Genomic DNA, 115,343 nt, shown 5'->3' with positions numbered 1-115,343 from the left:
GTTTGCGACCACGCGCTACAGCTTTATGGCGGCTATGGTTACATCAAAGAGTATCCAATGGAGCGTCATTTCAGAGATGTGCGTGTGCATCAAATTCTGGAGGGGACAAACGAAATCATGCGCTTGATCATCGCGCGCCGTTTACTCTCAGAGGAGTCGGCCTTGCTGTAGCGAAGTATTGGATTTGCTCATTGAGAAAGGATTCAGATATGCCATTAACCCAAGAAGCCATTCAACATACGATCACTAATCACGTTGCGGTGGTGACGATGAACAACCCGCCAGCCAATACGTGGACAGCAGAGAGTCTCAAGGCACTGAAATCGCTGATACTCACACTTAACGATGATAAGCAGGTCTATTCATTGGTTTTAACCGGCAGTGGAGAAAAGTTTTTCTCTGCTGGTGCAGATCTCAAGCTATTTTCTGACGGTGACAAAGCGGTTGCGTTAGACATGGCGCGATGCTTTGGTGAAGCCTTTGAAATGCTCTCGGAATTCCGTGGTGTTTCCATTGCCGCTATTAATGGTTACGCCATGGGTGGAGGTTTAGAAGTGGCATTAGCTTGTGATATTCGAGTCGTTGAAGAGCAAGCGGTACTTGCTTTACCTGAAGCCAAAGTCGGACTTTTGCCCTGCGCTGGCGGTACCCAAAACCTCACAGCGTTAGTAGGGGAAGGCTGGGCAAAGCGTATCATTTTATGTGGAGAGCAAGTCAGCGCTGACAAAGCAAAAGAACTTGGCCTAGTTGAGGAGTTGGTTCCCAAAGGCGAAGCTTTAAGTAAAGCGATGGAGCTTGCTGAATCTGTTGCGAACCAGTCGCCATCTTCTGTCGCCGCATGTAAGGCGCTCATTCAAAATATGCGCTCTGCGCCACTTCAACACGGCTTAATGAAAGAGCGAGAGTTGTTTCTGAATCTTTTTGATACGGAAGATCAAGTTGAGGGTGTTTGCGCCTTTTTAGAAAAACGCCCACCGCAATGGAAAAACCGATAGGAGGCCACATGGCAGGGATGGTAACCATCAGTGAAATAGAGTGCTTAGATGGCGTGCACCGCATTGGTATCGCAACGTTAGACAACACCGCTTCATTGAATGCATTGACGTATGACATGTTAGTCCAACTTAACGATCAGCTTGTCAAGTGGCAAGACGATCCGCATGTGACTTGTGTGGTACTCACTGGCGCTGGAGAAAAAGCATTCTGTGCTGGTGGTGATGTTCGAGCTATGTATCACGTCATGCATAACGAGAGTAAAGAAAAAATCGTAGAGTTCTGTACGAACTATTTCTCGTTGGAGTATGAGTGTGACTATCTCATCCACACTTACAACAAACCCATTATCGGTTGGGGAGAAGGTATTGTCATGGGCGGTGGGATGGGGCTTTTTATGGGAACCAGCCATAAAGTTGTGACAACAACATCACGCCTTGCTATGCCAGAAATCAATATTGGACTGTATCCTGATGTGGGAGGTACGTGGTTTTTAAGCCAGATAGATCCGCAAGTGGGTTTATTCCTCGGGTTGACAGGTTCAATGGTAAATTCAAGTGACGCTGTCACTATTGGTTTGGCCGATTGGTCACTGTTGGAAGAGCAGTATCCCACCTTACTGGATGAGCTAAAGCGGCTCCAGTGGGGCAAAGAAGATGCGAAAGAGTTGGTAACTGCACTACTACAGTTAATGGAAGAACAAGTTATTGATAGCAAACCAACCACGCAAATTTGTCCATACTTAGATCAGATAGAGGAAGCGTGCAAAGGCTTTGATCTTAATGCGATAGCACAGCGAATCATGGCTATCGAAGGGAATAGCCAGTGGATAGAAAACGCGAAACAAACGTTCGCATCGGGTAGTGCGATCACCGCGCATATTTGCTTTAGACAAGTGAAAGAGTACCACAGCTTACCGCTTGCAGATTGTTTCCGTTTAGAGTTGAGTTTGTCGGTTCGCAGTGCCTTATTAGGTGAGTTTAAAGAGGGCGTCCGTTCTCGGCTTATTGACCGGGATGGCGAACCTAACTGGATGTTTAACAGTGTCAGTGAAGTCGATGAAGATGTCATCGATACCTTGTTTACCTCACTTTGGCCGGATGACGAACATCCGCTTGCTGATTTGGGTGAACAAACACTAGGTCAATAAGGAGAATGATCATGAGTACCATCGCATTTATCGGTTTAGGAAGAATGGGGCATCCGATGGCGCAAAACTTATTAGCGTCTGGATTTAACGTGCAAGTATTTGATGTCGATAGCGAAGCGGCAAAGCAACTTGCACCTTTTGGTGCGGTGGTGGCGAGCTCTATCGAGGAAGTCGTGGATGGTGCAAGCACGGTCATCACGATGCTACCAGCAGGATCTCACGTTCGTTCCGTGTATCTTGGCGACTTACACGGCGGCGTAGGTGTCCTCAATCTTGTCTCGCCAAGTACCTTGATGATTGATTGTTCAACCATTGATCCGGACTCTGCGCGATTAGTCGCCAATGAAGCGGCAAATAAACGTGTGTTGTTTGTCGACGCGCCCGTTTCGGGAGGCGTTGCTGGCGCGAAAGCGGCGACATTAACCTTTATTGTTGGTGGTTCGGATCAAGCGTTTTCTAAAGCCAATGCGATTTTGCAGTATATGGGAAAAAATGTTTTCCATGCTGGCAAAGCAGGCGATGGTCAAATGGCGAAAATCTGTAACAACCTTATGCTCGGCATTTTAATGTCTGGTACGTGCGAGGCATTAAACCTAGGTATCGATCATGGACTCGATCCAAAAGTGCTATCAAACATCATGCTGCAAAGCTCTGGCCGAAATTGGGCATTGGAGCTTTACAATCCTTGCCCAGGCGTGATGGACAGTGCGCCAGCCAGTCACGATTACCAACCGGGCTTTATGAGCAAACTCATGCTAAAAGATCTCGGCTTGGGGTTAGATGCGGCGTTACAAACACATTCTTCGGTTCCGATGGGGTCGTTAGCGCGCAACTTATATTCTTTCCACAACGCGAGCGGCCACGGCGAGCTCGATTTCTCAAGCTTATTTGAGTTATACAAGAGTAAGAAAGGCTAGACTGAGTTTTGTGACAAACCAGCCCGAGATGGTGACCTAAAACGCGCATCATTTCGGCCAACTTAGACTGGTTGAGATAGAGAACATTACGAGCTATGGAGTGCACCAATATGGACATAAAAAGTAGTGTTATTGCCATTACAGGAGCAGGGCAGGGGCTTGGGCAAATGATGGCCATTACCCTTGCTCAAGCTGGCGCTGATTTAGCGTTGTTGGATGTAAACGCCAGTGGCTTAATGGAAACACAAGAGCAGTGTCGAATGCTGAGTGCGAAAGCGTTGACATATCAAGTGGATGTCACCAACGAAATCGACGTTGAAACCACGTTTGAAGCGATTATCCAAGATTTTGGTCAACTCAATGGGTTAGTCAATAACGCTGGCGTGTTAAGAGATGGGTTACTTGTAAAAGCAAAAGATGGCGTGATCAGTAAGATGTCTTTGGATCAATTCAACTTGGTCATGAACGTTAACGTGACAGGAACGTTTTTGTGTGGGCGTGAAGCTGCCGTCAAGATGATTGAGAGTGGCTCCCAAGGCGTTATCATCAATATTTCTAGTGTTGCGAGAGCAGGGAATATCGGACAAACCAATTATTCTGCATCTAAAGCGGCGGTCGCGACCATGGCGACAACATGGGCCCGTGAGCTCGCAAGATACGGTATTCGTGCGGCGGCGGTTGCACCAGGTGTAGTACACACCGCGATGGCAGAGCAAATGAAACCCGAAGCCATAGAGCGATTAGAAAAGATGATCCCAGTTGGCAGGATGGGCGAAACAAGCGAAATCGCGCATGCAGTAAAATACATTATTGAGAGTGATTACTTTACTGGCAGGGTTTTAGAAGTGGATGGCGGTATTCGTATGTAAGTGACCACTGAAATAAGGCTCTGATGGACCTGAATAATAAGTTTCTTTCCATTTCAACATTTTCTATGTTGTGGAGTGCTCATTCTGCGCAGCCCAAATGTATTTACAACTTATGTTTGGATTTACCTTGAGAATGATTTCTCACAATCCAATAAAGAGATGCAAATACCACTCAAATATTAAGTGAAATCATTAATTTGATTCTGATCACACTTTTGGTTTTTTAGTTTCCGCTTCTCATTAAGGCTATCTGCGTAAATGAAGTTGATAGTCAGTCTCATCAATTTTTAGTTTCAACTGTTTGTTTTTAAATAATTAGTTGTTGAAGCACGAGAAATTCGTGTTGAGGTTAATATTCTATTTAAAGTGTGTAACTTCCATTAATGGAAGGTTAGTTTCCAGTTGTGGCTAATGAGCTTTAACTTTTTACTCCTCATAATGCGCCAAATGTAACATAGTGTTTCAAAGTGTAACAATAAACTCACACTAAGAGTGTGGTTTTGATCTCCACTCAATTCCGTTTTGTTTCGCTCTGAGCCCGACGTTACTCATGCTCAACACATAAACATTCTAATGACTATAACAACTGGTTCTTGGCTTGATACCAATCGTATCGTAGTAAATAACGGTTCATTCTAGCTGGTTAAATGCTTGATGACGAAGTTGAAAAATTGTAAGTAGAATAACTACTTATCGAAGTTTTTTCTTGTTCTCATACATTACCTCTGCGCTATTTGTGAGCTCTTATTTACTTTGATTGGCATCTGCTTTGAAACCAGACAACCATCGAGAAAGTTAATGGAAGCCTCAAGATATAAACGCATCTTGTCGAGGGGAAGTTTGGCGTCCGTCATACTTATGCTCTCAGGATGTAATTCAGCTTTACTTGACCCCAAAGGTGCCATTGGTGTGCAAGAAAAAGAGTTAATTATTACTGCTCTTTTGCTGATGTTGATCGTTGTAATCCCTGTGATTTTAATGACGATTTACTTCGCTTACCGATACCGCGCCTCTAACACTGAAGAAGAGTACGCACCCGAGTGGTCACACTCGACCAAAATCGAAGTGGTGGTATGGACAATTCCAATCATCATCATTGCGATTCTTGCGACGATCACATGGCGTTCGACTCATGAACTAGAGCCATCCAAACCTTTGGAAAGTGATGTTAAACCAATGACCATCGAAGTGGTGTCACTCGATTGGAAATGGTTGTTCATCTATCCAGAAGAAAACATTGCGACGGTGAACTATGTGGCGTTCCCGAAAGACGTGCCAGTGCAGTTCAAACTGACTTCGGACAACATCATGAACGCGTTTTTCATCCCTCGCTTAGGTACACAGATCTACGCGATGCCAGGCATGGTTACCAAGCTTAACCTGATAGCGAACCACGAAGGTGACTACAAGGGTTTTGCATCGAACTACAGCGGCGAAGGCTTTTCGCAAATGAAGTTCACAGCTTCAGCAATGTCTGATCGTGCTGCGTTCCTAAATTGGGTGCAGAAAGTGAAGGCGAGCCCTGATCGTATTGAAGATTGGGAGCAATACAGCTCACTGGCAGCGCCAAGTATCGCAGAGCCAGTCACTTTGTTCTCTAGCGTTCCTCCGTTCTTGTTCACCGACGTTGTGACTCAGCATCCTGGTTCAATGAACTGTTTGCCTGAAAACCAAGGATAATCGTAATGTTTGGAAGATTAACTCTTGATTCAGTTCCATTCCACGAACCTATTATCGTCATCACCTTAGCGGTTGTGGCGCTGGTTGGTTTAGCCGTAGTTTACGTGGTAACTAAAGCCGGAAAGTGGCAATATTTGTGGAATGAATGGTTTACTTCAGTAGACCATAAAAAACTTGGCTTCATGTACATCGCAGTAGCGATGGTGATGCTTGTTCGTGGTTTTGCTGACGCAGTCATGATGCGTAGTCAGCAACTCCTTTCTTCTGCGGGTGAAGCAGGTTACTTGCCACCGCATCACTACGATCAAATTTTTACTGCCCATGGCGTGATCATGATCTTTTTCGTAGCGATGCCATTGGTTATTGGTCTGATGAACATCATCGTGCCATTACAGATTGGTGCGCGTGACGTAGCTTTCCCGTATCTGAATAACTTGAGCTTCTGGCTGTTTGTTGTTGGTGTCATCCTAACAAACATGTCTCTCGGCTTAGGTGAATTTGGTCGTACAGGTTGGCTAGCGTATCCGCCGCTTTCAGGTATTGAGGCTAGCCCAGGAGTCGGGGTCGACTATTGGATTTGGGCGCTGCAGATATCAGGTGTTGGTACGACGTTAACAGGCGTGAACTTCTTCGCGACCATTTTGCGTATGCGTACACCGTCTATGCCAATGATGAAGATGCCAGTTTTCACTTGGGCGTCTCTGTGTGCAAACATTTTGATCATCATTTCATTCCCAATCCTAACGGTGACTATCGCTCTGCTATCGCTGGATAGATACCTAGGCATGCACTTCTTTACCAATGATCTTGGTGGCAACGTAATGATGTACGTCAACCTGATTTGGGCTTGGGGTCACCCAGAAGTGTACATCTTGATCTTGCCAATTTTTGGTGTGTTCTCAGAAGTCACCGCAACCTTTTCACGTAAAAAGTTGTTCGGTTACACATCGCTAGTTTGGGCTACCGTAGTGATCACGATTCTTGCGTTTGTCGTTTGGCTACACCACTTCTTTACGATGGGATCTGGCGCGAACGTAAATGCCTTCTTTGGTATTGCCACGATGATCATTTCTATCCCCACAGGGGTGAAGATCTTCAACTGGCTATTCACCATGTACAAAGGCCGCATCCGCTTTACGACGCCAATGATGTGGACGGTGGGTTTCCTGATCACCTTTACTGTTGGTGGTATGACGGGCGTACTAATGGCTGTTCCGGGCGCAGATTTCGTTCTGCATAACTCAGTATTCCTTATCGCTCACTTCCACAACGTTATCATCGGTGGTGTGGTGTTTGGATGTTTCGCTGCGATCACTTACTGGTTCCCGAAAGCGACCGGTTTCACCATGAATGAAACTTGGGGCAAACGTGCGTTCTATCTTTGGATTATTGGTTTCTTAATGGCGTTCCTGCCGCTTTACGCGCTGGGCTTTATGGGGATGACTCGTCGTTTAAGCCAAGATATCAACCCAGAATACTTCCCACTGTTGTCGATTGCCGCAGCAGGTACGGTTGTGATTGCGCTGGGCGTATTGTCTCAGTTCATCCAAATTTACGTGAGTATCCGTGACCGCGAGCAAAACCGTGATTTAACTGGTGACCCGTGGGGTGGTCGTACTCTTGAGTGGGCAACATCGTCTCCACCGCCGTTCTACAACTTTGCGCACCTACCAAAAGGTGATGTGCTAGATGCCTTCTGGTACCAGAAACAAAGTGGCGAGTTCGATCCAACTAAAGAAGTGGAATACGAACGTATTCATATGCCAAAAAACACGGCAACAGGCATCTACGTGTCGGCTTGGTCGCTCCTATTTGGCTTCGGCATGATTTGGTACATCTGGTGGCTAGCGGCGGCAAGTTTGGTCGGTATTATCGTGACGTGTATTCAGCATAGCTATAACGATGATGTGGATTACTACGTGGAAGTTGAAGAGATCAAAGCAATTGAGGCCGAACGTCGAGCTCAGCTTGAAGAAGCGAAGAAAAACTCAGTGAAAGACAGCGAAAGTAAAGATGATCTGGAGGTGACGTATGCAAACTAATATCGCAGCACATCACGACCATGATCACCACCATGACACGAATGGCAACAAGCTATTTGGCTTCTGGGTTTACCTGATGAGTGACTGTGTACTGTTTGCGACCTTGTTCGCGACGTACGCTGTGCTGTCGAGCAATTCAATTGCAGGCCCAACAGGTAAAGACATTTTCGAACTCCCATTCGTGTTTGTCGAAACCATGCTGCTGCTGTTTAGCAGTATCACATTTGGTTTTGGCATTATCGCGATGAAGCGCAACAACGTTGCTGGTCTCAAACGCTGGATGTTAGTCACGTTCGCGCTTGGTCTTGGCTTTATCTGTATGGAGGTCTATGAGTTCCATCACCTGATTGAAGAAGGCTATGGGCCACAAACAAGTGCATTCCTATCGGCATTCTTTACGTTGGTTGGTACGCACGGCCTGCACGTAACCTTTGGTCTGATTTGGTTAGCGGTAGCGTATCATCAACTGTCGACGAAAGGTCTGAACGACAATATGGCAATGCGCTTTAACTGCTTAAGCCTATTCTGGCACTTTCTAGATATCGTTTGGATTTGTGTCTTTACCATCGTTTACTTACTGGGGGTAATGTAATGGATCAACATGTAGAAACCAGTGCGTCAGATTACGTGAAAGGCTTTATTGCCTCACTGATTCTGACGGTAATTCCGTTCTACTTTGTTTGGACGAAATCATTACCAGATACAACGACCTATGCGATTCTATTTGGATGTGCATTAGTGCAGATATTTGTTCACTTTAAATACTTCTTGCACATGGAAACAAAAACATCCGACGGACGTTGGAACCTTGTATCACTGATGTTTACCGCCATTGTTGTACTTATCCTTATCGCTGGCTCGGTATGGATCATCTACAACATGAACGTCAACATGAAGTTGTAGGTCAAGGTATGCTGAAAAGTTATTTGTCTATCACTAAACCGGGCATTATTTTCGGCAACCTGATTTCTGTTGCGGCGGGGTTCTTCCTCGCCGCAAAAACAGAACCAGCCAGTCTAATGTTGTTCGTTACGACGTTAGTTGGTGTTGGGTTAGTCATCGCTTCAGGTTGTGTGGTGAATAATATTTTCGATCGTGATATCGACCAAAAGATGGCACGTACACGAAATCGTGAAACAGTGAAAGGCAACATCAATATCGATATTGCGTTTGTTTATGCACTTGCTTTATTGCTGGTAGGAACCGCACTGTTATTTATCCGAGTGAATCCACTATCCGCTGTCGTCGTGTTGCTTGGCTACGTGTATTACGTGTTCTTTTACACGATGTGGTACAAACGTAACTCGGTGTATGGAACCTTAGTGGGAAGTATCTCAGGCGCAGTTCCGCCATTGGTGGGTTACTTGGCGGTAACAAACTTCATTAGCTTGGAAGCGATTTTACTCTTTACCATGTTCTGTCTCTGGCAAATGCCGCACTCGTATGCCATTGCCATGTTCCGCATGCAAGACTACCGAGAAGCCGGGATTCCCGTATTGCCAGTTAAAGAAGGCATTCATAAAGCGCATCGACACATGAAAGCGTATGTCGTGGCTTTTGGGGCAGCATCATTGGGGTTATTTTTACTAGGTGAAGCCGGGTATGAATACTTAGCGGTTGCAGCGGTTGTTTGCTTTATGTGGACGAAAGTGACCTTTCGCAGCATTGATGAGAACAACTACATCGCTTGGTCAAAGTCGGTGTTTAAAGTCTCACTGCTAGTGGTGATGGGGATCAGTGGTGTGCTTGGTGTCGAGTTGATTCCTCTAGCTCTGTAACAACCAAACCTAAGCGTTTGCTAAGCGCCAATATCTTTTGCTGCTGAATGCATGAATGACCTTACCTAGAAGTAAGGTCATTTAACTTTCTATTGTCCTTTGTTTTCCCTGTTTTTCCTGTTCCTCCTCTAGCTTCACTATCACGTATTCATATCTAAAAGCAAAAACAACCAGTGTGTAAAACATAGTGGGTCGCGTGTTTCCGCTGACGCGTAATAATGCCAAGAGATAGCGACGATTAAGCCAAAAAGTATAAACAGCGCAATAACTCTATTTGCCATATGAGAATTCAATATCGATAGTTTGTAATGTAAACATTTGGGGTAGTGCTAGTTCCGATAGCAGCATACAAACTAACAATGTGAATGTTTGAGTTGAATCACCAGCTAGCGAAATACAAAAGCTTTACGACTGAAAGTGGGTGACGAAGCATCTTAACTCCAGTGAAATGAACACGATTAAGAATCATCCATTTACATAATCTAAAAACTCACTAAACCTTAACCCAGATTAAAGTTTTGTCGTCTCCGAGGCATTAAGGTGCGCCTGTAGTTTGCAGGTCTCAAGGATTCAGAGAAGGAACAGCCATACATCGTGTATCGCTGTTCCTTTTTCGTTCTTGTTTACTTGCGAAAAGATAAAACATAAAGACAACTTTAAGAGGACTGGTTTTGAGCATTTTGTTTTCCGAAGCCCGCATTGGCAACATGACCCTAAAGAACCGTTTTGTGCGAAGCGCAACGTGGGAGAACATGGCGACCGAAGATGGTCACATGACGGCAAAGCTTTACGATATTTACGAAACGCTTGCGAAAGGGGAAGTTGGGCTTATTGTCACGGGTTATGCCAATATCGTTGAAGAAGAGAAACCCAACGCAGGTATGATGGGGATCTACAACGACTCTTTTATTGAAGAATACAAAAAGCTAACAGAGCTAGTACATCAACTAGATTCTAAAATCGTGATGCAAATTGCTTACGGTGGCACCAAAACCACCCATAACGTCGGTGAGCGTGTCATCTTCGCTCCGAGTGACGTGCCTGAGCGTGGTACAAATACGCAAGGCAAAGCGATGACAAAGGACGAAATAGACTACATCGTAAAGGCATTCGCATTGGCGAGTAAACGTGCTCAAGACGCTGGTTTTGACGGCGTAGAGATTCATGCGGCGCACACTTATTTAATTAACCAGTTTTTAAGCCCGTACTATAATCGTCGAGAAGACGAATATGGCGGTGACTTAGAAAATCGCATGCGCTTTCTTTTAGAAATTTATTCTGAAACCAGAAAGCTGGTTGGAAGCGAATTTCCCATCCTCGTTAAACTGACGGCAACAGAGTTCTTTGACGGCGGTTTAACGTTCGATGAAACTCGCGTCGTCAGTAAGAAACTTGAAGAAGTAGGCGTTGATGCGATCATCGTATCTGGCAATATTCACGGCAAAGCAAACGAACTTATTGGTCAAACGTTCGATGGTTACACACTACAAGAAGAAGGTTACTTTCACGAATATGGTCACGTGATCAGTCAGGACGTTAGCATACCGGTGATTACTGTCGGCGGGCTGAGCGACATTGATGCGATTGAGAAAATTGCAGAAAACACAGGTATCCAATTTTTTGCTGTGTCACGCCCTTTATTGGCTGAGCCACAGTTGATCAAACGTTGGAAAGAAGGCAATCGCGCACCAGTAGATTGTGAACGTTGCTCAAAGTGTCGTACCAAGCGTGGTAACTTTTGCGTGGTGTATAAGAACCGAAATCGTCGCAAAAAATAGAACGAAGCGAATACACAAATACAAATTAGCCTCCACTCTGAATATGGAGGCTTTTAATTATCTGCATGTTAATCGAACCATTATTTATCTTCTTTTTGATAGTTTAAATAATGCACACAAAGATCGTGAAATGCTTTAGCTTGAGGCGAGATCGTGCGATCGGTTAACGTAAATATACCAATTTGCCTTTCAAGTGGTGGATCGATAAGCGGGATCCAAACCAAGCGTGTTTCATTGGTTGGGAAAGCAAGCTTCGGTAGGGTCGTGACACCAATCCCAAGTTCTAAGACAGAAAACAGCGAAGTAATATTTTCGACCGAATAGAGCGCTTGCTGACTCAGAGCTCTTGCTGGGGTTGGATCGAGAAGTGTACAAGTGCCGTTACGGATAAAGGGTTGTTCCAACAAAGTTTGCCACTCGATTCCTTCTGGATGACTTGCAATAGGGTTGTCCTTTAAACACACCACGCCTATTGGATCGGCTAACAGCGGCGTAAAGTCAATGCCGCCCTCATCGAGGTGAGAGGGGTTACCGAGCGCCAAGTCGACTTCACCGGAGAGTAAGCGAGCCTCGACGCCCGCCGCGTTATCATCGATCAAGCTTACTTCTACATTTGGATACTGCTCGCAAAAGGCACCCAATACGCTAGGGATGAGTTTCGCTGCAACAGAAGGAACGCTCGCAATTCGCACTCTCCCTTGCTGTCCGGCCGCGGCAGCTTTGAGATCGTTGTCCAGCGCACTGTAGATATTGAGAAACTGAACCACTTTGGGCAGACAAATTTCACCAAACGGGGTCAATTTGGTTTTGTTTCCGGGTTCAAACAGCGTTTGCCCTAGAATTTTTTCAAGCTCTTTTATCGATGTTGACAGTGCCGCCTGAGAACGATTTGCACGATGTGAAGCGGCTCGAAAGCCTCCTTCCTCGACTACCATCACAAAATGCATTAATTGTTGAAGCTTAATACTCATCCCTAATGCCTCTTAATCCCTTTATTTACGTTATTTTAAATAGAGTGATAAGTTTAATTTATCAAATGTCAAAAATTTACCGTTAGATTTATCGCCTGTCAATGTGCATCATTTAACCATATTGAAACAAAGCTGTTACAAAGGTTGAAAGGCACGTGAATACTCCTACTAAAAAACACCCAGTTAAAACCAGTCTATTTGCTTCTAAAGCGCCGCTTGAATGGGCGATAGTCAACAACGGAACTCTGTATACGGCTCAAATTCCTATTGATGACACAGGCGCGGTTGTGGAAGGCGGTATCGAAGCACAAACACGTCAAACCTTTAACAATCTCATTCACACCCTGGAGTGTGCCGGGGAGTCTTTGGACTCGGTGTTGCAGGTCCTGATTTATGTGACTGACAGAGAATACTTAAAGACCGTTAACCAAGTGTACGCGGAATATTTTGAAGCGCCGTACCCAAATCGCGCCGCCATGGTGGTTGCAGGGTTAGCACGAGAAGAGATGTTGGTGGAGTTTGTCGTCTACGCGTCGGCAAGCCAACCAGAATAAATCCAATAAGAACAATTAGAGATCAGTGAGTGGGTGGCTTGCCATCACAAATCGGAAGAACAAGGAAAGAACCATGACTTTTATTAACAATGTTCAAGCAGAAAAATCCCTCTATATAGCGGGTGAGTGGCAATCGGGCATGGACACCATCGCCAATATTAACCCTTCTGATATCAGCGAAAACATTGGCGATTTCTCACAAGCGAGTGTGTCGCAAGTAGAGCAAGCGATTCAAGCGGCTAAATCAGCGCAGCCAGAGTGGGAAAAAACACCAATCGAGCGCAAACAAGCAGTGCTGCAAGCGATTGGTGATGAGCTCATTGCACGATGTGACGAATTGGGAACCTTGCTTTCGCGTGAAGAAGGTAAGCCATTTGCTGAAGGTCGAGGTGAGATTTACCGTGCTGGCCAATTCTTCCAATACTTTGCTGCTGAGGTTCTGCGTCAAATTGGCGATAACGCTGCTTCCGTCCGTCCAGGTGTCTCCGTTGAAGTTACTCGTGAAGCCGTCGGCGTTATCGCCATTATCTCTCCTTGGAACTTCCCAACAGCAACAGCGGCTTGGAAAATCGCGCCAGCACTTGCGTTTGGCAACAGCGTCGTCTGGAAGCCTGCCAACCTAACCCCAGCAAGTGCCGTTGCGCTGACAGAGATTATCCATCGCCAAGGTTTACCTGCTGGCACGTTTAACCTCGTTTTGGGTAGCGGTTCGCAAGTAGGTAATACCCTTATTAATTCGAAGGATGTGAACGGCGTGAGCTTCACTGGTTCTGTGGACACAGGCCGTAAAGTTGCAGCGGCAACGGCACCAAATTTTGTGCGTTGTCAGCTAGAGATGGGTAGCAAAAATGCGCTCGTAGTGGCAGATGATGCAGACATTCAGATTGCTGTCGAAGCGACAATCGCAGGCTCATTCTCGGGTGCAGGTCAAAAGTGCACCGCGTCTTCTCGTCTTGTGGTTATGGACGGAATTCACGACGCGTATGTTGAAGCGCTAATCAAACGCATGAGCGAACTTAAAGTGGGTCACGCACTGGAAGAGGGCGTGTTCATGGGCCCTGTGGTTGATGGTAACCAGCTGAATGCGAACTTTGAGTGGATCGAAAACGCACGCCAAGCAGGCGCTGAGTTGGCTTTCGGTGGTGAGCGTCTGAGCCTAGAGCATGACGGTTACTACATGTCACCAACTCTGTTTTTAAATACACAGAATGGCTGGGAAGTGAACCAAGAAGAAGTCTTTGCGCCAATGGCGAGCGTGATTCGCGTTTCTGATCTGGATGAGGCAATTGCAGTCGCGAACGATACGCGCTTTGGCCTGACAGGCGGCATTATCACGCAAAGCTTGCGTAATAGCGCGATCTTCAAACAGCAAGTCCAAACGGGCTGCGTCATGGTTAACTTGCCAACTGCGGGTACAGATTATCACGTTCCATTTGGTGGTCGTAAAGAATCTAGCTTTGGTCCTCGTGAGCAAGGTCAGTACGCCAAAGAGTTCTACACCGTAGTGAAAACCGCTTATCAGCGTCCTTACTAAGATCGGCAGGGTAACTGATGGTGTCAGTTGCCCGCACGAAAAGGCTAAGAAATTGTTTAAGGAGTGGTTATGTACCAACAACGGATTGTGATTGACGGATTGCAGTACTGCAATTGGGATCGAGAGTATTTCCAAACGCTTAAGGCGAGTGGCATTACCGCCGTTCATGCCACCATCGTCTACCACGAAACTGCGCGCGAAACCTTAACGCGTTTTGCTGAATGGAACTTGCGCTTCGAGCAAAATGCGGACCTCATCATGCCTATTTATTCAATGGCAGATGTAGAAAAAGCCAAAGCAGAAGGCAAAGTCGGCATCTTTTTCGGCGCGCAAAATTGCTCACCAATCGATGATGAAATTGGTCTGATTGAAGTGATGCGCCGCCAAGGTCTGCTGATCATGCAACTGACCTACAACAACCAAAGCTTACTGGCGACAGGTTGTTACGAACAAAACGATTCCGGCGTAACTCGCTTTGGTAAGCAAGCGATTGAAGAGATGAACCGAGTCGGGATGATCATTGATATGTCCCACAGCGCGGAGCGTTCGACGTTGGAAGCTATCGAGCTCTCTTCGCGTCCAATTTGTATCAGCCATGCTAACCCGACGTTTGCGCATGACGCACTGCGCAACAAGTCCAACACCGTGATCAAAGCACTGACGGAGCGCGGTGGTTTGATTGGATTCAGTTTATATCCATTCCATTTGCCAAATGGCAGCCAGTGCACGCTGGATGATTTCTGCCAGATGGTTGCGAAAACCGCAGACATGTTTGGCGTTGACCATTTAGGTATCGGTAGCGATTTGTGCCTAAATCAGCCGCAACAAGTGTTGGAGTGGATGCGCAACGGGCGTTGGTCAAAAGCGATGGATTACGGCGAAGGTTCAGCAAGTAACTCAGGATGGCCAGATGCGCTGCCATGGTTCTGCGGCAGCGCAGGGATGGAGAACATCTACAACGGATTAATGGGTCATGGATTCAGTGAATCTGAGGCAGGAAAAATATTGGGTGAAAACTGGTTCAACTTCCTTAAAGAAGGATTAGAGCCTATTTCATAGCATTCCCCAAAGTAGGAACCGCCTGCCCATATAATAACAATACGGCAGGCGTAAAACTCACATTTGTAGTCAGTCTTCGGCTGCTGCAAAGAACCTCTGGAGCCAGAGTATGTCTGATTTAACCAATAGCATGAAAGCTTCCACGATGAGCGTGTCATCGGGCAAGTCAAAAGCAACACACAACACATCAACAACAGAAAACACGACGGACAAATTAGGACTGAATAACCCGGCCTTTTGGTATAGCGGTGGTTTCATCGCGTTGTTCGTTGCTATTGCACTTTATGACGGCGAGCTGTTATCTACGATCGTTAACGCTGGCTTTGGCTGGGCAGTTCAGGTATTTGGTCCATACTGGCAGTTACTGCTGCTTCTCACTTTTCTTATTGGTCTTGGCTTGGCTGCAGGGCGAACAGGCAAGGTGATGTTGGGCGGGATTGCAAAACCAGAAATGGACTCTTTCCGCTGGATGGCGATTATTTTCTGTACCTTATTGGCTGGTGGTGGTGTTTTCTGGGCCGCGGCTGAGCCTATCGCACACTATGTTAGCCCACCCCCTTTGTACGGCGCGCAAGATAACCCGCAGCAAGGTGCGGTGAATGCGTTGTCGCAATCCTTTATGCACTGGGGCTTTCTAGCTTGGGCGATTGTAGGTAGCTTAACTTCCATCGTGGTGATGCACCTACATTACGACAAAGGTTTACCACTAAAACCCCGTATTTTGCTTTACCCAGTCTTGGGCGAACGAGCACTTAAAGGCCAACTCGGTGCATTGATTGACGCATGCTGCATTATCGCGGTAGCCGCGGGCACCATTGGTCCAATTGGGTTTCTGGGCTTGCAGGTTAGCTACGCGTTAAATGCGTTGTTTGATATCCCTGATGGCTTTACCACTCAGCTTATCATCATCTTGTTTGCGATTGCGCTTTACACCTTGTCAGCACTCAGTGGATTAAGCCGAGGCATGCAACTGCTTAGTCGTTACAACGTGATTCTGGCAATGGCATTGATGGTTTACATCCTGTTTTTTGGCCCTACGAATTTTATCTTTAACGGATATATTCAAGGTGTAGGGAGCATGCTGGATAACTTTATCCCAATGGCGACCTACCGTGGTGATGAAGGTTGGCTAAGCTGGTGGACAGTATTTTTCTGGGGCTGGTTCCTTGGTTATGGTCCGATGATGGCAATTTTTATTGCGCGTATTTCCCGCGGTCGAACTATCCGACAAGTCATTTCCACCATCAGTATTGTGGCTCCGTTAACCACCTGTTTTTGGTTCACGATTGTGGGCGGCTCAGGTCTTGCGTTTGAAATTGCTGAACCGGGTAGCGTGAGTGCGGCGTTCGAAGGCTTTAACCTGCCAGGTGCTTTGCTTGCGGTGACTCAGCAACTACCAATGCCAATGCTGATTTCAATTCTATTTCTGATTTTAACCACGATCTTCATCGTCACGACGGGCGACTCAATGACCTACACAATCAGTGTCGTGATCAGTGGTGAAACGGAGCCGAATGCGATCATCCGTACCTTTTGGGGCGTAATGATGGGTGTGACGGCACTAATCCTGATTTCTCTTGGCTCTGGTGGCATCTCTGCACTGCAATCTTTCATTGTGATTACCGCGGTTCCGGTTTCGTTGATTCTGTTACCGTCACTTTGGAATGCGCCGCAAATCGCAATCAAAATGGCGAAAGAGCAAGGGCTATAACAATTATCTAATTCAAACAACGTGGAGCTTGTGCGGGTGTTTTCCTCCTGCATCCGCACAAACCCTAGTATTCTTACAATAACAAATAGGTGGTGAGCAAAATGGATGCACATCGTTCTACTTATACGGAAGCAACTATGCGCGATGCAGCGATTGTCATGGCAGCCGAAAGGCTTGGCGCAATGCACCAAAACCGAATCAGCTTTGTACGCAGTCTGATTCGTAATATGGCAAGCCAAAACTGGCAAGTAACCAAGCATGAGTGGCAGCTTTGTCCTCGTGGTTATGGTCATGTGATTTACAAATTGACCACGCCAGAGCACGTTTATCATTTGGTGGTATTCTGTGATGAAATTGCCGACGACGAGCGTAATGATCGCGTAATTGCTGAAAAGTGGGACGTCACATTTGCACTGGTTCAAGGCGATGTTGATGTTACTTTGTTGGAAAGATTGCGAGAAAATGTACCGCTGCAAGAAGCGGGACGTAATCCAAACAACGTACTTGTTCTTGCTCGCGCAAACAAAAGTGTGCGCGTGTTTGAGCACATTGTTAGCGCGCTTTCTCAAGGCGAGCAGCCTGAGCCGAAAGAGTTAGCTGAAGTGGGTTATATCCTGCGTACCACAGCTGTTTATGGTAACGGAAAGTTTGGTATCGCCGATTTCAAACTGTTAGAGAACAACTCAGATTTCAGCCAGTCTTTTAGTGCGCAAATGTGTGCCGTATATATGTTGCGTGAATTCAGCCTAGATTGGGTGCACTATCTGGCACTTCAACAAGGTGGCGACAACGCGGTGGCTTTGCATCGTGGCTTGCAGCGCTACCTTGGTGTCGGCAATGCGACTGGCTTAGGCATGGCTCCATACTTGATTAATCACCCGTGCATCGTTGACCAATGGATGACCTCTCGCGAACGTGCGGTAGCGCGAGTCTTTGCGATGCCATGTGAAGCTTCATTCCATGCTCCTTTGCAAGGATTACTACAAAAAGCACAGCGTCATTTAGAGCAAGTCATCACCATCAATGAACATCAAGACAGGCTCAATCATCAAGCGATATCAGACATCAAACAACTGCTATCAGAGCTAACAACGTTAATGGCATCACATCCGAATTGGGCGAGTTTGGTCGAGCATAAGAAAACAATGAGTGTTGAAGCCCAAGAAATCCTCACCTCTTGCTTGATCGAACTCTACCCATCTTTAGTGGATGAATTTGCTAGCCAAATGAATACGGATGAAACGTTATCTATTCCGGGCGGGAAAAAGATCCAAGATTTACTGGAAGTGTTGCAAAGCAAGTACCGCTGGGCGATTGATGCGGATTACTCACTAGCCGAGAACAACTACTGGTTCTGGTATCGCTCACAAGATAAAGAAGAGCCAAGGCTTGGTGTTCGCGGGGAAGAGGCTGGAGAAGAAAAAGAATTGCCGCTTGATATCGGCAGACAAGTGAATCGCTTGTACAAGGCCTTGCTTGACTGTGATGTAGAAATGTCCGTAGCAGAGTTTCTATTGCAAAAACCGGCTTATCGTTCGATCGCACGTCGCGTATGGACGCTAGGCAACCGTGCGATGGGGGATATTCAAATGAATGTGCTGCGTAAAGATGCGTTACCAATGCACTTACTGCGCTGTAAATTGGCGATCTTTGGCGCGACTAAGTTTGATCCGCGCTCGGATCGTTGGGTTCGAGTAACTTTCTTCCAAGGTGCGCCGTTGTTAGATGAAATTCACGACCCTAAACTGGCAGACACATGGATTTTCCCTAGCATGCCGCCACGTGACGAAATTGCGCAAAGTGATAATCAAAAAATCAGTGGAGGATTTGCATTATGATCGTCTCTCACAACGAATTGGTGGCCGCGGTTAATAAGGCATTTCTTGGCATGCGCCGTCACTGTGGTGAGGCGGATGTCATTGCGAACATGGTGGCGGACTTGCAAATGGTTGGCTTACATGGAGTTCGTCATTTTAATAACGCCAGTCTGTTTCTTGGGTTAGATTCAGACTGCGCCGTATCGGTGACCAACAGTACGCCGTCAAACATAGAGGTAGAACTGCACAACGGGAGTGTAGCGTGTCATTTACCCGCTGTGTTGGATTTCGCACTTGAGAAAATGATTAACCGTAAGTCGATTACTATCACGTTGACGCAGTGCCATAACCGTTGGCTAGGTTTTAGTGAGTTGTTGAAGCTCTCTGCAAAAGGCATTGCGTGCCGTGCACAATGGGTCAATGGCTCTAGTCCCAAGCGAACGCTTTATGTGTTAAACCGTGGACGAATCGCGCCAGAAGTCTTTTTCTCGGATCAGTTTGATGGGCATGATACGGATTTGCATAGTATGGTTATCGAGCTCTCCGTGAACGATTTCGATATCGAGAAAAGTGCACAAGGGTATACCACCCACATTGAAGGTGATGAGTTAAGCCGCACGCAACAAGCTTCTTGGCAAAATGGTATCTTTGTCGAAGACCAAGAATGGGAAACACTGAAACAAACCGCAACCGCGTTGCTGGTGGAGAACAGTGAGCGTTCTATGCTCGGTGCTGGCGGTGTGGTTTAAGCGATGAAAGGCGATGATTCCGAAGTGATGAAGGCTGCTCTTTAGCGGCCTTTTTTGTGCGCGAAGTTTGGTCACTTCTGAAGTTCAAAGACTATGATTACCGTTATCCGCAAGATGGAGCAACACAGGTAAGAAAAATGGATCTGCAAGAGAATAAAAGAAATGCCATTGCGTTTTACGAAACCGCCTATCGAGGTAATCCAAGAAAAGCGGTTGAAGACTATGTTGGCGATGAGTACATCCAGCACAATCCATTAGTTGGAAATGGCCCCGAGGCTTTTATCGAGTATTTTGAGCGGATGCAAAATGAGTATCCCGATAAAGATATTACGTTTGTGCGAGCCATTGCTGAAGGGAATTTGGTGGCACTACACACTCACCAAACATGGCCTAATGATATTGAATACGTGACGATGGATTTCTTTCGTTTTGATCACAATGGGAAGATCGTTGAACATTGGGACGCTCTGCAAGAGATACCCAAAGAAACATTGAATGGTCACACCATGTATTAACGAGTCGTTGACGAGTCTCCCATGCCGTTTATTCAAACGGCATGGGAGGTTAAATGATTTGTGGCACTTTAAGTATTAATCATCAAAGCGCTTTTTCGATTCTCACCGCGACGTCTTCAGATACCCAGCCTTTCCACAAGTCAGGGTAGGTATTAAAGAAGTAAAACATCGCTTCTTCACCGTCCGCGTAGTTATCTTCCATCCAGGCCAGCATTTCACTCATTTGCTCGTTGGTAAATCCGCGTTTCTGCAAGTACGCGAATGCTTGGGGTTCTTTGCTCGCAAACGCCTCAGTTGTTACTGTGCGAACTGGAGAAGGTGGGTACATTGTTACTTTTGGTGAAGCGCAATCAGGCTGAGTGGTACAGTTGCGATACTCTTCCAAATCTGTTCCGCTACCAAAATCCACTTTGACCATATCATACTTGCCCAATACGGGTGTTGGTGACCAGTAGTAACCAAACCAAGGCATTTTGCGATCATAGGCTTTGGCGATGGTACCAGCTAGTGCAGCGCCAGAGCCTGGGTCAACCATCTCAAAGCCGTGCTCACTTAACCCTAATGCATTAAACAAGTGACCGGAGGTGATTTGGCATGTCCAACCAGCAGGGCAGCTATAGAACGCGAACTTGTCATCATCTTCTGGGTGTTCAAATAGTTTGGCGTGCTTGATGACGCCTTCTATCGTCGCGAGCTCTGGATACTGTTTTACCAGATAGGCGGGAACCCAAAACCCTTCTTCACCGCCATTGACAAGCGATTCACCAGCGATACGCAAGCGTTTATCCGCAATCCCTTTATCAAGTGCTTCTTTAATGCCGTTTGTCCATAACTCTGGCGCAACGTCAGGTTGCCCCTTTTCAATCATAGAGGTGCCTGTAGGAACGCTATCACCAGGGATCAATTCCGCATCACACTGGTAGCCTTCATTTAAGACAAATTGGTCGATGTGCGCCATTAAGCTGGCCGAATTCCAATTCATGTCTGCGATGGTTATTTTTCCGCATTCGTCCGCATTTGCATGAGTAGATAATGCTGATACCAGCAGAACAGAGAGCATTGAAGGTGTCGTCTTCATGTGACTGAATTTCCTTGTCGTTGTCATTTACTTCAGTATATACATCGGTTTATAAAGATTCAGTGAACAAGTTTTTTTCAGTGACGTTAAGCATAAAAACGGCGATTTATGAAGCGTTTAGTCAGAGTGGTTGAAAGGGAGTTAATACAGCAAGAACACCCCTTCGTAGCCGCCGATCTCAATGTGAGAAACATAGTCGCCGATGTTACCGTCTTGATCTACAGGTCGCATAGGTTCTGGAAGTGCGATAGTTATCTTCGGTGAGGAGAAATAATCGATATTCTTGCCAAAGAAATCAGTTCGATACAGAACTCGGCCTTTGGTGAATTCGCGGGCTAACACCATCTCTGTAGGGCCATGCATCACTACCGTATCGTCTGAGTGATACGCAAAGTACGTATGGGTTGGTAACAAATCGATAGCGCCATTAGGCAAGTCAGGATGAGCCACTTTGCTCATAGAAGCATCTCCAATCACCGTGTAATCGGCGGAATAGGGCGTGCTGGTGGACATCATTAGCGGAGTCGCCTGATACCCATCTGGGATTTGATTGGTTGGCATACCTAAATCGATGGCAAGCAAGGCGCTAGGTTGATAAGCAATATTCTTTGGTACGCCTGCCTTCCAGAAGTTGTCACTTGTTGTGTTATTACTTCCATATAAGTAGCCATTGTTCCACTGATTAAAGTAAATGCGCTCAGGGTGATAGTTTAAGTAGAACACCGCTAGTGCAGAGTATTGGTCCTGTTTCCAATTGTTTTCTGTGTTACCAAAGTATTGAACGCGACCATAACGCGTGGTCGCTTGATAAATCACTTTCTGGCCAGCTTTGGCGAGTGCAGAGTTATCCCAAAATTTAGCCAAGCCAGCATAGCCACTAAAGCCGGTAGCAGGGAAAAGGTAGTGCTCGCGCAAGTACAAGTAGCCAGCGTTAACCAAGTGGTTTTGCCCATTACGACCGAATAAGTTTGCCGTACCTATGTTGAGGCCAATTAACGCATCTTCATCCAGCGTTGCCAGTTTATTCAAGAACGCCGTGAATTGCGCTTTGTAAGCATCGTCAGCAGCTTGGCTACCCGCCACCAAACCAAGTTCATCCACTGTGCCTCCGGAATATATGTAGAACTGATTTGCACCGAGTAACTTATTCGTATCGTCGTTGTACGCACCATTTAAACCTTGTTTCGCCCATTCAGCTTGGTAAGAGTGGCGCATTGTATTGGCAAAAAAGGGATTGCCGAGATTGGTCAATGCCCAAGAAGAGGTTTGATTCCACATACGACCAAATGGAATAACGCGTGACTCCCAACGAAATCGTGCGGTTGCATTCTTATTCGAACGGTTTTTGTATTCATGCCAAGAAAGATAATTGTCTTGGTTTCGATCTGCAGATTTGTCGAAGCCACGAATTTTACGCCAGCGTTGAATGGTTTGACCTTCAGGTGTCTCCGTTGGTGCTCCTGAGATATTGACGGCAGGGAAGCTATCTTTGAGTTGAATGTTTTCGAGACGTGGGCGGTTTTCTATGTTGTCGTCATGCCAAGTAATTTTCGCAACGTAAAGGCGGCCGCCGTCGCGTAAAAAGGTGGAGCCAAAGTACTGACCGCCACCATAAGTTTTTCCGCTACCATCATGCGTTGTAGCGCGAACCCAATCCGAAGGGACAGACCAGTTGACCGTTTGGTTTTTAGTCATGTTCTCAGTTTTGTCTTTTTTAATCGTGAAGCGTTTCCATTCAGTTACCTGACCAAACGAGTCGATAGCAGAAGGGTATTCAATCGTGAAGCTGCCGCCTTGAGCAAACTGAGAGAACGTAAAGGCTAAGCGGTCGAACTTCTCTGAGTGATAGACATAGAGGGCTCCACCATTATTCGCCTGACCAAATACATCAGCATCCCATGGCGGTGGTTGATATAGCCAAAAACCGGCGTGGTTAGCGTTGGCGGTATAGCCAACGATCATCGGTTTTCGATTGAGTAGAGTATTCTCACCATGGCTTGAGTCGACTTCAGCTAGGATAGTGTCTTCAGAAAAGTGGAGAAAGAAATCTTCGTAGTCAATTCCATTCAGTTCTGCGTGATTACGTATATCGTTTTCCAGCCAACCTGAGTTAAGTTCCAGCTTTTGGTTGTACATGTAACCAAGTGCTTGTACACGCTCATTATGACTTTTACTTTCGTAAGCGCCGAATACGATATCAGCATAATCCAGTTCCCATTCACGTGTAGCCGCAGCAGAGATAGGCTTATCTTGAAGATCAATACCCTGTTCATGCAATCCAGGTAACACGATTGCTGTTCTACTCCAAACGCTGGGTATGGAAAGTAAGCTCAGAGAAGCAAGTGCCATGAGAGAAAAACAATGCGACTTCAACATGGGGTTATCTCACTCATACTTAGATGACTCGAATTAAGGGCCAGAATACAAAGAGAAATTATAGTCTATTCACAAAGTCCTAATCAGGAACCCGCCGATAGAAGGCTTTACCGGAAATCGAGGGGGGAAGCCCGGCAAAAATGAGAAGGTCTGCGTCGGGTGTAGTACGTTCAAAGACTCAAAATTCCGTCTACACAAGCACAAAAGTAACCAGAATTTTAACCTTGTTTCGATTGCCATCATATTGTTGGATTTTCATCAACAATTTCAGTTAAAACCAACTGATTAAACCAGTCATATTCTCTGTTGTATTGATTGCTTATCATACAAAAATTTAACAAAATTAATTTTTATACATTTTTATTGCATAAAAAATCCTTTTGAGTAATATAAATGCCAAGTGACAATTAATGCGGTATGTCAGCATGACTATTCAGGTAAGCGGAATCAATAAATCCTACGGTGAGACACAAGTGCTTCACGATGTCAGCTTTAAGTGTGAAAGCGGCGAAACACTGGTGTTACTCGGTCCGAGTGGTGCAGGGAAGAGCTCTCTACTGCGTGTTCTTAACCTTCTTGAAGGGGCGGATAACGGCCAGTTAAACATCGCTAATGACGCATTCGACTTTTCAACTGAAATCAAAGAGAAGCAAGGTTTAGCGCTTCGTCGTAAAGTGGGCATGGTGTTCCAACAGTACAACCTATGGCCACACATGACAGTGATGGAGAACCTGATTGAGGCTCCGGTAAAAGTCGCTGGCATGGATAAAGAAGAAGCGAAGAAGCAGGCAATGCAAATTCTTGCGACGCTGCATTTGGCAGACAAAGCGGATGCATGGCCGATGCAACTTTCTGGTGGTCAGCAACAACGTGTGGCGATTGCTCGTGCATTGATGATGAAACCGGAAGTCTTGCTTTTTGATGAACCGACCGCTGCGCTTGATCCGGAAATTACTAACCAAGTCGTTAAGATTATTAAAAATTTAAGCGAAACCGGAATTACACAAGTAGTTGTGACGCACGAAGTGGATTTCGCCAAGAAAATCGCTAGTCACGTACTGTATTTAGAAAAAGGACACATCGTTGAGCACGGCACAAATGATTCGTTTTCTAACCCGCAAACCGCCCAGTTTGCTGACTACTTAAATCACTAAATCACTAAATTACGTTTTTAAAGTTCAGTCTATTTAACAGATAAGCTCGGCTGTCATTGCGAGTGTCAGCCCACTAAGTACACACGGAGTATTGCAATGAAAAAGATTCTACTAGCTTCACTAATCGGACTTGTCTCAGCGAACGCAGCAGCACAAGAAGAGATCAAATTCGCGATGGAAGCGACGTACGCCCCATTCGAATACATGGATGAAAACAACCAAATCCAAGGTTTTGATGTGGATCTGGCGAACGCACTATGTAAAGAAATGGAAGCAAAATGCACCTTCCACAACCAATCTTTTGACAGCCTGATCCCTGCATTAAAATTCAAGCGCTACGATGCGGCAATCTCTGCAATGGACATTACTGAGGCGCGTTTGGAGCAAGTGAATTTCACGAATGCATACTATGACAACTCAGCAGCGTTTGTTTCTATCAAAGAAAAAGTGGCTGATCAAAAAGCACTAGAAGGTAAGCGTGTTGGTGTTCAAAACGGTTCAACACACCAAAGCTACCTGATTGAGCAAATGCCGGGCGTAACCGCGGTTCCTTACTCAAGCTACCAAGACGCGCTCATCGATATGAAAAATGGCCGTATTGATTCTGTATTCGGTGACACAGCAGTCGTAGCAGAATGGTTCAAGAAAGAAGACAACCTAGCTTACGTGGGTGAGCACGTCACTAACCCTAAATACTTCGGTAACGGTTTCGGTATCGCAGTAAATAAAGGTAACGACGAGCTAGTGAACAAGCTGAACACAGCACTGAAAACAGTGAAAGCAAACGGCGAATACGACGTAATCTACAACAAATACTTCGGTAAGTAATATGGCACTAACGGGTTACTCTTTATCGCTTGTTCAAGCTAGTTGGATGACTGTCCAGCTAGCCTTCACAAGCCTCTTAGTCGGTTTGATTCTGGCAGTGGTATTCGCCAGTGGTGAAATGTCTCGCCGCGTTTTCGTTAAATGGCCAATGACGGCGTTTGTGACGATTGTACGTGGCTTGCCAGAAATCCTTGTCGTGTTGTTCATCTATTTTGGTTCGACGCAGGTTCTGTTTTTAATCACCGGCGACTTTATTGAAGTTAGCCCGTTCTTGTCTGGCGTGGTGGCGTTGTCATTGATCTTCGCTTCCTACGCTTCTCAAACTCTACGTGGCGCATTAAAAGCCGTTGGAAGAGGGCAGAGAGAAGCAGCAAGTGCACTCGGCATCAGTCAAGCACACGCTTTCGTTCGCATTGTTTTACCACAAGCAGTAAGACACGCACTACCAGGTTTAACTAACCAATGGTTGGTTCTGCTGAAAGACACCGCGCTTGTATCACTGATTGGCGTAACGGATTTGTTGAAACAAGCGCAGCTAACATCTGCAGCGACGCATGAAGCGTTTACATGGTACGCAACCGCTGCGGCGATTTACTTAGGCATTACTTTGATTACGCAACGTGCCGTAAAACTGATTGATAAGAAATTCTCAATTCAAGGTATGAGCATGGGACAGGAGGCGACCGCATGAACGAACAACACGTTTGGCAAATGCTGGATGGCTTAGGCACTAGCCTCCAATTGACCGCCGCTTCCTTGGTTGTGGGCTGTCTCTTAGCTCTGATGATGACGCTGACTCTGATCCTGCGTACTCCGGGTTTGCATTGGGTAAGCCGTGGCATCATTACCTTGTTCACTGGTACGCCTTTGTTGGTACAGATCTTTTTGGTGTACTATGGTCCGGGTCAGTTTGACGCAGTAAGAGAAAGTGTATTCTGGACATGGTTAAGCCAACCTTGGTTCTGTGCGATGTTGGCGCTAGCGTTGAATACCGCTGCATACAGCACTCAGTTGTTCAAAGGAGCGTTTAACGCGATTCCTTCCGGTCAATGGCAAGCGTGTCGTGCATTAGGCATGAACAAAACCGCAACACTGAAAGTGCTTCTGCCATACGCTATTCGCCGTGCTGTTCCGGCTTACTCGAACGAAGTGATTTTGGTCTTCAAAGGCACGTCACTAGCAAGCACGATTACGATCATGGATCTGATGGGTTATGCGCAGCGCATTAACGCACAAACCTACGATACGTTGACGGTATTTGGTATTGCAGGCGCATTTTATTTAACGGTAAATGGTGTGCTAACTCTCATTTTCCGTCAGGTAGAGAAGAAAGCATTGGCGTTCGAAGCCGCATAAACCTTCAATCAACACTCATCATTTAGTTCCACAGTGCCTCTGCGAATGGCTCTCTTGCAGGGGCATTTTTTATATTCGTCATGGCAAATTCCTCAAGTTCCCCCAAACTTAATTCAACGCAATTGTATTGGTGGCACCATGGAAAGAAGACACTTTTTAGCGCTGTGGACATTGTTGTTCGCACCCTCTTTAAAAGCGACGACACCAATGCGGCCGACGCCAGCACAAGCAGAAGGGCCATTTTATCCAGTAGTGGATATTCCTCTTCGTCAAAACTTGATTCTGCAATCAGAGGGCTTGGTCGGTGAAGCTATCGTGTTGCAAGGTAAAGTCGTAGATACATCGGGAAACCCAGTTTCAGGCATCAAAGTAGAAATCTGGCAATGCGATGGGCAGGGGATTTACGATCACCCTAAGCAGCCAAATAATGATAAGTTTGATACTCACTTTGCAGGTTTTGGCGCGGTAGAAACTCAATCGGATGGTCGCTACTTATTCCAGACTTTGTACCCCGTGCCTTATGCCTCTCGTCCACCGCACATTCACGTTAAGTTGTGGCGGGATAACCAAGAGCTTCTGACCACTCAGTTGTACTTAAAAGGCAATACTGGTGATGAATGGTGGGGTGGCAAAGCCCGTGATTATCTACAGTTTGAAACCATACGAACCGACGGGCGATTAACTGGCCAATTTAACTTTGTGATTGGATAGCTAATCCGGTTAAGCCATTAACTCAACCAATTGCGCCAAGCATTCTTTATCCAGTGTCGGATGAGGCTCGACGCCCGTGACCAAAACGATATCCACGGAAGGTAGCGATGGCATATCGTCTAAGATCTTAAGATCCTCGCTAACGCTAATACTGCCCATCGCACCGATAGCCATGCCTGAACGTACAATTGCTCGTTGTGCAGAAGCCGTATTGCAACATGCCAGTAGTTGATAAGGAGTGCCACGTTTGGTTAATCCGTCTACTGCTGCCGCATGGTATTTACAGTCGGTTTGGAATAGGGCGAGAGGGAGAGGTTGGGCGTTCTCAATGTCAAAATCAGGGTGAGCAATCCACACGCCTTTGTCGCTTGCTAGCCAGTAACCTTCCTCACTGTCCGGTGCTCTTGTCACAATAGCGGCGTCTAGCTTTCCTTCATCAAGTTTTTCTCTCAAGGTGATGCTTGGCTCACTGAAGACTTGAATTGAACATGTGGGCTCAGATTGCTGTAATACGCGGATGACTTTAGGCAGGATATTGTCGTTGTAATCCTCGGGGCAACCTAAGCGAAGAGGGCGCTTGTTTTCATAGCGCTTCACTTGTTTCAGTGCTTGATTGTGCAAGTTAACCAATAGTTCGGCGTGAGAGCGCAGTGCCAGTCCCGCTTCACTCAATACTAGGTTGCGACCTTCTTTTTCAAACAAACTGACGCTGAGTTCGTCTTCTAGCTTACGCATTTGAGCACTGAACGCGGATTGGGTGCGATTGATCTGCTTGGCTGCACGAGTGAAACTGCCCGTTTCGACAAAAGCAAGAAAGCTGCGCAACGCATCGATATCCATATCTAAAACTCATCCATCGTTTTTGTTGAAGTGTTCCATCAAAACTATCCGTTAGTCCCCTTAAATACAATCAGATATTATGGATGGGTACTCAAAACACGAACCGCATGGAGGCGTCATGAAACTGTTTATTGCTAATCAAAACTACTCAAGCTGGTCACTTCGCGCATGGCTGATCTTTTCTCAATTCAAACTGGATGTGAAAGTCACCAAGCTCAATTTATTCACAGAAGATTTTTATAAGACCTTGGAAGATATTACACCAACCGCGAAAGTCCCTACCTTAGTGGATGGTGACGCAACCGTGTGGGATTCATTAGCGATTTTGGAATACGTTAACGAGCAATACTTACAAGACAAAGCATGGCCAAGTAAGTCTGCAGAACGGGCTAAAGCACGCGCCATCGCATCAGAAATGCATTCGGGTTTCTTTAACTTAAGAAGCGAACTCCCAATGAACATCCGCGCACGCAGAAAAGTCGATCTAACGGATGGTGCGCGTAAGGATATTGCGCGTATTGATGCCATTTGGGCTGAGCAAGCCAAACTGTATCCCAACGGTTGGCTATTTGGAGAATGGTCGATAGCTGATGCTATGTATGCACCTGTGGCATTGCGTTTCCAAACTTACGGTATCGAGTTATCCGAAGGTGCCAAAGCTTACCAACAGAAGGTGCTAGCAAGTGAATCTTTACAGCAATGGTTGGAAGAGGCGAGCCAAGAAACGGATATCGTAGAAGAGGACGAGGCAGGGGAAGAAGTATAAGCGCATCTTGCGATCGCCTGTAGCAAGGGAAAGCATGACAAAGCACGCTTTCCTCTTCTAGGATGGTTGTAGTTTCCGGCGCGTTTAAGCTAGGTGTTCAACAATCGCTCTGCCTACGCCGTGTGCGCTCGTTGGGTTTTGACCTGTGATGACACGATCATCCACAATTACAAACTCTTGCCAAGGTTGCACTTTAGAGTAGCGCGCTGCGCTGCGTGCAAGAGATTCTTCCAATAGGAATGGGATATCGTTGATGGTGCCGAAGTCGATCTCTTCTTCGCGAGTGAAACCTGTCACTGATTTAGACGCAAGTAGCTTCTCGCCATTGCTAAGCGTGATAGGAAGAAGAGCGCCCGGACCATGACAAACTGCTGCCACAATACCGCCTTCTTCATAGTGTTTTGCGGAAATCTTGGCAAAATCTTCGTTGCTCGCTAGGTCTGAAAGAAGACCAAAACCACCCGGATAGAAGATCGCATCGTAGTTGTCACCGTTGATTTGTGACACTGGAATCGTGTTGTTGATGCGGTTCTGGAAATCATCATCCGCCAAAATTTTCTCGTTCACTGCGTCGCCTTCGATGTCGGTTCCGTACAGTGGTGCTTGCCCGCCTTTGATAGAGGCAATGTCGTAATCGAAGCCTGCACCCAGCAGTTCGCTAAGGGCATGAGTGAGCTCTGGCGCGTAAGTTCCGTTTGCTTGGTCAGTTTCACCTAGGGTCGCATGGTTCGTCACAATGATGAGTACTTTCTTCATGATGGTTTCCTTTTTGGCTTACGTGTATTTGTTGAACACCTTCATACTAATTGCTAAACAAATAAGTGATAATACAATTAATTGGCAAAACATTATTGCTATATAGCAAAGGTAAGTATGGACAGTTTTGAAGGTATCAATGAGTTTGTTACGGTTGCTGAGAGCTTAGGTTTTTCTGCAGCGGCAAAACAGTTAGGTTGCAGTACCAGTCATGTCAGTCGTCAAGTCACAAGGTTAGAAGAGCGATTAGGTGTCGCCTTGTTAGCCCGTTCGACAAGAATGGTGAGTCTAACGGAAGCAGGGCAAGCGTATTATCAGCAGTGTAAAGAGTTGGTGATTGGGCTTCAGCAAGCGAATGAACAGCTCACCACGCAGCAAACTCAACTGAGTGGTACGTTACGCGTGAGCGCCGCTGGTGCGTTTTCTGAGAACCATGTAGCGCCTGCCTTGATGGCGTTTGCCAAGCAACATCCTAATCTCACGGTAGAAATCAACTTCAACACCAGCATGGTCAACTTTATTGAAGATGGCTTCGATTTCGCTATTCGTTACGGAAGGTTGAGTGATTCAGGCTTGGTTGCGAGAAAGCTGGTGGATCGTCCCATGGCAGCGGCAGCCAGTCAGCGTTATCTCGATGAACATGGTTTGCCAACGCACCCCGAGCAACTCAAGCGTCATAGCTGCATTATTGCCAACAAAGACGTTTGGTTGTTTGAAAAAGACGGCAAGCCTTTAGATGGCGTAAAAGTGCAGGGCAGATGGAAGAGCAATAACGCACACACGGTCTTGCAAGCCTGTGCAGAAGGATTAGGTGTGGCGTACTTACCGAAGAGCAGTTTCAACGATGCTATTTCGTCTGGTCGTTTGGTGCCAATCCTAGAGCCCTATTGGGGAAGTGGCAACAGCAGCTGGATTGTTTATCAGAATCGTCACTTTCTGCCACTACGAGCGCGATTGGCTATCGACTTCTTGCTTGATCATTTTGCCGATTGGCAGGAGTAATGAGGCTCTGCCAATCGGTTTGTTTATCCATTTGTTAGATCGTCAACATACTAACGTATCTACATGTTTTGATAGCTCGGTCCACCGCCGCCTTCTGGTGCTTTCCATGTGATGTTTTGTGAAGGATCTTTGATGTCACAGGTTTTGCAATGCACACAGTTGGCGGCATTTATCTGAAACTTCAACTTATTGTTCACTTCCACCACTTCATAAACCCCAGCGGGGCAATAGCGCTGACTTGGTTCGTCATACATACCTAAATTCACATCAATTGGAATGTGAGGGTAAGTCAGAACAAGGTGACAAGGTTGATTCTCTTCGTGCTGTGTTCCCGACAAAAATACCGACGAAGGCTTATCAAAACTGATTTCACCATCTGGTTTTGGGTATGCAATTGGGTGGCACTCTTGTTTAGGTTTTAACTGCTCATGATCGTGCGAATAGTCCTTGATAGACCAAGGTAACGGCTTCTTAACCAGTGGTTGCCACAGGTTGTGTTCAAAAGTCGAAAGAGCACCACCAAGTATGCTGCCAAACTTATGAATGTTCGCGCCAAAGTTACGCGTTTCGGCGAGTTCGTCATACAACCATGATGATTCAAACAACGACTGGTAGTCTGGCTCAGAAGCTCCAGTTTGTCGGGCCGTATGTACCGCTTCTGCTGCAATGATTCCGGACTTCATTGCTGTGTGGCTGCCTTTAATTTTTGCGACGTTCAAAGTCCCCGCATCACAACCAATCAATAAACCGCCAGGGAATTGCTGTCTCGGCAGAGAGGAAAGCCCACCTTTCGCAATGGCTCTTGCGCCGTAAGCGATGCGCTGAGCACCTTTCAAATGTGGTTCAATAGCAGGATGGTGCTTAAAGCGTTGAAATTCGTCAAACGGACTCAAGTAAGGATTGCTGTAATTCAAGTCGACAATAAGCCCGACGGCGATTTGGTTGTTCTCCATGTGATAGAGAAAACCGCCGCCTGTAGTATTTGTTTCACTCAAGGGCCAGCCAGCGGAGTGGATAACACTGCCAGATACATCCTTACTGTCAGTGGGTAACTCCCATATCTCTTTTAGGCCAAGCGCGTAGTGCTGTGGTTGCTTTCCTGCGTCTAGGTCGAACCTTTGAATAAGTTCTTTACCCAGATGTCCGCGACAACCTTCAGCAAAAAGGGTGTATTTTGCCCTTAGCTCGATACCTGGTTCAAAGTTAGGTTTGGCCTGGCCGTTCTTATCTAGTCCCATATCGCTCGTGTTAATGCCTGTCACGGCGCCAGTCTGATCATAATTGATGCTTGCAGCGGCAAAGCCCGGAAAAACTTCCACCCCAAGATTTTCTGCTTGGTTAGCGAGCCAACGGCAAAGGTTGGCAAGGCTAATTACGTAATTATTCTCGCCATTTATCATTGGACGCGGTGTAAGGAAGTGGGGAACGCGAATATGGTTTTGTTCAGTAGTAAGATAAAGGAAATTATCTCGTTGAACCGAGGCTGCTAGCGGGGCCTCCATTTCTTTCCAATTGGGGAAAAGCTCATCTAAGGCACTAGTTTCAAAAACAGCGCCAGATAAAATATGTGCGCCCACTTCTGAGCCTTTTTCTACAACGCAAATTGAAAGTGCGTCACCTTCACTGTCTTGGCTGAGTTGAGCTAGCCGACAAGCGGCGCTTAAGCCTGCAGGTCCGGCCCCCACGATCACGACATCAAACTCCATGCATTCTCGTTCCATCTCTATGCTTCCTTTCTATTATCGTCATCTGCGTGACAGGTTTTTGGTTTCTATACAGAAAACTATAGCTCAGTTGACGTTAACGTGAAGTGGACTAAGCTCAAGTAATGGATCTGACGTGTTATATGAGGCATGACCATGGAAGACCGACCATTAGCAACACTTGTGCTCGCAGAGCATGACAACCAATCGTTGGCTGTAGGGACGCTGTGTGCAATTAAAGCGGCATTTGAGATTAAGGATGATGATAAATCGCTTCCTGTTTCTGTGTTGCTTATTGGTTATCAGTGCCAATCAGTTTTGGATGAGTTGAATTGTGTTCAAGGTGTTGCAGAAATTATCTGGGTTGATGCGAAGGGATATGAACATGGATTAGCGGAAAATATCGCACCTTTGATCTCACAAGTAGCCAAAAACTACTCACACATTCTTTCTCCTGCCAGTACATTTGGTAAGAATGTGATGCCTCGTGTGGCGGCGTTGCTTAATGTTGGTCAACTTTCTGACGTGATAACAGTCGAGTCTATCGATACGGTGATTCGTCCAATTTATGCTGGAAATGCATTGGCGAGAGTCACGTCGAATGACCCCTATAAAGTGATGACCATAAGAAGTACGGCTTTTGATGCCGCAGAGATATCTGACACGCCAGTTGTCCCTAAGCTTACTCAAGTCGACACGGTGATTATCAATAAACTTAGTGAGTTTGTTTCGCAACAAACGCCAGAAAGTGAGCGACCAGAATTGCCAGCGGCTAGAGTAGTGGTGTCGGGTGGTCGTGCATTCGGGAGTAAAGAGAAGTTTGTTTTAGTAGAACAATTGGCTGACAAGCTAGGTGGAGCGGTAGGGGCGTCACGAGCGGCGGTCGATGCGGGCTATGTGTCTAATGACCATCAAGTCGGGCAAACCGGCAAAATTGTTGCACCGGAGTTATACATTGCCGTCGGAATTTCTGGCGCGATCCAGCATTTGGCGGGAATGAAAGATTCCAAGGTGATTGTTGCAATTAATAGCGACCCTGATGCGCCTATTTTTGACATTGCAGATTATGGATTGGTCGACGATTTGTTTGTGGTAATGCCTGAGCTGTTAGAGAAGCTGTAGATATAGTCTTGCTTCCTAAAACAAAAGGCTTCCGGACTGGAAGCCTTTATCATTTGATTTTTATAAGTTACTTTTCGCTCGGACGTTGCAGGTGCTCTGCAAGTACTTTTGTAAACCTTGCAGCTTCACCACCAGTACAAGCGCGATGATCAAACGTTACGGATAGCGGCATTGCTTTCACCGAAATTGCTTGACCATTTCTTATCACAACTCGGTCGAGTATTCGGCCCGCGCCGACAATAGCGACTTGTGGCGGTGTGACGACAGGTGTCGCGTAAATACCGGCAATCGCGCCGAAGTTGGAAAGCGTAATCGTCGCGTGTTGCAATTGCTCACGACCGATTTTTCTCTCTCTGATCCCTTCAACGGTTTGATCGAGCCAACGACGAACATCTTGTGGCTCGTATTCATCTGCGTGGCGCAAGACTGGCACGTACAATCCATGACGGCTATCTACTGCAATTCCTACATTGACCGTTGTGTGTACACAGCGTGTCATGGTTTCGGCATCAAACCAAGCGTTTAAAGCGGGCTCTTCTTGACACGCATGAACAATCGCTTGAACAAGGCGGATACTGATATCTTCGTTTGGCAGCCAATCTTCCAACAATGCTTCTTCCGTAATGGTTACGGCGGCAACATGTTCGTGCGACTCGGTCATAGACGATACCATGGTACGTCGAGCGCCTTTCAAAACTTCGGTGCCTGGACGCTGTTTTCCGGCTTCGTCGTAAATATCGGCATCTACGATAAGTCCGTTCGGGCCACTACCTGACACGAGGTTAAGATCTACCCCAAGTTTTTGTGCCAACAAGCGAGCCGAAGGCAGGGCGGTAACGAGGTTACTTTCTGTCGTGTTGTGGTTGCCACCAATCCAGAAATCATCAACGTTAACATGATGCGCTTGGTGAGAAACGCTACCGACGACGGTTGCGGCGTCAGCAGTGGCTTTTTTCTCTTCCGTTACTTCTATCCCGGCACCTGTTTCATCAATCTCTAGCAGTAATGCACCAATATTGACGATTTCACCTTCCTCACCATGACGGCTGACCACACGGCCCGAATAGGGGGCAGGGACGTCTACCGTCGCTTTTGCTGTCTCTACGGTTAAGATCACTTGATCTAATTTAACCATGTCTCCGACATTAACGTGCCATTTGACAATTTCTGACTCAGCGAGACCTTCACCGAGATCGGGTAAATTAAACGTCTTCATTTCCAATCCTCCACGAGTTCGCGCGCCGCGGTCACAATGTCTTCTTCCTGAACCATGAAATAATCTTCGTTACGGTAATAAGGCATAATGGTGTCCATTCCAGTTACTCGTTTAGGTGGGGCTTTAAGTAAGCACATGGCGTGTTCAGCGGTTCGAGCTAATAGCTCAGAGCCCACACCACAAGTTTTACTCGCTTCATGAACAACGAGTAAACGTCCAGTTTTTTCTAGTGAGCTGAAAATCGTCGCGGTATCAATTGGCTTAATACTCGCCAAATCAATCACCTCGACTTCAATTCCCTGACTAGACAAGGTTTGCGCGGCCTGAAGTGACTCTACGACGCATGAGCCCCAAGTAACGAGCGTGATATCTCGCCCCTTACGTAAGGTGAAGCAGGTGTCGAGTGGGAGTGCTTCGCCGTTATCAACGACTTCAGATTTAACGGTGCGATATATGCGCTTCGGTTCGAAGAACATGACGGGATCATTGCTTCTAATTGCAGCGAGAAGTAAGCCGTATGCGCGTTGTGGAGAAGAAGGAATCACCACTTTAAATCCAGCAGTGTGAGCAAATAGCGCTTCCACGCTTTCTGAGTGGTGTTCCGGAGCGTGGATACCGCCGCCAAATGGCGCACGAAAAACCGCGGGACAAGTGAGCCGACCGCGAGTTCTGTTACGCATTCGAGCTGCGTGGCACATTAAGTGCTCCATCGCAGGAAAAACGAAACCTTGAAACTGAAATTCGGCGACAGGTCGTAATCCTTGCGTTGCCATACCGACCGCAACCCCGCCGATTAAGGCTTCAGCGAGTGGCGTATCGATGACTCGTTTAAGACCAAACTCTTGCTTGAGTCCAACAGTGGCACGAAATACACCACCATTATCGCCCACGTCTTCACCTAGTACGACAACATTGGGGTCTTGTTGCATTTCGTGGTGCAGGGCAAGGTTTACTGCTTCAACCAACGTTAGCTCAGCCATGTCTGCCTCCCTGCATTCTCATTGCCTTGTTGATGAGTTCATCTCTTTGTGCATGAAGCTCTTGAGGTAGCGATTCATACAAATAATCGAAACCGGTTTCTGGTGCTTGTGGCGGTAAGCTCAGATAGCGTTCAACAGCTAACTCTACTTGCTCTTTACAGTAATCTAGCCATTGCTGTTCTTGTTCGTCGCTCCAAGCGCCTTGATTAAGGAGGTACGTTTTAAGACGTGCGATAGGTTCGTATTGCCATGCAGTTTGAACATCATCTTCTTTACGATAACGAGTCGCATCATCGGCCGTAGTGTGGTCACTCAGTCGGTAACTCACCGCTTCGATGAGTGTTGCACCTTTCCCTTTTCTTGCTCTCTCAAGGGCGGTTTTAGTTGCATCATAAACGGCGACGACATCGTTACCATCGACAGTAATACCCGGTATACCTGCACCTTGCGCTTTTTCTGATAAGAAATCGGCGGCACATTGGAGACTACGCGGAACTGAAATTGCCCACTGGTTATTGTTTACGACGAAAACAAGTGGAATATTCCAAGTACCTGCGCAGTTTATTGACTCAAGAAAGTCCCCTTTGGATGTACCACCATCGCCGCACATCACTAGCGCAGCTTCATGGTTACCTTGAATTTTTAGCGCGGAAGCCACCCCGACAGCATGCGTACATTGCGTCGCTATGGGTACACAGTAGGGAAGGTCTCGGCTAGGAACCGGACTGCCTTCAGGAGCAAAATCACTCCCGCGCTCATCGCCACCCCAGTATTGAAGGTTCTTTTCCATGCCAATGCCACGACACCACATCGCAGGCATATCGCGGTAGTAAGGAACAAACACATCATCGGCTTTAAGTGCTCTGCCGACCGCAATGCCTATGGCTTCCGCGCCTAAGTGTGAGGGATAGGTCCCTAGCTTACCGGTGCGTTGCAAGGCAACTGCTTTGTTGTCGTAAGTGCGAGTTAATACCATATCTCGGTAAAACCCGACCAATGTTTCAGTGTCAGCCCAGTTGGGTAGTTGGCCGACTAGGTCCCCACGATGGTCGATAAACCGATGCATGGGTAATGCCTGAACGTTCATCTCAAGCTCCTTTTGACGCTGCGGGTCTTTTGGACTGCAGCTGTTCATACAAAACCAGAGTTTGTATGGGTACTCAAACTCTGATATCAGCGCAAAGGCCATACCTAAGGTTGCGTGTGCTTTCGATAGCGGTAGGCATCTGTTCGTCCCTTAAACTATTTGTCGATAACATCGCTGCGACTATTTCACCGCAAGATACAGAGAAAGGCTTTTCTGTATCTAACCCTCTAACTAAATCGTGGTATAGCCAGATACAATAAGTGTAAACAAATTGTTAAATTATGCTTCATTTTGACTTTCGCTCAGTAGTAAAGTTTTGCTTACACCCTGATTTTGCAGAGTAATATGCTGCTATTTTGTTGGTGGTATTTTTAAACTCGAATTTAATTACTGGTTAATGAAACATATTTGCAACAAAGTTTGGCTGTAAAATTTGACAAAGTGAGTCATTATTAATGAATCAACTCAAACAGTTGCTATATGATGAATTGCAAATTTTTGTTGTGCTCGAAGCCTCGACCTTATGAGAATGCATAACTTCTTCCCAACTGAGTGGAATCAAGGTAGGGTGACGGCATTACAAATGTATACCCTCGGCAGTCCTTGAGCTTATCCAAAGTAGGTGGTGCTCAAGCGGAAGTGATTATGGAGAAGTTATGTACCACGCTCATGTTTATTTTCCCCTAAGAGAACAAGATAAAGCGCAAGCCTTGAACGAGATCATCCGTCAAGAGCGTCAAGATGTGCTGCGTGTGTTTCCATTAGTTGGAAGGTTAGTTGGCCCACACAAGATGCCGATGTTTGAAATTCACCTAGAATCATTGAGTGAAGAGTTCTTGGCGTGGCTTGATACGATTCGAGGCGATTTTTCTGTGCTTATTCACCCAGTAAGCGAAGAAGAGTTGCTCGATCACACAGAACGCGCGATTTGGTTGGGCAGAGAGATTGGTGTATTTGAAGAAAAGTTAGAGAAATAGTTGCTCTTCTCGCCCATGCATGACCGCTTTGAATCCTTCTCTTCTCATTGCGGTCGCAGCTTCTGCTTAACGCCTCATCTTCATTGATGGGTGCGGAATCCCTCTCTTACGCTTTGCTGTAGTTATTTTTGTGCTAAACCTAAAAGTAGGCTTTCGAACTTCACGCACAAAGCGTGAAAATGTTGCTGTTTAGCATGCCATTAAATGAATTTTGGTGGTAATAAAATAATAAGTCTTTGATAAATCAAATAGGTATAGCAGGGAAGTGCAGTTTACGACCCCAACGCCATTGGCAGTGGCGCCGATAATTTATGAGGGGGAAGGGTATGTTTTCAATACTCTTGGTTATACTTGCACTCTATATATTTTGGCTGTTGTTTCGCAACGGGCCTGCGTTTGCCGGGCGTACCGCTCAAAAAAAACGTGACTGGGTTGGGCCTACCGCCAACAAAGAAGAGTGGCGAGGATTTTGTAGGGATGTATTTCAGCCGTTCAGTTCTCAAACGACTTTCTACGCTATTGCTTATTTTGCCAATTACGTAGCAGCAGCGAACGCAATATCTTGGTCAACGATATACGAAGGCGATTATCCGGTCATCATAAGCCGATTTGGTAGCTACTTCATTTTAAGCACGCATGATGCACTGGTCGTAGCTGGGTTTATTGCGCTTGCTTTCTTTATCATTAATTGGCAACTTGCCATGCGCTGCTCTGGTATTCTTAGCCAGTATCTAGTGCGGATTCTTATTATTAATCAAAAGCGCTTTGTCGCGATTAGCTTGGTGTTTTGCAGCTACTTTTCGTACCTACTGACGCTTGGTATATTCTGGCTGTTCCATGATGGGTATTCAATCTGGCATGGATTAATGCTTAGCCCTGTGTTCCTATTTTTAGCTTTATTGGTAGCGGTTGTTGTGCCGTCTGCAAAAAGAGAAAATAGTGTACCTTAGATAGGTTTTCCACGTTAAATTACATTCGATTTTAGGATAGTAATTCTTATGCCATTAAGTTAGCATTGCCAGCTTTTTAACGGTCAAAAGGCCACTAATCAGTGGGACAGTGGGAGAAACAATGTTTATCGGCTTTGACTATGGTACTGCAAACTGTTCAGTGGCTAAAATGGAACCGGGTGAGCCAGTACTGCTTAATCTAGAAGGAAACAGCCCTTTTATTCCTTCCACCCTTGCTGCACCGAGTCGTGAATCGGTATCCGAGCATTTATTTCGCCATCGAGATATTAAACCATTAGATCAAGTTGGTGAGCAGGTTTTACGCCGGGCAATCAATTTAAACCGAGAAGAAAGTATTGACTTAGAATCCGACGACATTGCGTTTGGTCAGGATGCACTTAATCTCTATTTGGAAGATCCTCGCGATATCTATTATGTGAAATCGCCGAAGTCTTTTCTTGGTGCATCTGGCTTGCGTGATGTGCAATTGGCTTTTTTCGAAGACCTTGTCTGCGCGATGATGGACAATATTAAGTCGCAAGCCGAAAGCGATGCGCAGCAAAGTATTACCGATGCTGTGATCGGCAGACCAATTAACTTTCATGGGCGTGGCGGTGAAACGGCTAACATTCAGGCTGAACGCATTTTGTTGCGGGCAGCGAAACGTGCGGGCTTCCAAAATGTGGAGTTTCAGTTTGAGCCTGTCGCGGCGGGCCTAGAGTATGAAGCGACACTCAGCGAAGATAAAATCATTCTAGTAGTCGATATTGGCGGTGGTACAACGGACTGTTCGTTGATCCAAATGGGACCGTCTTGGCGCGGCAAAGCAGATAGGACCGCAAGCTTGTTAGCTCACAGTGGCCAGCGTGTCGGCGGGAATGATCTTGATATCGCGCTAGCATTTAAGCAGCTCATGTTCCCTTTTGGCATGGGAAGTAAAATGGAGTCAGGTATTGTGATGCCGACTACCCAATTCTGGAACCCGATAGCAATCAATAATGTAGAAGCGCAGAGTGACTTCTATTCGCGAGAGAACCTATCAGCGTTAAAGTTGCTTCAAAAGCAGGCTCAAGAGCCAGAAAAACTTGCTCGTTTGCTAGAGGTGTATCATGAGTCTTTAGGCTACAACATTGTTCGCCGTGCCGAAGAGGCAAAAGTGGCACTTTCAGAACAAGCTTCTTACCGAACTGGCATCAACTTACTATCAGAAACGATTGAAGTTGATGTACAACGTGACGAAATGATCGAAGCGATCCAGTCGCCAAAGAATAAAATGACGGCGTTGGTGACAGAAGCGGTAGAGCAAGCTGGAGTTAACCCCGATGCTATCTTTATGACTGGAGGTTCGGCACGCTCGCCAATCTTGCGCGATGCGGTGCAAACCGTACTGCCAAGTATTCCGGTTGTCAGTGGAAACTATTTTGGCTCAGTAACTGCGGGCTTAGCTCGTTGGGCTGAGGTTTGTTTCAAGTAGAAAGAAAACTAATTGCGCTATGGGCATTGTTACCAAATTTATGACTTCGCTTAGGCTTATCAAATGATGGTTGGAAGATTTCGCTGAGAGATTGAGTTTCATGCGAGTAGGAAACCTATTTGGGATTCTTAAATCTTTTAACGTCATTCTGAACAGTGAGGGACGAGCGTGATTTAGAATCTCTTGCCCGAGCACGCTGTTATGATATGTGACCCCGTTTCGCCGAGCGTTATTCATCGCCATTATTCTGAAGAGTCGAGTTAGGATCTACCGGAATAATGATTTTGACTAAGCTGAGATAAAAATGCCCGCTAAATCAGCGGGCACTTTTGTTTACGTCATTAATGGTGCATGTGTTTTTCCATGTGACCTTGTTTTTCAACCGCCATTTCTACTTCCACTTTACCCGCGTTTTTGAATGTTAACGTCATAGGGAAGCGGTCGCCTTCTTTAAGAGTTTGTGTTGGGTTAAAAATCATTAAATGGAAGCTGCCTGGCTTAAACAACACTGAGTCATTGGCTGGAACGCGCACTTCGTCAATCTTAATCATTTTCATCACACCATCTTCTTTCTTATGCGTGTGAATTTCGACATGCCCTGCGATTGGGCTTTCTGCTGCGATCAATGCATCTTCACTGTCACCGTGGTTGGTTAATTGAAAAAAACCACCGATAACAGGTGCGTTTGGTGGCGCTTCGCGGCTCCATGGATGGTCGATATGAATTTTTCCTGCTTCATAATCGTGCGCTAAACTCAGTGGGCTAGCGATGACAGCAATAAGCGCGATAGCGGCGGTTTTTAATGATTTAAGCATGTGTTTTTCCTTTTGAATTAATAGCTTCTCTGAATGGACAACAAACAGAGTCATCGTTATTTTTGAATAAAGTTGTCAATGATTAGATGCCTGTTAGGCAGGAAAAACACTCGGCGGAGAGTGCTTAGGCGCGATGTGTTTGTAAACGAGCTTATCGCATTTAGAAAAGTGATAAGTCGTCAGTGCATACTTTACTCGGCGCAGCCAATGGATGGTTGTCAGGTAAAGCCCAATCGCAACCAGAAGAAAGAATTGAACAGCTTGAAGAAGCGGACATTCAAACTGAAAGCCGTCGTGTAAGTTAAGATCTTGGATGAGCTTAGAAGAAGATTGAGCGTTAGCCTCAATCAACGTATTGATATCCACCCATTTGAAACCATCTGCGGTACACAGTAAAACCTTTTCACTTTGGACTTTGTTGAGCCAAGTTGTGCTGTGAACTTGTGTAGGGTTAAGAGCGGCTGTGGACGCTAAATACAACTGAAACAACACCGCGATAATAACCGCAATAGCGTGCAAGCGATGGTGTTTGTGCTGTATTAGAGTGTTTTCCATACAATTAAGTGCTTATCTTCTTCGGCGCGGGATACTAACAAATTAACCAAACAATGTAATTATCAGTTTACTAAAAGGTGATGCAAGTGTGCATTATTTGTTTTATTGCCTATTTTTAACGCTTTAATGTTTTGATTCGGCAGACATTCACAACCTCCAATTCAACTTGTCAGTCTTGCCTAGTCGCTTTTGAAGATACCGAATTAATCTCTCTTATATGCCACTGAAGCTTCGGTTAGTGGGTGTCGTGGTGGTGTTTTTACGTGCTAGATTTGGCTGATATCGATTCAAAATGCCCACCGAATCTTCACTTGTTTTCCATTAACGGAATTATGACAGTAATTTAATAAAGGATACGGTATTCTGCGCTCCTTTGTACATGCCAGAAACGTCCGTCCTACTTAGTAGGAGGGGCGATTAATCTTAAGAAATTTCTCAAATGAAATACGAACAACAGATTGGATATCGATACCCTAAAGGTCGATTTGCCATGGTGAGTGTATACGCATTCACTGGTGCTGCGATTTTAGCATCGACTATTTTTTCTCTATTGCTATTTTTGTCTATCGACGAAAATCCGATGATGCAAACCTTATTTGGTGGTTTAGCGATCATTTTTGAAGCGGGTAAATTTTACGCTTGGTATGAATACGGTGAGCGCCGAGCCCATCGCAACTACACAGGAGCAGCAACCGCTCTCGTGTTTTATTTAGTCTTAGCTGCGATTTCCATTGGCGGTAGTATTGGTGGCATTAATAGTGCAACCAATAGTGCACAAAGTCATATTTCGGTAGAGCAGGCGAAAGTGGAAGCGTTTAATCGTCAGATTGCGGCAATCGATAAGCAGATTGAGCTCAACAATATGGCAGCGCAGAAATACATCGAGATGGAGCGTATCGCGACTGGTGTAACTCGCATTCAGGATCAAAACAAAACCTTACGTGAAGAGCAGCAACGCTTGGCTATGGAGCGTGATAGTTTACCGCCGGTTACGCAAGGCTCAGTGATTGGTTTGATTGATAGCCTAGCCAACGCATTTGGTACTACCTCTCAGCAAGCTCAGCTTGGCTTGGTTGTATTTCTTTCGATTCTTTTGGACTTCTTTGCTGCATTTTTTGTTGGCTTGATTGGTGAAGAGCAACGGTTCCGATATTTCTATCGCAGAAATGAGGGCATGATATTGAAAACAGTTCGCGATATAGATCCAGCGCCTGCGGGTTATCTTCCTCATATAAAAGAGGAAGAAGAGCAAGAAATACCAGCTGCGCCGGAGCCAGAAGAACCAAAGGAACCGAAAACCTTGTTAGAGCAAGTTAGCGATGCACTTAAAACGCATCAAATTACGTGCACCAAAAAAGCCGTTGCTAAACAGTTTAGGCTGTCTGCGGAAGAGGTAGACAAGGTATTTGAAGAATTGGCAGAGCTCGGTTTAGTGGGGAAAAAAGCCAACCACCATTATCATTGGATAGGTGAAGCAGAGACCGCATAATTGGTTATCTATTAGAGATCGGAAAGAGCGTCAATCGGCGCTCTTTTTTTTGGGGGGGGGAAGTTTCGCTATTAAAGTTAACGACAAGAAAGCGTATCAATCTTTATTGAGCTTTTTGGTTACGTCTTTCACCGTTTTCTTCTCTTTTTCTGGTGTCATTGCATCAACAGCTTTACCCGCCATCCCTTCATCTGGCAATTTGTCTTTTCCTGCATCAACTGCGGTATCTTTCAGTGCCTCTTTAGGCGTACAGCGACCACCAACACCAACCACGGCTTTTGTCGCAGCGGCTTTAGCTGCCTTTTCTGCATCGCAGTCAGGATCCATAACGCTAGCTAAGCTCGTGGCTGAACCAAAAAACAAGATTAACAAAATGAGGTTGCGTTTTTTCATAGTTGTCACCAATGTTGTGAAACATAGGTAAAGTGTAACGGAGAGAAAAGGCTTTGGCTGAGAATTTGTTGGTTTGAGCTTGGGAAGCAAAGTAAGGTGAAAAGAAAAAGTGCCATCGAAGTGACACTTTTTCTTAAGCGTAGAAGGGATTAGTTGTCGTAAACGTCTAACTCCACTTCACGGGCAATATTTTGGTCGTTAATGATCACACCTTCGACTTCGACACGAGCACCATTTAGGTTAAGTTCTTCGATGCCTTGGAAGCGTGTTTGTGCATCAATCACAACGGTCGTGTTGTTTAGCAATTGATCTGCGTCGTTTTCGCAACGCTCGATTTCAAATGTTCTTGCTTCAGCATCGTAGTTTGATACGTATCCTTCACATTCAAATTCTTTACCTTGCCATTGGTTGTTATCGTCAAAGTCTGGTTGCTCAAACTCAATAACGGTAGCGATGCGTTTGCCATTTTTCATGACAGACGTTACTTCTACTTCTTGGCCTTGTTTTAGGTTCGCTTTGCTGCCGTCTTCAAATCGTGTTGCGTTATCGATGAAGAATGCTCCTCGGTAGTTTAGAGAGAACTCACTATAATCCTTGGCAACCCAAGTCACGATACCTTCCACATCGCTGTCTTTTTTTAGATCGTCGTAGTCTTCAACTTGTACCTCATGTGCCATGAAGATACCGTTTTGCATTTCACCTTCTACTTCCACCCATTGGCCGATGCTAAGTTGGCTAATGTTGTCGTAAGATACGGTTATATTTGTACCAAGCTCAAACGTGCCAGCATTTTCATCGATACTGGTAATACTGCCTTCCAGTTCGTAGTAGCTTCCAAGGGCTGGGTAATCGTTATCTACGTCGATTTCGACCACAGACAACACTCGATAACCCGCATCCGCAGTCGGTAAGGATGACACCATCACCCAGTCGTTGATCTCTATATCATCACTTAAACCGTCAAACTGCAGCTCTATGCCGTTTACCGTGAATTTTTTCTTCACATGATCAATCGCTGTCACACGTCCAGTAATGGTTGGTTCAAGTGTGACTCGGACGCCATTGTCCGAAGCTTGCCGAATATCTGACCCCACGCGAACCACCATTTTTGGTTTTACATCGGCCAATTGCACTTGTGTGTCGTCATAAACCACCTCAGACACACGATACGTATGTCCATTGACGGTTAACGTGCTTTCTTCAGCGTTGACCGCTTCAACAGAGCCAATCGCTACACTTGGTTTCACTGCTGGTTGAGTTGATGTGCTATCGCTATTGCTGCCACCACCTGAACCACCACAACCAGACAATGCCAAACCTACTACAGAAATAAGAGCGAGTTTTTTCATTGTATTAACCTCAATTTACGAGCGAGTTTAGGAAATTGCCTGTATCTTATTGGGCATATCGTGAAGAGATCGTGAAGAAATGTGATTTTATGAAAATTTTAATTGTAGATGACAACCATAACGTCTCGGAGACGATTGCAGACTATCTTGAGCTAGAAGACATGATTATCGATTGTGCGTTTCATGGAGAGGCTGCGATTAAGTTAATCGAGGAAAATCATTACGATGTAATCATCATGGATATCATGATGCCGAAGCTCGATGGCATCAGTACGGTACAGAAGCTTCGACAAGATAAGTTATGTGGAACGCCAATTCTCTTCCTAACGGCAAAAGATACGCTAGAGGACAAAATCGCGGCTTTTAAAGCGGGGGGAGATGATTATTTAATGAAGCCATTTGCGATGGAAGAGCTCAGTTTGCGTGTTCATGCTTTGGCTAATCGTGGTCCAAGACAAGATATCGGAACGCTCAAATTTGCAGATATTTGTTTAGATGCGCGGACAGGAAAAGTAACGAGAAAAGACAAAGAAATTAAGCTGAGTCGAATTCAAACTAAAATTTTAAAATTGCTCCTCCAACGTGCTCCAGCAGCGGTCTCGCGCACAGAAGTGATCGATAGTGTGTGGGGAGACGAACCACCCGGAAGTGATGCACTTCGTAGCCATATTTACGGTTTAAGAACCGCGCTAGACAAAGGTTTTGAAGAATCACGATTAGAGACTATTCATGGACAAGGTTACCGACTTAAAGCATAACGAATATCCAAGCATTTATCGCAAGATCCGTTGGGGTTTTGGGGTCATGACGTTTGTGATGTTTACTCTTTTTTGGTCGCTGATTTATGTGGCAGAAAACAAACTGGAAGTGCTGAGTTTACATCACTGGCTAGATACTGAAGCTGCGCTTTATAGTGAGAATTTCGAGAAACAGGGCTGGGATGCGCCATTGCCAAACGTATTGGAATTCAACTCATATTGGAGTGAAGCACCGACACCCGATTGGTTGCTCTCTTTTACTTCACCTGGTTTTTACGAATACCTGCTTGGTGAAGAAGACAAACACTTTGTTGTATTGAACCACCCCTCAGGGAAGGGGCTTATGTACATTGTATTTCAAGATGACTCAGATGATTACTTGGACGAATACGAAAGCTCGCTGCATCAGTTTACGCTGCTGCTCGGTGGTTTGTTTTCATTTGTCATGGTTGGGTATGGCATTTACATGGTGCGAATATTGTCTCGGCCATTAGCGCAAATTGAAGACAAAATTAGCCAAATGTCACCGGATCAACCCGCTTTCCAAGTTGAAACTAAGTTCAGCGAAACACGCCAGATAGAGCAGACTTTGCTGGATAATAAGAACGATATCGCGGGCTATTTCAAACGAGAACAAGAATTTAGCCGTTTTGCATCGCATGAGTTGAGAACGCCAATCATGGTGATTAAAGGCTCAACAGACATTCTGACGCGTCTTCCTGATCAACCTCGAGTTGCGCAAAAAGCCATCACGAGGATGCAGTCAGCTTGTGACGAGATGCGTGTACTGACAGAAGCGTTTCTCTTACTTGGTAAAGAGAAAATAGAGCCTCAACATTACGGAGAGCATCAGCTTCTTACTTGTTTACAAAAACAACTGGAAGAGCTGGCTCCTTTATTTGCCAAGCAAGATTCGAACTACGCTTTGCACGAACAACATAGTGGTGTAGTGAAGGCACCAGAGAGTTTTGTGACCATTGTTATCAACAATCTGATTAAAAACGCCTTTAGCTATAGTGTGGGAGATATTGAAATTGAGTTGAAAGGTCATGCGCTTAAGATCCTAAACCGTCACGATGGCAACGAGACGTACAACGCTGGTTATGGTTGTGGGCTTGTTATCGTACAACGAATATGTGAACGGATGGGGTGGGCGTTAGTACTGGACGATGATGGTGTTCGATTTAGTGCAAAAGTGGAGTTCTGCTCTTAGCTTTGCGCGTATTGATTCAAGTGAGAATTAACGCTCTGGATTTTTCTTGTCGTACGCATCTAACCCGTAGTCAAACAAGAAAAAACTGGAATTTGAATTAGACTGAAGTTAGTGAAGCGGAAACTCGAGGAACCGTTATGCTCTCTTATCAGGTCAGCCGAAGTATTGAAATTAATAAGAATCAAAGTGAAATTATTGGCTATCTCAAGAACTTCAATAACTGGCCCAGCTGGTCACCATGGATCATTCTTGAACCAAACTGCGAGCTGACATTCAGTGATAATCAGGGCCACGTTGGAGCTGGTTATCAATGGAATGGTCAGCGTATTGGGACTGGCGCGATTGTACTGGAAAGTACTCAAGAGCATCGATTAGATATGGAGCTACATTTCTTTCGCCCAATCAAGAGCCATGGAAAGGTGACTCTAATCGTGACGCCGTCACAAAATGGCTGTTTAGTCGAATGGCAAATGCAATCTCGCGTCCCTTGGTATCTGTTCTTTCTGAAAAGTATGTTTAAGTCGATGATAGAGATGGATTATCAACGTGGGTTACGCATGCTCAAAAGTAAGCTTGAAACCGGAAGAGTGCATTCAGACTTAGTCGAAATAGGTAACCGAACGTTGCCTCAAATTCATTACATTGGGATCAAGGGTGTGGCTAGCTTGCAGGAATTAGGTTCGGTAATTGAGAAGCATGTTCAGCAACTAGAACAGTTAATTAGTGACGAAACCCTATCCGTGAATGGTGAATTGTTTTGTTATTACCAGTCGATGGATATGCAGAAAGGTACATTCGAGTTTATCACTTGCTTTCCTCTTCATAACTCAGTACCAGCGCCTCAAGGGGCGGTTACCGGTACCATTCCTGAGAGTGAAACATTTGTCGTTGAACACCGAGGTGAATATCAGTTTTTGGGAAATGCATGGGCTTTAGCGATGAACTTGGTTCGTCAGAGTGGTATGAAAGTCAAAACCAGTCCTTTAGGAATCGAACGCTATCTGAATAGCCCGAAGGAAACCACGGAAGAAGAGCTAAGAACGGAAATTATTTTGTTTAAGAAATGACAGGCGCAGGCGAGTAGGGTGTTTAGGTATCATACTGGTTATGCGAAATGTTATTAAAGAATAATAGCCTATCTGTTCCTACCCATAAAAATGCCTCAGCAATCGCTGAGGCATGGTTTTACAGGCCAACTTCTCTTGTTAGAGAATTATTGTGCACGGTATTTACCGCTGTTTAGTTCAATTTTAGACGCTTTTACCCGGCTGTCTGCGTTTAGGTAGTCGCTAATACTTAGCAGATCTTGATCTTGAGATGCTTTTAACACCGCTGATTCCCCCTCTGCGAAGATAACTTCTAATTTTAACTCTTTGGCGACTGCTTTCGCTTCGTTAGGATTGTTTACGGTGATATAAACCAGTCCAGTGGCTTTGGATACGTTACTAAACGCATTCTTAAACACCTCATCACCCGCTTGAAGTTTTACGTCTTCAGATAGGGTTCTAATAGTGCCAGTTTGCACTTTTCGATAATCTTGGCCATTAATCTCAACCGCTTCTGATGGCACAAACAGTTCTGGTGCAGGCTGTTGAGAGAGCTGTTGCTCAGCGTATACACTCGACGTCATGATAACGAGAGCCAGCATAGAAAATGATTTGTATTTCATGTTATTGACTCCTTAGTGTCCAAATATGCGCATCGACCAGTTCTTAATAACACCGGGCTGAGCGTTGTTTGCCATCGGAACGTCATAGATGGTGGAAGAGTTGAAATATGCAATGTAAGAATAGACTTCATCGCCGTTCGTATCTATTGCTCGCAACGTCCATTCGCCTTTTGCATCTTCGCCATAAAATTGGTTAGACAACATTAATTGATCTTTGTAGCCAGTAATCGATGAATCAAGAGATTGACCAACAAGACCATTGCGCGGTGTTTGCAAAACGGAACGAGTCCCTGATGGCGAAATGAGCTCGATAGCTAAGTCGGGCAGACGAGCGTGGTCCAGTGTCAATGTCACTTGAACGGATTCTACTGTCAGCTCATCGGCAATGGCGATACTTGAAGAACCACCAACTAGACTTGCATCGGGTACACTTACTTCTGTAGCGTTATTAACCCATGGCGTAATGACTTGAGTTGGCAAAACACGATTCGTCATGCGAGCACGTTGCATCGCTTCATCTAAATCTACAGCGCCGAAGCCATAAAAAGTATGGAAATCTACGCCTGCTGCGTTTTTTTGCCAAGGGGCAATTGCCTCGTAGCTAACCTGTTCACCTTTATGGTTAGTAAATTCAAGCTGTACGCCTGGATGCGCTTTATCCGTTACTTTTGCTGTCTCCGCTAGTAAAGCACGTACATCACGAGCAGAAAGTGCGTGGTTGGTTGACATGATTGCCGCGATGGCACCCGATGTGTTCGGCGCAGCCGATGAGGTTCCGTTCATCGTACTGGTATAGTTACAGTTCGGATCGAGCTCCGTTCCGCCGTGTAACCCATTAATGCCAAGGCCATCACTGGTATTTTGCCCTTCTTCACAACCCATTAAATCAGTGGTGACCATAGCAGGGAAATCTTGCCCATATTCACCTGCTGGTGCTGCAACCCACACGTTCGAACCCACAGATGAGTAACTCGCTCGCGTACCATCCGCTCGTAGTGCACTAGTGACTAAATTGAAGTAATTGGCGTTATCATAAGACTGAGCAGAGTTGTGCATCGGTAAGCCTTGATTGTCTCCACCAGCAAAGAAGTTACTTGGCAATACGAAGAATCGCCCTGCATTGAAATAACGGTAACCATTACCTGCTGACTTTACAAATACAGCACCTCGACCCCAGGCGTTACTCTCGCTGACGTTTTTCATCACGTCCATTTCAAGTTTTAGTTGAGGGTCGCTTTCATCAAAAGTAATCGGGTTTATAGGGCTGAAACCGTAACTTTGGTTAAATACGCGAACATCACGTGTTGCTGGGTCCATGCCATGGGAGATTAACCAGCCTTCTAATGTCTGGTTGGCTAACCAGTTAAAACCGATGAGGGAAGAGAGAGAAGCGACACCGCGTCCGCCTTCACCGTTGTTGCCGACGGCGCTAATCAAACCGGCTACAGCAGTGCCATGACCATTAGTATCAACCGGATAACTTGGTGGGAATGAAGAGTCTTCGACGAAGTTTCTGCTACCTGTAACTATATTACCTGCAAGGTCGGGGTGATCGATCTGCACTCCAGAATCAATAACGGCAACTTTCACACCAACACCTGCAATCCCCATTGCCTGAGTGAGCTTAGTGTTTAAGTCGTTCCCAGCAACAGCAGGATTAGCCGCAAACGCAGTTTGCCCCGTGTTGTCTAAGTGCCATTGTTCAGAATAGAGTGGATCAAACGCCGAGACGGCAGGTGCAATGCCTACTGCCAACATAGCAGCAAATAGGCGATTAATGCGTATTTCCATTTTTGACCTCATGTCTTTGTTTGGAATTTTTTAGTTCCTGTTTCATATTCCGCTAACAGGAACAAACAAAGCTAACGACAAAGAATAAGGACGAAAACCATTTACAACTTGTTTACATTAAAAGTTCGATGGACAACATAAGTCTTTGTTAATTTACTGAAACTATGAGGTTTTTATATGTCGCATCGAGCATGCATGAAAAGTGAAAAGCAGAAAATACGAGTGTACCGTCTGCTTCAAGAGGGGGGGTTATTTAGTTGGAGCGGGTTGAATAGTTGCCATTGGTTTCTTAGGTTCGGCTTTTTCCTTAGGCAGCACGTTATCAATCCACTTTTTAATGTACAACTTATCGAATTCTTTATCACACCACTTTTTGTTTAATCCACGTCGATTGAACTCAGCACCAATCGCCACTTTGGTTTGGTTAGTTGCACGGTTGTAGTAGAGAGTTTCACATAGTTGAGTGTTACTCATTTGCTGGGCATATACGTTGACACTGCTGCTGCGCATTCCCAGTTGAGATGCTTGCTGATTACTACACGCCATAAGAAATAGAGGCGCAAAAGTAATAATGATTAGATTTTTTTTCATGTGTGCTTTTTTATGATGTAGGGTGAATGACGAACTGGTTTCTACCAGCTTGCTTCGCATCATACAAAGCTTGGTCTGCCAAGAAAAACCATTGATCCCATTCTTGTTTAATTATTTGTGCCGACAGTTTGTCCACTGCTCCAAGGGAAATTGTCGCGTTTAATGGTTTAGAGTCAACCACCAATGGCGTGTTTTCAACAGTATATCTCAATCGCTCCAAAAACTTAGCGCAATCTTCAGCTCGCTGTACTTCGAATAATAGGACAAACTCTTCTCCACCCCAACGAATGAGTAGGTCACCAGAGCGAGTGGATTCATTAAATAGCGTGGCAATATGAGTCAGCATTTTATCGCCAATATCGTGTCCATATTGATCATTAAAGGTTTTAAAATGATCAACATCTAAAACTGCTAAGGCAAATGTTCTATCTGGGCTTCTACGAGCCATTTTGTCCAGCCAAATGTGAAGATAGCGACGGTTATGCAGTTGAGTTAACGGATCGGTAGTATTTTCTTGAGTGAGTGCTTTATTAATACGTCTAACGCGCAGTACGTAACGAAAACCAACGACACCAATTGCCGTAATAGCGATAAAGTAGAACATTTCTCGATAGCGCTGCGAACGCAGTTCAGACGCTTGTAGCGCATTTTTTGTTTCTAGCAATTTGAGTTCTTTCTGGGCTAACTTAGCTTCGAGATCAAACTTAATGTTAATCATCTCTTCACCATGAATATGATGAGAAAACTCAGCCTCCAGCTCTCTTAATTGGGTTAAATAATGAAAAGCGGCTTCATAGTCATTAAGAATTTGATGAGCGTTTACCAGTACCGAAAGCATATCAATACGCTGCCGCAGCTCTAATTCACTGGTTGACTTGGTTTGTTCTAGAACGTTAAGCGCTGTTGTAATAGCTTTATCGTATTGTTTGTTTGCGAGGTAAGCCTCTGCAAATGCCTCGTAACAAGACGTTTTTAGCATTTCTAGATTTTTTGGAATGGGCAGTTCTACGCAACGTTGTGCGACCATTAATGCATCATCAATTTTTCCTACCGAGCTCAACATTTGTGAAAAGCTGGATAAAGAGTGGTGCTTGACTGTGTCAGACCCCGTTTGCATTGAAAGTCGAATGGCTTCATTGAAATAATATTCCGCTTTTTTGTTATCTCCGAGGCTCGAGTGAACGATGCTAAGGTTTGCGTAGATAACCCCCATAAAAAAGCTATTATCGTATTGATATTCGCTCTCTAGGTAAGTGTCGAGAGCTTGCGTTAGGTAACTGTTGGCCCGAGCCCAATCTGATGCGTCGATGTAGACCGTCCCAATGTTGTTCAGTGTCATCGCGACTTGTATTTCAAATACTGTTTTTTCTAATAACTCATAGGCATTGCGATAATATTTTAGGCCACTGCGTAGTTGATTTCGAGATACTTCTAGATTGCCTAACCAGCGGTAAGCACGGCCTTCTAATGCTAGATAACCAAGATCACGGGCTGTAGAAACAACGTCATGGAGTAACAATTCTGCGTTCCAGTTATCGTCTTGCTCAATCATTGTTACAGCCTTATTGAGCTGTGCTTCAGCGACGACCCATTCCAAATGGTGCTTTTTACCGAATTCGATTAAATCGGGCATATCTTTCGGTAATGGAACGCCTTCGTAACGCTTAAGGTACTTTCGTGCAAAGTAATACAGAGCAAGAGACTCCGCTGATGCATTCTGTGGCGCATTTAACTCACCTTTTTGAATTGATCGCGGCTTACCCATCGAGCGAAAGTAGAGTTTTAACATGGGCTTGCTTTCTGCTGAAATGTGTTCTTCCAGATAAGCTTGCTTTTCGGTACTCGCCAGTACGTTGGTGGGATGCAAGAAAAGTCCAAGTGCAGTACAAAGTGCGCAAGCCAGTTTTTTAATTGAGAAGTGCATGAGCGTATTAATAAAATGTGATCTCTTAACCGAATACCAGTTAAGTCTACCATTTCTTGTTGGTTAAGTGCGGATGGATTCCCAGTGGCAAAGTGTTTTGGGAGTGAGATACGAGAAGGAGCTCTATAATATTATGATTTATAAAACAAAATCTATTGAAAACTTATGCAATGATTAGGCGATGGTATAGATAAGGTAACTATGACAGGTAGGCGAGCATATTCGGTGGACTCAATCTAATGATTTAAGCCGCGGATTCATCGCTCAAAATCAGGGCGAAGTGTAAAAAATTACGTTTCTGTCATAAATATTTAATGTTTGTATGGGTTGTTAAAAAACTGGATATTAGACATAGTGTTATTAAGCCAATAAAAAATGGCTTTTATAATAAATAGGAGATTAACTATGCATAATGAAATGATTCAACCTTCGCACTTCGGCATTATCGGCCGTACCTGCATCGCTTCAGTACTTATGATTGCGGGTGTTTTCGCTCTTATTTAAGAGTCAAGGGTAACGATGATTACCTTTTAAAGAGTAAGAAAATTCAGGGAATCACCTTAACCTTGTGTAAGGTATTCCCCTGAAAATCCAAGCTAGTCTTTAGTTATTAGCTGAAGAAGCTAAAAATCAATGCACTTACCGCCACAATGCCTGCTGCTAGAACAAAGTAAGTAGAGACATTTCCTCGATATTGTTTCATCGCCTCGATTTTATACACCGCTAACATTGGCATAATAAATAAGATCATTGCAATAACAGGCCCTGACAATGCTTCCATCATACCAAGAATACTTGGGTTCATGATCGCGGCCGCCCAGATTGAGAAGAACAGTGCTGCCACGCTGATACGATCAACACGCTTCTCAGATAGGTTAAAATGCTTGTTAATTAAACCATTTAAGCTTTCACGCGCACCTAAAAAATGCCCAAGGAAAGATGAAGTGATAGCAACAAACGCTACTAAAGGACCAAGTGTTGCAATAAATGGATTATCGGTTGCGTTCGCTAAGTAAGACAATACGGATACGTTTTGTTCTTTTGCTTGAGCCAATTGTTCAGGTGACAGTGTTAGTACACAGGAAAATACAAAAATAAGAACAAAGGCAATCAGCATGATGCTAGTGCGACGAAGAATAACTTCGGATTTGGCATCTGCCTGCTTACCGTAATGGCGACGTTGTACATTTGCAAAGCTTGAAATTGCAGCTGCGTGACTAAACGAGAAAATCACTACAGGAACTGCTAACCACATAGTGCTAGCAAAAGCTGACGCTTCTGGCACATCCATGACAGGCATGGTCCAGTTCGGTATTAAGTAAAATGATAGAAAGGCAAGAATGGCAACAAGTGGGAACACCATGATGGCAAAGGCCCGTAGCATTACTTTTTCACCCGCCATCATAATAGCAATTAGTGCAAACACTAGTACGCCAGAAAGCAAAGGTCTAGGTAAAGAAGCCATATCAGCCTGATTTACCATGAAGCTATCTACTGTGTTTGTTATTCCAACACCATATATCAACAGGATCGGGAAGATCGAAAGAAAATACAGCAGTGAAATAGAACGACCTGCTTTTGCGCCGAAGTGCTCTTCCACTACATCAGTGAAGTCTGCGTTTTTGATCTTAGAAGATAGTACAAAACGAGCTAAGCCACGGTGCGCAAGATAGGTCATTGGAAAAGCAAGTACTGCCATCGCGACTAAAGGCCAAAAACCACCGATCCCAAGGTTAATTGGCAGAAACAGGATGCCTGCGCCAACGGCTGTTCCAAATAGGCTAAGAACCCAATGTGTATCATGTTTTGACCAAGCTGTGGTTGTGTTTATTTCACTAGGATTTAAGGCATTTCGAGATTCTTTCACTTTAAAACTCGCTTTTATAAAAATAATAATGCTGAAAATGGTAAAGGTTTTAGTGTTTATTATCACACGCGAAGCTTGGTGAATAATGCTGTGAATTTGGGGTGGTTGTAAATTATCCAACTATGAATTTTTCAACAAACCAGAATAAAGTTCTTAAATTTGATGCATTTAATGGTTGTATGTATTGAAATTTTCATTTTGTGTAGTTTTTGATTTTGCGGTTAAAACTTAATCACGGATGTATGTTCTAAGTGAGTTAGGCCTAATTTTCAGGAAGAATATTACATTTCTTAAGCACTTAATTGAGATGTTTGTGTCCCGTCATTTAGATGAGATTTAGGTATACTGCTGCCATTCATGTTAAAGAAGGAGTCATTGAATGGACATCTTGTCTGCGCAAAAAGAGGACTTATTTGCCATATATAAGCTCGAAAATACTTTATTTGGAGAACACGCCTATCCTCAATTTTTCTTTCGGCAAGCTTTTGATTGTTGGGGAGAGAGTTTACTGGTAGCAAAAGAGGGAGAGCAGGTCGCAGGGTATATATTGCTAACGACTAGCACAAATGCACATCAATATTGGATCATGTCATTGGCCGTCGATATTCAACATAGAGGTAAAGGTATTGCGCGTTCCCTCCTAGAAAACGTTATTGCGCCGTTGAAGTTAGGCTCAAGCGTGAAATTGACTGTCGATCCTAAGAACCAACCTGCATTGTCTTTATACCTCTCCCTTGGCTTTAAAACGTTAGAAGAAGAAGCGCATTATTTTGGTGACGAAGAATCCAGGTTAGTCATGGAATTAGTAAAGTAATTCTGCACGATAATGACCGAAATTTGCACACAATCAGTGCGTAGCATTACGTTGCTATAATTGGTTTTAAGCTAACCTTTTGTATAGTAAAGGTTTTTAATCTTGGCACCTCACTTGCTTTACATAAACGTTCATCGATAACTCGATGCGCCGCTCTCAATAGCAGGCGAGAGCGGTATAGGGTATTACTTTTTGAAAATGTACTAACAGCGTTAAAGGCATTGCTGCCTCTCTCGATTCGGGAGAGGCTTTTTTTTGCTAGTAAGTTGGGCTGAATCGCACTGGAGGTGTTATGTCGCAAGGATGCAAAAAAACCACTTGTCCCTATTGTGGTGTTGGATGTGGTGTCGAGGTCAATGCGAAAGGAATCGTTGGGGATGCGTGTCATCCTGCAAATGCGGGCTCACTGTGCGTAAAGGGTGTCGCGTTGGCAGAGAGCTTGAATATGCCTTCGCGCTTGCTGTATCCAAAGCTTGTCACCAAGCAGCGACCTCAAGGGCAAGAAGTGCAATGGCAACAAGCCACGGATCTGATTGCAGAAAAGATTCATCAAGCGAAAGCAGAGTTTGGACCGGAATCCGTCGCGATGTACGTGTCAGGCCAGTTGTTGACGGAAGACTACTATGTCGCCAACAAACTCATGAAAGGCTATGTTGGCAGCGCAAACATCGATACGAACTCCCGTTTGTGTATGTCTTCGGCGGTTGCGGCTTATGTACGAGCATTTGGTGAAGATGTCGTTCCCGTCAATTACGACGATATTGATAAGACTGAGCTATTGATAATTTGCGGTGCTAATACCGCTTGGACGCATCCTGTTTTATTCCGACGTATTCAACAAGCGAGAGAAAGCAATCCTAACCTCAAGCTGGTGGTCATTGACCCGCGTGAAACGGTCACCGCGCAGCAAGCCGATTTGCATCTACCGATTAAAAACGATGGGGATGTATCACTTTTTAATGGGCTGCTTAAGTTTCTTATTGAGCAGCAATGCGTTGATTCTCAATACATAAATTCCTATACCGACGGGTTTGATGCGCTTGCAGAAGAAGCTTCTGATTTGCGTTACGATGTCACTAATCTAACGTCTTCCATTGGGATTTCAGAAGAAAAACTCACGACATTCTTCCAATGGTTTGCACAAAGCCCAACCGCAATCACGTTGTTTTGCCAAGGGGTTAACCAAGCCGAAAATGGTGTCGATAAAGGCAATGCCATTATTAATGCACATTTGGCGACAGGTAAAATTGCTAAGTCAGGTTGTGGTCCGTTTTCTATTACAGGTCAGCCGAATGCGATGGGTGGGCGAGAAGTCGGTGGATTGGCCAATCAGTTAGCGGTTCATCGTGCTTTTGACGCAGAGTCTATCAAACAAGTGCAGGCGTTCTGGGATTCACCAGAAATTGCCACTCAGCCCGGTTTAAAAGCCGTTGAACTGTTTGAGGCGGTAGAACGTGGTGAGATTAAAGTTCTGTGGATTATGGCTACCAATCCTGTTGTCTCTTTGCCAGATAACCAATTGGTAAAACGTGCACTAGAGATTTGTCCGTTTGTGATTGTTTCCGATATCACAGCGGATTCGGATGTAGCGCATTACGCGGACCTATTGCTACCCGCCGCTGGCTGGGGGGAGAAGCAAGGCATGGTGACCAATTCTGAGCGTCGACTTTCAAGGCAGCGCCAGTTTCAAACGCCTCCGGGTGAAGCAAAATCAGATTGGTGGACGATAAGCCAAGTCGGGCAAGCTCTGTGTGCATTGGAAAAGACACAAAATGGCTTTGCGTTTACTTCTGAGCGGGCGGTATTCAGGGAATATGCCACGATGACAGGCATGAATGCAGATTCGCCATTGAAGCTAGATCTTTCTCAATACGCCAACTTAACCGAGCAAGAATACGAAGAGTGGGTGCCGACACAATGGGGAGGAGAGCGCCCTTTTGCTGATGGCGTCTATTCACACCCAGATGGAAAAGCGCGTTTTGTCGTGACCAGTGAATCTCCAACGCGCTTAGAAAGAACAAAAGGCTGGTGGCTCAATACGGGCAGGCAACGTGACCAATGGCATACCATGACGCGCACAGGGCATATCGCCCACCTTGCCGCCTCAGAGTTAGAACCAACCGTGTACATGAACACGCTCTCTGCCACTCAAAATCGCTTAAAAGCAGGACAGCTCACCAAGCTGTTTCAGCCTGCTTCAAACACCGGTATTTATGCCAAAGTTGCCATTGATGAAGGTTTGGGTTTTCAGGAGCTGTTTATGTCAATGCACTGGGCGGGTCGATATGGCGGTGAAAGCAGTGTTAATGCGATAGTAAACAGCGCAAAAGACCCTATTTCAGGGCAGCCTGCATTTAAGTCGTCTTATGTTGAAGTGCAAGACGCCGCGGTCAAAACCTACGGTATGTTCATCGGTACACAGTTTGATTCCGTTAAATTTCTCTACAGCGCATTTCAAGCAGAAAGCAATTTGGGCATTTGGCGCTTTGCACATGATAAGCGACCAAAGAAGCAGAGTTTTTGTCGAACGGAAAAGAGCCGCAGAATTACGATAGATATTGCCCAAGGTTGGCTAGCGGTGGACTATGACCTTGTTGGAGACGTGCGTATCATTCGCTCTGTTTTGGTGGTGTCTAGTGAACCGATTCAAACCGACTACACCAACTTTACCGGCTTGATTGGCAAGCCGATGGAGCTATCGCAACTGCTTACCATCACTCAATCGCAAAGCAGTGCCAAACTGGTTTGTAGTTGTTTCCGCGTTACCGATAAACAAATACATGACGCGATGGAGAAACAAGACTGCACGTCAGTGACCCAACTTCAAAACAAACTCAAATGCGGTACTAACTGTGGCTCGTGCGTCTCTCAAATCAAACAAATGGTCGACAGCCATCAGCATCAAAAGGGCAAACAGCAAGCGAACCAGCAAAGTTTGGCTATTCAAATAATGTAAGTCATAAAGAGGATAAGCACATGGAAGCGCCTTATCAAAAGTCTTGGTTTAAGAAAGGACAAGCGAGTCAGAAACAAGAACGCTCGTCTCGCTTTTCTAAGCATGATCAAGCAAGCAAACTGAACCAACTTTTAGAAGACCATTCACTAGACCTGGACGTGAACCACAAAGGTTTTGTCTCGATTGTCGGAGCAGGGCCGCACGATCCTGACTTGTTAACGGTAAAGGCTGTGAAAGCGATTATGTCGGCAGAGGTGTTGCTTTACGACCGTTTGGTTAACAAAGATATTTTGGAGTTGGCTTCGCCACAAGCTGATTGGATTTACGTGGGCAAAAGATGCGGACAACCCAGTATTGGTCAGGAAGAAATTTGTGACTTGATGGTGTCGCTCGCTCAGCAAGGAAAGCGAGTTGTGCGCTTAAAAGGGGGAGATCCTTTCGTATTTGGCCGTGGAGGCGAAGAGGCGTTAGCGCTCGTCAAAAACTCAGTCGCGTACGAAGTCATCCCCGGTATTACTGCTGCGATTGGATGTTCAGCAAACAGCTTGATTCCGCTGACTCATCGTGGCGTTGCTCGCAGCGTTACCTTTGTTACTGGGCAAGTGGTAACAGGCGCATTTGAAGCGTGGAACCAACTGATGCAAAGCGGACAAACGTTAGTTTTCTATATGGGGTTAGAAAAGTCATCGCAAATACAAACGGGTTTATTAGGCTCCGGTTTGAGAGCAGATTTCCCTGTCGCGATCATTACTCATGGTTGCAGCCCTCAACAACAAGTTCATGTTACCCAACTCAATCAGCTCAATGATTTATCAATTACACTTAAAGGCGTGAGCCCAGCATTGATTGTGATGGGAGAAGTTGTCAAACTGCGCGAACAACTAATAGAAACCGTACAGTCAGTGACGGAATACGAGGGAATATGAGCAGCATTTTGGAATGTATCAGAACAGTCGGTCGTGGCGAACGTGGTAGAAAACCACTGAACTTTGACCAAGCGTTTCGAGTTATGGATGAATACCTAAACGGTGAGTGCGACGACGATCAGATGGCAATGCTATTGATGCTGATCCGTGTACAGAACGAAACTCAACAAGAAATCGCTGGCTTTGTGAAAGCATTCCAATCCCGCATGCCAGCTATTGGTGCAGACATCGACTGGCCATGTTATGCAGGCAAACGTGAAGCGGCAGGTCAACCTTGGCACCTGTTGGCAGCAAAGATCCTCGCCGATAATGGTCATAAAGTGTTGATGCACGGCTATCACGACCGCCAATCTGGTCGTTTACACGCTGAAGACTACCTCGACAAATTTGCTATTACGAAAGCGGAATCAGCAGAAGACGCAAAGCGTGTATTAGAAACACAAAACATTGTGTATCTGCCGCTGAGTGCGTTTGCTCCTCAAGCAGAAACCATGATCGGTTGGAAGAATCGTTATGGGCTTAGAACGCCGATTAATACTGTGGTTCGAGCATTGAATCCGGGGCAGGCGACGGTTGGTATTCGTGGTAGCTTCCATCCTGGATTCCAACAACTTCATGCTGAAGTCGAATACGAGATTGGTCAAACCGCTCACGCTGTTGTGTCATTTAAAGGACAATCGGGTGAGTCAGAATACAACCCGAAAGTAAGTCAAACCGTATGGTTAAGCCAAACAAGCGGCGTGACATCGCACTACTGGACGGAGCAAATGCTGTCTGAGGTGCCAATGCCTGCGAACTGCCCGTTTGGGACGTCAGAAGATGACATGAACCAAATGGCGAATACGGTTCTCGCCACAATGACAGTAGTCTTGTTTGCACAAATGCACGACAGGGAAAGAGCATTCGAACGAGCTTTCTCTTACTGGCAAGCCTATTGCGGCCAGCAATAAGATACTATTGTCAATTAATGTAAAACCAACGACGCAAAGTTGTTGAATCTGAATCCATTATCTATTGTTTGAAGAAGGTAAAAGATCCTAGCTCGCCAATGATGTGTTTCACCACCTTGCTCCGTATCAGAGTGGTGAAACCGCAGTTTTAGCCTCAATCGCGTTCGTTTTTAGCTTCGCGTTTGAGAATGAGAAAATCCCATATGGTAAGACACAGAGGACATGGATAATGGTTCTAAAGCATACCACTCCTAGTGAAAAGGCTTCTCATCCGATCCCGCAAGAAGCCTTCGATTGGTACGACGAATACGCCCACGGAAAAATCACGCGCCGTGAGTTTCTAAATAGGCTGGGTGGCCTTGCGGTACTTGGCTTTAGCATGACAGCACTGGTCGACGCGTTAACCCCGAATTACGCACTCGCAGAACAAGTTTCATTTAACGATCCTGACATCAAAGCAACTTACGAAACCTTTCCATCTCCAAATGGGCATGGAGAAGGGCGTGGCTATTTGGTGATGCCACAGAAGAAGACCTTAAAATCGCCGACCGTGTTGGTGATTCATGAAAATCGAGGTCTGAACCCTTATATCAAAGATGTCGCAAGACGACTTGCAAAAGATGGCTTTATTGCTTTCGCTCCAGACGCACTTTATCCACTCGGCGGCTATCCGGGGAACGACGATGAAGGTCGCGCAATGCAGAAAGAGATGGACAGAGCCAAGATCGAACAAGACTTTATTGCAGCCGCTAACTTCCTCAAACAATACGAGGGTGGCAACGGTAAATTGGGCGCGGTTGGATTCTGCTTCGGTGGATACATTGTCAACATGCTTGCAGCGGTAATGCCAGAAGAGCTCGATGCAGGTGTGCCTTTCTATGGAACACCAGCGGCGCAAGAGATCCAAAAGCAAGTCAAAGGGCCTTTGATGATTCACTTTGCAGGGCTCGATAAGCGTGTTAACGACACATGGCCTGCCTATGAGCAGCAGTTAATTGCAACCGACGCTCAGTATCAAGCGCTAATGTATGAGAACGTCAACCACGGCTTCCATAACGACTCAACAGCACGCTACGCACCGGAAGAAGCAGCACTCGCTTGGGAGCGCACACTCGGCTTCTTCAAAGAACATCTCGCCTCTAGTTAAAACGCTTCAACTTTAGTTGGCACATTCCTTGTTATGTCTCTCTTAGTGAGTGAGATATAAACAAGGAATGTGCATGACTCAATCAACGTCAAAAACACCCATTATAGTATGCTGTGATGGCCTCCAAGAGCAGGCTCGATTGTCCGGTTTGTTGAGCAAAGATTACGACAACATCATTGGCTGCCAATTGGCACAACTAGAAACGCTTATGCAGCGAGAACCGTCAGCAAGCGTTGTGGTTGGATGGCAGCAACCAACCGCGGAACTGCGTTTGATCGTCGATTTCTGCCGCAGAAAATCGGCACCACTTCTTATCGTCTTAAAGCAATTATCATCCAATGATATCAATCGTTTATCAGAAAAAATGGACTATGTTCTTATGCCGCACGATAGTGAGTTTGCACTTCAACCTTGGATTGAACATGCGACATTAGTGAGAGCGAAATTCGAAAGTATGCAATCGGAAATTGAATTACTGACCAATAAGATTGAAGAGCGCAAGCTGGTGGAAAAAGCGAAAGGTCTGCTGATGAAGATGCACAGCGTTGATGAAGGACAGGCTTATAAAGCGCTAAGAAATTCAGCCATGCAATCGAGCCAAACGCTCGCACAAGTTGCCAAGAATTTGATAACTACTTTGGAAGTTTTGGATTAGTTGCTCTACCACTTTGGGGTTAGGGTGCGTTTTCTAACGTGGTGCGTGTTGCACTATCAGCAAGCAATAACAGGGAATAACAAACGGAAAGATATACTAATCTATTGTATTTACTGTGAAAAATAAGTTGGCACAGTAATTGGATTAGAAGAATTGGGTTTATTGTTGAATCGCTTATCTCAATTATCAACGGCGGTAATTGTAGACTTAGCAACGGCGCTACTGCTCTTCGGAGCAGTGGCGCTTTTTTTATGGGAGCAAACCAATGAAATGGAGTTCGATGCTGAAAGTGTCAGCAATTTCGTTATCGGTATTCACCGCGGTCAGTGTAAAGGCAGAGTTGGGTGAACCAGAAATTGAAGATCTGAAGTTTGGTTTTATTAAGTTAACTGATATGGCACCGCTGGCGGTTGCTTATGAGAAAGGCTTTTTTGAAGACGAAGGCTTGTACGTCACTTTAGAAGCACAAGCAAACTGGAAGGTGCTATTAGACCGAGTCATCGACGGTGAGCTTGCTGGCGCGCACATGCTTGCTGGTCAGCCATTGGGCGCAACGATTGGTGTTGGCACAAAAGCAGAAGTGATTACTGCGTTCAGTATGGATTTGAACGGCAACGCAATCACGGTTTCCAATGATACTTGGGAGCAGATGAAGCAATACATTCCAAAGCAACCAGATGGCAAGCCAGTTCACCCAATCAAAGCGGATGCACTGAAGCCTGTGGTCGACAGCTATCTGGATAAAGGCAAACCGTTCAACATGGGGATGGTGTTCCCTGTATCGACGCACAACTATGAGTTGCGATACTGGTTAGCGGCAGGTGGGATTCATCCAGGTTTTTACGCACCAGACTCAGGCGATAACAGTGGCCAGTTGGATGCTGACGTTCTTTTGAGTGTTACACCGCCACCACAAATGCCAGCAACAATGGAAGCGGGCACGATCAAAGGGTACTGCGTAGGCGAACCATGGAACCAACAAGCCGTATTCAAAGGTATTGGTACGCCAGTCGTGACCGATTACGAGATCTGGAAGAACAACCCAGAGAAAGTGTTTGGTGTTTCCAAAGCTTGGGCTGAGAAGTATCCAAACACGCACATTCGCGTAGTGAAAGCCTTGATTCGGGCGGCACATTGGTTGGATGAAAACGACAATGCCAACCGCCAAGAAGCAGTGAAGATGCTATCAAAAAGCGAATACGTTGGAGCCGATGCCGAAGTTATCGCCAACTCGATGACGGGCACATTTGAATACGAGAAAGGCGACAAACGAGACGTGCCAGACTTCAACGTGTTCTTCCGTCATAACGCCACTTATCCGTATTACAGCGATGCGATTTGGTACCTGACCCAAATGCGTCGCTGGGGACAGATCTCAAGCGAGAAATCCGATGATTGGTACATGGATGTCGCAAAAGAGGTTTACCGTCCGGACATTTACCAACAAGCGGCTCAAGCACTGATTGAAGATGGTGTGTTGAGCAAAAAAGACTTCCCAGATTTTAGTGCTGAAGATGGTTTCCGTGCGCCACAAACACACTTTATCGACAACATCGTTTATGACGGTCGCGAGCCAAATAAATATCTAGAGAAGTTCTCTATCGGGCTTAAAGGAAAAGACAAGGTTTAACCATAACGATAAACGCCACAGGCGAGGGAATTCGCTTGTGGCAACAAGGATGTAAATTTCTTAGGAGTGAGTATGTCTAGTAATGTCATTTCCCTGTTTCCTGCTAAGCAGGTAGTGAACCGAAGTCGGCTGGTGCTTTTGCCCGTCATTGGCTTGCTGATCTTTTTGGCAATGTGGCACTTAGCAGCGAGAGAAGTGCAAACCTCATTAGGTACGCTACCAGGGCCAGTGCAAACTTTTCAGCAGTTCAGCAACCTTGTCGATGACCATTGGCAAGAGCGAGAAAAGGAACAAGCGTTTATCGAGCGTCAGGAAAAACGTAATGCTGCGAAGTTAGCCAAGAATCCGGACGCGGAAGTGAAGATTCGTCCTTACACAGGTAAACCGACGTTCTTCGACCAAATCATAACAAGCTTAGTGACTGTAACCGCGGGTTTTTTGCTGGCGACGGTTATCGCAATTCCGCTTGGCATCGTGCTTGGTCTTAATCAAGGGCTGTATCAAGCGTTCAACCCAATCATTCAATTGCTCAAGCCCGTATCACCTTTGGCTTGGCTGCCTATCGTTACCATGGTTGTAAGTGCCACCTATGTAAGTGATGACCCGATGTTTGCTAAGTCGTTCATTAACTCTCTAATCACTGTGGCGCTGTGTAGCTTATGGCCGACGCTGATTAATACCGCTGTGGGTGTAACGAGCGTTGATAAAGACTTAATCAACGTGAGTAAAGTGCTCCAACTTTCGTGGTGGCAGCACATACGCACCATCGTTTTACCTTCTGCCATTCCAATGATCTTCACCGGTTTACGCCTCTCTTTAGGTATCGCTTGGATGGTATTGATTGCGGCAGAAATGCTCGCGCAGAACCCTGGGTTAGGCAAGTTCGTTTGGGATGAATTCCAAAACGGCAGCTCGGCATCATTGGGTCGCATTATGGTCGCGGTCATCACAATCGGCTTTATTGGTTTGATGCTCGATAGAGGCATGCTGCAACTTCAAAAGTGGCTGTCTTGGAATAAACAACAAGCGTTGAGATAAGGGAAAAGATCATGGAAAAAGCATTATTAGATCTAACGCGTTTAGGGATGCGATTCCCAACGCCAGATGGCGAGTTCATCGCGCTTAAGAACGTCGATTTACAAATCAATAAAGGTGAGTTTGTATCCCTGATTGGCCACTCTGGCTGCGGTAAATCAACGGTATTGAACTTAGTTGCGGGTCTACACATGCCAACAGACGGCGGCGTGATCGTCGATGGACGAGAGGTGGCAGGACCGGGACCCGACCGCGCAGTGGTGTTCCAAAACCATTCATTATTGCCTTGGTTAACCGTGTATCAAAACGTTGAGCTCGCAGTAAAACAAATTGCCGGCAAAAAGGGCAAAGCGTGGATTCAGGAACAAGTGAACCACTATTTGGAGTTGATTCAAATGCAGCATGCCGCGCACAAAAAGCCCGATGAAATCTCGGGTGGTATGAAGCAGCGAGTCGGCATCGCGAGAGCACTGGCACTTCAACCAAAGGTTCTACTGATGGATGAGCCATTTGGCGCGTTGGATGCGTTAACTCGTGCGCATTTGCAGGATGCACTGATGAAGATTCAAGCCGAGCTAAACAACACCGTCATCATGATTACCCACGACGTGGATGAAGCGGTGCTGCTATCCGACAAAATCGTGATGATGACTAACGGACCGGCAGCAACCATTGGAGAGGTGTTAGAAGTAAATCTACCTCGCCCTCGTGAGCGTGTAGCACTGGCGGATGATGCGCAGTATCAGAAGTGTCGACAAGCGGTGTTGAAGTTCCTTTACGAGAAGCAATCCAAAGTCGAGATTCCTGCTTCGAAAGAAGACAAACCCAAAACCGCAGCGCAAACGGCATAAGGAGGCAGCGATGAACAGTCCTTTAACGATTCCAGTAAAGAACGCATTGAGCCACATCGTTGTGGTAGGCAACGGTATGGTCGGGCAACACCTCGTCGAGCAATTAGTGCAGAAAAACGCGCATTTGGAGCACCTAATTACCGTGATTGGTGCAGAGCGCTTTATCGCGTATGACCGTGTACAACTTTCTTCTTTATTTGCGGGTAAGTCTCATGATGATTTGATGCTGAGTAACCAAGAATGGTACGACATGCATGGCATCCAACTCGTACTTGGCAGCCAAGTAACAGGCATCGACAGAGAGCAAAAGCGCATTCTGCTTGATGGTGAAGATGTGCTGGGTTACGACCAACTTGTGCTCGCTACTGGTTCGTACCCATTTGTGCCGCCAATTGAAGGTAAAGACCGCGATAACGTGTTTGTCTACCGCACGCTTGATGACCTTTCACAAATCAAAAAGGCATGTGAAGGTGCAAGAACAGGCGCAGTGATTGGCGGCGGCTTGTTGGGCTTAGAAGCGGCAAACGCACTCAAACTGTTGGGGCTAGAAACTCACGTCATTGAGTTTGCACCTCGCCTGATGCCCGTACAGTTAGATGATGGTGCTGGCTTAGTGCTAAAAGAGAAGATTGAGGCGCTAGGGCTAACCGTTCACACCTCAACGGGTACGGAACGAATCTGCGATGGTGAAACGGCTAAGCATCGCATGGTGTTTAAAGACAAAGATCCTCTCGAAGTGGATGTGATTGTCTTTTCCGCAGGGATTCGCCCTCAAGATGAGCTGGCAAAAATGGCTGAGCTAGAAGTAGGCGAGCGAGGCGGTATTGTGATTAACAACCAATGCCAAACCAGCGATGAGAATATTTATGCGATTGGCGAATGTGCTCTTTGGGAGCAGAAGATCTTTGGTTTAGTCGCACCCGGTTACACCATGGCGAGAACCACTGCCGATGTCTTGACTGGTATGCCAAGCGAAGGTTTTAAAGGCGCAGACATGAGCACCAAGCTCAAGCTACTTGGGGTGGATGTGGCGTCTATCGGCGATGCACAAATGCAAACCGAAGGCGCACAGGAAATGGTGTTGCAAGATGCGGTTGCAGGCATCTACAAAAAGCTGGTGGTTGATGCGAGCGGCACCCAATTGCTTGGTGCGATTCTCGTCGGTGACAATAGCGACTACGATGCGCTCTTACAGTGTTATTTGAACAAAACGGTCCTGCCAGACCACGCTGCGAACCTGCTATTTGATACCGGAATGCTGGACGGAGAGATGCCAGACAGCGCCATCATCTGTTCTTGTCACAACGTCACAAAAGGCGACTTAGTTGCCGAGATTCAAGCTGGCACTACCAACCTGACAGATCTTAAAGCCAACACCAAAGCTGGTACTGGCTGTGGTGGCTGTAGCAATATGGTCAAATCGGTATTGGATACTCAACTGGCAGCCATGGGGGTAGAGGTCAACAACCACCTTTGTGAGCACTTTGAGCTCAGTCGCCAAGAGATGTTCCATATTTGCCAGGTGGAACAAATCAAAGACTTCGACACCTTAATTGCACTGCATGGCAAAGGGTATGGGTGTGATATCTGTAAGCCTACGGCAGCATCTGTGTTTGCTTCTTTGTGGAATGAACACATCATGGAGCCACAGCATCAATCTCTGCAAGATTCTAATGATGCCTTTATGGCAAACCTGCAAAAAGATGGTTCTTACTCGATTGTGCCTCGTGTTCCGGGCGGCGAAATCACACCAGACAAACTTATCGTGCTAGGTGAAGTTGCTCAGCAATACGATCTGTACACCAAGATCACTGGCGGTCAGCGCGTAGATTTATTTGGTGCGCAGTTAGAACAGCTTCCTGAAATCTGGCAAACCTTGATTGATGCTGGTTTTGAAACAGGGCACGCCTACGGCAAATCGGTGCGCACCGTGAAATCTTGCGTCGGTTCTACTTGGTGTCGTTATGGTGTTGATGATTCGGTTGGGTTAGCCATTGAGTTAGAGAACCGCTACAAAGGATTGCGAGCGCCCCATAAGCTTAAGTTTGCCGTATCGGGCTGTACTCGCGAGTGTGCAGAAGCGCAAAGTAAAGACATTGGGGTGATCGCCACTGAAAACGGCTGGAATCTATACGTTTGCGGGAATGGCGGCATGAGACCAAGACACGCTGATTTGTTTGCATCCGACTTATCCAAATCAGAGTTGATCACCATGATCGACCGAGTATTGATGTTCTACGTCAGCACCGCTGATCGCTTACAGCGCACGTCAGTGTGGATGGAGAACATGGAAGGGGGCTTAGACTACCTTAAACAAGTGATTTTGGATGACTCTCTCAACCTATGTGACTCTTTGGATGAACAAATGGCACGAGTCGTAGATACCTATCAGTGTGAGTGGAAGAGTACGTTGGATAATCCTCAAAAATTGCAACGCTTCCGTCCTTTCTTGAACAGCACGTCGGGCAGCAAAGTCTTGCCGTACCAACGTGTGCGCGGTCAGCGTATTCCCGTGAAACAGGAGGTGTAAATGGCAGCGTTAACCAAAGTGAAATTGTGTCAGCTTGATGACTTAATGCCGTTCATCGGTGCCACTGTATTGATTGAAGGCGAGCATGTGGCCTTATTCTACATTCCAGATAGCGGTGTGTACGCTGTTCAGGATTGGGACCCAATTGGTAAGGCTTATGTAATGAGTCGAGGGATTGTCGGTGATATTGATGGTGAGATGTGTGTTGCATCGCCACTGTACAAACAGCATTTCAGCTTAAAGAACGGGCAGTGTTTAGAAGACAAAACGCACTGTCTAAAAACTTGGCAAGTAACGGTCGACGATAATCAGGTTTGTTATTTAGTCGAAGAATGATCCTAGAAATTTGCCTGCTCGATATGAGTAAATTCTTAGCGTAAGAGATAAGCGAATAAAGCTCCAGAGACCACACGGTAAGGCTCTGGAGCTTTTAATTATTCGCAAGGATTCACTTGTAGTTCGGTATAGCCAGTCGAGTCGTCCATCGCTCTAGTGAACTCAAGTTCTGAGTAAGAATGGATGATCAATTCTGCGGTAGTATCAATCACTGTGCCTTCCAGCAAATGCCCACCCCAGACTCGTCCTTCACGATCAGACACCGAGATATGAACGTGCTGATGTTCAGGCGTTAGGGTTCCCATCACAGAGACGATTTCAAATGGCTCTTGTTTGGTTAACGTACTCTCTGCACCTGCCAAACGAAGGTTGAGGTCAGAGACACAACCAACGCATGAAGCAATCGAGCCTGCTTTGATACCATACTGCTCGACCAATTTCGCTAGGTTTAGCTTTAAGTCCATGCCTTTGGTAAGACGTACCGCTATCACTTCAATCGACATGTCACTTCCTAATCAAAACCAGCAAGCAGGAAAGCGCCGTATCCAAATCGGCATAACGTTTGGCTTTGCCAAGTACGCGCATACCTTGCATGTTGTTGAGAACAAAACGAGCGAGTTCTTCTGGTTTCAGCGTTTTCGGTACTAAGGTTTCTTTCTGCGCATTGGTCAGCGCATCCGCAATGATGTCGATAAGATGGTCAAACAAAAAATGCCCTTTGCGCAGTACGTCATCGTCTTCGCCAGCGTGCTCAATCAACGCATTTTGAATAAAGCACCCACAGTTGCGTTTGCGTTGCAGCTCAGCAAAAGATTTAAGGAACGATTCCAACTCAGGTAAGGACGCGTCGTCTTTTTCCAAATCATTCAGTGACGGTAGTGAGACCTTTTTTAAGTAAGTATCGAGCGCTTCGTAGTAGAGCTGTTGCTTGTCACCATAGGTGTTGTAAAGACTGAAGCGGTTGATGTTCAACTCGTCGGTGAGATCCGAGATGGACGTGTTCGCAAAGCCCTTGCGCCAAAACACATCCATAGCCACGAGAAGCTTTTCATCTCGGTCGAAGTTGGCTTTTCTTGCCATAAATTACCTGCCTGGGTCTGCTTATCGGGTAATTAAATTGCTTTGGAGGGATGGTACAGAGAACCTCTAGCGTTCGAACTGAACCAATATGATGAATACCCATCTATTCTTGGGTATCAGCCCCCAAATTCATGTGAACTCACAAACGGCATCAAAAATCTCGCTCAGCAAACAGACCCACAACTGTTTGAAAATTTTTGATAGTGAAGTTCTTGACTGATCGTTTATAAACTGGCTACAGTATATCCTAACCAATCGGTTAGAAAAAGATAAAAGGATGTGAAATGAAGCTCTATGAAACCGCAATGACTCCAAGTTGTAAGCGAGTTAGCATTTTTCTAAAGGAAATCGGTGGCGAGGTTGAGCGAATTGCGCTGAACGTTCGTGAGGGCGATAACCTATCTGAACCGTTTAAATCGAAAAGCGTGAATGGCAAAGTGCCTCTACTAGAACTGGATGATGGCACAGCGATCTGCGAAAGCGTGGCGATTTGTCGCTACCTAGATGAAGCGTTTGAAAATGATCTGGCGCTGTTTGGTGCTAACCAGCTTGAACGTGCTCAGGTAGAAATGTGGCATCGTGTGGTGGAGTTCCAAGGACTAAATGCGGCATTTCAGGCGTTTCGAAACATGACCGGAGTTTATGGAGACAGAGAACGTTGCGTTGAAGCATGGGGCGAAGAATCAAAACAACGCGTCTACGAATTTCTGCCTGTCTTAGACAAGCGCCTTGAACATAATGATTTTATCGCCGTAGACCATTTTACTATCGTCGATATAACAGGCTTTATTTTGATCAGTTTCGCAATTAAAGGCCTAGAAATTGATGTGCTATCGACGTCGCCAAACATTGCTCGATGGTATAACCAAATTTTAGCTAGACCTGCATTTCAGAGTTAATGTATTGCAGCGAGTGGATGATAGCTCGCTGCTACCACCTTACCGATTCTTAACTCAGCAGGATATTCAAATTTTTTCAGATTTTTCTTATTTTTTCTCCTATCGCCTATAATTGGAAAAACAACCTCAATTTGCTTCGTTGCGTTTTAGAGCCTTGGGCTCTTGGTCCGTAGACGCTCTCTTTCATCATGGAAAGTCTAATAATAGACAAGGAGAGGTCATGAGTATTCAAGTGAAAACTATCAATAATATTCTAATCGCCCTGTTAATGGTTTCGGTTTTTGGTCTATTCGCACTGTACCTCAATTACACACAGCAGAATGAACAGATTGAAAGGCTGCAAAGTCAGTTAATCGAAAAAGAGCATCAGATACTAATTTCTAATGAAGCGTTGTCTTACACTCGATATCAACACCAATTATTAGCCGAAGACTACAGCCGTTTTAGAAATGAGCAGTCAGTGACTAGTGTTTTGCGTTAGCCAGTAAAGCAACCGTATTAAGGAGGAAGATGAAACCCATTCTTTTGGTCGATGATAGTAAAACAGTACTGCTTTACATCAGCAGTGCATTGGAAAAGCAGGGCTATGAAGTGGTTGCAGTTGAAGACGGAAGAGCGGCGCTTGAGGTGCTAACCCACCGCCCTGATATTCAGTTTGTGCTGAGTGATTTAATGATGCCTGGAATTAATGGTATTGAATTGTGTCGCCAATTAAAATCTAAAGTTAGCGAACGTTACATTTTCTTTGTTCTACTGTCTTCTAGAAATGACCAAAGTTCGATCGTGAAAGGCATTGATGCTGGCGCAGATGATTTCGTAGATAAGAAGACGTCTGTAGAGGAACTTCAGGCCAGAATCCGTGCGGGGTTTCGTACTTTAGAACTGCACAACAAACTCGTTGAGAGAAATAAAGAGCTAGATGCGGCCTATCAAACAATTCACCAAGACCTACAGTCTGCTAGTCATCTGATGGAGCAACTACTCCCTGCTGAATCAACTATTCAGAATGTAAATTTTAGCTATGTCTACAAACCATGCTCCCAGATTGGTGGTGATATGTTGGGGTATTTGGAGCTCGATGAACGACATGTTGCGTTTTATGTATTTGATGTTTCTGGTCATGGTATTTCTTCAGCTTTGATGGCTTTTTCTATTCAACAGACGCTATCTCAAAGTCAGGGGCCTGATTCGATCACGATGGAGTTGAGAGATGACGGCTATTGCGTAAGTGAGCCTGCATCTGTGATTGAACGGCTAAATCGGCGTTATCAGCAAACTAGAAACAGTCAACTTTACTTTACTATGGCTTACGCCATTCTTAACACAAAATCAGGGCAACTTAGCTATTGCACGGCTGGCCACCCCAGGATCTTAGTTTGGCGAACGAGTACGAAAACGATGGAACAGATAGGTGACGATAACTTTATCGTTGGTGCAATGCAGCCGATGGAATATATCGGTAACCAAATTAGTCTGGATGAGGGCGATGCATTGTGGCTTTATTCGGATGGTTTGATTGAAGCGAGGCAGGGTGAGGAGATGTTTTCACTACAACGATTGGCATCGAGTATAAAAGTTGTTTGCACGCTGACAGTTGAAGACCAAGTGGGAGACGTCTTTAAAAAAGTACAATCTTGGCATAACGAAGATGAGTTTGATGATGATGCCAGCCTTTTACAGGTAAAATGGCATGGTGAGAGGCTCGATTTTAAGGAAAAGAATGTCAAAGAGCGAATTTAAACGAACTTACGGGAGCTCCCTTACTCACTCACGAAGTGCGAGCAAAGACGTTGTTCGGTTTTTGATGGGTCATCAAATCCCCTTAAATGCAATTCAATCATTGGAGCTTTGTGTCGTTGAACTCATGAATAACGCTTATATTCATTCTTACAGTGAAATAGAAGGCCTACCAATTGAAGTGGAGTGTAGGGTTGGGGATGACCAAGTGTCCGGTTTCGTGGAACTGAGAGTCTCTGATTGCGGAGCGCCGATCAATGAAAAGACGTTCATCCAACATAAAAATAAACAGATTGAGGCACCTAACTTAATGGATGACGATAGTTGGTCCTCCTCAGGTCGCGGACTGCTGTTAGTCGCTCAATTATCTGACCTGTTTACATTGGAAAAAGGTTTCGAAAACAATACGTTTGTTGTAGTGAAAAGGAATAGGGAGAGAAACTAACAACCAAGCAAAGTCGATTTGCTTCACTTGGTCCCTAGCGTTAATCTGACGGTTGCGTTGTATATCATTGTTATTTTGTATTCGTTGTTGGTGCCGGTGATAGTAACGCCTCCAACTCTTCTGGTGTTAGAATATCACTGATGTTTAACATATTACTTTCATCATCTAGCGCCATCTTTGTACGGCTAAGTAAGTACCTTTTTTGAGTTGGTGTTAAGTCTTTGAGAGACTCAATCAACTCCCTGAAATTGCTATTATTCATTGCCATATTTCCCCCAGTTAAGCCTTGAATTTCTTTATTGCATATTCTTCAAGTAAGTGAAGATTTGTTGATTAATTGCAGCTAGCTCTTTAGTAACTATAGCTATATCTGAGCTATCTGGCGCTGTATCGTTTCTGGTTTTTTCTTCTATTCTTTGAAACGCAATGACCGCGGTGTCTTCTCCGAAACTCTCTAAAATGCCCTTTAAACTATGAGCTAATAGATAGAGTTCTGACCAACATTTGCTTGCATATAGCTCATCTATACGCTCTATATCATTCGTGTGATCTTCAAGGTATGTAGAAAAAACAGTGACGATCAGATCTACGTCGTTATCCATGTATGTATTGAGAACATCAAAATTAATCATGTATACCCCTATTAAACGTTGAGGTAGAGGAATGTTTCGGATAATGAAGGCTTAGCCGAAGGTATGAATGGCATAACCAGTATTTGAGCAGAAATAGTTTGCTTGTCGCTTGAGATAAACTTACAAAAAGAAAGTCATTGTTAAAGATATTTTGACTTATATCCAAACGGCAATGGTCGAAATGTAGGGATGAAAAAACTTCAACTCGCGTGTTTTTAACACAAGTAGCAAAGGGGATGTTTCCAAGTAAAACGCCGAGTCGGTAAGTGTCTTGCAGTCCTAGTTTAAGGCTATCATTACATACGGACGCCAGACGTTCGCCAACTTTGACTATTCCTTCAGTCAAGGCTAACTCTCCTCATTAAGTACAAGTATAAATTAGCAATCTAGTTGCATATTGGCAAGTAATCTACGGCAAAAAAGGGACTCGCGTCCCTTTTGTATTACTAGCCTTGCTTAGAGTCCTGTTCTATTTGCTTCATAAGCTCGTTGGCTTTCTTCATAGCGCGTCTTGCGCTTGAAGTCCTTCGCTTATTAAGCAATATATCGGAGAAGCGTAAGTATTTATCAGCAGTTTTGAATCTTAAATCGTTAACATCCTGAAAACCAATAGGAAAGTTTTTCGAGAACAGATCCACATCCTTCACCAAGTTATCGAGATGAGTTGTCGTCCTTGCCTTTTCTAGGCGAGAATAAAAGTTTTCAAACTCTTCTTGGAACAGGATTCTAGCGGCATCTTCTGGAAACGGTAGAGGGCTGTTGGAATCTAGCGCTGTCTCATATAATTTCATTTCCAGCACTGCATCTTTCATAGCATTACTTATCTGTAAGTTCTCTTGATGCTCTTCTACGTTTGAAAAGAAGGTGTTCCCAACCTTAATAAGAGCAACAAGTGCAGCTGCGTCTTTCTTTTTGAGTGCTTCAGTGAGGTGCTGACCGAAAACATCGCTAGATAACGAACTTGGCGTGAAAGGATAACCTTGATGAATCTGATTTAACTCATCCTTGAGCTCATAGATGGATTTACTGCCGTCTTCTTTACTGTACCGAGACTTTTCAAGTTGACTGTTGATTTGCCTTGCTATCGAAAGTAACGTGGAGTGCTTGCTTGACTGAATATCTAAGGCAAGAACTTCTATTTTATGTGAGTCAGGGTAGTAGGTTTTTGCTTTATCAAGTATGGACTCAATTTCATCATAATTCGGGTAGTTGTTGGCATCAGAATTCAAAACCTGATCAATTTCAGATTCAAACTCGCTGAGAATATAGGTCTTGTGTAAGCGTAATAAGCCAGCCTTAACGACTGGATGTAAGCTTTTTTCACTATCAATCAGTGCCAAACTTTTTTCTGCTGGCGTATCAAGCTGCCACTCTTGTCCGGCAATTTGATCATTTTGCTTGCTAATAACGGTTTCCAAAGTGGCGATGGTTTCTTGTTGCTGCTGATAACCAAATACAATGCCGCTAACTAATAATATACTCGCTGCCGCGCCGCTAGAGATAGGCCAATAGCGCATATTCAATTTGCGTTTCAACTGCTCAGGGGTCAGCTCGTTCGGAATGATGCCAGTTGAAAATACGCTTGAAAATATTGGCCACTTAGATGCGGGCATGTTAGTTGGTTTAGAGACCTTGATCTTCTGTTTGAGAGCTTCATTAACTGGAGTTCTTGCGTAAGGGTGTTTGCAACTCAATAACTCGTAAGCAATACAAAATAGAGCAAACATATCGTCGCTTAAGTTCGGTTCCTTACCGGATAACAGGTTGAGTGATGCATAGTTGGGAGTATAACCAAGCGTTTCAACATTTTCGGATTTACGTTTAGCCGCATATTGATCCTGCTTTAATTGATGAGTTTTAGATACACCAAAATCAAGCAGCTTAACGTTACCCTCAGACGTTAAAATCACATTAGCGGGCTTTAGGTCGGCGTGCACTACACCAAGAGAGTGAGCATATGAGAGTGCATCGAGTACCTGATTTAGGATTGATAAAGTTGCATTAAACTTCAGCCCATGGGGCCTAGAACGCTGTATTAAACTCTCTAATGTTTCTCCGTTAATATACTCCATAACTAAAAAGTATATTTCGCCATCAACACCAAAATCAAAAACCCTAATGATATTAGGGTGGCTTAACCTTTGAGTTTGTTGAGCTTCACGTATTAACATGCGTGCAGTCTCTGGTTGAGAAGCAAACTCTTTCTGTAATATTTTTAACGCAACGTAGGGTGTTTCTGAACCTGAAGATTCAAGAATCTTATCTTTAGCTAAGTAAACATCGCAAAGCCCACCATGCCCAATAACCGACTCAATTTCATACCGATTTTTAACGGTCGTTCCTATTAAGCTTTCGTTAATAACATCTTTGTTATTATTTAATGAGTCATCTTTATTGTTTTTTTTCTTATTAACTAACGGAGTGTTTTCTTTTTGAGACAGTTTTGTATTTGTTTCATTTTTATTTTTAACGGAGGTTTCATTATTAGTGAGTTTGGTTGATTTAATTGCATTGTCTCGTTTTTGAGTCTTTACAATTTTAGTTTTATCTCCGCTTTCTTCGTTATTTATAGAATTGTTTTTATTACTGTCTTCCATCACAAGAACTCCGTATAAATGATGGGGGAATATATACCTTTCTGCTCAATGAAAAGTCATTATGTTAGAATTTCTCGGCCAAACTAACATTCGTTTTTTTATTGATGAAAGTCTAAGTGTCAAAAATTTGAACTTGGTTGGATAATTAAAATTGTTGAACAATACGTGATTGCTTTGATAAAAAAATGATTCATTATTCCGTGCATGATTTTCAATGGCATTATTAAGATTTTTATTAATCTTACTGTTAATAAGAAAGCAGTTAATAATAAAATTAAAAATAATATCTAGCAGGTCTTTGGCGAGGTTTACATGAAGTTGGTTTTAACCATAACAAGTTTTCACAAATTTACTCCAGAGATTGAGAGTGAGTTCGTGTTTGAATCAAGTGATGAACATGCCAAGGTTACATTTGGTAGGTCTGAACAATGTGATTGGACACTACCAGATCCTGAAAGAGTGGTATCCGGAACCCACGGAGAACTGATTAAGTTTGGTGACAAATACTTGATAAAAGACCTCTCAACTAATGGTACTTTTGTAAATAATGCTGTAACTCCTGTGGGTCAAGGAAATGAAATAGCACTAAGCGATGACGATATGGTTAGCTTAGGGGATTATCAAATTTCAGTTTCTATTCAAACAGATACAGATGTATTCAGTCTTGAGACAAGTAAAAGTCTTTCTAGCGCACCCCCTGAAGTAGTCTCAAGTCCATCGGAAGCAGAATTTGTTGACCTAGGCCTTAGTGCTAGTGAACTCTTAAACGAAAGTGTTCCTTCTGACTTTCAGCTAGATATTGGTTTAGTCGATGATTTTATTGATATCCCAAAGCCCGAAAAACAGAGCATCGTATCTGAAACTTTACCGAAGGTTAACCGACAATCAGAACACCTATCGACTCCCAACTTTGATACCAATGGGGGTGAACTTGCGGCTTTTGTTAGAGGGGTGGGTATAGATCCAATGATGATTCCCAGCGATAACCGAGAGGAATGGTTTGAACAACTGGGGGAGTCATTTTCTTTGATGCTAGTTGGTTTAATGGAAACACTGCATAACAGAGCAGTGTTTAAACAAACAAATCGACTGAGTCATACCGCATTTCGTAAGTCAGAAAATAACCCTTTAAAGTTTTCTGCAAACTTAGAAGATGCGATTCATAACTTATATAACCGTCAAACTGCTAGCTTCTTAAAGCCAAATGCAGCCATTAAAGAAGCATTTAATGACATCGAAAGTCATGAGCAAGCCTTAATGAAAGGTGTTGAAGGTACGGTTTCAAGTGTTATGTCACTTGTTGAACCTACTTCTATATACTCAGATGCTTTAGCGAAAGACACGGTTATTAATAAGGTTATTCCAGCTAGAAAATATGCTCAAAGTTGGAAGAGGTTTGAGGATATTCATGAAAAGCTATCCGATGATATTATCAATAAAGAGTCTCCGTTCTATTTAGAAGACTTCGCTAAGCACTATGAATTAGCATTAAAAAACAAGGGCTAGGAATTAGGGTGATGAAAAAGTTTTACCAATATATTTTGTTATTAATTTCAATGGCTTTATTTGGGTGCTCAGCAGCGAACCTAGTTGTTGATCCATACTCAGATTTAGAAATAGCAGCAAGTCATAACATTAATCCTGATTCAAACGGCAGGCCTTCTCCTGTAGTGGTGTATGTATTTGAATTAACGTCAAATACCATTTTCGAAAGCCAGGACTTTTTTTCTATTTATGAAGAAAGTGAAAAAGTCTTAGGACCTGATTTAGTGAATAAATATGAAGTTTCATTAACTCCAGGTCAGAAAGAAACATATCAAGCAAGTATGTCTCCAAAGACAGAATATTTAGGCATTGTCGTAGCGTTTCGAGATATTGAAAACTCAAATTGGCGACAAGTCATTAAAGTGGATAAGACCGGTTACAACACATATCAAGTATTGTTAGAAGATCTGTCTTTGGTCGTTAAATAACGTTTAGTTGGCTAATTATAAATGACGCAATACTCCAAGACGGCTTGGTGCGAAGGAATGTTTTTACGTCCCCAGCACTTCCAACAACAAGAACGCGCAACCTCTCAAGAATTAAAGGGCTTACATCAGTTAGGTGGGGTTTACAATTGGGGAGTTTGGAAATGTCGAGTAAAAAAACACGCGCTAAAAGATGGTCTTATTGAACTTGAGCATCTTGAAGCTGTTTTGCCAGATATGACGTTGGTTAATACGTTAATATCCAACGATTCAGTTTCGCCTCTACTTATTGATAAAAACACTGAAAATACGTTAGTAAAAATAACTCTCCCTCTTTCAAGTGTTACAGGTAAAAACGTTTCGGATGTAAGCGAATCGATCGTCTCTCGTTATGTACTTCAAGATATCGACGTGATAGATAACCTTACAGGACAAGATGAAGAAACCATCCAAGTTGCAGCCCTCAACCTAGAGTTGAAAGCGAGTAATGACAAATTAGCGGGTTATGTGGAGTTACCTATCTTAAGGATCAAAGAGGTAACTCCTGAAGGGGAAGTTATACTAGACGATGAGTACGTTCCTCCGCTTATCAATCTCCTGAGCGATAAAGTCATGTCAGCTTATCTACGTAACGTTATCGCGATGACAAAGATGCGTGCTGACGTTATTGCGCAGCGCTTGATTAAGGGCAAATCTGCATCGGCATCTGCTGTTGATTTCATCATGCTCCAAATGTTGAACCGATATGAGGCGAAGTTAAAGCATTTCAGTGAGTTAGATAGGTTACATCCACTGGAATTAGCGACGACACTTAAAGGTTACATTGGTGAGTTAGCCACTTTTTCTAATAAAACTAAAAGACTCCCAAGTTTGCTTGCGTATGATCACTTAGATGTATCAAGTGTTTATAGCGAGTTGAATCAGATACTCAGTCAGTACCTCAGTGTTGTTCTTGACCAAACTGCGACCAAACTTCCGTTGGAGCCTCGCCAATACGGTATTCAAGTGACGCCGCTTCCAGATAAACGCTTGCTTGAGTCATGCCAATTTGTGCTAGCAATTAAAGCAGATACCACAACAGATGAAATAAGACGCCTGGTCCCAGCGCAACTCAAGTTTGGCCCGGCAGAACAGATTCGCGATCTAATTAATAATCAGATCAACGGTATAAACGTAGTGCCGTTGAGTGTCGTCCCGAGACAGATTCCTTACCAAACGGGCTATGTCTATTTCGAAGTTGTCAAGAAAGGGCCATTTTGGATGAGGCTAAAAGATAGTGGCGGTATTGCGCTTCACCTATCAGGGCATTTTCCGAATGCTGAACTTGAGCTTTGGAGTATTAATCAATAGGCGCGCTCTGTATGGAACAAACGATAGTAAAACCAACACCGGGTGGAAGAGCACCCGCATCGAAACCACAATCAGAAAAGTCTGTGGATAATACCGTAGTTATCTCAAAAAGCCCTGAATTGGTGAACAATGATTCAGTGGTCGCTTATGGGAATAACTCTCTACTAGCAGAGGCGAATGGCCTGTTATCTATTATCGGTCAAATTCGGTCGACAGCGACTCATTCCGATCCGTTGTTTCTAAAAGAGACATTGGCACAAAAGCTTAGAGATTATGAGAACCGATTACGTCAGCATGACGTTGATTTGGATACCATTGATACAGCTCGTTATTGTTTATGCTGTTCACTAGATGAAGTTGTCCTTAACACCAATTGGGGTGGGCATTCATTCTGGAGTCACGATTCATTACTCAGCTCCTTCTATGCTAGCAGTCAAGGTGGGGAAGCGTTCTTTAAGCATCTTGATAAGTGCATGGCGAAACCAGATGCGAACTTAGATTTGCTTGAACTAATGTATGTGTGCTTATCTCTCGGGTTTCTGGGTCAATACCGTTTAGAAAAAAATGGACTAGAGTCGCACCGGAAATTGAGAAGACAGGTTATTGCTACTCTTAAGTCTTATGGGAGAGGAGTCCCTCAGGAACTAAGCAATAGTATCGACCAACACATTTTGAATGGCTCAAAGGCTTCTGATAGAGCTCCTCTTTGGGTTGTATGTTCTGTAACGGCGGCACTATTGGTCTGCATATATATGTATTTTAGTTATGAGCTAAATAAGGCATCCAATCGCACCTTTTCTCAATTAGTCAATTTGATTCAACCGCAACAACTTAACCAAGATGCAACGTCAGAATCAAAATCAGCGCCAATTGCAGAAAAGATTTCAATGTATCTAGCAACTGAGATCGGTAAGGGGCTAATCAATGTTGAGCCGCTGCAAGACAGGGTAAGAATTTCGTTAAAGTCTCAAGATCTATTTGAATCAGGTAGTGCTGATGTTGTCGCTTACATCCAACCCGTTATTTCTAAGCTTGCGAGAACATTGGAGTCGACCCAAGGCAAGATCATTGTTACTGGTCACACCGACGATAGGCCTATTTTCACGAGTAAATATCCCTCGAACTGGCACCTATCATTAGCTCGAGCCACTGCTATGTCTGAACAACTGATCTCGAATAGTGCATTAGAAGGGCGAGTGATACCCGAGGGATTGGGGGATGCAAGACCATTAGTTGAAAACAGTAGTGATGAAAACCGAGCTATTAACCGCCGGATTGAAATCGACCTTCTTGTCGCGAATTAATAATAGGTAGATAGAGATGCGTATTAAAGAAATTGGCAGAATATTTACTCAAAGATGGTTTCTCGGTCTTATAGGTGTCGCTGCTTGTTCTATTTTCATTTGGGTTGTTGGTCCACTTATTACCATAGCGGGATATGAGCCCCTAAAGAGTGACTTTCAACGGCTAGTCACTATTCTTGTGTTGGTGTTGCTTTGGGCGATATTTAACGTTACCAAGCAGCATAAGCAGAAGGTGAAAGAAGACGAAAGTATTCAAACGTTGCTTGAGGTTGATAGCCAATCAGATAAAGAAGCGGCAAGTGAAATTGACTTAATGCGCGAGCGTATTGAGCAAGCTGTCAAAGTAGTGACGAAAACACACAAAGGCAAGAGAAGTTTGTATGACTTACCGTGGTATGTATTGATTGGCCCTCCTGGAACGGGGAAAACAACCGTATTAAAGCAGTCGGGGTTAGAGTTTCCATTAGGAGACAGCCTTGGCTCTGACTCTATTGCCGGTGTAGGTGGCACTCGCCACTGTGATTGGTGGTTTGCAAATAAAGCAGTTCTTATAGATACGGCTGGCCGGTATACGACACAAGACAGTCAAGAAAAGGTCGACTCTAAAGCGTGGCATGGTTTCTTAGGATTGTTGAAAAAGTATAGAACGCAAAGACCAATTAATGGTGCGATTGTTACGATAAGTTTAGCCAGCGTGATGTCTCAGACTCGAACCGAGCGAAGTCTTCATGCTCGAGCAATTAAGTCGAGACTTCAAGAACTGAAAAACCAGTTAGGCATGCAGTTTCCGATTTACGTATTGCTCACCAAAATGGATTTAGTTGCCGGTTTCAATGAGTTTTTTGCCGATTTAAGTAAGGAAGAGCGAGAGGAATTATTTGGTTTCATGTTCCCTCGTGAAGTGGATGATGAAAGAGGCGTTATTTCTCTATTCAACAAAGAATTTCATGGCATGTTGGAGCGCCTTGATGCCCGTATGCTTAGAATACTTGAAACAGAGGACGATTTAGATAAACGCGCGCTTATCTTTGAATTTCCAAAGCAATTAAGAGTGCTACAAGCTAATCTTGACGAGTTTTTAGCTGAAATTTTTGCACAAAACAGTTTTGAAGAGCCTGCCTTGATTCGTGGTGTGTTTATGTTGAGTTCGGTTCAAGAAGGCTTACCAGTCGATAAGCTGATGAATGAATCAACCAATGGACTTGGGTTAAATCGTTTAGCTCTAGCAAAGAGTCAGACTGGTTCTCATAGTTATTTCGTAAAGAATCTTTTTGACAAGGTTATTTTCAAAGAGCAACTGTTAGGAACAGTTAATCGTCATTATCAAAAGCAGTCAGGTTGGATGCGTCGAGGTGTTTACATTGGATGTACAACGCTACTGCTAGGAGCTTCTGCGCTTTGGTTTATGAGTTATAAGTGGAACTCACAGTTAATTGTCGATACCAATGAACAAGCGAGCCATATTGATGCAATGATTGGCGCTCAAAGTTTAGATTTTGAAGCGGATATTGTTTCAGCTGTAGAAACATTAGATAGGTTGATGACGCTTCCTCTCGGAAAGCAAAGCGACTACGGTGATGCCGACTCTGTAAAGAGGTTTGGTCTCTATCAAGGAGACAAAGTGTCTCAGGCGGCAAACAATGCATATTCTGATGCTTTGACCCAATATTACGCCCCTCTGCTTCTTGATAGCTTGGTGTCAGAAATGGAGAGCAATCAACAGCATCGTGAGTATTTGTACGAAACGTTAAAAACGTATTTGATGTTATTCAATCCAGACAAATATCAACAAGATGAAGTGTTGGCTTGGTTTAACTTTTATTTCGAACGTCAATATCCGGGTGAGCTAAACGCAGACTTAAGAAGACGTTTGCTACAGCACACTCAATATTTATTAGGCAACGATGGACAAGGCTTTACTTACAACACTGCTGCCGTGACGAGTGCTCGAGAAGTGTTGACTCAAATGTCTCTACCTGAACGTGCTTATCAGCGAATGAAAATACAATTTTCTAAGAGTCATGTACCTTCATTTCGCTTGACTGATGTATTGGGACCTAAAGGGCTTGAGCAGTTCGAGCGAGCTAGTGGAAAACCGCTATCACAAGGCATTTCGGGTTTCTACACGTACAATGGTTTTCATAGCATTTTTCAGATTCAGATCAACCGTACAGTAAAAAGCTTAATGGAAGAGAACTGGGTTTATGGTGACGATCTTAAGGCTCATGAAATTGATCAAGATAGTGCCATCCAAGGCGTTCAGTCTCGATACTATCAAGATTATGTTAATGAATGGAAAACGTTGATCGAAGATATTCAATTGAAGCAGGCTCCGAGCCTAGAACTTGCGACAGAGCAAGCGAGGGTTTTATCTGGAGTTGAAAGACCAATCGAATCTTTGTTGAGAGCAATCCAAAAAGAGGTTGCTCTATCAAAAGTATCATTGTCAGAAAATCAAAAAGCCGCTTCTGAAGTTGCTGGTAAAGTTGCCAAAGTTAAGTTTTCAAATACGGCAGATAGACTAGACATGTATTTACCTGAAGAAAACGGCTTCAATGTTGCTCTGCCAGGTAAAGAAGTCGAATCGCATTTTTCAGAGATCTTACGCCTTGGTGAGCAAGACTTTGATGATATTCAACAAGCAATGGTTAACTTGCGTTCGTATTTAAGTGACTTATCAAGCTCTGGTAACAATCAGAAAATTGCCTACAAAAGTATTTTAGATGGAACCGTTACACAAGATGTCGCAGCTTCCTTCGCTCGTGCTAAAGAACTTTTGCCGAGACCATTTAATCAATGGCTAGGTGAGCTTTCTCAAGAGTCGGTTAAGTTTGCGGAGAGCGGTTCGAAGGATCATCTAAATCAACTCTGGGTAACACAGGTGGTCCGCCCTTATCAGCGGACTATTGCTGGCAGATATCCATTCGAGCCCAACGCGAGCAGAGAAGTTAGATTGAAAGACTTTAAGCGATTCTTTGGTTATGGAGGTACGCTTGACGCATTCTTCCAAGAATACCTCGAACCGTTTGTGGATACTTCGAAAAGTCGTTGGCGATTAGAAAAGGAAATTGGAGTTCGTCCAGAAACACTAATGGTCTTTCAAAGAGCGCAACGTATCAGGCAGTCTTTCTTTGAATCTGATAATTCCTTACGCGTAGAGTTTGGGATGAAGCCTGTTTATCTAGACCAGCACATTACTCGATTTGTCTTAGAGTTGGGTGGACAAGATTTGGTTTATAAGCATGGACCAGCAAGAGCTAAATCGTTGAGTTGGCCTGCCGGTCAAGATCAGACTCGAATTGTGTTCACACCACCTGAATCTAAACGCGAAATTGCGCATACCTATGAAGGTGAGTGGGGCATATTCAAGCTTTTGGATCAATCACTTAAAGCAAGGCCAGAATCGCGTAAAGACAATATAGTTATGATTGATTTAAAGGGAAATAAGGTGCAACTAGAGCTTATTCCTTCTAGTGCCATTAATCCGTTTTGGTCAAATGAAATGGAGAGGTTCAGATGTCCACGAACCTTATAACATCAGGCTGGGGTTATATCGGTAAAATGCCTGCAAAAGGGGACTTTGTGAAAGATGGTTTATCACAAGATTTCTCGGAGCGTTGGCATGATTGGCAACAGGCGGTTATTGCAGTCAGCAGGGAACAACTGGGTGAAAGCTGGAATGAGCACTTTTTAACGGCTCCTGTGTGGCACTTTGCTTTGGATATTAGCTATTTAGAAGACTCAACCTACATTGGTAGCATGATTCCTAGTGTTGATGCATGCGGTAGATACTTTTTCTTTACTATAGCTCGTGCCGTAAAAGGTGAAGCTGCGCAATATTGGGGTGACAGAGCTTGGACAGAGGACAGTGCCGCTCTTGCTCTTTCAGTACTTGAGGACGACTTTGTCTTTGATGTTTGGCATAAGAGTACTCAAGAAAAAAATGACCTCGTTGCGAATGTAACAAGTGAAGTGAGGCCTCTAGAGTTTCTTTATCAAAGCCAAATATCTACAGTTTTTCATGATCACGGCAATACTGATCAAAATACGCTTTTGAATTACCTCATTAAAGAAAAATTGAGTAAACCATGTTTTTGGTGGACTGAAGGTTCAACGAAGGTTGAACCATGCATGTTCATTACTAGTGGATTTCCTTCAATTGGTCAGTTTTCAGCCATGCTTGATGGTGGCTGGAAAAAGTGGAATTGGTAGGATAGAAGAATGAATTGGAACTATTTTACCTTTGCTAAATCGCACGCAGGAAAAGTACGCCCTTATAACGAGGATGCTCTGTTGGATATGACAGAGCAGCATATTTGGGTGGTTGCCGATGGAATGGGTGGACACAGTGCTGGCGATATAGCAAGCCAGATGCTAGTGGATAGAGTCGCGCGCCACATGCAGGATGTCTCCAATACTAATATCGATGATATCCGAAGAGTGGTTCAAGAAGCGAACTTAGAAATTTACCAATACGCACAAAATCACTTAGACGGTAAAACGATGGGGACAACACTTGTTTTGTTGTTTATTCAGGATGGGTATTACCACTGCCTTTGGGTGGGGGATAGCCGAATTTACCAGCTTAGAAGTGGTAATTTTGTCCAAAAAACACGTGATCATAGTCAAGTCATGGACTTAGTGGATCAGGGCTTATTGGCATTTGAAGATGCCGAATCTCACCCTCTTGCAAATGTTATTACCAGAGCTGTTGGGGTCGACGAAAGTGTCACTATTGATCAAGTTTCAGGGCAGTTGGCTGACGGCGATCAGTTTCTACTCTGTAGCGATGGACTCTCTAAGGAACTTACGAGTGATGAAATTCATCGGACATTGTATGCAGACTCAGTCAACCAAGCTGGATTAGCGCTCATGCATTCGGCTTTGGTTCGGGGTGCAAGTGATAACGTAACTTGTGCTTTGATCAAAGTTCGCCAAGCGCAAACGGAGTGCGAAACAGTAACTAGAGAAGACGCGACAATACCTGTCTTTCTAAGAGGGAGAGCTTATGAGTAATGAAATGTTTGATTGGTATGAACAAGCGTTGGCTCCTATATCTCAAGAAAATCCTACAGGTGTTGATCCTAGAGAGGATGTATCACCACAGTCTGCTTACTATCGGTTGAAAGATCAGCGTATGGCCGCCCGCAACGCTGAACGTAATGCTCTTATAGAAGAAGAAAGTATCTATACCCACAGTAATTTATGGCGAGTATTTATTGAAGATGTCCCAGAAATACTCACGAATCAGTCTAAAGATTTGGAATTTGTTGCCTGGCTTATAGAAGCCCTAACTCGATTGTATGGTTTTCGTGGTATGGGCGTTGGCTACAAACTCGCAACCAGTTTAATTGAGAACTTTTGGGATGATCTGTACCCAATGCCTGATGAAGATGGTATTGAGACAAGAATATCGGCGATTATTGGCCTCAATGGTATCGATAGTGAAGGAACACTTATTTTTCCAATTGCTTGTATACCATTGACTGACTTAGGCGTGGAGCAAGCTTATGCCTATTGGGAATATCAGCAAGCTATAGAGCTTGAGCGCTTAGACGAAGATAAGCGCCGAAATCGAGTCGAGCTTGGGGCTGTTGAGTTATCTGAAATTATAACTACGGTTAAGTCGACTTCTGATACGTTTTATCAAGAATTAATCACGGATTTGGAGTTCGCTACAGAATCATTTAATGAATTCAGTCAGCGATTAGACGAAGTGGTCGGTGATGTGACTCCTAGCTCTTATATATCAAAAAGACTTGAATCAATACACTCGGCATTAAAGCACCTTCTAGGAGATCGTTTCAATCAACCACAAGCCGTGTTTGAAGAGCTAGAGGATCTTGATGAATCTTCTTCTGAACAACCGTTAAGTTCACAAAGTTGTGATGCATTATTAGCGACAAACATGAAATCACGAGAGCAGGCAATTAGACAATTGCAGCAAGTAGCTGATTTCTTCCGAGAGAGTGAACCTCACTCACCAGTTTCTTACTCCATCGAACAGATTATTCGTTGGTGTGGGATGCCTCTGCCGGAGTTACTGGCGGAACTTATCTCCGACGGGGATGCAAAGAAAAGCTACTTCCGTTTGGTTGGCATAGCAGAACAAAATGAAAATTAATAAAGGGAGAATGGTATGACGAGTATCCACTCGAAACTATCACGAGTACGGAAGCCTCGTGTCCACATTACCTATGATGTTGAAACTGAAGGTACGACTCTTAAGAAAGAACTGCCTTTTGTTGTAGGTGTAATGGGTGACTTCGCTGGTCAAAACACAGAAGCGTTGAAGCCATTAAAAGACCGCCGTTTTATTCAGATCGATCGAGATAACTTTGACGATGTACTCAAAAAAATGAATCCATCGGTGAAGTTTAAAGTTGCGAATAAGCTTGCGAATGACGATTCACAGTTTGAGGTCGATTTAAACTTTAAATCAATGCAAGACTTTGAGCCTGCTGCGATCGTAAATCAAGTTGATCCACTACGCCAATTGATGGAAACGCGTAATAAACTGCGTGATTTGATGACAAAAGTTGACCGCTCAGAAGAGCTTGAAAATATCCTAGAGGATGTTTTGAACAATACGGACAATCTGGCAAGACTTGCAGGCGAGTTAGATCTTGACAAGAAAGCGAAGTCAGACAGTACTGAAGGAGCGGAATAATGACGACTGAAGCTGAAAAACAGTTAGATCCAACAGTTAATGAACAGACAACTTCATTCTTAGATCAAGCTATTGGTGCGACTAAGCAGACCGAAGCTTCTCGTGCTGAGGAGCTGATTAAAACGCTCGCTGAAGAAGCAATGAAAGGGACAGTTACTTGGAACAAAAACCTAACAGTAACTTTTCGTGAAGCGATTAATTTGCTCGATAGGCAGATTTCTGATCAGTTGTCTGAAGTAATGCATCACCCAGAATTACAGAAACTCGAAGGTTCTTGGCGCGGCTTAAATTATCTAGTGATGAATTCAGAGACCAGCTCTACTCTGAAAGTTCGCATGATGAGTATGACCAAGAAAGAGCTACATAAAGACTTGAGCAAAGCTGTTGAGTTTGATCAAAGCCAGATCTTTAAAAAGGTTTACGAGTCTGAGTTTGGTAGTGCTGGTGGTGAACCGTATGGTGCATTGATTGGAGACTATGAGTTTACCAACCACCCAGAAGATATTGAGTCGTTACGCCTAATGTCAAATGTAGCGGCTTCTGGCTTCTCTCCATTCTTGTCCGCGGCTTCACCAGCACTATTCGGCTTTGATGAGTGGACTGAGCTGTCAAAACCACGCGACCTAGATAAGGTATTTGAATCACTAGAATACGCCCAATGGCGTTCGTTCCGCGAGAGTGCCGATTCGCGCTTCGTTAGTCTGACGATGCCAAAAGTCCTTGCTCGTTTGCCATACGGACAAGCTACCGCTCCAGTCGAAGAGTTTGGGTTTGAAGAGTTCGAAGTAGATCCTGTTTCAGGTATTGCTGTTAACGCTGAACATAACGACTACTGTTGGATGAACTCTTCGTATGTTCTTGGTGTTAAGTTAACTGACGCATTTTCAAAATATGGATTTTGTACTGCCATCCGTGGTGCAGAAGGCGGCGGTCGAGTGGATAACTTGCCAACGCATTTCTTCATGAGTGATGATGGCGACCCTGATATGAAGTGCCCAACAGAGATTGGTATTACCGACAGACGTGAGGCGGAGCTTGGTAAGCTTGGTTTCTTACCGCTTTGTCACTACAAAAACACCAACTATGCAGTGTTCTTTGGTGCGCAAACCTGTCAAAAACCAGCGAACCATGAATCCCCTGAAGCAACGGCCAATGCGGCTATTTCTGCCCGCCTACCTTATATGATGGCAACATCTCGTTTTGCGCATTATTTGAAAGTAATGGCTCGAGATAAAATTGGTAGCTTTATGGAAGCAGAAGACGTTGAGTCTTGGCTGAACCGCTGGATCCTAGGTTACGTCAATGCTTCTGAAGGCGGTGGTCAAGAGATCAGAGCGAAATACCCTCTAGCAGACGCTCGTGTTCAGGTTAAGGAAATTCCTGGCGCACCTGGTTCTTACAATGCCGTAGCATGGCTGAAACCTTGGTTGCAAATGGAAGAACTGACGACATCTTTGCGACTTGTGGCCAAGATCCCTCAGTCAGGTGGATAAGAAACGAATTGGCTGGTCGAAAGGCCAGCCATGACCAATCTTTATGTTCTAGATGGAATTAGCAGTGTCACTTAACTTTCGCGACCCTAGCAAGCTAAAACATGAGTTCAGTACCGGAGGCTACGCTGAACTTGATAGCCCGTGGTTGACTCGATTCAATGAATCTTCTGATCTTGTATCGTCAGCGCGAATTTGGCTAGAAGGTACACGTTCAAGAGATTTGGACAGCTTTCGTCATAGTGTGATGAACACAATTAACCGCATTGATGAGCTATTAGAATCTCAACTAAATGAAATATTACATCATCCTGAGTTTCAACAGCTCGAAAGGGGGTGGGTTGGAGTTAGGTATTTATGTGAACAGGTTGATTCTCATTCATCGGATTCTGTAAAAGTTAAGGTTTTAACGGCGACATGGAATGAAATCAGTAAAGATGCTTTAAAAGCCATCGAGTTTGACCAATCAGCACTATTTAAGTTGCTCTATCAAAATGAATATGGGATGGCAGGGGGAGAACCCTTTGGTGTGGTGGTTGGAGATTATCAGCTTCGCTGTGATCCTAGTAAAAATTATTTTGATAGAGATCTGTCTGTGTTGAGTAAGATCTCTCAGTCTGCAGCTGCAGCATTCAGCCCATTTATCATGTCTGCATCGCCAGAGATGTTTGGTGTTGATAGTTTCGCTCAACTCTCTGCGATAAGAGATATAGCGGCCCAATTTGAACAGGAAGATTATGCAAAGTGGCGTAGTTTGAGAGACAACGATGACGCTAAATTTATTGGTTTGACTGCACCTAACGTCTTGTTCCGTCAGCCATACAAAAGTGATGGCTCGCGGAATGATAAATTCAATTTTCAAGAACACATCTACGACTCCAACCGAGATTTGCTATGGGGGAGTAGTGCGTACTGTTTTGCTGCCGTATCAATTAGAGCATTTCAGGAACATGGTTGGTTCACGCATATGCGAGGGATTAAACAAGGCGATTACAGTCAGGGTATTATCGTCGCTCCTACAAGGAGCAAGATGCGTGTTAATGGCAAGAATGATCGTGAAAGATGTCCGTTAAACTTGAAAATCTCTGAGAGAAAAGAACAAGAATTGTCTGAGTGCGGTTTTATTTCTATTTCTCCAATACCTGAGACCGATATGGTGGGGATGACCTCGAATGTATCTCTCTACAAGCCCAAACAATACGCAGAAAAGCATATTTCAACGAATGCAAAACTGACATCGATGTTGCAATACACATTGTGTGTATCGCGAGTCGCACATTATCTCAAGGTTATGGGGCGTGACAAAATTGGTGGGTATCAAGACGCAGAAAGCCTAGAGCGTGACTTTCAACGCTGGTTACATCAGTACACTACCGCATCAGATGAAGCGTCTGATGAGCTTCGAGCTAAATACCCCCTAAATGAAGCGAAAATTACAGTTCGAGAGAAAAGAGAAACTCCTGGACATTATTACTCAGTTATCCATTTGCGACCGCATTTTCAACTCGATCAAATGGTATCTAGCATTAAATTAATTACCGAATTATCACCAGAGCACATGGTGTAAGGAAATAACAATGACTCAATGGAAAAATGCTTTGTCCCAAGGCCTATTGCAACACGCTCTAGAGCAATTAATTGATGAAATTAAAGCAACACCTAAAGATGCGAGCTTGAGAAGTTCCTTCATTGAGCTTCTGTGCATTGATGGTGACTTCGAGCGTGCGGACGCTCAGCTCATGCAATCGATTAAATTGTTTCCTGAGTATCTGCCTGGTGCAAGTCAGCTACGACATTTAGTGAAAGCAGCTCAAGCTAGAAAGGATTTTATCAATGGTGCGGCTAGTGCCAAAGTATTAGGTGATGAGGAATTAACTAAAGAGCTTGTTCGATTTAATCTTGCTCTCGGAAATCAAGAGTACGAAGAAGCGTCACGTCTATCGCATCGCATTGAAGAGCATCGTACTATTAAAGGGTTTAACGTAAACGGCACAAACTACGAAGATGCTAGAGATATTGATGATCGTTTAGGTGGTTACATTGAACTGTTTTCTACAGCAGGTAACTATTTTCTTGTACCCATATCGAGCATCCATACGCTAGAAGTTAAAGCACCTACTTCTTTGTTAGAGAGTATTTGGCGACCTGTCGAGTTTGATATCGATGGACTTGGTGAAGGCGAAGGCCATATGCCGTTGACATATGTTGACTCAGAGACCGATGCGCAAAAGTTAGGTCGAGAAACGGATTGGAAGCAGATTGGTGAGCAAGAATCTTTTGTTGGCTTGGGTCAAAAATGTTGGTTAGTCGGTGACTCAGCGCTTCCAATCTGTGATTTGACTACATTATTAGAACAGAAACAAATAGCGTAGAAATATCATGTCGTTAACCGTTTCTCTGCTCGACAAATTGATAGATAGTGATCCTCTCACTCGAGATGAGAAAGACTTCCCTGCAAGCCAGCAACAGATGTTGAGCAGCTTACTTAGAGATCTAGAGTCGATGCTGAATAGTCGTATTGGATGGAAAAATATTCCTGATGATCTTCTAGAGGTTCGTTATTCAATATTGAACTATGGACTGCCAGATTTTTCCTCAATGCCCTATAGCAGCCAAGAAGGGCAGAATCAGCTTTGCGACATCGTTCATGATGCAATTAAAGAGTTTGAGCCGAGGTTAAGGAACCCTCATGTCCAGATTTCGGACGAGAAAAACGCTATTGATAGGGTATTGAGGTTACAGATAAATGCCACTTGCTTAATTGATAACAGTATTCATGAAGTGCGATTCAATTCTGAAGTAGAGCCGGTAAATTTAGGTATGAAACTGAGTAGAGCAAAATGAGTGAAGAGTTTCTCAAGTACTATAATCGCGAGTTAGCTTATTTGCGTCACAAAGGGCAAGAGTTTGGTGAGCAGTATCCCAAGATTGCCGCGAGACTTCGTATTAGTGAGGAACAGGTTGACGATCCACACGTAGAAAGATTGTTAGAAGGCTGCGCATTTCTAACAGCAAGGATTAGACAAAGCTTAGACAATAGTTACCCTCAGTTTACAGAGTCTTTGATGGGACAGTTATATCCGGATTTTCACGCCCCAATCCCGTCAATGTCAGTCATTAAAATGAGCTGTTCTAACTCCACTTCCTCTTATTTTGATGTAGAAGAAGGCGAGCGAGTTGTTATCGGTGCTACTGGATATCATGAATGCGAGTTTAGAACTTGTTATCCGGTCAGAATGTATCCTGTTGATGTGACCTCTGGCGTTTTTAAAAATGCGCCTTTCAAGCCAGTTGGCTCACGATGGGAAAGCAATGCTCATTCAGTTTTGAAAGTACAGCTCACGGCTCAAGATGAAGAGACTCCTCTTGGTGAAATGGGGATAGAACGGCTGCGCTTCTATTTAAACGGTCAATCTCAATTGACTTTTAAGCTCTACCAAATGCTGTTTCAAAACCTAATTGGTTTATCTGTTGTTGTGGATGGCAAAGAAGTTCGTCCTTTAACCAAAAGACATCTTTCTGAAGTAGGATTTTCAGAAGATGAGAAAGTTGTGCCATACAGTAAAAGAAGCTTTTCAGGAGCAAGATTACTTGTTGAGTATTTGCACTTTCCTGAGAAGTTTATGTTCTTTGATATCACCGAACTTGGATTATCTGAGCTAGATCTTGGAGAGCAAGTCGGACTGTATTTTTACTTTGATACCAACGATGACTGGCTTCCAAAGCAAGTGGACGAAGAAAGCTTAATGGTAGGTTGTGTGCCTGTAATCAACTTATTTAAAAGTATTATGGAGCCTAAGCGTATTCTACCAACTGAATACGATTACCACTTGTCTCCGCAATACCAAGAATCTGAAAGTAATGAGGTTGTCTCAATTTCTGACGTAACGTTGAGAAACTGGAACAAAACGTACCACAATTTGCCATGTTATCACGCTGGTGAGCACACGCATTATACAAACACTAGTGAGATTTATTGGTTGATGAGACGTGAGGATAAGAACTGGGCTGGTGGGTATGATGAGCCAGGTAGAGAAACTTACATTTCTTTTGTTGATAAAAAACATCAATTATTCAGCCCGGATAGCCGGGAAAACTGGTTAATGTACGTGGAAGCTGAGTGCTGTAACCGCAACTTAGCGCAGAAACTTCCATTTGGAGGTGGGCTGCCGCAAGTATCTTTACCGGAGGTAAATGACAATTTCGAATCTGTTCGTTGTTTAGTTTCTTTATCAGAAACTATTCGGCCAGAAATGGATGAAAGCACACGATGGCAGTTAACTAAGCTTTTAACTTTAAACCATTTTACCGAGGAAGATGGTTTAGCAACTTTGAAGCAGACCCTTAATCTCTATGCATTTTCTGGGACAGCAGAAACGAAAGCGGTAATCGATGCTTTAACTAAGTTAGAGTTTGAGCCTACTACAGGAAGAATTAGTCAGAAAGGCAAAGTTGGATTTGCGCACGGTATAAAAATTATTTTGACGGTTTCTGATCAAATTTTACCTAAAGAGCAGATCTTTCTCTTAGGTAGTGTTTTATCTGTTTACTTCTCGCAATATGCTGAAATTAACATTTTTACGCAGTTAGAAATAAGAATTAAGTCCACGGGAAAGTCTTTCCACCTATGGCCCGCATTAACTGGCGATAAGGTGTTGCTATGAGCGCGGAACAATTTTATCGAGAATTAAAGCAACATCCATTGTTTGAAGCGATTCATCTTATTGAACACGAAGTTCTGCAAGCAGAGGCGCAAATAGGAACAGATGCGTTACCGAAGCATGAAAAGCTAAACTTAAAGGTTAATCCATCATTAGGTTTTGAAAATGCTCAGCTTTGTGAACTGAAAAATATAGATGGCAGCAAGTTAGAGATTGAGACCAATTTAATAGGCCTAACGGGTGAGCAAGGTGTGCTTCCCCAGCACTATAGTGAATTAGCTTTACATCGCCAAAAAGAAGGCGATACGGCTATGGTGGACTTCTACGATATTTTCAATCATCGCTTATTATCTCTTTATTATCGATGTTGGCAACTGAGTCAGCTGACTGTTCAGTCTCGTGCGCATGCGCAGGGCGCGCGTTCGCCGTTAGAAAGCTGTAAATCGGCATTAACTGGGAAAGGGAGTTCACTGTCCCGGCACTATGGTGGTGTGTTTGCTTCACCAGTGAGAAGTAAAGGTGGACTGAAAAGTATTCTTGAATGTTTATCTGGATGCCAAGTAAAAGTTCATGAATTTCAAGGACAATGGTTACACCTTACAAAAGAAGAGCAAACACGCCTTGCATCCCGAACTATGCCTGAAGGGCAGTTTGCTCAACTTGGTTTAGGAGCGTCTTTGGGTTCGAAAGCATGGAACATCAACGCGGGGACAACAATAGAATTTCTGCCAAAAGATAAACAGCTAGTTAGTAAATTGCTTCCTAACCAACCCAATATAGCAATCATTAAGAACGCTGCTTATGAGTTGATTGGAAAACATAAACAACTGAAGTGGCAGCTCACCACCAAACATAGTTTGCTACCACAAGCTTGTTTATCGAAACAGCAGGGGCAGTTAGGTATTGGTTCTGTGCTTAAAAAACACGAACGTACAAAAGATCGAACTATAACAATTACTATTTAAAGGAAATGTAATGGCTTCACTCTCACTTTCAGCGTTGGTCGAAAGATTGTCTCCTCAGGCTAAGGAAACACTTGAACAGGCAGCTGCGATGGCAAGCTCCCGAACTCATCACAGTATTGAAATGTCTCACTGGTTAATGATGATTATCCGCCATCCTGACGATATTTACTCTGAAGTTTTTGACGAATTTGATGTCGATAAAATCAAGGTTGAAACCGATATTCAAAAGGCATTAGAAAAATACAAAACAGGATGCCAGTCGGTGCCTGGGCTATCAGCTCATACGGTGACTGTTATGCAAAATGCCTTGTTGTCTGCAACCATTGAATTCAATCAAGAACAGTTGGGGTGCATCCATCTTTTATTTGCCTACTTGTCTGATGATACGTTAGTCAACATGGCTGGTTCGATTAGTCCTGAACTAAACAAGATAGAACCATCTCGCTTATTGAACTTTAAAGAAAGTAATGCGCCTCAATCAAGATCGAATGACTTAGCGCAGTCAAACGCGAATTCCGCCTTGAATCAATTTACAACAGACCTTACTGAGCAAGCTAGGGAAGGTAAAATAGATCCGGTGATTGGTAGAGATAATGAAATTCGCCTAATGATCGATATTTTATTAAGACGCCGACAAAACAACCCGATTCTTACGGGAGAAGCTGGTGTTGGAAAAACAGCCGTTGTTGAAGGTTTGGCGCAAAAGATCATTGATGGCGATGTACCTCCCGCTCTGCAAAATGTGGCAATTAAGTCTCTGGATTTGGCGTTACTGCAAGCCGGCGCAGGCATGAAAGGTGAGTTTGAAAACAGGCTTAAGAACCTTGTTAAGGAAGTAAACGACGCTCCACAGCCTATTATATTGTTCATTGATGAAGCTCATGGCCTAATTGGCGGTGGTGGGCAAGCGGGCCAAGGTGATGCGGCGAATATTCTGAAGCCAGCATTAGCGAGAGGTGAACTCAGAACGATCGCAGCAACAACGTGGGCAGAGTATAAAAAGTATTTTGAAAAAGATGCAGCTTTAACTAGGCGTTTTCAAGTCGTAAAGGTTGATGAGCCTGCCCCTGAACTCGCGATCGAAATGTTACGAGGCTTACTTGATGTAATGGCACAACACCACGATGTTCATATCACTAACCAAGCTCTCAATGCAGCGGTCCAACTGTCAGCTCGATACATTAATGGTCGTCAACTGCCAGATAAAGCGGTTTCTGTTTTGGATACGGCCTGTTCTCGAGTTGCGTTAAGTCAGTCATCTACACCGGGAGGCCTAGATGCGAAAAGAAACAAACTTAAAGCAAAGCAAGCTGAGTATGAGCATCTTAGCCAAGAGAGTCGGCTAGGAGCATCTCTTGATGTGCAGCTGCAAGGTGTCCGAAAAGAGATTGATGCGCTATCTAATGACATTATTGAATTAGAAGTACTTTGGGAAAAAGAAAAAGAATGGGTAAATGAAGCTAAGTCACTTAGAACCCAAATAATCCAGGAGGGTTCTGAAACTGCTAGAGACAAGTTACAAGAGCTTGAAAATAACCTTTCCGCTAACTCACAGCCCTTAGTTTTTTCGCATGTAAATGAAGCGCTAATCGCAGAAGTTATTTCGGATTGGACCGGTATACCGCTAGGTAAACTTCAGGATGATGAAATCCAAGCAGTATTGGGTTTGAAAGAAAGTTTGTGTAAGCGAGTTGTCGGGCAGGATCACGCTTTAGAGCTCATGTCTGAAGTGATAAAAACCGCGAGTGCGCAGCTCACGGATGAGACACGACCAAATGGTGTATTTCTCCTAACCGGACCAAGCGGAGTGGGTAAAACCGAATCGGCTTTGGCGATTGCAGAGAAAGTCTATGGTAGTGAAGAAAATGTCACGACTATCAATATGTCGGAATTTAAGGAAGAGCATAAAGTCTCATTGCTATTAGGTTCTCCTCCTGGTTATGTCGGTTATGGAGAAGGAGGTGTACTGACTGAAGCTGTTAGACGTAAACCTTATAGTGTAATTCTCCTCGATGAAATGGAAAAAGCGCACCCTGGTGTTCAAGATATTTTTTATCAGGTGTTTGATAAAGGCTCAATTAAAGACGGTGAAGGTCGAGATATAGACTTTAAAAACACTATTATTATTATGACCGCGAACACAGGGACCGAAACGACGATGTCTTTGTATTCTGATCCTGATTTATCTCCTGAGCCGTCAGCACTAAAAGATGCTTTACGCGATGATTTGTTGGTCGACTTTAAACCTGCATTTTTAGGGCGTGTGAATGTATTACCTTATTTGCCTCTATCAAGAAAAGTATTGATAGAAATAACAAAATTAAAGTTGGATAAAATTACGACTCGTATTCGTAAGCACTATAACGCTGACCTGTTTTTTGATGAGGAACTAATTAATGATATTGTAGACAATAGCAATGAGTCTGGCAGTGGTGCGCGTGTGGTACAAACAACCATAGAAAATACATTGCTTCCGAAGATTTCTCATGAAATATTGCATGCAATTCTTAATGATAAGACGTTTGATGAAATTATTGTTAAAGGTACAAATAGTGGACTTGATGTCTCAATAGTTTAACATCCTTTACACTCTCAATAATAATTGGGAGTTGGTTCATATTAACTATTATTTTTTATAAAAAACGCTTAAATTAAATCTTATTTAAAGATATAACAGGGCGTATTTAAAATGAAGTTTTTGATACATTAATCACTAATTATCACCAAACGTCAGATAATTAAATTACTACGATATATGTCAATTAATAATGCTATAGGAGATTAGCATGCAGTCTAATACGTATCTTAAATACGCAGATATTAAGGGTGAGGCAACAGCCGAGCAATACAAAGATTTGATTACACTACTATCTGTAGATTGGAGTGTAGGTCGTGAGATCTCATCATACACTGGTACAGCGATGGACCGTGAAGCGAGCGCTACTCGTCTATATGATTTGACTATCACTAAACTTCAAGACCGTTCTTCTCCTGACTTATTTAAAGAAGCGACGATTGGTAAAGGTAAACCAGCGGTTTTCCATATTACTAAGCAGGGTGAGAAGGTTGAAGAGATCATGAAGATCGAACTGACTGATGCGATGATTTCTAACTACTCAGTTTCTATCCAAGACGATCGTCCAGTTGAAACTATCACAATTTCTTACACAGAAATGATGATGACAGTGACTCCTACTGACGATAAGAACAACACTTCTGCTCCATTGGTATACGGCTACAGCGGTGTTAAAGGTCAACAAATGTAATTTTCATGCGGGGGAGTATTCCTCCGCATTTTTTTGAAAGAAGTATTTAATGAAAAGAGCAACTCAAGATAACAATTTCATCCGAATTTCTTCGCCATTCGGTAAAGATGCCATCATACTAAACTCGTTTGAGTATAGAGAAGAGATCTCAGAACTTTTTTCATTGCGTGCTAAAGCTTACTTTAATGATCAACGAAGTGAGTTAAACGAAATTATTGGTAAGGAAGTTACCATTACCCTTGAAAATAATGAGGATGTTTCTTCAAATCCTCGTTATATGCATGGTTATGTTTCTGCTGCAAGATTAGAAGGGAAAAGGGTTTCTAATACACATAAAGGCGAAAACTATAAAAACATAGAATTATTAATAGAGCCTAAATTACGTTTCGCTGAATATCGAAAAAATTGTAGAATATTTCAGCATAAAGATATAAAGGAAATTATCTCTGAAGTACTATCGGAGCATAGTGTTGCCTTTAGTTTTGAGTTAACCAAGTCCTATCCTAAATACACATACAAAGTACAATATGAAGAATCAGATCTTGAATTTGTTCGACGTCTGTTATCGGAGGAGGGGCTATCATTTTGTTTTACACATACTAAGTCTGCCCATACGCTCAATATTTTTGATGACATCAGTTTTTATAAGCCGGGTACTGAGTTTTTAGTCGATTTTGATACAGGTACGGCGAAGTCTAGCCACATTTCTTCTTGGCATGAAACGCAAATTCTGACTACTAAAGCGAGTCAAAAGTCAGGCTATAACATGCTCAAGCCTTCTTCGAATCCTAAAAATACTGCAAAGGGTGAAAGTGATTTTTTTACAGTACCTGGAAGCGAGTATTTTGAATACATGGGTGAAATGGAGAGCAATGATCAATACGCACTGAGAAACACGCATGCAATAGAAGCACTACAGCAAAATGCATATTTGTGTCGTGGCGAGGCTACGTGCAGAACATTCAGTGTAGGCAAGTGCTTCAAGTTTAAAAAGCATGAAGATAAATCTCGAGTCGGCAAAGAATATGTACTGTCTTCTGTTTTTTTGTCTGCTGCTGTTTATAACCAGACTGGTCAAGGTGGCACCGGTGCGCAAGGTGTCAAAGTCTCGTTTAGTTGTGTTGACTCAAAGACAATCCTTCGTCCTTCAGTTAACTACCCGAAACCTCAGATGAAAGGTTTGCAAACCGCAGTAGTTACGGGGAACAAAGATGGTGAAATTTACATAGACAAACATGGCCGTATCAAAGTTCAGTTTCACTGGGACCGTGTTGGTAAATACGATGTAAATAGTTCATGTTGGATTCGTGTTGCGCAAAATATTGCAGGTAACGGATGGGGGGCGGTGTTTCACCCTAGAGTCGGACAAGAGGTCATCGTCGAGTTTGTTAACGGAGACCCTGATCAACCAATCGTTACGGGGTCACTATATAACGGTAGTCAACTCCCTCCTTACGCTTTACCAGAGCAAAGTTCTCAGAGTGGTTATAAATCACGCTCTGTACAAAAAGGTACATCCAATTTTAATGAGTTGCGCTTTGATGATAAGCCCGGTGAAGAGCACATTTATCTTCATGCTGAAAAACTGTTCCAAATGCTAGTTGAAGACTGTGTTGATATCGCCGTTGAAAACAGTAAAACCGAAAAAGTGACCAATGATGTTAATCAAGAGGTTGGTCAGAACGCGAGCTTGAAAGTAGGTAAAAACTTTTCGAATGAAACGGGTGAAGTGCTGTCTTTTAATGCAGGAAAGAGCGTCGAGATCAAAGTAGGTGGTGCTTCTATTCAGATGTCTAGCTCTGGAGAAATCAATATCAAAGGTAATAAAATATCCATTAACGGCTCAGCTATTGCTCTTAAAGCTGGGCAAATTTCATTGAACTAAGGTGATTTAAAGTGGGTAAACCAGCCGCAATTTTGGGCAGCTTTCATCTTTGCCCTAAAAAAACAGGAAAGATACCGCATGTCGGTGGTCCCGTCGTTGTTGGTTCACCAAACGTAACGATTGGCGGGATACCTGCGGCAAGACAAGGCGACAAGCTTATTTGTATCGGTCCTCCGGATAGTATCTCAGCAGGTTCTTCTAGCGTAACAATCAACGGTAAACCAGCCGCGAGAGTCGGCGATTCAACGTCTCATGGTGGCAAAATTCTATCTGGTATGCCTACGGTTTTAATCGGAGGCTAGATGCCACTCGCATTTCAAACGCATCTTCTATCCTTTAATGGCCGTTCACACACCGTTCGCGAGATAGCTGATGATTCTTTTAGATTGTCCGAGGAAATCCGATCCCCTGACTTTGCTCAATCAATAGATGAGCATATATTAAGCCTCGTGCGCTCTGAGCGCGAGAGTCTTGAGCAAGCTGATATCAAGGGGAATCTCTGTGTTCTTTTACCATCTTCGGTAGACAAAAGTTTGCTTAAAGCATTGATAAGCGAGCTTTCTATTTTCGTTGACCAAACTGTCAATACTGAAATTTACTTTTATCCTTATGGCCAAGCTGCATTTTTGATGGCACTAAATCGGATAAATCGTGAAGTTAATGAAACGCAAGCGACTTGGATACTGGCTATAGAGGTTACGAGCGATGTAGAAGGGCATGTCAAACCTCAAAGCTCTATCATTTTAACCAAGTGTTTTTTTCGACATTCAGGTCTTGTGCCTGATGTTGTTCGAATTGATTTAGATGCCAAACAACAACGCATCGCCGTGGACAAGGTGTTTAAGCAATTAGGAGTAAGTTGTGAACATCCACTCAGTCAATTGTATTTATCCGTTAATAAGGAAGAACCGCAATGGTTAAACTCAATGCAATTCTTGTCTCCGTGGGTGACCGAGCAAACTCAGTATCAATTTGTTGATATCAAACTTGGCGGATTGGGTGCATGTGGCGGCGTTTTAAAAGCGTTGGTGATTGATGAGCTTCAAAGAAGCAGCCCCTGCCCAGACTTTCACGTGTTGCAAGCCGACATCGAGCCAGACGGCTACGCGGTAGGAGTAATATACAATTGGCGTAGTGAATAGGTCTGGCTATTGCTTTTCCTTCTAGTAGCTGAGGTTTTAGTGATGCAAATGTTATGGGGGATTGACTCAAAATTGGCCCTTTAATGATGTTTGGACAATGACTAGGCGCAGCTTGCTTTTCAAAATAGCTTTGCTCACCGCGTTTTTACAGTGTTCTTCTCGCTTTCTGATTAAATAGCCAGCCATAGAACACAAACCACATGAAAAGCTGTTCGACTCAAGATATCCTTACCGATATAAAATAACTTGAGTTTTTGGCTTGTTCGAGATCCCACCCGTGACGCATTCCTGTTTATAAACGGTACATGGACTCTGACAGAAGCAAGCCTGCTCATAGAATTGGCGGAAAGTGAATTCGAATGAAGTTTATCCACACCTCAGATTGGCATCTTGGTCGACAATTCCACAACGTGTCACTACTCGAAGATCAACAAGCAGTACTCGAACAACTGATTAACTATATTGAACACAATCCCGTCGATGCGGTTGTAGTGGCGGGAGATATTTATGACCGTTCGGTGCCACCAACGGTTGCAATAGAACTGCTAAATCGAGTCGTGAAGCGTATTTGTACTGAACTGAAAACACCGATGATATTGATATCTGGCAACCATGATGGTGCAGAAAGGCTAGGTTTCGGCTCAGAGCAAATGAAAAATGCAGGTCTCCATATTGTTAGCAACTTTGAAGAGATGCTCACTCCCATCATCATAAAAACGGACTCTGCGGATGAGGTCGCGTTTTATGGTATGCCTTATAACGACCCTGAACAGGTTAGGTTTGCCTATAAAGCCTCGGTATCCACTCATGATGAGGCTCATCAATTGCTTGTTGAGCAAATTAAAGAGCGCTTTATCTCTACGCAAAAGCGCGTGCTCGTGAGTCATTGTTTTGTTGATGGGGCCATCGAGTCAGACTCTGAACGACCATTATCTATTGGTGGCCCTGATCGCGTGAGTCATGAACACTTCTTAGATTTTGACTACGTCGCACTTGGTCATTTGCATCAGCCTCAAAAGAAAGGCGCAGAGCATATCCGATACTCTGGCTCACTCATGAAGTATAGCTTTGGTGAACAGAACCAGAGAAAAGGTTTCACGTTAGTTGAACTGGACAAGAAAGGATTCGTTTCTGCAGAGCATATTGATCTTACGGCTCCTCATGAAATGCGCATTGTAGAGGGCGAGCTGGATAAAGTTATTGATCAAGGCAAAACAGACCCTAAGAATGAAGATTATTTGTTAGTTCGTTTGATGGATAAACATGCGATTTTAAACCCAATGGAAAAGCTTCGTTCAGTGTATCCAAACGTTTTACACCTTGAGAAACCTGGCATGTTAATTGGGGTAGAGCAGGAAATGGCGCAAGCAAAGTTGGCGCGAAGCGAAATTGATATGTTCCGAGATTTTTTTATTGAGGCGCAAGATAGCCAGTTGTCTAAAGAGCAAGAGCAAGCTGTTACTGACATTATTAAGCAATTATCACAGCAATAGGGACCAAAGATGAAACCAATTAAACTAACCATGCAAGCCTTTGGTCCGTTTGCAAAAACTGAAATCATTCATTTTGAGAAGCTTGGCAGTAACCCTCTATTTTTGATTAATGGTCCTACAGGTTCCGGTAAAACGTCGATCTTAGATGCCATTTGCTTCGCCCTTTATGGTGAAACCACAGGTAATGAGCGACAAGGTATTCAGATGCGGTGTGACTTATCCGCGCAAGATTTACCAACCGAAGTAGTTCTCGAATTTTCGTTACACGGCAAACAATACCGAGTTGTTCGATCTCCTGAGCAGGAAGCGCCCAAGGCCCGTGGCGAAGGGATGACGATTAAAAAGCACACTGCGGCTCTTTATGAACTCGGTGAGACTGAAACGCTTATTACCAGCAAGGCGACTCAGGTTAAAACTGAAGTTAGCAATATTATTGGCTTGAATGAAACTCAATTTCGTCAAGTTATGGTGTTGCCTCAAGGAAAATTCCGAGAACTGTTGCTTGCTAGCTCTAAAGAGCGTGAAGAAATTTTTGGCCAGCTCTTTCAAACTGACATATATAAAAAAATTGAGTACGCGCTCAAAGATAAAGCGAGTGCAATTAGTAAAGCGAAAGGCGAATTTGATAATCAAATTCGAGGTGCTTTACAAGTTGCAGAAGCGAGTTCTGAACAAGAACTATTACAACAACTGGAACAAGTAACTAAGCAATTAGAGTCTGATAAAAAGAATGAGCAAGCAGCGTTAGATAAGCTCAATACTGCTAAATCTGAATTGCAAAAAGCGGAAACCTTGAATGGAGAGTTTTCGAAACGAGAGCAAGCAGAAAGCGCACTCAAGCTGCATCTAGAACACTCAGATTCGATAAAAGCTCGTCAACAGCAATTAGAAAACGCTAAAAATGCCAATAAGATAGAGTTGCCCTACGTCTCATTACAAAATGCAAAAGCTCAAACGCAAGAGCTTAGGCAAAAAATCGTAGCTTTGAAAGAGAGTCTCGAAAAAGCTCATGTCGTTGCGAGAGAACAAGAAAACTTGCAGCAAAGTGCAAAAGAGGCCGCGGCAAAGGTCCCGCAGTTAACGCAACTGCAGTATCAGCTTGAAAGTATGAAAAACAAGTTGGTCGAGAAAGACAATTTGGAAAGTAAAATAACGGCGGGTTATCAACAAAAACAACAATTTGAAGCAACGTTAAAACAGTACATAGAACTAAAAGATAAGTTAACGTTACAGGCCCAGCAGGGACAGAAGGAGCTAGAGAAAGCACGAGTTGATGTTGCGCTTATTGGCAGCATCGATGCGGAAATAAAACAAAAACAACGGCTGTTACAGGATCTACAAAAGCTGCATGATCTTACTTTAGAGCTCTCTAAACTCAATGCGCTAACTGTAGGCAAGCAGCAGTCACTACACGAAGCCAGTCAGCGCTATATGCAGTGTCAACAAGACGCTGATACGATAGAGCTTAAGTGGCACAACGCTCAAGCGGCAGTATTAGCGCAGCGACTAACAGCAGGTGAAGCATGCCCGGTGTGTGGTAGCGAAACGCATCCTAACCCCGCAACATTTGCTGAAGAAGCCGTTACAAAAGAGCAAGTTCAGGCGGCTAGAGCGAAAGAGCGAGAAGCTCAAACCTTGTTGAACCAACTAAGCAATCAGCTAGAACAACATAACGTTGTCATTAGTCAGTATCAGAATCAGTGTAACCAGTTGAAAGAGGAGTTGGGTGAGTATGCTACATCTGAGATCTCGACGGTTCAAAATGATTTGCAAGCGATCAATGCTCAACTCCTACGTCTACAAGCTATTGATATTGAAAAGCTAGAAAAGAACGTTGAACAGCTTAATCAACGCTGCGTCGTGGGTGAAAATAAAATTCATGAGCTGCAGAATCAAATGGCGGCAAATGAATCAACCGTTAAAGCGAACCAAGAACAATTGGCTCAATTACAAGCTTCTATTGACCCAAAATACAGTTCCGCTGACTTGCTTGAACGTGAAATTTTGCTGACAAACGAGCAAATTCTGAGTTTGAACACAGGCTTAGAAAAGGCGCAAAACGCTTTGCAGCAAGCGATATTGGAGAAATCAAATGCGGAAAGTCACTTAGCGACGAACAAGCAGTGGTTATCTGAGTCAGAGCAAAAACTTAGCCAAGCAGAATTAGCGTGGAATGAGGCACTACAGGCGAGTAAATTTGAGGATGAAAGCCATTATCTAAGTAGTCGAGTGGGAGATGATGAACTTCAAGCCTGGCAGCAAGAAATAGACAGCGTCAAACAGGCACAAACCAAGCTTGAGCAAACACTACATGATTTAAATCATGCATTGAAAGATCTTGAAAGGCCTAATTTAGAGTCGTTTAACGACAGGTTAACCACTCTGCAGGCGCAATATATTGAAGTAAGGAATCAACTTGATACCACACGCTCAATATTTGAACGTCTTGAAAAGGTTCGTAAAGATATTGCCGTGTTGCATGAGAAAAATAGTAAGTTAGAAGAAGAATACAAAGTCTTTGGTACGTTGTACGACGTTGCTAGCGGTAAAACAGGCAGCAGGATTAGCCTACATCGCTTTGTTCTTGGTGTACTGTTGGATGATGTGCTGATTCAGGCCTCTCAACGCTTAAGCCTTATGAGTAAAGGGCGCTATATTCTTGCTCGAAAAACAGAGGGCTTCAAAGGCGCAGCGGGTCGCGGCTTAGATTTAATGGTTGAAGATGGCTACACAGGAAAAACGCGTGATGTTGCGACACTTTCCGGCGGTGAATCATTTATGGCAGCGCTTGCTCTGGCACTTGGTTTGTCGGATGTTGTGCAATCCTATAGTGGCGGTATCCGTTTAGACACTTTATTTATTGATGAGGGCTTCGGTAGTTTAGACCCAGAGTCTTTAGATCTTGCTATTCAAACGCTAGTGGACCTGCAACAGACTGGGCGCATGATCGGTGTTATTTCTCACGTTTCTGAGCTGAAAGAGCAAATGGCGCAGAGGATTGATGTTGAACCATCAAGACTTGGTTCAACGGTGTCGATTAAATCTCAATGTCGCTTCGCTGTCTAATTCAGTGACTACTGTTAGATCAAAAAGCCCCTATTGTTAGGGGCTTTCTGACTAAGTCGCTACTGTTCGCAAAAGTGGCCTTCTTTTGGTGATTGGGTAATCGCATATTCGCCATCAAGGTTGCGATAAACAATCGTGTTCCAAACAGAGCCATCATCCAATTCAAACTCAATAGCATAGTTGACGCCGCTAACGATTTGCGCGTGAACATTCAGTATTCGTTTAAACGACGCTATTGTGTCCATTTTCTTTAAAACAAAGGCCATTGCCTTTTGTGCATCAGGGGTCGCGTTAAACTCATTCCACCCACCTGGCATGTTTCCTTGTGCATTACATACATCTGCCGAGGTCGTTAATTGTGTCGTTTCGCTCGGCTTTTCCTGCTGACAACCTGCAAGTAGCACCAAAAGTGCACAAACTGACACTGTTTTTAATTTCATAACAATAACCTCTGTCTATAACGCAACGTATTATAGGAGGGTGATATGCCTACGAATGTCTATGTTGTGCAAAGTTTCTATATGCATAGGGTTAAATGCTGACAAAATGTACAAGCATGGTCAGCTTGTAAGTCAAAAATAGAGCAATCTTGTTATCGATTTGCAGAGATGACGAGGTTTCGGTGTTCAGCGCGCTATTGATGATGAAGAATTGTGATGTGTACCTATGAGGGCGATGGTGCGGCTTAGTGATCGATTTGTTATCTTCTAGAGTAAAATCAATCACTAATTAAAATTTAGGTGTTGTATGAAATCGATAAAAATATTTTTACTTTTGTCACTTGCAACTTTATTTGGTTGTACCTCGAAGCCGGATGGGGTGGAACCCGTGAATAATTTCGATTTAGAGCCATATCTAGGTAAGTGGTATGAGATTGCACGCCTAGACCATTCATTTGAGCGAGGCTTATCCAACGTTACCGCTGAGTATCAGGTTCGTGAGGATGGTGGGGTCAAGGTGATAAACCGTGGATATTCCGAAGAAGAGCGACAGTGGTCAGAAGCTGAAGGCAAAGCTTATTTTGTTGAAGATGAAACGGTGGGACACTTAAAGGTTTCCTTTTTTGGGCCAATATATTCTTCTTACATTGTGTTTGAGCTAGGTGAAAACTATGACTATGCGTTTGTCTCAGGTTACAACCACGACTACTTGTGGCTATTGTCTAGAACGCCTAATGTTGATGAGAAAGTAGTGGAGCGCTTTAAGTACGTAGCTAAAGAGAAAGGTTTCGCTATCGACGAGCTCATTTTTGTTGAACAAGAGAAACAACGGCAGCTTTAAGTTCATCAGCGTGGCTGAAAAAGCGGACAGAGGGGAAGCTTCCTAATTAAGAGCTCAGTTTGTCATTTCGCTTAACAGTAATTTGTTACGGCGTACCGTAATGTGGTCAAAATGGATATAGCCCCATCATTTGTGATTACTCGTGATGGGGCTTATATAAATTTGAGTGAGCGTCGAAAGGTTGCTCTATCAACAAACGGTTATGGTTTACTTAATCAAACGAACGATCAGGGAACCTGGTGCTCGAATAGATTCAACATTGTGGCTAAGTACTGTGCCGCTTGTTGGGGCGGTGTAGCGTTTAATCTCAGCGCCAAAGCTGTCGTATTGAATCGCAAGAAGTTGACCTTGCTCGACAAAATCCATCAAACTAACATGAGGCAGTACAAAGCCGCCGTGTGTCGCTTTCACACTGATGATTTCGTTTCCTTCCAAGCATGACGTAATAGTGTCCACATCACCTTCAACAATGTTATGCTCTTTCAGCACATTAAAAATGCCTGTTACGGTTCGACTGATAAGTTCTTGCTCGGTGTATCGCCCCATACCTACTTCAACTGTAATGCTTGGGACACCATGGTTATTCCAAACCGTTTCAAGGACGCCAGCATCTCCAGGATCATTTAAAATCGCATCAGGATTAATGAGGCGAGCCATTTCTAATGATTGCTCGATTCGGAAATCTGCAAACACGTAAAGTGGATAGGCCGCACCACTGGTTTGAGTGTGAAGGTCAATGGCTAAATCAGCATTTGGCTTGAGCAAATCATTCCACAATGCATATAAGTAACGTTGGGCCTCATTGCCGTTTTGGTCACCAGGAAAAAAGCGGTTTAAGTTTGCAGGAGACGCATCAGGGTCTGCGGAATAGAAATCGCGGCTGTGGTTTAGCATACCAGGCATGTTAATGGTTGGAACAATAGTGACAGTACCAGCGACTTCAGTGCCGATGAGCTCTCGAGCAGTTTTCTGCGCTGCTAACACACCATTGTACTCATCACCATGAACCCCTGCGGTAATCATGATCTTCTTGCCAGGTTTTTCACCTTTGAACACTAGCACAGGTAGGTGTTGCCACTGAGAGAGAGCATTCGTTGCGATGCGAAACCAAAACTTATGCTCGCCCGAATTTAGGTCTGCTACATTGAGAGACTGAATCACTTGATGACCTTGAATCACGTCATCGAGAAATTGTGTTGCCATTAAAGTTACCACTCCAAAACCATAAGCTAATCTAAAACCTTAGCGTCGTCATACCATGAATATTAATAAGGCGAGAACATGTCTCGCCTTAATTACCAATTGGTTTCGTTTTACGCAAAACCCATAATATGAGCTGCGATAACGACGATACTTGATAGGGTAAAGAGTAATAGAATAAATCGCCAGCAGAATTTTGCCCAGTCACCCCAGTCGATACGGCAGACACCAAGCGTTGCCATGAGAGATGCCGAAGTAGGGACGATAACGTTAGTAAAGCCATCGCCAAGTTGGAATGACAAAACTGCCACTTGGCGCGTAACTCCTGCAATGTCTGCCAGAGGGGCCAGTAGAGGCATCGTCAGTGCCGCTTGTCCAGAGCCCGAAGTGACAAAGAAGTTGAAGATAGATTGGAATACATACATTAACCATGCCGCAGCCACGTCAGGAAGCCCGCTAATCACGCCGCCAGCACTGTTTAGAATTGAGTTCAGTACACTCGCTTCATCAGTTGTACCACCACCAAGGATCAACAATACACCTTTTGCACAACCCACTAATAGGGCAGGTGCAAGCATAATAGCTGCACCTTCTTTAAATGCATCAGCTGCGCAGTTTAGCGTCATACCGTTTAGGCGGAAAATCGTACCGATGATCGCGACAACAAAGCCCATAGTGAAAAATTGAGACGCGATTTCTGGGATGTACCATGCGTTAGCGACTACGCCCCAAACAACCCACACCGTGGTCGCAATAACCGTAAGGATAACGAGTGTGTCACCTAGGTTCCAACGAGAATCTTGATTGCCAAGCTCTTGCTGACGGAAATACTGGTCTGTGCGATGGCTGTAAGAAAGTTTAGGATTTGACTTCACACGAGCGGCGTAGATCATTGTGAAAGCGATACCGATTAACGTAAAGCCAGCCCATAACCCCATGCGTACTGTCATGCCGGATAAAACAGGTACACCCGCAATGCCTTGCGCAATAGCTACGGAAAAAGGGTTCATCCAAGAAGTAGCGAAGCCAATTTGAGTCGCAACATAGGTAACCATTACCGTAGTGATACCATCATAACCAAGGCGAACCATAAGCGGCGCGATAATAATCGCAAACGCTACGGCTTCTTCACCCATACCAAATACCGCACCGCCTAGCGAGAACAGCAAAAATAGCACTGGAATGAATAGCGCTTCGTTACCTTTGGTCTTATCGATAAGGCGCAGGATACCGTTATCGATTGTGCCTGTGCGCATTACAACGCCGAAAGCACCGCCGATAACCAACATGAACATAATCACGCCGATTGCGCTGCCCCATTTAGAGCCAGAAACTAGCCCTTCGAAAGGGAAGTTCATCAGACCAATGCCACCACCAGAAGCAAACAGGCCAACCTTGTTGTAAACCAGTTCACCGTTTTCGTCGGTTGCATAAGAGAAAGAAGAAGGATCGATAACTGTGCGAGTTTTTTCTGCACCGTCGACCATGTAGGTCACCTGTTGGCTATCAAAATGACCAGCAGGAATTAAGTAGGTAAGAATCGCAGCAAGAATACCAACAATGAAGATCAAAATGAGGGTATCTGGCATCTGCCACGACTTGGGGGTAGCAACCGAGTCTGCTGGTTGCGCATGTGTGTGAGACATAACTTACTTCACGTCAAATTCAATAAAGCATGAAATATCGATAAAATAGAATAAAAAGTCAATATTAATGCTTATGTTGAACTATAAATTCATCAAATATTTGAAGTGAAGTTAATTTGATTGTTTTGTGGTCAAATGTTGGGTTAATGTTTCAGTATGCGTTGAGTTTGGATGATTCACGAGCTTTCATAGTACATCTACAGGTGATCTAATCACTTGATTTCTGTCTGTTCTGCATAAAAAGCAGCGACATCACGAAGGTCTTCATCATTTAACATTTTTAACTGTGCTGCCATCATTTCTGCAAGTGGCCCTTTACGCTCACCGGCTTGATAAGATTTCATTGCATTGTAAAGGTACTGAGCATTTTGACCAGCAAGGCTTGGATAGGTGTTGTTCGTTGCGATGCCTGTAACACCGTGACAATAGACACAGCTAGGTGATTTGATTTTACCTTTATCAGCATCACCAAACGGCTCGGCATGGATAGCGGAAGAGAAAATAAAAGAGATTAGAAGTATAAATCTGAGCATGGAGGTTATCTATTCGCTAAAAATCATGCCGATACAATAAAGCTTCCCCTTAGGGGAAGCTCAATGATCAAAATCAAATTAAAGTAGAGATTTTATACTTGATAAGAAAGTGTCGATGTCTTTCGCTGAAATATCTTTATGAGTTACAAAACGAATTGGATTTCCAGGGGTTATCGTGATGTTTTGTTCCTTTAGTTTCGCAGCGATACTTACTATGTCCACTTGAGGATCAAGCTTCGCGAACACAATGTTCGTTTGAACAAATTCAGGGTTGACTGAAAAACCAGGCAGTTCTGCTAAACCTTCCGCTAAGGTTTTTGCGTTGATGTGATCTTGTTTTAGCTGTTCCACTTGTTCGGTAAGGGCAAGTTTGCCTGCTGCGGCAAGAATACCCGCTTGACGCATACCACCGCCGACCATCTTTCTTAAGCGACGTGCTTTTGCGATGTAGTCTTTGCTACCAAGCAGTAGCGAGCCAACAGGGGCAGCCAGACCTTTCGACAGACAGATCGTCATTGAATCAAAGTACTGACCGATCTCTTTTACCGGAACATCAAGCGCAACGGCTGCGTTAAAAACGCGAGCGCCATCTAGATGCATCTGCAAGTTATGTTTATTCACGAAGTCACGTGCTTCTGCTAAGTAAGACAGAGGTAGTACTTTACCGTTAATTGTGTTTTCTAAGCTGAGAAGCTTAGTGCGAGCAAAGTGACAATCATCTGGTTTAATCGCAGCAGCCAGTTTATCAAATGGTAGCGTGCCATCTGGGTTATTTTCGACTGGTTGAGGTTGAATTGATCCCAAAACCGCCGCGCCACCAGCTTCGTATTTGTAGTTATGTGCTTGTTGCCCACATAGATATTCATCTCCCCGCTCGCAATGCGCCATTAAACCGAGCAGATTGGCTTGAGTGCCTGAAGTGGTAAACAAAGCTGCTTCGAAACCAGCAAGCTGCGCAGCAAATTTTTCAAGCTCATTGACCGTAGGGTCATCACCATAAACATCATCCCCAACGGGGGCCTTAAACATGGCTTCTCGCATGGCTTGGGTGGGCTGTGTAACGGTATCTGATCGAAAATCCATGAATGTCTCCTTGGTCAAAGTCCTAAATATATCCGCAAAGGCGCGCTTTGCTTAAGCAAGCGATCGTTTTGGCATCGGTGATCGTGCCATCGACTATCTTTTCTTCGAGTTGCTTGATTGACAAGGTGACGACCTCAATCACTTCATCTTCATCGCACTCGTAACGGTTTGTTTTGTTGAGCTTTTCGGCAACAAATAGATACTGTATCTCATCACAAAATCCGGCAAGAGGGGTGACTTGGCCGAGAGACGTGAATTTCTCTGCACTAAACCCAGTTTCTTCCTCTAACTCTCTTTTGGCGCAGCAGAGAGGCTCTTCGTTGCCTTCTCTGGTACCAGCAGGCAGTTCCAATAGCCATTTATTAAGTGAAGGCCGAAATTGGTGGACAAGGACAATGTGACCCTCCGCTGTAATAGGGAGAATCACCGCAGCACCCGGATGATGGATTGTGGTGTGCGTAATTGCCTGTCCTGTAGGAAGCATAACGTCTTCTTCAATCAGAGAAATTTGCTTCCATTTATGAATTATCTTGCTCATGCAGTTATGAACCCTAGCTGTTACCGCATTTTTGACGTTTTTCGACATTAACCACAAATGGTGGGAAACAAAAGCAAAAAATACTGCAACACGACGAAAGCGTTTGCACTTTAAGTGAGCAATGTCTCATAAATGGAAACTTTGATTGCTTCGTCAAGAAGGGGAAAAGCATCTGCTATAAGGGGAATTCGACAAAATACATTTGTAACAAAGTTATAACAAGTGTATAAAAATGTTAACGCAATACCACTTCAGCAGCCGGAGAACGTATGACACAAACCTTATTTACCTCAAATGCCGAAAAAGCGCTTCTCTCAGAACGCATCAATAAATTGGCGAAAGCGTTAACGGATGGCGTTTATGAGCGTGAACATACGATCAAGCTCTGCCTTCTTGCTGCACTTGCTGGTGAAAGTGTTTTTCTTTTAGGTCCCCCTGGTATTGCAAAAAGCTTAATTGCCAAACGACTCATCCAAGCGTTCGATAACAGCAGTTACTTCGAATACCTGATGACGCGCTTCTCAACCCCTGAAGAGGTGTTTGGGCCACTGAGTATCCAAGAGCTAAAAGACAACGGCCGTTATGTTCGATTAACTAAAGGGTATTTGCCAACTGCACAAGTCGTATTTTTGGATGAAATCTGGAAGGCGGGCCCTGCAATTCTTAATACATTGCTGACAGTGGTTAATGAGAAAACATTCAAAAATGGCAGCGATATCGAGCGTGTGCCAATGCGCTTGTTGGTATCGGCTTCCAATGAATTACCCGATGAAGATAGTGGATTGGATGCGCTCTACGACCGCATGTTGGTGCGTGTGTTTGTGAATCGAATTCAGAATAAACAAAACTTTAAGTCGATGTTGACTGTGGGCACATCGCAAGAGGCACAAGTACCAGAAGGCCTAGCGATAACTGATGAAGAATATCATCAATGGCAACAACAGCTCGACAAATTGACGTTAACCGACAATGCATTCGAAAAGCTTTTCCAGCTTAAAACGATGTTAGAAGCCAAAGTTGAAGCTCAGTTTGGTGATGTGGCCAATACCGATATGTATGTCTCTGACCGCCGCTGGAAGAAAGCCGTGAAGTTGTTAAAAGCGAGCGCGTTTTTTAATGGTCGCGATGAAATAAATCCGCTTGACCTTTTACTGCTGCAAGATTGTTTATGGAACAGTCCTGAATCGCGAGATGTGGTACGTGAAGTGGTTCAAGAGTTCGCCTTAAAACATGCATTTGATCAACAAGACGCGGAGCAGGAAATCGAGTACTGCCGTGAGTCTTTGGTTGATGTCCAACATGAACTAGAAGATGCCTACCGCATGACGTTAACGTCTGAAGCGGCCACGGGTATTTTGCGTAAAGAAACCATGCGCTTTGATACCTCTAAAGCCAAGATGTACAAAGTTGGCGCAGCCGTTAACTTAGTTAAATTGGTTGTCTTGCAAAGCAACATGTCGGTTTCAGAATCAGAAAAAGGTGATAGCCGCTGGGTTTATGTACCCAAAGATGAGTTAGATCGAGTCATTAAAGAGGGAAGCGGTGATGTGTATGGTTACGTCAATCAAAACACCAACATGTGCCGTTTACGATTTGATGTTGACGCGGCGAATAACCTAGTTATCCGTGATATCGCGAACCGAGGCATTTTGGTTAGCCTAGTGACTCAAGAGGGCTTGGATGTAGAGCTTTACCAAAAGTGGTTAACGCAGAGCGAAAAAGCCGTAAATCAGCTTAGTGAGGCAGAACACCATATGCGCAAGGTGAAAGCGAACTTTCATGATGCGCTTCCGCATAGCTTTGTTGATCCTGAACTCCCCCGCCTTATGGAGTCGAGTCTACAACAGGTCAGTCAGAGACTTGAATCAATCCAAGCAGAAAGTGAAAAAGTTATCCAACGCTTTAAAAACTTAAATCAGTTTTTCTCATAAGGAGACGACATGCTAGGTGCAGACGGACTTAACCTCGCGCTGATGGTGGCCGACTCCGGCATCATCGATAGCGCAGTTAATGATTTGATGGCTCGTTCACAAGTCATGATGATGGCAGAAAACCGAGGTGTTAAATCTTCGGTCAAAGGTCACTTGTTAAAGTGGCGAGGCAGCGTTAAAAAACGGATCACCAAGGTATGTGAGACAGAGCGTTTCCAACAAGAGCTGTCTTTATATCAAGAGGTTATTCATTGGGATGAAGAGGCGTTTTTTGAAAACATCGAAGATGTGATTAAAAAGCTGGAATGGCACTCTGCGTTTTACATACAAGCTCGCCGAATGATGGAAAAGAACAAAGGGATGAATAACCCTATGTTCCCTCATTACTTTTGTGATCAATGGTACCAAAGCCTCACCGATGCAATAAAACAAGCGCAAGTAAGCGAGCTTGAAGCCAATAAAGAAAAGGTGCTGAATGACCTGTATCAACGTATGGAAACCATGCGTAATATGGATAAAGTCACGGAGTCGGGTGATGCTGAAAGTGTAGGGCGCCTGTGGGATATGGCATCTGCCAAGTTGAGTAAAACAGACTTAACGGTGATGAAACGCCATGCTGAGTTTCTGAAGAAGCACCAAGGCTTGCAAGAAATTGCGGAGCAACTCGGTCGTATGGCGGGGCAAGTAAATGATCCTGAACTAAATCGTGCGCCCACTGAAGAACTTCAATTGGTCGAAGAGAAAAGTGATGAGGCGACGGATGATATTGTCGGTATTCACGAAAGCGATGATCTAAATAAGCTACTTCCCAACGAAACGATGTTTTTGGCGTATCCTGAACTTGAAGTTGTATTCTATAAACACTTAGTTGATAAAAGGCTCATGAACTATCGTACACAAGGCAAATCGCGCACGTTACGTAAAGTTAAAGCTCACCGACCTGACCATAAAGCGGTAGATATCGAAAAAGGCCCCTTCATTGTTTGTGTGGACGCGTCCGGTTCCATGAGTGGCTTTCCTGAGCAATGCGCCAAAGCCATGGCTTATGCTCTGATGCAAATCGCACTAGCGGAGCAACGTGATTGCTATGTCATTATTTTTTCTACGGAACACATTACCTACGAACTAACCAAACAAGATGGTCTGCGCGAGGCGGCGGACTTTCTAACTTATAGCTTCCATGGTGGTACAGACTTAGAGCCAACTTTGATTAAATCTATCGACTTGATGAGCGGTGATAAATATAAAAACGCAGACATGGTAGTCATTTCCGACTTTATCGCGCCAAAACAACAAGACGAGTTACTGGCCAAAGTGGATGCGCTCAAAGCGAAGAAAAACCGTTTTCACGCGATTAGCTTATCGAAATACGGAAATCCTGCATTAATGTCGATGTTTGATCACACTTGGTCTTATCACCCTAATGTTGTGGGAAGATTGCTAAAAAGGGTCAGCAACTATTAAACGCCTTAATGTTTCATGGGACAAAACGAACTGAAAGCGAGATTTATATTGCTTCGTTTTAAGCCAATAAGATCGAACTTTGGTCGAATTGACTTAAAAGAAATCAAACAAACAGAAAATGAAATGTTTTTGTTTGACTATCTTCTCTCAATCCGTAAAGTAGCCACCAACGCAACGGGGTAGAGCCCTGAAGCGTAATAAAAAGGCGCCTTGGCAGAGTGGCTATGCAGCGGATTGCAAATCCGTGGACCTCGGTTCGACTCCGGGAGGCGCCTCCA

Annotated in this window: 103 protein-coding genes and 1 tRNA gene (1 of these 104 running past the window's edge); 75 read left to right on the top strand and 29 right to left on the bottom strand. The window is 44.2% G+C overall.

The features are described 5' to 3' along the window. The 11 genes from R7F64_RS16575 to R7F64_RS16525 all read left to right on the top strand — a co-directional run. Window positions 1-171, top strand: partial view of an acyl-CoA dehydrogenase family protein gene (locus R7F64_RS16575; protein ID WP_213895892.1) — the 3' end only. Its footprint begins 984 nt before the window's first position; the window shows 171 of its 1,155 coding nt (coding positions 985-1,155); its start codon lies beyond the left edge, outside the window; its stop codon occupies window positions 169-171. A 38-nt stretch (window positions 172-209) separates the two neighbouring features. Next, window positions 210-995, top strand: coding sequence for an enoyl-CoA hydratase (locus R7F64_RS16570; RefSeq protein ID WP_086047320.1), 786 nt, complete (start codon window positions 210-212; stop codon window positions 993-995). Between the two features lie 8 nt (window positions 996-1,003). Further along, window positions 1,004-2,143, top strand: coding sequence for an enoyl-CoA hydratase/isomerase family protein (locus tag R7F64_RS16565; protein WP_318071912.1), 1,140 nt, complete (start codon window positions 1,004-1,006; stop codon window positions 2,141-2,143). 11 nt (window positions 2,144-2,154) lie between these two features. Then, on the top strand, window positions 2,155-3,060 hold the full coding sequence (gene mmsB, locus R7F64_RS16560; RefSeq protein WP_053307783.1) for a 3-hydroxyisobutyrate dehydrogenase: 906 nt from the start codon (window positions 2,155-2,157) through the stop codon (window positions 3,058-3,060). A gap of 110 nt (window positions 3,061-3,170) precedes the next feature. Further along, window positions 3,171-3,929, top strand: a complete 759-nt coding sequence (locus R7F64_RS16555; RefSeq protein ID WP_005375778.1) for an SDR family oxidoreductase — start codon at window positions 3,171-3,173, stop codon at window positions 3,927-3,929. 798 nt (window positions 3,930-4,727) lie between these two features. Beyond that, a complete protein-coding gene (cyoA, locus tag R7F64_RS16550) occupies window positions 4,728-5,609 on the top strand; it encodes a ubiquinol oxidase subunit II (RefSeq protein WP_005388604.1) in 882 nt (293 codons plus the stop codon). Window positions 5,610-5,614: 5 nt separating this feature from the next. Further along, window positions 5,615-7,651 (top strand): cytochrome o ubiquinol oxidase subunit I, encoded by a 2,037-nt coding sequence (cyoB, locus tag R7F64_RS16545; RefSeq protein WP_318071910.1) that lies wholly within the window; start codon window positions 5,615-5,617, stop codon window positions 7,649-7,651. Beyond that, window positions 7,641-8,243, top strand: coding sequence for a cytochrome o ubiquinol oxidase subunit III (gene cyoC, locus R7F64_RS16540; RefSeq protein WP_005375782.1), 603 nt, complete (start codon window positions 7,641-7,643; stop codon window positions 8,241-8,243). The genes cyoB and cyoC overlap by 11 nt, the downstream gene beginning before the upstream one ends. Beyond that, window positions 8,243-8,554: a cytochrome o ubiquinol oxidase subunit IV gene (cyoD, locus tag R7F64_RS16535; RefSeq protein ID WP_012842490.1), complete on the top strand. Its 312-nt coding sequence runs from the start codon at window positions 8,243-8,245 to the stop codon at window positions 8,552-8,554. Before cyoC ends, cyoD begins: the two co-directional genes overlap by 1 nt. Next, complete coding sequence (gene cyoE, locus R7F64_RS16530) at window positions 8,515-9,429, top strand: heme o synthase (RefSeq protein WP_047100930.1); 915 nt, start codon at window positions 8,515-8,517, stop codon at window positions 9,427-9,429. The genes cyoD and cyoE overlap by 40 nt, the downstream gene beginning before the upstream one ends. A 671-nt stretch (window positions 9,430-10,100) precedes the next feature. Continuing rightward, complete coding sequence (locus R7F64_RS16525) at window positions 10,101-11,207, top strand: NADH:flavin oxidoreductase (protein ID WP_318071909.1); 1,107 nt, start codon at window positions 10,101-10,103, stop codon at window positions 11,205-11,207. Between the two features lie 80 nt (window positions 11,208-11,287). Here the strand turns inward: R7F64_RS16525 and R7F64_RS16520 are convergent, their stop codons facing one another. Beyond that, entirely contained in the window at window positions 11,288-12,178 is an 891-nt protein-coding gene (locus R7F64_RS16520; protein ID WP_005375788.1) for a LysR family transcriptional regulator, read from the bottom strand. Between the two features lie 155 nt (window positions 12,179-12,333). Between R7F64_RS16520 and R7F64_RS16515 the strand changes: the two genes are divergently transcribed. The 7 genes from R7F64_RS16515 (at window position 12,334) to R7F64_RS16485 (ending at window position 20,117) form a co-directional block, all read left to right on the top strand. Continuing rightward, window positions 12,334-12,732: a RidA family protein gene (locus R7F64_RS16515; protein ID WP_005375789.1), complete on the top strand. Its 399-nt coding sequence runs from the start codon at window positions 12,334-12,336 to the stop codon at window positions 12,730-12,732. 73 nt (window positions 12,733-12,805) lie between these two features. Next, the gene (locus R7F64_RS16510) at window positions 12,806-14,266 is read left to right on the top strand and encodes an aldehyde dehydrogenase family protein (protein ID WP_170897000.1); all 1,461 of its coding nucleotides are present in this window, start codon (window positions 12,806-12,808) and stop codon (window positions 14,264-14,266) included. A 69-nt stretch (window positions 14,267-14,335) separates the two neighbouring features. After that, entirely contained in the window at window positions 14,336-15,325 is a 990-nt protein-coding gene (locus R7F64_RS16505; protein WP_053303711.1) for a membrane dipeptidase, read from the top strand. 109 nt (window positions 15,326-15,434) lie between these two features. Then, the gene (locus R7F64_RS16500) at window positions 15,435-17,036 is read left to right on the top strand and encodes a BCCT family transporter (protein WP_318071908.1); all 1,602 of its coding nucleotides are present in this window, start codon (window positions 15,435-15,437) and stop codon (window positions 17,034-17,036) included. Window positions 17,037-17,137: 101 nt separating this feature from the next. Then, a complete protein-coding gene (locus R7F64_RS16495) occupies window positions 17,138-18,874 on the top strand; it encodes a hypothetical protein (protein WP_238975474.1) in 1,737 nt (578 codons plus the stop codon). Further along, the gene (locus tag R7F64_RS16490; protein ID WP_053307776.1) at window positions 18,871-19,602 is read left to right on the top strand and encodes a DUF3726 domain-containing protein; all 732 of its coding nucleotides are present in this window, start codon (window positions 18,871-18,873) and stop codon (window positions 19,600-19,602) included. The genes R7F64_RS16495 and R7F64_RS16490 overlap by 4 nt, the downstream gene beginning before the upstream one ends. Window positions 19,603-19,739: 137 nt before the next feature. Beyond that, complete coding sequence (locus R7F64_RS16485) at window positions 19,740-20,117, top strand: nuclear transport factor 2 family protein (RefSeq protein ID WP_031777276.1); 378 nt, start codon at window positions 19,740-19,742, stop codon at window positions 20,115-20,117. Window positions 20,118-20,199: 82 nt separating this feature from the next. Here the strand turns inward: R7F64_RS16485 and R7F64_RS16480 are convergent, their stop codons facing one another. Together R7F64_RS16480 and R7F64_RS16475 are read right to left on the bottom strand one after the other, a co-directional pair. After that, window positions 20,200-21,195, bottom strand: coding sequence for an ABC transporter substrate-binding protein (locus R7F64_RS16480; protein WP_161441453.1), 996 nt, complete (start codon window positions 21,193-21,195; stop codon window positions 20,200-20,202). A gap of 141 nt (window positions 21,196-21,336) precedes the next feature. After that, the gene (locus R7F64_RS16475; RefSeq protein WP_318071907.1) at window positions 21,337-23,571 is read right to left on the bottom strand and encodes a hypothetical protein; all 2,235 of its coding nucleotides are present in this window, start codon (window positions 23,569-23,571) and stop codon (window positions 21,337-21,339) included. Between the two features lie 425 nt (window positions 23,572-23,996). Between R7F64_RS16475 and artP the strand changes: the two genes are divergently transcribed. The 5 genes from artP (at window position 23,997) to R7F64_RS16450 (ending at window position 27,620) form a co-directional block, all read left to right on the top strand. Further along, window positions 23,997-24,725 (top strand): arginine ABC transporter ATP-binding protein ArtP, encoded by a 729-nt coding sequence (artP, locus tag R7F64_RS16470; RefSeq protein WP_114139536.1) that lies wholly within the window; start codon window positions 23,997-23,999, stop codon window positions 24,723-24,725. 96 nt (window positions 24,726-24,821) lie between these two features. Continuing rightward, complete coding sequence (locus R7F64_RS16465) at window positions 24,822-25,553, top strand: arginine ABC transporter substrate-binding protein (RefSeq protein WP_318071906.1); 732 nt, start codon at window positions 24,822-24,824, stop codon at window positions 25,551-25,553. A 1-nt stretch (window position 25,554) separates the two neighbouring features. Next, window positions 25,555-26,244 carry an arginine ABC transporter permease ArtQ gene (artQ, locus tag R7F64_RS16460; RefSeq protein WP_005388570.1) on the top strand — a complete coding sequence of 230 codons (690 nt, stop codon included), beginning with the start codon at window positions 25,555-25,557 and terminating at the stop codon, window positions 26,242-26,244. Continuing rightward, entirely contained in the window at window positions 26,241-26,909 is a 669-nt protein-coding gene (gene artM, locus R7F64_RS16455; protein WP_005388569.1) for an arginine ABC transporter permease ArtM, read from the top strand. Before artQ ends, artM begins: the two co-directional genes overlap by 4 nt. Window positions 26,910-27,047: 138 nt before the next feature. Further along, complete coding sequence (locus tag R7F64_RS16450) at window positions 27,048-27,620, top strand: protocatechuate 3,4-dioxygenase (RefSeq protein ID WP_161440825.1); 573 nt, start codon at window positions 27,048-27,050, stop codon at window positions 27,618-27,620. A 9-nt stretch (window positions 27,621-27,629) separates the two neighbouring features. Here R7F64_RS16450 and R7F64_RS16445 read toward each other — a convergent pair whose 3' ends face one another. Beyond that, window positions 27,630-28,460, bottom strand: coding sequence for a LysR family transcriptional regulator (locus tag R7F64_RS16445; RefSeq protein ID WP_054578998.1), 831 nt, complete (start codon window positions 28,458-28,460; stop codon window positions 27,630-27,632). Between the two features lie 118 nt (window positions 28,461-28,578). Here R7F64_RS16445 and R7F64_RS16440 point away from each other — a divergent pair, with 118 nt between their 5' ends. Next, a complete protein-coding gene (locus tag R7F64_RS16440) occupies window positions 28,579-29,226 on the top strand; it encodes a glutathione S-transferase family protein (RefSeq protein ID WP_054578997.1) in 648 nt (215 codons plus the stop codon). Window positions 29,227-29,310: 84 nt separating this feature from the next. Here R7F64_RS16440 and R7F64_RS16435 read toward each other — a convergent pair whose 3' ends face one another. Further along, window positions 29,311-29,982, bottom strand: coding sequence for a type 1 glutamine amidotransferase domain-containing protein (locus R7F64_RS16435; protein WP_054578996.1), 672 nt, complete (start codon window positions 29,980-29,982; stop codon window positions 29,311-29,313). Between the two features lie 117 nt (window positions 29,983-30,099). Between R7F64_RS16435 and R7F64_RS16430 the strand changes: the two genes are divergently transcribed. Then, window positions 30,100-30,984: a LysR family transcriptional regulator gene (locus R7F64_RS16430; protein ID WP_005388553.1), complete on the top strand. Its 885-nt coding sequence runs from the start codon at window positions 30,100-30,102 to the stop codon at window positions 30,982-30,984. Between the two features lie 59 nt (window positions 30,985-31,043). Here the strand turns inward: R7F64_RS16430 and R7F64_RS16425 are convergent, their stop codons facing one another. After that, window positions 31,044-32,705 carry an electron transfer flavoprotein-ubiquinone oxidoreductase gene (locus R7F64_RS16425; RefSeq protein WP_017821213.1) on the bottom strand — a complete coding sequence of 554 codons (1,662 nt, stop codon included), beginning with the start codon at window positions 32,703-32,705 and terminating at the stop codon, window positions 31,044-31,046. A gap of 138 nt (window positions 32,706-32,843) precedes the next feature. Here R7F64_RS16425 and R7F64_RS16420 point away from each other — a divergent pair, with 138 nt between their 5' ends. Continuing rightward, window positions 32,844-33,809 (top strand): electron transfer flavoprotein subunit alpha/FixB family protein, encoded by a 966-nt coding sequence (locus tag R7F64_RS16420; RefSeq protein WP_318071905.1) that lies wholly within the window; start codon window positions 32,844-32,846, stop codon window positions 33,807-33,809. A gap of 67 nt (window positions 33,810-33,876) precedes the next feature. Here the strand turns inward: R7F64_RS16420 and R7F64_RS16415 are convergent, their stop codons facing one another. From R7F64_RS16415 to pdhA, 3 genes are read right to left on the bottom strand one after another with little or no spacing between them, the layout of a single operon-like run. Further along, the gene (locus R7F64_RS16415) at window positions 33,877-35,025 is read right to left on the bottom strand and encodes a dihydrolipoamide acetyltransferase family protein (protein ID WP_053307766.1); all 1,149 of its coding nucleotides are present in this window, start codon (window positions 35,023-35,025) and stop codon (window positions 33,877-33,879) included. Next, the gene (locus R7F64_RS16410; protein ID WP_318071904.1) at window positions 35,022-36,005 is read right to left on the bottom strand and encodes an alpha-ketoacid dehydrogenase subunit beta; all 984 of its coding nucleotides are present in this window, start codon (window positions 36,003-36,005) and stop codon (window positions 35,022-35,024) included. Before R7F64_RS16410 ends, R7F64_RS16415 begins: the two co-directional genes overlap by 4 nt. After that, window positions 35,998-37,092 carry a pyruvate dehydrogenase (acetyl-transferring) E1 component subunit alpha gene (pdhA, locus tag R7F64_RS16405; RefSeq protein WP_025998586.1) on the bottom strand — a complete coding sequence of 365 codons (1,095 nt, stop codon included), beginning with the start codon at window positions 37,090-37,092 and terminating at the stop codon, window positions 35,998-36,000. The genes R7F64_RS16410 and pdhA overlap by 8 nt, the downstream gene beginning before the upstream one ends. Before the next feature lie 65 nt (window positions 37,093-37,157). On the opposite strand from pdhA, the gene R7F64_RS16400 reads away from it, so the two are divergent. The 4 genes from R7F64_RS16400 (at window position 37,158) to yegD (ending at window position 40,493) form a co-directional block, all read left to right on the top strand. Next, window positions 37,158-37,352, top strand: a complete 195-nt coding sequence (locus tag R7F64_RS16400; RefSeq protein ID WP_127891143.1) for a hypothetical protein — start codon at window positions 37,158-37,160, stop codon at window positions 37,350-37,352. A gap of 396 nt (window positions 37,353-37,748) precedes the next feature. Further along, window positions 37,749-38,069 carry a DOPA 4,5-dioxygenase family protein gene (locus tag R7F64_RS16395; RefSeq protein WP_005375836.1) on the top strand — a complete coding sequence of 107 codons (321 nt, stop codon included), beginning with the start codon at window positions 37,749-37,751 and terminating at the stop codon, window positions 38,067-38,069. A 326-nt stretch (window positions 38,070-38,395) separates the two neighbouring features. Continuing rightward, window positions 38,396-39,019, top strand: coding sequence for a hypothetical protein (locus R7F64_RS16390; protein ID WP_065275361.1), 624 nt, complete (start codon window positions 38,396-38,398; stop codon window positions 39,017-39,019). 121 nt (window positions 39,020-39,140) lie between these two features. After that, a complete protein-coding gene (gene yegD / locus R7F64_RS16385) occupies window positions 39,141-40,493 on the top strand; it encodes a molecular chaperone (protein WP_104976569.1) in 1,353 nt (450 codons plus the stop codon). A gap of 341 nt (window positions 40,494-40,834) precedes the next feature. Here the strand turns inward: yegD and R7F64_RS16380 are convergent, their stop codons facing one another. Both R7F64_RS16380 and R7F64_RS16375 read right to left on the bottom strand, forming a co-directional pair. Beyond that, window positions 40,835-41,308, bottom strand: coding sequence for a copper chaperone PCu(A)C (locus tag R7F64_RS16380; protein WP_005375841.1), 474 nt, complete (start codon window positions 41,306-41,308; stop codon window positions 40,835-40,837). 93 nt (window positions 41,309-41,401) lie between these two features. Further along, window positions 41,402-41,863 (bottom strand): hypothetical protein, encoded by a 462-nt coding sequence (locus tag R7F64_RS16375; protein WP_005388493.1) that lies wholly within the window; start codon window positions 41,861-41,863, stop codon window positions 41,402-41,404. 439 nt (window positions 41,864-42,302) lie between these two features. Between R7F64_RS16375 and R7F64_RS16370 the strand changes: the two genes are divergently transcribed. Then, entirely contained in the window at window positions 42,303-43,352 is a 1,050-nt protein-coding gene (locus R7F64_RS16370; protein ID WP_017634220.1) for a hypothetical protein, read from the top strand. Between the two features lie 96 nt (window positions 43,353-43,448). On the opposite strand, the gene R7F64_RS16365 is transcribed toward R7F64_RS16370, so the two are convergent. Both R7F64_RS16365 and R7F64_RS16360 read right to left on the bottom strand, forming a co-directional pair. After that, window positions 43,449-43,745: a hypothetical protein gene (locus R7F64_RS16365; RefSeq protein WP_017634219.1), complete on the bottom strand. Its 297-nt coding sequence runs from the start codon at window positions 43,743-43,745 to the stop codon at window positions 43,449-43,451. 149 nt (window positions 43,746-43,894) lie between these two features. Next, window positions 43,895-45,094, bottom strand: a complete 1,200-nt coding sequence (locus R7F64_RS16360) for a DUF5666 domain-containing protein (protein ID WP_318071903.1) — start codon at window positions 45,092-45,094, stop codon at window positions 43,895-43,897. Window positions 45,095-45,183: 89 nt separating this feature from the next. Here R7F64_RS16360 and R7F64_RS16355 point away from each other — a divergent pair, with 89 nt between their 5' ends. The 3 genes from R7F64_RS16355 (at window position 45,184) to R7F64_RS16345 (ending at window position 48,132) form a co-directional block, all read left to right on the top strand. Further along, entirely contained in the window at window positions 45,184-45,852 is a 669-nt protein-coding gene (locus tag R7F64_RS16355) for a response regulator transcription factor (RefSeq protein WP_213970829.1), read from the top strand. Beyond that, the gene (locus R7F64_RS16350) at window positions 45,824-47,065 is read left to right on the top strand and encodes a sensor histidine kinase (protein ID WP_017634216.1); all 1,242 of its coding nucleotides are present in this window, start codon (window positions 45,824-45,826) and stop codon (window positions 47,063-47,065) included. Before R7F64_RS16355 ends, R7F64_RS16350 begins: the two co-directional genes overlap by 29 nt. Before the next feature lie 137 nt (window positions 47,066-47,202). After that, window positions 47,203-48,132, top strand: a complete 930-nt coding sequence (locus R7F64_RS16345; RefSeq protein ID WP_132936403.1) for an SRPBCC family protein — start codon at window positions 47,203-47,205, stop codon at window positions 48,130-48,132. A 146-nt stretch (window positions 48,133-48,278) separates the two neighbouring features. Here the strand turns inward: R7F64_RS16345 and R7F64_RS16340 are convergent, their stop codons facing one another. The 5 genes from R7F64_RS16340 to R7F64_RS16320 form a co-directional block, all read right to left on the bottom strand. Continuing rightward, entirely contained in the window at window positions 48,279-48,734 is a 456-nt protein-coding gene (locus tag R7F64_RS16340; RefSeq protein WP_005375850.1) for a hypothetical protein, read from the bottom strand. Between the two features lie 12 nt (window positions 48,735-48,746). Next, window positions 48,747-50,525, bottom strand: coding sequence for a S8 family peptidase (locus tag R7F64_RS16335; protein ID WP_017820240.1), 1,779 nt, complete (start codon window positions 50,523-50,525; stop codon window positions 48,747-48,749). A 249-nt stretch (window positions 50,526-50,774) separates the two neighbouring features. Then, a complete protein-coding gene (locus R7F64_RS16330) occupies window positions 50,775-51,116 on the bottom strand; it encodes a hypothetical protein (protein ID WP_017820239.1) in 342 nt (113 codons plus the stop codon). Between the two features lie 10 nt (window positions 51,117-51,126). Then, a complete protein-coding gene (locus R7F64_RS16325; protein ID WP_132936405.1) occupies window positions 51,127-53,040 on the bottom strand; it encodes a tetratricopeptide repeat-containing diguanylate cyclase in 1,914 nt (637 codons plus the stop codon). 610 nt (window positions 53,041-53,650) lie between these two features. Beyond that, window positions 53,651-54,907 carry an aromatic amino acid transport family protein gene (locus tag R7F64_RS16320; protein WP_017820237.1) on the bottom strand — a complete coding sequence of 419 codons (1,257 nt, stop codon included), beginning with the start codon at window positions 54,905-54,907 and terminating at the stop codon, window positions 53,651-53,653. Between the two features lie 379 nt (window positions 54,908-55,286). Here R7F64_RS16320 and R7F64_RS16315 point away from each other — a divergent pair, with 379 nt between their 5' ends. The 11 genes from R7F64_RS16315 to nirD all read left to right on the top strand — a co-directional run bounded on the left by R7F64_RS16315 (window position 55,287) and on the right by nirD (window position 68,737). Beyond that, window positions 55,287-55,721: a GNAT family N-acetyltransferase gene (locus R7F64_RS16315; RefSeq protein WP_031781129.1), complete on the top strand. Its 435-nt coding sequence runs from the start codon at window positions 55,287-55,289 to the stop codon at window positions 55,719-55,721. Between the two features lie 292 nt (window positions 55,722-56,013). Further along, entirely contained in the window at window positions 56,014-58,677 is a 2,664-nt protein-coding gene (locus R7F64_RS16310) for a nitrate reductase (RefSeq protein ID WP_318071902.1), read from the top strand. Between the two features lie 20 nt (window positions 58,678-58,697). Beyond that, window positions 58,698-59,603 (top strand): uroporphyrinogen-III C-methyltransferase, encoded by a 906-nt coding sequence (gene cobA, locus R7F64_RS16305; RefSeq protein WP_132936407.1) that lies wholly within the window; start codon window positions 58,698-58,700, stop codon window positions 59,601-59,603. Next, window positions 59,600-60,553, top strand: coding sequence for a glycosyl transferase family protein (locus tag R7F64_RS16300; RefSeq protein WP_318071901.1), 954 nt, complete (start codon window positions 59,600-59,602; stop codon window positions 60,551-60,553). Before cobA ends, R7F64_RS16300 begins: the two co-directional genes overlap by 4 nt. A 229-nt stretch (window positions 60,554-60,782) precedes the next feature. Then, window positions 60,783-61,700: a dienelactone hydrolase family protein gene (locus tag R7F64_RS16295; protein WP_005375880.1), complete on the top strand. Its 918-nt coding sequence runs from the start codon at window positions 60,783-60,785 to the stop codon at window positions 61,698-61,700. A gap of 73 nt (window positions 61,701-61,773) precedes the next feature. After that, complete coding sequence (locus R7F64_RS16290) at window positions 61,774-62,355, top strand: ANTAR domain-containing response regulator (protein ID WP_318071900.1); 582 nt, start codon at window positions 61,774-61,776, stop codon at window positions 62,353-62,355. Window positions 62,356-62,620: 265 nt separating this feature from the next. Next, complete coding sequence (locus R7F64_RS16285; protein WP_017818739.1) at window positions 62,621-63,985, top strand: CmpA/NrtA family ABC transporter substrate-binding protein; 1,365 nt, start codon at window positions 62,621-62,623, stop codon at window positions 63,983-63,985. Between the two features lie 72 nt (window positions 63,986-64,057). Next, the gene (locus R7F64_RS16280; protein ID WP_005375889.1) at window positions 64,058-65,023 is read left to right on the top strand and encodes an ABC transporter permease; all 966 of its coding nucleotides are present in this window, start codon (window positions 64,058-64,060) and stop codon (window positions 65,021-65,023) included. An 11-nt stretch (window positions 65,024-65,034) separates the two neighbouring features. Then, window positions 65,035-65,871 (top strand): ABC transporter ATP-binding protein, encoded by an 837-nt coding sequence (locus tag R7F64_RS16275; protein ID WP_005450080.1) that lies wholly within the window; start codon window positions 65,035-65,037, stop codon window positions 65,869-65,871. Window positions 65,872-65,881: 10 nt separating this feature from the next. Continuing rightward, complete coding sequence (nirB, locus tag R7F64_RS16270) at window positions 65,882-68,401, top strand: nitrite reductase large subunit NirB (protein ID WP_318071899.1); 2,520 nt, start codon at window positions 65,882-65,884, stop codon at window positions 68,399-68,401. Continuing rightward, the gene (gene nirD, locus R7F64_RS16265) at window positions 68,402-68,737 is read left to right on the top strand and encodes a nitrite reductase small subunit NirD (RefSeq protein ID WP_005450077.1); all 336 of its coding nucleotides are present in this window, start codon (window positions 68,402-68,404) and stop codon (window positions 68,735-68,737) included. Between the two features lie 98 nt (window positions 68,738-68,835). Here nirD and R7F64_RS16260 read toward each other — a convergent pair whose 3' ends face one another. Together R7F64_RS16260 and R7F64_RS16255 are read right to left on the bottom strand one after the other, a co-directional pair. After that, window positions 68,836-69,240 (bottom strand): PPC domain-containing DNA-binding protein, encoded by a 405-nt coding sequence (locus R7F64_RS16260; protein WP_318071898.1) that lies wholly within the window; start codon window positions 69,238-69,240, stop codon window positions 68,836-68,838. 1 nt (window position 69,241) lies between these two features. Further along, window positions 69,242-69,817, bottom strand: a complete 576-nt coding sequence (locus R7F64_RS16255; RefSeq protein WP_005375904.1) for a TetR/AcrR family transcriptional regulator — start codon at window positions 69,815-69,817, stop codon at window positions 69,242-69,244. A gap of 284 nt (window positions 69,818-70,101) precedes the next feature. Between R7F64_RS16255 and R7F64_RS16250 the strand changes: the two genes are divergently transcribed. The 4 genes from R7F64_RS16250 to R7F64_RS16235 all read left to right on the top strand — a co-directional run bounded on the left by R7F64_RS16250 (window position 70,102) and on the right by R7F64_RS16235 (window position 72,898). Continuing rightward, on the top strand, window positions 70,102-70,716 hold the full coding sequence (locus R7F64_RS16250) for a glutathione S-transferase family protein (protein WP_054574314.1): 615 nt from the start codon (window positions 70,102-70,104) through the stop codon (window positions 70,714-70,716). 220 nt (window positions 70,717-70,936) lie between these two features. Continuing rightward, window positions 70,937-71,197, top strand: a complete 261-nt coding sequence (locus R7F64_RS16245; RefSeq protein WP_017820228.1) for a hypothetical protein — start codon at window positions 70,937-70,939, stop codon at window positions 71,195-71,197. Between the two features lie 29 nt (window positions 71,198-71,226). After that, a complete protein-coding gene (locus tag R7F64_RS16240) occupies window positions 71,227-72,456 on the top strand; it encodes a PP2C family protein-serine/threonine phosphatase (protein WP_064376518.1) in 1,230 nt (409 codons plus the stop codon). Next, a complete protein-coding gene (locus R7F64_RS16235) occupies window positions 72,437-72,898 on the top strand; it encodes an ATP-binding protein (RefSeq protein WP_104980730.1) in 462 nt (153 codons plus the stop codon). Before R7F64_RS16240 ends, R7F64_RS16235 begins: the two co-directional genes overlap by 20 nt. Window positions 72,899-72,968: 70 nt before the next feature. Here the strand turns inward: R7F64_RS16235 and R7F64_RS16230 are convergent, their stop codons facing one another. The 3 genes from R7F64_RS16230 to R7F64_RS16220 form a co-directional block, all read right to left on the bottom strand. Further along, complete coding sequence (locus tag R7F64_RS16230) at window positions 72,969-73,160, bottom strand: hypothetical protein (protein ID WP_025767706.1); 192 nt, start codon at window positions 73,158-73,160, stop codon at window positions 72,969-72,971. A 34-nt stretch (window positions 73,161-73,194) separates the two neighbouring features. After that, window positions 73,195-73,530, bottom strand: coding sequence for an Hpt domain-containing protein (locus R7F64_RS16225; protein WP_031781126.1), 336 nt, complete (start codon window positions 73,528-73,530; stop codon window positions 73,195-73,197). A gap of 446 nt (window positions 73,531-73,976) precedes the next feature. After that, complete coding sequence (locus tag R7F64_RS16220) at window positions 73,977-76,127, bottom strand: serine/threonine-protein kinase (RefSeq protein ID WP_318071897.1); 2,151 nt, start codon at window positions 76,125-76,127, stop codon at window positions 73,977-73,979. A gap of 312 nt (window positions 76,128-76,439) precedes the next feature. Between R7F64_RS16220 and tagH the strand changes: the two genes are divergently transcribed. The 22 genes from tagH (at window position 76,440) to R7F64_RS16110 (ending at window position 105,389) form a co-directional block, all read left to right on the top strand. Then, a complete protein-coding gene (gene tagH, locus R7F64_RS16215; RefSeq protein ID WP_205460987.1) occupies window positions 76,440-77,633 on the top strand; it encodes a type VI secretion system-associated FHA domain protein TagH in 1,194 nt (397 codons plus the stop codon). Window positions 77,634-77,644: 11 nt separating this feature from the next. Further along, complete coding sequence (tssJ, locus tag R7F64_RS16210) at window positions 77,645-78,100, top strand: type VI secretion system lipoprotein TssJ (protein ID WP_017820223.1); 456 nt, start codon at window positions 77,645-77,647, stop codon at window positions 78,098-78,100. Window positions 78,101-78,121: 21 nt separating this feature from the next. Then, on the top strand, window positions 78,122-79,447 hold the full coding sequence (tssK, locus tag R7F64_RS16205) for a type VI secretion system baseplate subunit TssK (RefSeq protein WP_318071896.1): 1,326 nt from the start codon (window positions 78,122-78,124) through the stop codon (window positions 79,445-79,447). Window positions 79,448-79,458: 11 nt separating this feature from the next. Next, entirely contained in the window at window positions 79,459-80,751 is a 1,293-nt protein-coding gene (gene tssL, locus R7F64_RS16200) for a type VI secretion system protein TssL, long form (RefSeq protein WP_033907010.1), read from the top strand. A 16-nt stretch (window positions 80,752-80,767) separates the two neighbouring features. Further along, window positions 80,768-84,286, top strand: a complete 3,519-nt coding sequence (gene tssM, locus R7F64_RS16195; RefSeq protein WP_213961070.1) for a type VI secretion system membrane subunit TssM — start codon at window positions 80,768-80,770, stop codon at window positions 84,284-84,286. Beyond that, on the top strand, window positions 84,268-84,963 hold the full coding sequence (gene tagF, locus R7F64_RS16190; RefSeq protein WP_005387528.1) for a type VI secretion system-associated protein TagF: 696 nt from the start codon (window positions 84,268-84,270) through the stop codon (window positions 84,961-84,963). The genes tssM and tagF overlap by 19 nt, the downstream gene beginning before the upstream one ends. Window positions 84,964-84,972: 9 nt before the next feature. After that, the gene (locus R7F64_RS16185; protein WP_005375947.1) at window positions 84,973-85,767 is read left to right on the top strand and encodes a PP2C family protein-serine/threonine phosphatase; all 795 of its coding nucleotides are present in this window, start codon (window positions 84,973-84,975) and stop codon (window positions 85,765-85,767) included. Beyond that, window positions 85,760-86,875 carry a type VI secretion system protein TssA gene (gene tssA / locus R7F64_RS16180; RefSeq protein ID WP_025767711.1) on the top strand — a complete coding sequence of 372 codons (1,116 nt, stop codon included), beginning with the start codon at window positions 85,760-85,762 and terminating at the stop codon, window positions 86,873-86,875. Before R7F64_RS16185 ends, tssA begins: the two co-directional genes overlap by 8 nt. Window positions 86,876-86,890: 15 nt before the next feature. Continuing rightward, window positions 86,891-87,421, top strand: a complete 531-nt coding sequence (tssB, locus tag R7F64_RS16175) for a type VI secretion system contractile sheath small subunit (protein WP_005387524.1) — start codon at window positions 86,891-86,893, stop codon at window positions 87,419-87,421. Then, window positions 87,421-88,914, top strand: a complete 1,494-nt coding sequence (gene tssC, locus R7F64_RS16170) for a type VI secretion system contractile sheath large subunit (RefSeq protein ID WP_005375950.1) — start codon at window positions 87,421-87,423, stop codon at window positions 88,912-88,914. Before tssB ends, tssC (R7F64_RS16170) begins: the two co-directional genes overlap by 1 nt. Window positions 88,915-88,966: 52 nt before the next feature. Continuing rightward, complete coding sequence (gene tssC, locus R7F64_RS16165) at window positions 88,967-90,478, top strand: type VI secretion system contractile sheath large subunit (protein ID WP_053349938.1); 1,512 nt, start codon at window positions 88,967-88,969, stop codon at window positions 90,476-90,478. Between the two features lie 10 nt (window positions 90,479-90,488). Further along, entirely contained in the window at window positions 90,489-91,283 is a 795-nt protein-coding gene (locus R7F64_RS16160; protein WP_017635622.1) for a type VI secretion system accessory protein TagJ, read from the top strand. A gap of 7 nt (window positions 91,284-91,290) precedes the next feature. Then, a complete protein-coding gene (gene tssE / locus R7F64_RS16155; RefSeq protein ID WP_017635621.1) occupies window positions 91,291-91,755 on the top strand; it encodes a type VI secretion system baseplate subunit TssE in 465 nt (154 codons plus the stop codon). Further along, on the top strand, window positions 91,752-93,575 hold the full coding sequence (gene tssF / locus R7F64_RS16150) for a type VI secretion system baseplate subunit TssF (protein WP_318071895.1): 1,824 nt from the start codon (window positions 91,752-91,754) through the stop codon (window positions 93,573-93,575). Before tssE ends, tssF begins: the two co-directional genes overlap by 4 nt. Continuing rightward, window positions 93,572-94,537: a type VI secretion system baseplate subunit TssG gene (gene tssG / locus R7F64_RS16145; RefSeq protein WP_213869736.1), complete on the top strand. Its 966-nt coding sequence runs from the start codon at window positions 93,572-93,574 to the stop codon at window positions 94,535-94,537. The genes tssF and tssG overlap by 4 nt, the downstream gene beginning before the upstream one ends. A 10-nt stretch (window positions 94,538-94,547) precedes the next feature. Beyond that, on the top strand, window positions 94,548-97,115 hold the full coding sequence (tssH, locus tag R7F64_RS16140) for a type VI secretion system ATPase TssH (RefSeq protein WP_318071894.1): 2,568 nt from the start codon (window positions 94,548-94,550) through the stop codon (window positions 97,113-97,115). Window positions 97,116-97,323: 208 nt separating this feature from the next. Continuing rightward, window positions 97,324-97,803: an Hcp family type VI secretion system effector gene (locus R7F64_RS16135; RefSeq protein WP_005375967.1), complete on the top strand. Its 480-nt coding sequence runs from the start codon at window positions 97,324-97,326 to the stop codon at window positions 97,801-97,803. Window positions 97,804-97,852: 49 nt separating this feature from the next. Next, window positions 97,853-99,688 carry a type VI secretion system tip protein TssI/VgrG gene (gene tssI / locus R7F64_RS16130; protein ID WP_205460990.1) on the top strand — a complete coding sequence of 612 codons (1,836 nt, stop codon included), beginning with the start codon at window positions 97,853-97,855 and terminating at the stop codon, window positions 99,686-99,688. 11 nt (window positions 99,689-99,699) lie between these two features. After that, window positions 99,700-99,990: a PAAR domain-containing protein gene (locus tag R7F64_RS16125; RefSeq protein WP_005375969.1), complete on the top strand. Its 291-nt coding sequence runs from the start codon at window positions 99,700-99,702 to the stop codon at window positions 99,988-99,990. After that, window positions 99,991-100,830, top strand: coding sequence for an NAD/NADP transhydrogenase subunit beta (locus R7F64_RS16120; RefSeq protein WP_318071893.1), 840 nt, complete (start codon window positions 99,991-99,993; stop codon window positions 100,828-100,830). Between the two features lie 359 nt (window positions 100,831-101,189). Continuing rightward, the gene (locus tag R7F64_RS16115) at window positions 101,190-102,323 is read left to right on the top strand and encodes an exonuclease SbcCD subunit D (RefSeq protein WP_318071892.1); all 1,134 of its coding nucleotides are present in this window, start codon (window positions 101,190-101,192) and stop codon (window positions 102,321-102,323) included. Between the two features lie 9 nt (window positions 102,324-102,332). Beyond that, window positions 102,333-105,389, top strand: a complete 3,057-nt coding sequence (locus R7F64_RS16110; RefSeq protein ID WP_318071891.1) for an SMC family ATPase — start codon at window positions 102,333-102,335, stop codon at window positions 105,387-105,389. Window positions 105,390-105,448: 59 nt separating this feature from the next. Here R7F64_RS16110 and R7F64_RS16105 read toward each other — a convergent pair whose 3' ends face one another. Then, on the bottom strand, window positions 105,449-105,829 hold the full coding sequence (locus tag R7F64_RS16105) for a cystatin domain-containing protein (RefSeq protein WP_025767719.1): 381 nt from the start codon (window positions 105,827-105,829) through the stop codon (window positions 105,449-105,451). Window positions 105,830-106,136: 307 nt separating this feature from the next. Between R7F64_RS16105 and R7F64_RS16100 the strand changes: the two genes are divergently transcribed. Continuing rightward, window positions 106,137-106,670, top strand: a complete 534-nt coding sequence (locus tag R7F64_RS16100) for a lipocalin family protein (protein ID WP_025767720.1) — start codon at window positions 106,137-106,139, stop codon at window positions 106,668-106,670. 207 nt (window positions 106,671-106,877) lie between these two features. Here the strand turns inward: R7F64_RS16100 and R7F64_RS16095 are convergent, their stop codons facing one another. The 5 genes from R7F64_RS16095 to R7F64_RS16075 form a co-directional block, all read right to left on the bottom strand. Continuing rightward, a complete protein-coding gene (locus tag R7F64_RS16095; RefSeq protein ID WP_033907020.1) occupies window positions 106,878-107,873 on the bottom strand; it encodes a succinylglutamate desuccinylase/aspartoacylase family protein in 996 nt (331 codons plus the stop codon). A gap of 110 nt (window positions 107,874-107,983) precedes the next feature. Further along, on the bottom strand, window positions 107,984-109,516 hold the full coding sequence (yfcC, locus tag R7F64_RS16090) for a putative basic amino acid antiporter YfcC (protein ID WP_005387492.1): 1,533 nt from the start codon (window positions 109,514-109,516) through the stop codon (window positions 107,984-107,986). 212 nt (window positions 109,517-109,728) lie between these two features. After that, window positions 109,729-110,049 carry a c-type cytochrome gene (locus R7F64_RS16085; RefSeq protein ID WP_104976059.1) on the bottom strand — a complete coding sequence of 107 codons (321 nt, stop codon included), beginning with the start codon at window positions 110,047-110,049 and terminating at the stop codon, window positions 109,729-109,731. 78 nt (window positions 110,050-110,127) lie between these two features. After that, window positions 110,128-111,132 carry a low-specificity L-threonine aldolase gene (gene ltaE / locus R7F64_RS16080; RefSeq protein ID WP_005375978.1) on the bottom strand — a complete coding sequence of 335 codons (1,005 nt, stop codon included), beginning with the start codon at window positions 111,130-111,132 and terminating at the stop codon, window positions 110,128-110,130. 22 nt (window positions 111,133-111,154) lie between these two features. Beyond that, window positions 111,155-111,670 (bottom strand): NUDIX hydrolase, encoded by a 516-nt coding sequence (locus R7F64_RS16075; RefSeq protein WP_054579018.1) that lies wholly within the window; start codon window positions 111,668-111,670, stop codon window positions 111,155-111,157. Window positions 111,671-111,939: 269 nt separating this feature from the next. Between R7F64_RS16075 and R7F64_RS16070 the strand changes: the two genes are divergently transcribed. The 3 genes from R7F64_RS16070 (at window position 111,940) to R7F64_RS16060 (ending at window position 115,343) form a co-directional block, all read left to right on the top strand. After that, entirely contained in the window at window positions 111,940-113,601 is a 1,662-nt protein-coding gene (locus R7F64_RS16070) for an ATPase RavA domain-containing protein (protein ID WP_318071890.1), read from the top strand. A gap of 9 nt (window positions 113,602-113,610) precedes the next feature. Beyond that, the gene (gene viaA / locus R7F64_RS16065; protein WP_222716353.1) at window positions 113,611-115,065 is read left to right on the top strand and encodes an ATPase RavA stimulator ViaA; all 1,455 of its coding nucleotides are present in this window, start codon (window positions 113,611-113,613) and stop codon (window positions 115,063-115,065) included. A gap of 204 nt (window positions 115,066-115,269) precedes the next feature. Then, window positions 115,270-115,343: transfer RNA gene (locus R7F64_RS16060), tRNA-Cys, on the top strand.

It is taken from the genome of Vibrio sp. Vb1980 (genome assembly GCF_033338615.1).
GTDB classification, from domain to species: Bacteria; Pseudomonadota; Gammaproteobacteria; order Enterobacterales; family Vibrionaceae; genus Vibrio; species Vibrio alginolyticus.
This window is presented reverse-complemented; position numbering and strand designations above follow the sequence as displayed.

Excerpts from the sequence above, each read along its gene's own strand:
- R7F64_RS16510 (WP_170897000.1), top strand. The coding sequence starts at position 12,806 with ATGACTTTTATTAACAATGTTCAAGCAGAAAAATCCCTCTATATAGCG.
- R7F64_RS16430 (WP_005388553.1), top strand. The coding sequence starts at position 30,100 with ATGGACAGTTTTGAAGGTATCAATGAGTTTGTTACGGTTGCTGAGAGC.
- R7F64_RS16495 (WP_238975474.1), top strand. The coding sequence starts at position 17,138 with ATGGATGCACATCGTTCTACTTATACGGAAGCAACTATGCGCGATGCA.
- R7F64_RS16110 (WP_318071891.1), top strand. The coding sequence starts at position 102,333 with ATGAAACCAATTAAACTAACCATGCAAGCCTTTGGTCCGTTTGCAAAA.
- tssL (WP_033907010.1), top strand. The coding sequence starts at position 79,459 with ATGGAACAAACGATAGTAAAACCAACACCGGGTGGAAGAGCACCCGCA.
- R7F64_RS16570 (WP_086047320.1), top strand. The coding sequence starts at position 210 with ATGCCATTAACCCAAGAAGCCATTCAACATACGATCACTAATCACGTT.
- tssJ (WP_017820223.1), top strand. The coding sequence starts at position 77,645 with ATGAAAAAGTTTTACCAATATATTTTGTTATTAATTTCAATGGCTTTA.
- R7F64_RS16225 (WP_031781126.1), bottom strand. The coding sequence starts at position 73,530 with ATGATTAATTTTGATGTTCTCAATACATACATGGATAACGACGTAGAT.
- cobA (WP_132936407.1), top strand. The coding sequence starts at position 58,698 with ATGGAAGCGCCTTATCAAAAGTCTTGGTTTAAGAAAGGACAAGCGAGT.
- tssC (WP_005375950.1), top strand. The coding sequence starts at position 87,421 with ATGACGACTGAAGCTGAAAAACAGTTAGATCCAACAGTTAATGAACAG.
- R7F64_RS16360 (WP_318071903.1), bottom strand. The coding sequence starts at position 45,094 with ATGAAAAAACTCGCTCTTATTTCTGTAGTAGGTTTGGCATTGTCTGGT.
- R7F64_RS16075 (WP_054579018.1), bottom strand. The coding sequence starts at position 111,670 with ATGAGCAAGATAATTCATAAATGGAAGCAAATTTCTCTGATTGAAGAA.
- R7F64_RS16325 (WP_132936405.1), bottom strand. The coding sequence starts at position 53,040 with ATGCACTTCTCAATTAAAAAACTGGCTTGCGCACTTTGTACTGCACTT.
- R7F64_RS16400 (WP_127891143.1), top strand. The coding sequence starts at position 37,158 with ATGGGTACTCAAACTCTGATATCAGCGCAAAGGCCATACCTAAGGTTG.
- R7F64_RS16440 (WP_054578997.1), top strand. The coding sequence starts at position 28,579 with ATGAAACTGTTTATTGCTAATCAAAACTACTCAAGCTGGTCACTTCGC.
- tssB (WP_005387524.1), top strand. The coding sequence starts at position 86,891 with ATGACGAGTATCCACTCGAAACTATCACGAGTACGGAAGCCTCGTGTC.
- R7F64_RS16555 (WP_005375778.1), top strand. The coding sequence starts at position 3,171 with ATGGACATAAAAAGTAGTGTTATTGCCATTACAGGAGCAGGGCAGGGG.
- R7F64_RS16465 (WP_318071906.1), top strand. The coding sequence starts at position 24,822 with ATGAAAAAGATTCTACTAGCTTCACTAATCGGACTTGTCTCAGCGAAC.
- R7F64_RS16380 (WP_005375841.1), bottom strand. The coding sequence starts at position 41,308 with ATGCTTAAATCATTAAAAACCGCCGCTATCGCGCTTATTGCTGTCATC.
- cyoB (WP_318071910.1), top strand. The coding sequence starts at position 5,615 with ATGTTTGGAAGATTAACTCTTGATTCAGTTCCATTCCACGAACCTATT.
- R7F64_RS16310 (WP_318071902.1), top strand. The coding sequence starts at position 56,014 with ATGTCGCAAGGATGCAAAAAAACCACTTGTCCCTATTGTGGTGTTGGA.
- tssC (WP_053349938.1), top strand. The coding sequence starts at position 88,967 with ATGGAATTAGCAGTGTCACTTAACTTTCGCGACCCTAGCAAGCTAAAA.
- R7F64_RS16100 (WP_025767720.1), top strand. The coding sequence starts at position 106,137 with ATGAAATCGATAAAAATATTTTTACTTTTGTCACTTGCAACTTTATTT.
- R7F64_RS16245 (WP_017820228.1), top strand. The coding sequence starts at position 70,937 with ATGAGTATTCAAGTGAAAACTATCAATAATATTCTAATCGCCCTGTTA.
- R7F64_RS16255 (WP_005375904.1), bottom strand. The coding sequence starts at position 69,817 with ATGGCAAGAAAAGCCAACTTCGACCGAGATGAAAAGCTTCTCGTGGCT.
- R7F64_RS16425 (WP_017821213.1), bottom strand. The coding sequence starts at position 32,705 with ATGGAACGAGAATGCATGGAGTTTGATGTCGTGATCGTGGGGGCCGGA.
- tssM (WP_213961070.1), top strand. The coding sequence starts at position 80,768 with ATGCGTATTAAAGAAATTGGCAGAATATTTACTCAAAGATGGTTTCTC.
- nirB (WP_318071899.1), top strand. The coding sequence starts at position 65,882 with ATGAACAGTCCTTTAACGATTCCAGTAAAGAACGCATTGAGCCACATC.
- R7F64_RS16250 (WP_054574314.1), top strand. The coding sequence starts at position 70,102 with ATGAAGCTCTATGAAACCGCAATGACTCCAAGTTGTAAGCGAGTTAGC.
- R7F64_RS16350 (WP_017634216.1), top strand. The coding sequence starts at position 45,824 with ATGGACAAGGTTACCGACTTAAAGCATAACGAATATCCAAGCATTTAT.
- R7F64_RS16315 (WP_031781129.1), top strand. The coding sequence starts at position 55,287 with ATGGACATCTTGTCTGCGCAAAAAGAGGACTTATTTGCCATATATAAG.
- R7F64_RS16120 (WP_318071893.1), top strand. The coding sequence starts at position 99,991 with ATGCCACTCGCATTTCAAACGCATCTTCTATCCTTTAATGGCCGTTCA.
- cyoD (WP_012842490.1), top strand. The coding sequence starts at position 8,243 with ATGGATCAACATGTAGAAACCAGTGCGTCAGATTACGTGAAAGGCTTT.
- R7F64_RS16070 (WP_318071890.1), top strand. The coding sequence starts at position 111,940 with ATGACACAAACCTTATTTACCTCAAATGCCGAAAAAGCGCTTCTCTCA.
- R7F64_RS16230 (WP_025767706.1), bottom strand. The coding sequence starts at position 73,160 with ATGAATAATAGCAATTTCAGGGAGTTGATTGAGTCTCTCAAAGACTTA.
- pdhA (WP_025998586.1), bottom strand. The coding sequence starts at position 37,092 with ATGAACGTTCAGGCATTACCCATGCATCGGTTTATCGACCATCGTGGG.
- tssE (WP_017635621.1), top strand. The coding sequence starts at position 91,291 with ATGTCGTTAACCGTTTCTCTGCTCGACAAATTGATAGATAGTGATCCT.
- R7F64_RS16290 (WP_318071900.1), top strand. The coding sequence starts at position 61,774 with ATGACTCAATCAACGTCAAAAACACCCATTATAGTATGCTGTGATGGC.
- R7F64_RS16480 (WP_161441453.1), bottom strand. The coding sequence starts at position 21,195 with ATGAAGACGACACCTTCAATGCTCTCTGTTCTGCTGGTATCAGCATTA.
- R7F64_RS16520 (WP_005375788.1), bottom strand. The coding sequence starts at position 12,178 with ATGAGTATTAAGCTTCAACAATTAATGCATTTTGTGATGGTAGTCGAG.
- R7F64_RS16365 (WP_017634219.1), bottom strand. The coding sequence starts at position 43,745 with ATGAAAAAACGCAACCTCATTTTGTTAATCTTGTTTTTTGGTTCAGCC.
- R7F64_RS16135 (WP_005375967.1), top strand. The coding sequence starts at position 97,324 with ATGCAGTCTAATACGTATCTTAAATACGCAGATATTAAGGGTGAGGCA.
- R7F64_RS16485 (WP_031777276.1), top strand. The coding sequence starts at position 19,740 with ATGGATCTGCAAGAGAATAAAAGAAATGCCATTGCGTTTTACGAAACC.
- R7F64_RS16505 (WP_053303711.1), top strand. The coding sequence starts at position 14,336 with ATGTACCAACAACGGATTGTGATTGACGGATTGCAGTACTGCAATTGG.
- R7F64_RS16300 (WP_318071901.1), top strand. The coding sequence starts at position 59,600 with ATGAGCAGCATTTTGGAATGTATCAGAACAGTCGGTCGTGGCGAACGT.
- R7F64_RS16415 (WP_053307766.1), bottom strand. The coding sequence starts at position 35,025 with ATGAAGACGTTTAATTTACCCGATCTCGGTGAAGGTCTCGCTGAGTCA.
- R7F64_RS16115 (WP_318071892.1), top strand. The coding sequence starts at position 101,190 with ATGAAGTTTATCCACACCTCAGATTGGCATCTTGGTCGACAATTCCAC.
- tssA (WP_025767711.1), top strand. The coding sequence starts at position 85,760 with ATGAGTAATGAAATGTTTGATTGGTATGAACAAGCGTTGGCTCCTATA.
- R7F64_RS16490 (WP_053307776.1), top strand. The coding sequence starts at position 18,871 with ATGATCGTCTCTCACAACGAATTGGTGGCCGCGGTTAATAAGGCATTT.
- R7F64_RS16565 (WP_318071912.1), top strand. The coding sequence starts at position 1,004 with ATGGCAGGGATGGTAACCATCAGTGAAATAGAGTGCTTAGATGGCGTG.
- ltaE (WP_005375978.1), bottom strand. The coding sequence starts at position 111,132 with ATGGATTTTCGATCAGATACCGTTACACAGCCCACCCAAGCCATGCGA.
- cyoA (WP_005388604.1), top strand. The coding sequence starts at position 4,728 with ATGGAAGCCTCAAGATATAAACGCATCTTGTCGAGGGGAAGTTTGGCG.
- R7F64_RS16260 (WP_318071898.1), bottom strand. The coding sequence starts at position 69,240 with ATGTCGATTGAAGTGATAGCGGTACGTCTTACCAAAGGCATGGACTTA.
- R7F64_RS16475 (WP_318071907.1), bottom strand. The coding sequence starts at position 23,571 with ATGTTGAAGTCGCATTGTTTTTCTCTCATGGCACTTGCTTCTCTGAGC.
- artM (WP_005388569.1), top strand. The coding sequence starts at position 26,241 with ATGAACGAACAACACGTTTGGCAAATGCTGGATGGCTTAGGCACTAGC.
- R7F64_RS16375 (WP_005388493.1), bottom strand. The coding sequence starts at position 41,863 with ATGGAAAACACTCTAATACAGCACAAACACCATCGCTTGCACGCTATT.
- yfcC (WP_005387492.1), bottom strand. The coding sequence starts at position 109,516 with ATGTCTCACACACATGCGCAACCAGCAGACTCGGTTGCTACCCCCAAG.
- R7F64_RS16345 (WP_132936403.1), top strand. The coding sequence starts at position 47,203 with ATGCTCTCTTATCAGGTCAGCCGAAGTATTGAAATTAATAAGAATCAA.
- R7F64_RS16275 (WP_005450080.1), top strand. The coding sequence starts at position 65,035 with ATGGAAAAAGCATTATTAGATCTAACGCGTTTAGGGATGCGATTCCCA.
- R7F64_RS16105 (WP_025767719.1), bottom strand. The coding sequence starts at position 105,829 with ATGAAATTAAAAACAGTGTCAGTTTGTGCACTTTTGGTGCTACTTGCA.
- tssG (WP_213869736.1), top strand. The coding sequence starts at position 93,572 with ATGAGCGCGGAACAATTTTATCGAGAATTAAAGCAACATCCATTGTTT.
- R7F64_RS16235 (WP_104980730.1), top strand. The coding sequence starts at position 72,437 with ATGTCAAAGAGCGAATTTAAACGAACTTACGGGAGCTCCCTTACTCAC.
- tagF (WP_005387528.1), top strand. The coding sequence starts at position 84,268 with ATGTCCACGAACCTTATAACATCAGGCTGGGGTTATATCGGTAAAATG.
- R7F64_RS16220 (WP_318071897.1), bottom strand. The coding sequence starts at position 76,127 with ATGGAAGACAGTAATAAAAACAATTCTATAAATAACGAAGAAAGCGGA.
- cyoE (WP_047100930.1), top strand. The coding sequence starts at position 8,515 with ATGGATCATCTACAACATGAACGTCAACATGAAGTTGTAGGTCAAGGT.
- R7F64_RS16450 (WP_161440825.1), top strand. The coding sequence starts at position 27,048 with ATGGAAAGAAGACACTTTTTAGCGCTGTGGACATTGTTGTTCGCACCC.
- R7F64_RS16240 (WP_064376518.1), top strand. The coding sequence starts at position 71,227 with ATGAAACCCATTCTTTTGGTCGATGATAGTAAAACAGTACTGCTTTAC.
- cyoC (WP_005375782.1), top strand. The coding sequence starts at position 7,641 with ATGCAAACTAATATCGCAGCACATCACGACCATGATCACCACCATGAC.
- R7F64_RS16435 (WP_054578996.1), bottom strand. The coding sequence starts at position 29,982 with ATGAAGAAAGTACTCATCATTGTGACGAACCATGCGACCCTAGGTGAA.
- R7F64_RS16160 (WP_017635622.1), top strand. The coding sequence starts at position 90,489 with ATGACTCAATGGAAAAATGCTTTGTCCCAAGGCCTATTGCAACACGCT.
- R7F64_RS16280 (WP_005375889.1), top strand. The coding sequence starts at position 64,058 with ATGTCTAGTAATGTCATTTCCCTGTTTCCTGCTAAGCAGGTAGTGAAC.
- yegD (WP_104976569.1), top strand. The coding sequence starts at position 39,141 with ATGTTTATCGGCTTTGACTATGGTACTGCAAACTGTTCAGTGGCTAAA.
- nirD (WP_005450077.1), top strand. The coding sequence starts at position 68,402 with ATGGCAGCGTTAACCAAAGTGAAATTGTGTCAGCTTGATGACTTAATG.
- R7F64_RS16420 (WP_318071905.1), top strand. The coding sequence starts at position 32,844 with ATGGAAGACCGACCATTAGCAACACTTGTGCTCGCAGAGCATGACAAC.
- mmsB (WP_053307783.1), top strand. The coding sequence starts at position 2,155 with ATGAGTACCATCGCATTTATCGGTTTAGGAAGAATGGGGCATCCGATG.
- R7F64_RS16395 (WP_005375836.1), top strand. The coding sequence starts at position 37,749 with ATGTACCACGCTCATGTTTATTTTCCCCTAAGAGAACAAGATAAAGCG.
- R7F64_RS16370 (WP_017634220.1), top strand. The coding sequence starts at position 42,303 with ATGAAATACGAACAACAGATTGGATATCGATACCCTAAAGGTCGATTT.
- tssI (WP_205460990.1), top strand. The coding sequence starts at position 97,853 with ATGAAAAGAGCAACTCAAGATAACAATTTCATCCGAATTTCTTCGCCA.
- tssK (WP_318071896.1), top strand. The coding sequence starts at position 78,122 with ATGACGCAATACTCCAAGACGGCTTGGTGCGAAGGAATGTTTTTACGT.
- R7F64_RS16295 (WP_005375880.1), top strand. The coding sequence starts at position 60,783 with ATGGTTCTAAAGCATACCACTCCTAGTGAAAAGGCTTCTCATCCGATC.
- viaA (WP_222716353.1), top strand. The coding sequence starts at position 113,611 with ATGCTAGGTGCAGACGGACTTAACCTCGCGCTGATGGTGGCCGACTCC.
- R7F64_RS16340 (WP_005375850.1), bottom strand. The coding sequence starts at position 48,734 with ATGAAATACAAATCATTTTCTATGCTGGCTCTCGTTATCATGACGTCG.
- R7F64_RS16410 (WP_318071904.1), bottom strand. The coding sequence starts at position 36,005 with ATGGCTGAGCTAACGTTGGTTGAAGCAGTAAACCTTGCCCTGCACCAC.
- R7F64_RS16095 (WP_033907020.1), bottom strand. The coding sequence starts at position 107,873 with ATGGCAACACAATTTCTCGATGACGTGATTCAAGGTCATCAAGTGATT.
- tssF (WP_318071895.1), top strand. The coding sequence starts at position 91,752 with ATGAGTGAAGAGTTTCTCAAGTACTATAATCGCGAGTTAGCTTATTTG.
- R7F64_RS16500 (WP_318071908.1), top strand. The coding sequence starts at position 15,435 with ATGTCTGATTTAACCAATAGCATGAAAGCTTCCACGATGAGCGTGTCA.
- R7F64_RS16285 (WP_017818739.1), top strand. The coding sequence starts at position 62,621 with ATGAAATGGAGTTCGATGCTGAAAGTGTCAGCAATTTCGTTATCGGTA.
- R7F64_RS16445 (WP_054578998.1), bottom strand. The coding sequence starts at position 28,460 with ATGGATATCGATGCGTTGCGCAGCTTTCTTGCTTTTGTCGAAACGGGC.
- R7F64_RS16185 (WP_005375947.1), top strand. The coding sequence starts at position 84,973 with ATGAATTGGAACTATTTTACCTTTGCTAAATCGCACGCAGGAAAAGTA.
- R7F64_RS16335 (WP_017820240.1), bottom strand. The coding sequence starts at position 50,525 with ATGGAAATACGCATTAATCGCCTATTTGCTGCTATGTTGGCAGTAGGC.
- tagH (WP_205460987.1), top strand. The coding sequence starts at position 76,440 with ATGAAGTTGGTTTTAACCATAACAAGTTTTCACAAATTTACTCCAGAG.
- R7F64_RS16085 (WP_104976059.1), bottom strand. The coding sequence starts at position 110,049 with ATGCTCAGATTTATACTTCTAATCTCTTTTATTTTCTCTTCCGCTATC.
- R7F64_RS16390 (WP_065275361.1), top strand. The coding sequence starts at position 38,396 with ATGTTTTCAATACTCTTGGTTATACTTGCACTCTATATATTTTGGCTG.
- R7F64_RS16355 (WP_213970829.1), top strand. The coding sequence starts at position 45,184 with ATGAAAATTTTAATTGTAGATGACAACCATAACGTCTCGGAGACGATT.
- artQ (WP_005388570.1), top strand. The coding sequence starts at position 25,555 with ATGGCACTAACGGGTTACTCTTTATCGCTTGTTCAAGCTAGTTGGATG.
- tssH (WP_318071894.1), top strand. The coding sequence starts at position 94,548 with ATGGCTTCACTCTCACTTTCAGCGTTGGTCGAAAGATTGTCTCCTCAG.
- R7F64_RS16330 (WP_017820239.1), bottom strand. The coding sequence starts at position 51,116 with ATGAAAAAAAATCTAATCATTATTACTTTTGCGCCTCTATTTCTTATG.
- artP (WP_114139536.1), top strand. The coding sequence starts at position 23,997 with ATGACTATTCAGGTAAGCGGAATCAATAAATCCTACGGTGAGACACAA.